Raw genomic sequence first — 115,343 nt, forward strand, 5'->3', positions numbered from 1 at the left:
TCTGTAAAAGCATAGGAAATATAAGCTGCTGCTGCATTCCCATCCATTGTTTTCATTTTCCGCATGTTTTTCTCATCCTTTATATCTAAAAAATAGAATAGTTGCACGCATATTCTTGTTTATTATAGCGGAATTTCACAAATTATGAAAGATTTTGTCAATTTTTTTGCTTAAAAATAAAAGAGAAATTGAGAGAAAAACCACTTTATCCCCTATAAACAAACTATTTCACTGAATTAAAATTACTTTATTTTGTGAAACAGAAATTATCTATTCATTCACAAACTAAAGAACGAAAGAGGAAGATAAGCGTTTCGGCTTATCTTCCTCTTTCTAAACATTAAGATTATTAAAAGTAACGACTTTTAGTACAACTCCAAATATTGTTCTCTTTCCCATTCAGAAACGGTTTGACGGAAGGCTGCCCATTCCATTCGTTTTGCTTCTACAAAATTGGCAAAAATGTGACGACCTAATGCATCAATCATTACTTGATCTTTACGTAATTCTTTGATGGCATTGTGTAAGGTTGATGGCAAATCTTCAATTTGTGCATGTTGACGTTCTTCCTCATTCATCACATAAATGTTACGATCAACTGCTGGCGGTGGCGTAAGTTCATTACGAATACCATCCAAACCTGCTTGTAATAAGACTGCCATTGTTAAATACGGATTCGCTGAAGGATCGACAGAACGTAACTCTAAACGAGTCGATAAACCACGAGATTCAGGAACTCGAATGAGTGGTGAACGATTTCTGCCGCTCCAAGCTACATAAACAGGTGCTTCATAACCTGGTACCAAGCGTTTATAAGAGTTCACTGTTGGGTTACATACCGCAGTATAGGCACGGGCATGTTTTAATAAACCACCTAAGAAATGATAAGCAGTTTGGCTTAAGCCCATCTCTCCTGACTCGTCATAAAAAACATTACCTTCTTCATTAAATAATGACATATTGCAGTGCATACCAGAACCATTAATTCCAAACAAAGGTTTTGGCATAAATGTTGCATGCAAACCATGTTTGCGTGCAATAGTTTTCACAACTAACTTAAACGTTTGAATATTGTCACAAGCATCAACTACATCAGCATATTTAAAGTCAATTTCATGTTGACCAGGTGCTACTTCATGATGCGAAGCTTCCACTTCAAAGCCTAAACTTTCTAACTCTAAAACAATATCACGGCGACAATTTTCACCTAAATCGGTTGGCGCAAAATCAAAATAGCCACCTTTATCATTCAAGTCAGTGGTAATTTCACCATTCTCATCTAATTTAAATAGGAAAAATTCTGGTTCTGGTCCTAAGTTAAAAGAAGTAAAGCCTAATTCTTTCATATCTGCTAAGGCGCGTTTTAAATTACCGCGGGGATCTCCGGCAAAAGGGGTACCATCAGGATTGTAAATATCACAAATTAAGCGCGCAACTTTTCCATGGTCGCTTTCCCACGGAAAAATCATCCATGTAGATAGATCAGGGTATAAATACATGTCACTTTCTTCGATACGAACGAATCCTTCAATGGATGACCCATCAAACATCATTTTATTATCTAATACTTTATCTAGCTGACTCACAGGAACTTCAACATTTTTAATTGTTCCCATAATGTCGGTAAACATTAGTCGTAAAAAACGTACGTTTTCTTCTTCTGCAATATGTTTAATCTCTTCTGCCGTTTTGGCTTTTCTTGTCATCGGTCTGATCCCCATCCTTCATTTTTATTGGCTGCTGAAACGTTAAAGCCTTGGTACATTCGATTGGAACGGATTTTGCTGAGTAAGTCCTCCTTGCGAAAGGATTTCGTCGTATAAAATCTGACGAACATCTGCATCGGTTAATGGACGAGTTGCCTCGGCGGTGTTTTTTTGTTCCTCTAATTTCATTTCATACACACGCTTAATCCCTGCCATGTTCAATCCATCAGATAAATAATCTTTAATTTCTAACAAAACATCAATATCATTTAAAGAATACATGCGTCGGTTGCCCTCACTACGTTCTGGATGAATCAATCCCTGTTCTTCATAGTAGCGAATTTGTCGAGCGGTCAAATCCGTTAGTTTCATAACTGTACCAATTGGAAAAACTGACATGGAACGGCGTAACTCTTTTTCTCTCATCTCCATCCTCCTCTCTTAGTTATTTCTTAGAATAACAATAGAATGACAAATTGTCAAGAACTTATGTTAGATTTTCTAACATAAAACAAAAAACCTGATAAATATGGACTTTTCCATCTTTTCACGGCTGATTTTCTCCTACTAATCAAAAAAATAGAAATGATTTGTTTTTACAAATCATTTCTAATCAACTTACCATTTTTTATTCTTTTTCGGATTCAGCCAACCATTTAGACTTTTTTTTCGCAAAGCCTTTCACGATATACCGATTTTCATTTTCAGCATATTCTTCTGAAATCATTAGTGTCATCCGGCGAAGTTCACTTAATAGTTGTCCGTCAGTTGGGCTAATTTCTAATTGATAAGGCTCGAGTAATTCCATCATTTGGGCACGGATAGCTTGAACCAGTCGTTCTTTATCTTCAGAAATTTTAGTTGAGATCAATACATTGGGAAATAAGGTTGGGACAAATTCTTTGCTGTCCACTTGATCTCTTTTATTATAAACCGTCAAGCACGGAATATTTTCCAACGCTAGTTCTTTCATCAATGTTTGAACTGTGCGTTCATGTTGTAACCGATCTGGCGCACTTGCATCCACCACATGGAGCAGTAAATCCATCGTCCGGCTTTCTTCCAATGTCGACTGAAAGGCTTCAATCAGTTGTGTTGGTAAATCTTGAATGAAGCCAACCGTATCGGTCAGAGTAACTTCCATGCCTTGAGGCAATTGCCATTTTTTGGTTAAAGGATCTAACGTTGCAAACAATTGATCCTCTGAATAAGTTCCTGCTGTTGTCAACATGTTGAGAATGGTTGATTTGCCAGCATTGGTATAACCAATCAAGCCAATTTGAAATAGTTCTGAATTTTGTCTTTTCTGGCGGCTTCGTTCACGATGAGCAGTGACTTCTTTTAACTCACGACGGATGCCTAAGATTTTATTCCGAATGTGTCGGCGGTCCGACTCTAATTTCGTTTCACCAGGCCCACGTGTCCCAATACCTCCTCCAAGTCGGGACAACTGTTTTCCTTGACCAGCCAAGCGAGGCAATAAATAATCCAATTGTGCTAATTCAACTTGTAACTTTCCTTCTTTGGAGCGCGCACGCAAAGCAAAGATATCCAAAATTAATTGTACACGATCAATTACTCGCACAGCTAACGCTTCAGATAACAGTTGATTTTGGCGCGGTGTGAGCTCATGATTAAAAATCACAAGATCCGCTTCATAGGCATCAGTTAATTGAATTAATTCTTCCAATTTCCCCTTACCGATTACGGTTTGTCGATCGACTTGTGGTCGTTTTTGCGTTAAAACAAACACCACTTCTCCATTAGCGGTTTCCGTTAAATTCGCCAGTTCTTCCATTGATGCAGAAAACGTCTGATAATTTTTTTCCGTCTCAACTCCTACTAGAATAACTTTTTCATGAGTGGTCATCGCCTACTCACTCTCCTTCTGTTGTAGCCATTCCGCTACTTCTTTTTCCAACTTGGGCAAATCTGTTGGCTGCTGAACCAAATCCCACCAATGCGCAGCCATTCGATTTCTAAACCAAGTCAATTGACGTTTGGCATATCGCCGCGATTGCTGTTTGACTGTTTCAACCGCCATTTCTAATGATTGTTCACCAGAAAAATACGGGAAAAATTCTTTATAGCCGATACCTTGAGCTGCTTGTGCATGTGGTTGCTGAAACGTCTGTTTTGCTTCTTCCAACAGCCCTTCTGTCATCATTTGATCCACCCGCTGATTAATACGCTCATACAATAAAGCGCGATCTGTTTCCAAACCTAATAAATAATAATCATAGAGACGAGCTGGTTTTTCCTTCGGGGTCAAAATACTATAACCGGTTTTATCAAAGACCTCTAACGCACGAATCACTTTTTTACGATTATTAAAATGAATGCTGTTAGCCGCTAGAGGATCCTTTTGTTGTAATAACTGCCATAAGGCTTGATTCCCTTTTTCTTCCGCAAATAAATTGTACGTTTCTCTAATTTCAGGCGAGTCATCTATCTCACGACTTCCTAGTTGAAAATCATAAAGGAGTGATTGAATATACAAACCTGTTCCTCCAACGATAATTGGTAGTTTCCCTTTTTCAGTAATTTCTTTGATTTTTTGACGACCCTCTTTCTGAAAATCAGCGGCAGAATATGTTTCGCTGACTTCACGGCAATCAATTAAATAGTGAGGAATTCCTTCTTTTTCTGTTTCTGTGACTTTAGCGGTGCCAATGTCTAACGAGCGATAAACTTGCATGGAGTCACCGCTAATAATTTCACCATTAAATTTTTTTGCTAAAGCAATACTTAATGCTGTTTTCCCCACCGCAGTGGGTCCTACAATAACTAATACTTTCTCCAATTATGTTTCTCCTTCTTCTTGCCAATTTTGACGAGCAAATTTTGCTTCTTCAGGAAAATCCGTATGAACACCCGCCAATTTTAGCTGAAAACAATTTTCCATTTCTTCCATCCGATTAACAGTCCACGGCCGCAGCGGTTTCCCAATTGTGATAAGTTCTTTTTCATGAGCCAACACCCAAGACATTTTTGGATGTAAACTATCGACAAGCGCGAATGCCGGTCCCGCTTGACTTAAATCCTCTGCAGATTCATAAATAAAGGCAATTTCTGTCTTAGGATCAGCTTTTTTTAATTTAACTAAACTCGGAAAATAAAAACTGGAATATAAATAACGAAACGGCCAGTTTTTTTGATTCATTTGTTGGACGACTTTTTTCTCAATTCCTTCATAATGGATAATATCCGTTTTAAGTTCAATATTCAAAAAACCATTGAATTGTTCTTCTTCAAGACATTTTAAAACATCTTCCAATGTTGGAACACATTGAACAGAAGGATTTTTCTGAAACCAGCTTCCAGCGTCTAGTTGTTTTAATTCGTTTAATGTTAACTGTTGGATTTCACCATGACCATCTGTCGTACGATCCACCGTTTCATCATGCATAACGATTAAATAACCATCTTTAGATAGGTGAACGTCTAATTCAATTCCTTCAGCACCCACACGAACAGCCTCTCTGAAAGCAATACACGTATTTTCAGGATGGGTGCCCTTACTTCCTCGATGTGCAATAATATCTGTCATGCCCTCACTCCAATCTTGTTTATTGTACCATTGGAGTGAGGTGGGTTCAAATATGGGAAAAAGAAAAGAAAGAGCAAGACATCAATCAAAGCGACTGATGATGTCCCACTCTCTAAGTCTTATAAACAATTTAGTCTCAAATCCGTCTTTTTATTCTCTTAATCTTTTAGTTCATACTTAACATATTTATCCAAACCGGATTGAATACTATATTTCGGTTCATAACCAATGGCACGTAATTTAGATATATCCGCTAAGGAATCTTTGATGTCCCCAGCTCGCGCTTCTTTGTATTCAACTGGTAAAGTGACTTTCATAATATCATTTAAAGAAGAAATTAACTCATTTAAATCGGTTGCTTTCCCAGTCCCGACATTATACACTTCCCCAAGTGATTGGTCAGAATGAGCGACAAGATTCAACGCTTGAACCACGTCCTCAACAAAGACAAAATCACGGGATTGTTTTCCATCGCCAAAGATATTGAATGTCACTTCTTGATTGGCTAATAAGCGTTTGTAAGAGTCCATCACAATCGAAATAACGCCAGAATAAGGCGAATTAGGGTTTTGGTTTGGCCCATAAACGTTAAAGAAGCGAACAGCGCTTGTTGGAACATCATATAAATGACAATAGTTTAACACATATTTTTCAGAAGCAAATTTATCCACTGCATAAGGCGTTAATGGACGAATTACTGATTCTTCCTGTTTTGGTAAAGTTGGCTCATCGCCGTAAACCGCTGCAGAAGAAGCAAACACCAAACGTTTTAAATCTTTCTGGTATTTCCGAATTAATTCCAGTAATTGTAACACACTCTCAAAATTCACTTGGTGTGTTTCCACTGGACGTGCTACTGAATCTGCTACACTAGCAATCGCGGCTAAGTGAAAAATGTAATCGAACTGATACTCTTGCAGTACTTTTTCCATTAATTGTTGATCAATCACGCTACCTTCAATGAACGTGATATTTTCAGATGTGTTTAAATTTTCAGTTTGGCCCATTGATAAATCATCAATGACCACAACTTGATTGTCTTTACTATAATAATTTGCTAAGGTTGAGCCGATAAAGCCGGCACCGCCTGTGATTAAAAAGTTCCTCAAGTTTCCCACTCCAATTAAAATAATACATTAATTTTACCATTTTTAGGTGTCAAAGACTACCGTTTGTTTTTTTCAATAAAAAAGGAGAGAAAATAACTTTCTCAACCTTTTACTAAATATTTTAAATTCTTTGCGTTATTCACAAAACTCTTATGAATGAATAAGAAATAGATAATGTACACAATTCCATAAGAAATGAAACTATAAATACTACCGCCAAACCAAAGATTACTAAAGATAAACAATAATGTAACCAACGTTTCTAATGCAGTGCTATTTCCTATTTTAATATTCATATCTTTGCATAGAAAAATTTCCGCTAAATTACAACGAAATGCTAAACTTACTAATATCAATCCAACAGTTAAATTCAAGTTCCCAACAACGAAAATCACAAACAACGATAGGATTAACGACAAGGCAAGTGTCAATACGTTAACAAATAAAATTGTTTTTTCTTTTCTCAACGTTTTTAAATACGTGTTAATTAGTAAAGACATCCGGCCTTCATAAATAACTATAGGAAATAGAATTCCCATAAATTTCAAACTCTCGCTATATTCGGGTAACCACATACCTAAAACAAATTTGACGGGTACATATAACAGCAGAATTGCATACGTCAACGGAACAAAAACGCCTCTTAATGTGACAAATAAAGACGGCAATCGCTCTTTATTTGTCCGTCTTAACAACGGAAACATTACAATTCCAACAGCATTAATAAAAGTTAAAAACATATTTGATAAACTTAAAGTAAAGGACAATTTACCAAAGGTTTCGATGGTCCAACGCTGTTGAACAAAAAAGCGAATGGTTCCCATTATTAGCATACTTGCTATACTACTGAGCATTAGTTTACTACCTATGTTAATATTATCAACTATTTCAGGAGTAACTTCCTTCAAACTCATCATGTTCACACGCAACATGTCTTTAACTCTAAACATTCCCCAAACCGTAATAATCAGTTTAGAAAGTATGTCCATAATGATTAGCCAATAAAAATCTCGTCCTCCTAATGCAAAGTAAATTGCAATGAACAAGACATATAAATAGCGATCATTTCTGGATAATTGAGCATATTCCTTAATACGATTTGTTGACTGAAAAACATACAGAATAAACGTTTTTGCAATTGTAATTACCGAAACAATGGCCGTCAATATCAAAATAATCCCTTGATATTCTTTCGGCATGAAAAAGTAAGCCCAAAGAATGACAAAAGCAGAAATACAACATTCAAAAATCGCTAAATACCAGAATTGAGAACCGAGATTTCTTTTATCTAAATTTTCGTATTCTTCTCCCCCAATTTTTAAATAGATACCATCAATCCAGCCTAAGTGGAGAAATCCAACATATGAAGAATAAAAAACATAAAGTTGCCAATAACTGTATTCTGTAACGCCTAACAACTTAGGGACAAATAAATTTAAGAGAACCGAAATACCCAACGTTGCAAAATTTGCAGCCACAGTATAATAAAGGTTTTTAGCCACCATTTTTGCTTTTGAATTCATAGCATTATGCTCACTTTCTAATTTTATATTTCATGATATGGTAGATGTCTGTGCTAAAATAAAATTTATGATGATACTTAAAAAAGGCACATAGAATCGGAATAATTTTTTTTCGTTCTAATAAAGATACTCGCATATTCAACTCTTTAATCAAGTTTGAAAGAACTTTGTCTTTATATTCAAATTCTTCAACATGTGGTTGGTTATTTAAATAATTCTTTGCAGCCTTTGTACGCTGTAATCTCCGGCGTAAAGTATTCAATCTTTCCTCAAAGTGATTTTGTTTCTTAGCTAAATCAATTTCTTTTTTAAAGGAACTTTGTCCATGTTTACGCCATCTAATTAATTCTTCCCTAACAATATAGAGCCCATCACTTAATAAAGAACTTCCCCACATCGCCATATCATGTACAGGATTTTCCATTTCAGATGCGTATAGATTAACATTGGCAATGAAGCTCTTTCTAATTGCATATACACATCCCGGGCGACGTAAAAATAAATTGTTCTCGTTAAATATAATCTGTTCTGCTTTTTGATTAGGCAATTTAACTGAATCAATTTTTTTTAATTCCTCTGCTAATCCCCCAGGTTCTACTAATTCAGTATAATCACTTACTAAAACTTTAACATCAGTGTTTGCAAAAGCTTCACACATCACTTCAATTTTAGATGCATCCCAAATATCGTCTTGATCACACGTAAAAACAATTTCTTTAGTAGCAGCATTCAATAGATTAAAGAAATTTTTGCGCCAACCTAAATTTTCCGTGTTGATTTTCAAATGCCACGTTTCACCTAATTTATTTTCAGAAATAAAGTTCTCAATTATTTTAACTGTAGAATCTGTAGAGCAGTCATCCCAAATTAATACTTCATCAATTTTTTTCGACTGATTTTTTAAGGAATCCAACTGTTCTAAGATATTTTTTTCTCCATTATAGGTAGCCATAACAACAGTTGCTGTATATTGCTGCTTCATTTAAGTACGCCTTCTTTCTAAAAAACCTATAAATAATCTTTATTTTTGGTAAAAATCATAGGGATGATGAGTGATTCTTTCTTCTACTGGAGGCATTTCCATATAATCTCCATAACGTAAAGTTAAAAATTGTTTTCGGTTTTTAATGGCCATAAATTTATGTCCTTCAAACTCTACATCCTCATATTCCAAAAACCATTCATTAGGAAATACACCCCAATCTATATGAATCCATTCTAGATAACCACAATGTTTTGTTGCTCCAAATGGGGTTTTTTTTGCCTCTGTTTGATATAAATCACGCCAATATTGATTGTTTCCTACTTTTTTCACTTTAAAATGATTAGGATAACGAGTTATTAATTTTATTAATGCCTTACTAAGATGAAAACTTCGTGCATAGCTTAAACCTAAAGTATCCATTAAGTTTAACCGATACTGTTCCGTTATCTTTCTTAGTTCATTTCTCTCCTTTTGAGTATCAGGGATACCATCAATTGGAAAAATATCTACAAAAACTCCTAAGTCCTTATCTTCTCCACCAAAATATTGTTTGGAATGAGCTACAGTATTAGGATCAACTAACTTTGCAAAAGGATAACGAAAATGTTTCCGTGTTTCAAAAGAAAGTAATTGATAGTTAGAATCGTTTTTAAGGATTTTAGTTAACAATTCATAATCTGGCCTTGGCATAACTATATCAATATCATCATCCCAAGGAATAAAACCTTTATGACGTTCTACACCAATCAATGTTCCATAAAACAATGTATAATGCAAGTTGTTAGATCGACAAATATTATCGATATACACTAATATTTCAACAGCCTTCGCCTGAACCTCTTTTAACGTAAGTTTTTGCATGATATTACTCTCCTACTTATATAATAATCAATTGTATAGTAGAAAAAATGAGCATTATTGCTCATTTCCTCTAATCAAATCATTTTCCATGTCAGTGCGATACTGAATTTTACCTAAGTATAACCAAAAGATAACTGTTGCAAAACGTCTTGTTAAAATGACTTCAGTTATCAGTAATCCAGAAATTAAAATGACTAACACAATTTGGTTATCTAACACAAAATCCATATAATTTTTAATTCGAACGCTAAACAGCAATTTAGCAGAGTTAAACATTTTAGATAGCAAGAAAATTAGAAATACAATTGTACCTGAAATCCCTGTAGCTGCTAATAAATAGAAGAAAAAACTATGCGGTGTTTGAGCTGTCTTAGCAATATGAGATTGAGGCAATTTATCTTTAGCTATATCTGCAAAACCTTTTGGAGAAGTGCCAAATATAGGATTTAATTTCATTAAATCTATCGCACTTTGCCAAAGAGCAAATCGACTATTTGAAATATCGTCTTTCCCCTCAACATCTGGTCTCTTAGTAGTAATTTTCTTATTTCCTAGAATTTCATTTTCTTTATTATCTAAAACTTTTGGTACTTCAATATTCACTGAATTTGCAGTAGCAATATACCCTTTTTCTATTAACTGTAAGCCCCCGAAAACAATAGCACCACAGAAAAAAGAAACTAATACTGCTTGCACAACTTTTTTTATAACTGCTTTGGATGTATTTTTTTGAAAGAACCAAATTGTAAAGAACATCCCGAAAATTACCATTGAAATCAACTGAATAACTCCTGATCTTGATCCAGACAATGCTACATAACTAAATTGTAGAAAAATCACCATTGCACAAACCACTTTTAACCATTTGCTATTGGTATTAATAAAATTCCGCACGCCAACCAAAATACAAACTAATGAGATGGTACATGCATAGTTAGGCTCCACAAAAACACCATATAATCGATTTTCAAAAAAACCGATTCTCATTCCGTAATACAAAGACTCTACTGGTTTTGAAAAGCTGATTCGCGCAAAAAATAAGTATAACCCAACGATGACTAATGCGGTCCAAACAATTAAAAGTACATACTCAAAAGCTTTAAAAACAGATTTATCATTCGAACGCCCTACTTCGTAAACGGAAAAGAAAAAGATACATTGCCAAATGATCAACTTAATGTTCTCTGAAAAAGCATACGTATGATTAATAAATGTTGTTAAAAATAAAATTCCTATAAAAGCAATTAGCCAGTATTCTATTCTTCTTTGTTTTTTTTCTATAAAAATTGGCAAGAAGTGACATATGAAGTAAACACCTGACAATAGCATAATTATCAAGGTAAATAATGAATCTATTTTTGTAGGTAAAGTCGAATAAATGCTAACCATTCGACAAATTAGAACTAACTCAAAAAAAACAATATATGGTATAGCTATCCTTTTTTCTATTTTTTGCATCTGCTGTGATAAATTAATAATCATCATATCCTCCAATTATTTAAAACAACTTTTAGATTACAACTTGTTAATCTATTGTTTTTTCTATATATTTTCTTTTCAATTTAGTTGGTATTTTATAAAAAGGAAGACCAAACATAAGTAAAATCATTGATAGTTTACGACTTTTTGTAAAAACTTTATTTTTCATAATAAAAATAAAGTTTTCCCGAAGATAGCGAACAATTTGTTTCGTTTCTTTTTTCTTCGGAGCATTACTAATCAAAATTTTATCTAATACTAAAAAATTTGCAAAACAAACTCTTTGATGGGCAGCTTCTTCTATAACTGCTCCCTTGCCTTTCAATTTAAGTTCATTTTTCTCCCAAGCTTCTATAAACTCAAATTGTTTCTCTGAAAACGTTTCTGTATTAATGCTACCCATTCGATGATAATAGTAATATTTTTGCGTTGAATCAATAGAGACTTTCTGACATTTAGATAACAAATCTACTATAATAAATGAATCTTCATGATACTTTCCTTTAGGATATCTTAAATCCTCAAAGAGTTTTCGTTTATATAATTTATTTACAGCATGTACGGAAATAATGTTTCCTTGTAAAATTAACAATAATGCTTCTTCTCTAGAAAAAGTTCCCTGTATTAAACTTTTTACAACAGGCTCTTTCCCCTCATAGACATCATAAATACCACAGATTGATAAATCGGCATCTTCTTTTACGATATTTGTATATAATAATTCATACATATCATCCGCAATGTAATCATCACTATCTACGAAACCTAAATACTCACCTGTCGCTATCTCAATTCCAGCATTGCGAGCATCGCTTAGCCCACCATTTTCTTTATGGATAACTTTTACCCGTTGATCTTGTTCAGCAAACTGATCACACATTGCTCCAGAACTGTCTGGGGAGCCATCGTCCACCAGAATTAATTCAAAGTCAGTAAACGTTTGAGCTAAAATAGAGCGTACACATTTTTCTAAATATTTTTCTACATTGTATACAGGAACAATAATACTAATTTTGGGCATATCAATTTCCGCTACCTTCTAAAATTTTAATTGTATGTTTTAATGGTTCTTCCATACTGTCGTACAGTGGCCGCCAACCTAATGCGTAGATTTTTTGATTGTCTAGTAGTGCTTTTGTTGCTTTAGAAAACCCTTGTTTTTCTTGGGCGGTGGCTTCACCATGAATCACTTTTGTTCCAGCCACATTGGCTAATGTTTCCGCAAAAGTACGTAACGTAATATCGCAATGTTCGTTTGAAACATTGTAAGCTTCCCCTTTTTGCCCTTTAACTAATAAAAACAGAAGAGCAGATACAATATCTGCAACATATGCATAAGAATATAGTTGGGTCCCTGCACTTTTTAACACAATGTTTTCTTTATGGACTGCATTCAGAATAAATTGAGAAGAAGCTTTACTATCCGAAAGTAACATCGTAGGCCCGAAAGTACGACTAATTCTTGGAATAACAACATCAATACCATATTTCTGAATATAGGCTTGACATAATGATTCACTTGCTCTTTTTCCTTCGGGATAACCGGCCCGTAGCGTGTTACAGTCAATATAGCCGCAATAGTCTTCCGTAAATTTATCAAGATCTCCACGATTTTCTCCATAGATTTCAACAGTTGATAAAAATAACACTTTTTTACTATTCGCTTTGACCGCATAATCTAAAATATGCTGCGTACCAGCAATATTGGTCATAATCGTTCCAATTGGATCACTGGCATATGATTTAGGATGTGTATTACTAGCACAATGCAACACATAGTCACAAGCTTCTGCTATCTGAATTTCTTCTGTGACATCTCCGATAACTATATGGAATAACGGATCTTCTAGATAACTAGTAAATCGCTCTTCTAAACGCGACAATGTTCGTCCCATCGCCCAGATCGAAATATTCGCATTTCTCGTTTTATTTTGGTACATAAGCACATCAATTAAAAAGGTCCCAATCATGCCTGAAGCACCAGTTATAAAAACAGATTTATTAGTTACTTTCGTCCAATCTGGTGTCTTCTCTAAAACTCGTTCAACGTCTGATAAATAATTATCGTCTGTAAATAACATGGTATCCCTCCACTACTCTTCTTTCATTTTCAAGAAGCCTTTAAATAACTGTAAGTCATCTTGTGTGGTTAACTTAATGTTTTTATCTGAGCCTAAAGCAAAATACAATGTTTCGCCTAAATCCACCATCATAGTATTTGTGTATGACGATTCAGAAATACCAATATTCTCACGGAATGCTTTTTCGTAAGCCCAAGTTAATTTTTCAAATTTATAGGCTTGTGGTGTTGACACGCGACGTAATGTTTCACGATTAATATATTGTCGAGTTGTTTCCTCAGTTTCTTTTACAAAAATTTGTTCATTATATGGCAACGAAGTCACTGCATTTCCGTATTCTTGACACTTAACAATTACATCAGATAAAACTAATTCATCAACTAATGGGCGAATTCCGTCATGGATAACAATAGTATCTTCTGGGTTTGAATGTTCTTTTAAGAAATTAACCCCATTGTTAATTGATTCTTGACCAGAATTTCCTCCTGGAATAATCCATTGTAATTTGTCAATATGGTACTCTTTTGCATAGGCATCTAGTGTTTGTTCCCAACCTTTTTTACACACAACTAAGATTCGATCAATGAGTGGATGCTTTTGAAAAGATTCCAATGTGTAGATAATTATCGGTTTTTCCTCTACCATAATAAATTGTTTAGGAATCTCCTGCCCCATTCGTTTACCGACCCCACCGGCAATAATTAAAGCTGTAATCATTTGATACAAAATCCTTTCTCTAACTAGTCAACCACTAGTTTTATTTCAATTTTGTTTAACTTATATATTCATCAACACAGCCAAAACTGCATTCAATCTTTTACATTTTCTCATAACTATCAGTAAGTTTCAATAATTTATCGTAGACCTTAATCGAACTGTAAATATTTTTGTTCGTTATTTTAATAAAAAAATTACGGACAAACGATAAAAACTCTATACTTTTTGATTCACAAAAAACATCTCAAAATTCTGTAGAATTCAAATAGTAGAACTCAAGCCGTATTTAGAAGTGAGTAAAAATCGATTTAAATATCATGCATGTCAATGCCATTTATCGCGGATACAAGTATTTCAGAAAATACTATTTATTATTTAAATACGTTAAATAGACCGTGACCATATGTTTGAGAAAAAATAATTTCATAATAAGAAGCACTTAATAAAAAATAAAGAAGCCAGAGGATTTTCTCCTCTGACTTTCACGATGTTCACTATTTTTATTTAGCAATACTATTTGACAAAGAACCTCGATAGATTGTTTGGTCGTTACCTTTATAAACTTATTCTACATTTTAAAGGCGCGGCTATCCAACCAACCAATTGTTCGACCATTTATTTGAAATTGATAAGCCGTAACACCTGTTGATAGTTTAGCGGATTGAATGATCTGCACGTTTTGATTCGCATATAGAGAGCCTAAACCTATTTTTTCTCCATCTTCTGCTGTATTATTTGGTTTTGTATATAATCCATGCTTCGATGAAACTGCTACATCGCCTATTTTGGCTCCTCGACTCATTTTACTATACGTGGCTTTATCTAGTGTAGCTGTGAATGCTCGTTTGTCCATCCAGCCTGCATCTTTTCCACCTACTGTAAAATGGAGTAACTCTGTCCGGCTTGTTTTGGCATATCCTATGATATGAACACTTTGGTTCGCATATTTATCTCCCATACCGATATTAACGATCCCAGGAGCTGTATTCATAATTCCATTAAACACGCCATGTTTTCCTGATTCAGCTGCTGGTTTTACTTTTGCCATGTAATCATAGCTTTTTTCATCTAGCAGCTCATCATACACATTGCTGAAGGCACGGCTGTCCAACCAGCCAATTGTTTGTCCATTTATTTGAAATTGATAAGCCGTAACACCTGTTGATAGTTTAGCGGATTGAATAATCTGCACGTTTTGATTCGCATATAGAGAGCCTAAACCTATTTTTTCTCCATCTTCTGCTGTATTATTTGGTTTTGTATATAATCCATGCTTCGATGAAGCTACTGCATCGCCTATTTTGGCTTTGCGACTCGTTTTACTATACGTGGCTTTATCTAATGTAGCTGTAAATGCTCGTTTGTCCATCCAGCCTGCATCTTTTCCACCTACTGTAAAATGGAGTAACTCTGTCCGGCTTGTTTTGGCATATCCTATGATATGAACACTTTGGTTCGCATATTTATCTCCCATACCGATATTAACGATCCCAGGAGCTGTATTCATAATTCCATTAAACACACCATGTTTTCCTGATTCAGCTGCTGGTTTTACTTTTGCCATGTAATCATAGCTTTTTTCATCTAGCAGCTCATCATACACATTGCTGAAGGCACGGCTGTCCAACCAGCCAATTGTTTGTCCATTTATTTGAAATTGATAAGCCGTAACACCTGTTGATAGTTTAGCGGATTGAATAATCTGCACGTTTTGATTCGCATATAGAGAGCCTAAACCTATTTTTTCTCCATCTTCTGCTGTATTATTTGGTTTTGTATATAATCCATGCTTCGATGAAACTGCTACATCGCCTATTTTGGCTCCTCGACTCATTTTACTATACGTGGCTTTATCTAATGTAGCTGTAAATGCTCGTTTGTCCATCCAGCCTGCATCTTTTCCACCTACTGTAAAATGGAGTAACTCTGTCCGGCTTGTTTTGGCATATCCTATGATATGAACACTTTGGTTCGCATATTTATCTCCCATACCGATATTAACGATCCCAGGAGCTGTATTCATAATTCCATTAAACACACCATGTTTTCCTGATTCAGCTGCTGGTTTTACTTTTGCCATGTAATCATAGCTTTTTTCATCTAGCAGCTCATCATACACATTGCTGAAGGCACGGCTGTCCAACCAGCCAATTGTTTGTCCATTTATTTGAAATTGATAAGCCGTAACACCTGTTGATAGTTTAGCGGATTGAATAATCTGCACGTTTTGATTCGCATATAGAGAGCCTAAACCTATTTTTTCTCCATCTTCTGCTGTATTATTTGGTTTTGTATATAATCCATGCTTCGATGAAACTGCTACATCGCCTATTTTGGCTCCTCGACTCATTTTACTATACGTGGCTTTATCTAGTGTAGCTGTGAATGCTCGTTTGTCCATCCAGCCTGCATCTTTTCCACCTACTGTAAAATGGAGTAACTCTGTCCGGCTTGTTTTGGCATATCCTATGATATGAACGCTTTGGTTCGCATATTTATCTCCCATACCGATATTAATGATTCCAGGAGCTGTATTCATAATCCCATTAAACACGCCGTGTTTTCCTGATTCATCTGCTGGTTTTACCCTTGCCGTGTAATCATATTGTTTTTCATCTAAAATTACATCATACTGTTTTCCACCACTAGATGTAAATCGTCCAGTGTAATCAGCATTAATATCAAACACACCTACGCCAATGTTAACACCTGGAATCGTTAATAATGAAGACCATTGCCATGCCGCATAACCTTCATTTTTGTGCCATAACTGATCTGCAGTCGGTTCAAAAGGATACTGAGCAATCCAAATATTTTCAGTCCCTAGTTGTGTCGGCGATAAGACTCCTTCTGTAAACCAGGCTGCCATTGAATAATGTAATACATTCGTAAAACCTCTTGCTTTTAATTGATTAGCAAAAGCAATTGAATTAGCTGTCAATTGTCCATTATTCATGCTACCTTCTTCTGCATCATTAATCATTAAAGTGTCTTTTGGTAATCCAGTATTAATTGCTGTATCGGCAAAGTAGTTTGCTTCTTTTATTGCCTGATCTTTTGTTGTAAAGTGACTATAGTGATAGGCGGATACTTTTATTCCCACTGCATTTGCATTTTGAACTTGTGCAAATCTTTCTGGATTTTGATAAGTTGTCGCTTCGGTCATTTTAACGACCACTCCGCCTATCCCATAACTTTTCATAGTTTGATAATTTGCTACACTTAAACTACCATTCCAAGAAGATACATCGATAAAGTTTTTAGGCGGACGATTTGCCTCTGTTATGCTAATAGGATCACCGTAGGCATATGCGGCTCTTTTTCTTCTCGTTCCTTTCATTCCTGATCCCATAGGTTTGTTCATATCCTCTGTTATTACGATTTCGTCTTCATCTTTCTTATTAGCTTCTGAAGAACTAGTCGTTTCCGAAGTTTCTTCAGCATCTGTTGATTGCCGAGTGTCTGTAGCACCACTCGTGTCCAAACTATTTTTTGTTTCCGAAGGAACTGATGATAAGGTGCTAGAAGAACTTTCTGTCGAAGTTTCCTCACTAGATGACGTAGAGTTTAGTGTTTCTGCTGTATCCGCAGAAATTACTTCTTCTGCACTTTCACTACTTGATGCATCGATTGCATACACTATTGATGAACTAGGAACCAATGTTGTCAGCATTAGCATTGTAATAACAGATATTTTATTTATTCTCTTCATTATTTATTTAACCCTTCTTTTTACGTATTCTTTACAATTAATCCTCATTTAATTATAGTATGTAAATTTTACTTGAAACCAACAATTTTTTACTTTTCAAATTGAAATTTCTCAAAACTGATTAGAATGAGCACTAGTTTCAAATAATTTTCTAATAAATTTTAGCTTACGTCAAGAAAATCTTGCTAACTTTTTTTACTATTTTGTTTCTAAACTTTATCTTTTTATTACATTGATTGTGTTATTTATTTTTTTACAACAAAATGCTGAACGCTATTTATAGATAACGTTCAGCCTTAGTATAAATAATTGAAGTTTTTAAATATATTCTGTGTACGAATTTTTAGTATCAACAATTAGCGCTTCATGATGAGGTTGACGATCTTCCTCTGGTGGCAATTGCATATAATCTCCAAAAACTTGTGTCAAATAGCGATTGTATCCCACTGGTATTGGCATTTTTGTATCTTCAAATGGAACAAAAATAGCAGATTTAAAATCTTCTAAATGATAAATATTGCCCATGTAGCGTGGTCCGACACATAATTCAGTGACATAAGGAGTTGAACCAAAGGAATACTTAGTCATTCTTTTTTCAGCGAAGCGCCAAATATGATAGCGAATTTTGCTTGAAGAAAAAATCCCTAATAAAACCTTGCTTCCTGTAGCCATCAGACCACCATGTTTTTCTGGAACAACTTGCGAACAAAATAACGCATAAATCAGTGCCCAAAACTTTTGAATTTTTCTTCGCAATTTCCCTTCTGGCGCACCATCTAATGGAAAAATATCAATTGGTAAACCATGAGGGATATCTAAATCCTCTTGATAGGGTTTAATAAAAGTAGTGGCAGTATCCCTAATAGTTATAAATGAATTATGATCATTATATGTTTTAGAAGCAACTAATAATGGATATCTATTTATGTCTGCTTTCTGCGGCCATAGCTTTTTTAATTTTTCATAGTCTGGTCGTGGCATAAAAAAATCCAAATCATCATCCCACGGAATAAATCCTTGACTGCGTACAGCACCAATACAACCACCGCCACAGAAATAACATAATAAATTATTTTCTTGACAAAATTGAACAAAATATTTGGACATAGTTAATGTTACAGCTTGTATTTCTTTTAAATCTGTCTGGGTCATCTCTTGCATAATTTTACCTCAATCTTAATCATTATCTTTCCTTAAAAACTTCTCATAAAATTTACCTCGTAAATTATTCGGCATCAAACTTACGACAACATGTGCACTGGAACTCACAAAAAAATCTTTAAAACTACCAAGTCCTGCTTGATAGATTGCTTTGCGTCCTTTTAGTCCTGACTTAAAATACTGCCAACCACCACGCCGTGCGTACATATCACTGCCTGTTCGAGCATAGACTAAATGTTCAGAAAGGTTATGAGCTTCCTTTCCTTTTTTCAATAACCGCACCCACAAATAATAATCTTCAAATCCTGACATTGGCAGATAGTTACCGACCTCTAAAATGTCTGACTTCTTATACATGACAGTCATATGATTAAACGGGTTTCTTCTTTTGGAAAATTCACGAATATCCTCATTAGAACTGGGAAGGTTACGATAACCCAAAACATTTTCTATGTTCCCTTCAAATTCGATAATGTTAGAACCAGCAATGACCAAGTTAGGATTTTTTTGAAATAATTGCCACTGCTTTTCAATCCGATCCGTCTTCATAATATCATCTGCATCCATTCGTGCAATCAGTTCATTACGACAAGCTTTAACCCCTTCTGCCAACGCTTTACCTAAACCAACATTTTTTTCTAGAGATAAAACATGAAGCACTTCTGGATGCGTTTCTTTATATTTATCTACAATGACTGTCATTTCTTCAGTTACAGGACCATCTTCTACTAATACTATTTCATCGACTTTTACAGTTTGATTAAAAATACTGTCTAAACATGCAATAACATATTCAGGACGTTCTTTTATATAAATGGAAAGTAAGACACTTACTGGTACCTTTTCCATTTCTTCACCCCTATTTCTTTTTTCATCCACGCTTGTATATTTTTACATAGAATATCTGATTTTTCAAGCTTTGTTAGAAGTCTCTCTTTTTTTCAAAAAAAAGAGAAGCCATAGCTCCTCTTAACGGTAAATTCTAATAGCATTCTCTTTACAATAATCTATCGTCAATTCTTCACGTTCTTCAGACTCATCCAATCCTCTTGATGATACTTTATCAAAGAGAATTTTGATGGTTTGAAGCAGAATTTTCATATCCAACAGTAATGAATAATTCTTGATGTACAGTAAATCAAAGTTCAATTTACTATTGTAGTCAGAAGCATACTTCCCATAAACTTGGGCATAGCCAGTAATCCCCGCACGTACATTGTGACGTAAATAGTAATTCGGGTTTTCCTGATTAAATTGATCAACAAAGAATGGTCGTTCAGGACGTGGTCCGACAATGGACATATCCCCGCGAATAACATTGATTAGTTGTGGCAACTCATCAATACGTAAAGCGCGCAAGTATTTACCAACTGTAGTGACGCGACTGTCGTTACTTGTAGATAAGACTGGACCTGATTTTGCTTCCGCTGTTGCCGACATCGTTCTAAATTTTAAAATCGAGAACTCACGTTGATCTAATGTAATCCGAGTTTGTTTGTAAATCACTGGTCCCGGTGAGGTTGCTTTGACTAAAATCGCTGCAATAAGCATTAAGGGTGAGGTAATCACAAATAGGCAAACAGAGACTAAAATATCGAATAAACGTTTAATAAAATTCTCTTCTGGTTGAATTTCAAAATTTGAGACTTCGATAATACTTTCATCTTCAAAGTTCATCATGTTTGGTTTTAACATAATTAGATTTTCAAAACTTGTATCTAAAAAGATTTTTTTCTTGTGTTTGACAATTAATTGATACAATTTTACTTTTTCGTTCTCATCAACATTACTTGAAATATAAACAATATCGATTTCATCGATAATTTTTTTTAAGTTTTCATAGTAATTGCTGACAACAACGCTCGTTACTTTATGCTTGTTATTTTTATCAGACATAAAGTTTTGAATTGACCGCATGACTTGATTTTCTTTACCTAGTAAAACAACTTTTCGCTCATTGCTGACCTTTAAGTATAAATAATAAACAAGAATTCGCCAAAGACTTAGAATAATAATTCCGATTATAAAGGAATATCCTAAAACAGAACGCGGGAACGTAAACCAACGTCCGGCAAATGTCACAATCATAATCGTTAAAGTCATTAAAATTTGACCAATCACCGTGACAAAAATGATGTCACTAATTTTGCGATTATAAAAAATATACGCACCTAACAACAAATTCAAAAAGATAAAAAAGATTGAAATGTAAATTGCAGATTTTTCATAAGCCACAAAGTTAAATGAAGGAATTTCTCGGCCAAATTTCACCATAAACCCTAAGATGATTGATAAATTATAGAGCAAAACGTCTGCTAAAATAATTACAATTCGTCTTGCATTACTCCATTCACTTTTTGATGTCATTAAAAACTTCCTCTCTTCACTTCCAGTAATTACATTATTTGTAATAACATGCAACCCCTATATTACCATAATGTCAGCGGACAAGAAAGTTCTATAGGATGAAAATTATCTGCGATGTCTTTGGACACGACTTAATTCTTCATGTTGGTCCCAGCCCTCTTCGTCAACAGGTGCTATCGGGCGCTCTTCATTGCTAACAGGACTTGTTTGTTTCACTCGTTTTCTTCTTTTAGGTGTCGTTGGTCTTTCATGTCTTCCTCGTTTTTTCTCTGGCCGGAAGTAGAAGGCTAGCCCAAGGAAACTATAAACAATCGGCATCCAATGAGGCGCTAATAAAATATCTTCCATAAATGAATGAATCCAGATTAAAAGGAAGCCTAAAAGTAAACTAACTTGCAAACGATCCAATGTTTTTTTGCGGAAACCAATCAATAAAATCATACTGACTAAAAAACCAAATAAAATCAGATAGCCAATGACACCAAAATTACTTAACGTAAATAGAAAAGCATTATGTGTCCCCAGCGGTTTCCATGAGGCCACAAAAGGCTCCATACCGACTTTAATATGTTGAGGATCAGATAACCATTTAGCAAAAAACTCATGCCAAATTCGTTCTCTTCCTGTAAATAAATCAACAGTATCCGATTCCGCACATAAGTAAAATAACAATGGTCCCAATGCAGCTACTCCGACAAAACCAAACAGCCAAACTTTCGAACGTTGCAAGAAACGTTTTGGTAAAAGATTATCCACCAGAATAAAACCAACTAAAATGGCAAAAGAGGTTTTGGATTGACTGACCCATGTACCTAAAACACCACCAATGTATACAGGTAAAAGCAGCAGGTTAAAAACCTTATTTCTATATGCTTTGATCAAACTACTGGCCATCATTGTTGAAAACATCAATGTTGCACCAATCGTATTGGTATTAATCCAAATACTTTCTAGTTTATTTGATTCTTTAAAAATTTCGTCTGCTGGAATCAACTGAGGCAACTCCACGGACATCCGATACAAAGTCGCACTCAAAGCAACTAAAGAGACAATTAATAAAAGCGTTTGATCCAAACGATCAAAGACACAAACTTTAAAACAAAGGATCAACAAAATAATTAAAGGAATCATTGTATCTGTTTGCATTGTGCTATGACGGATTGATTCCGTAAAGTGAAACAAGAGCCAGGTGGCTAGCGCCAACGCTACGGTCAGCCAGTCAATAAATTTTAATTTTGTACAATTTAATAGCAGTACAAGTATTACTGCTATTAATAATAAAATTGAACTATTGGCATACATATATTTTGTGACTGGCGCATCAATTCCTACGACCCACATCGTATACGAGCCGATCATTGTTACTAATAAAATAAGTCGACCGATTCTATTCAATACTTTTCCCATATTCAAACCTCATTCCATGAATGAATCACTAGTCGTTTATTCGATAAATATATGCCCCGTTCTGATCAGGTCCATATAATTTTTCAAAATGAATCGTTGGTGTGTCTAACGGTTCTAATGGTTTATAAACGACCGCATATTTAATCCCATATTCTTTTAATTTTTCTGGAGATAAACGAGCAATAATCGCATCTTTTTGCATCAACTCTAAAACAGGGGCCTGATTTCCTACTTCAACATTGATGTGCGCATAGCGATTATAAATAAATGTGTCTTTTCCTTTTGGATCTAATGGTTTCCAAGCCTCTAAGTCAGGTGTAAAAGCGACACCGTTAAATGTATGCACACCTAACATTGGCAAATAGCCATACATCAAGCGTTCGCCCACCCACAATTGGTTGGGGTCTTTTTTGTTAATTTCTTCCACTTCTACCGCTAATTTTTTTCCATAGACAGCAGAAACGCCTCGAGAAATTGGATTAACAAAGGCACCAGAAACCATAATGATTCCTAATAAGACAAGGACAAATAACGTGCGCCAACGTTTAAATAAAGCAACAATTAAAACGGTAGCGACAACTAAGACACCAATAATGTCCATTCGTGTAACGTATAACCGTAAATTGCCCGTATATAAAACAAAGAAATACAGAACAACATTTAATCCTAGCGCCCCTAACCAGGCCATCATTGGAATTTTTGCTTGGCGATTCCATAAATAATCGATGAACCATAAACTCAACAACACAGCGGCAAACCCGAAGGATAACATCGCCCGTTGTTCTGGCACATAAGACCACAATGTCAACTTAGCAAAAATTGTTGGAAATTGAACGCTCATCCAAACTAAGTTAAATAAACAATACACGAATAAGACAAAACCGTAAATGTTTTCTTTGATTTTTTTATAAAAAATAAATGGTGAGAGCGGCAAAATAACAAAAAATAATTGATAAAAACTACTGATTTCCGAATTATTTGAATATGGAACATCTTGAAACGGCATTTTCCAATTTGTTAAAAATAACAAAATGTCGCGTTTAGGCATATCGCCACCTAAACTTACCCGTTTTCCTGGATAAGCGGTATCCATTACTGCTTTTAAGGAATCCAATGAGCCATATAGCGAGCCGCCAACAATAATCGCCGTCATCAAGAGTGCCCCACCTATCAGGACCCCATCCCACTTATCCAACTTAATTTTTTTACGAAATTCTAAAAAAAATAAAATTAAAAATAATAAAATCAAATAACCAAGTGGTACTTGTAACGCAGGATAAATAACTAAAACAAATCCTGAAGCCATAATAACAGCCGTTATCGCACAAATGACACGACGTCGAACACTACTATGATAATAGAAATAATTATAAATTCCCACTAAAAAACCTAAGCCAAAAAATACTAAATCTCCAACTGGCGAGACAAACCACCATTGAAGGGCCGAAGAAAACGGAATCCAAACACTTGCTAACAAAGCTAAATATTTATTCCGCCGTGTGACGATCAAGCCAATTTCAAAAGAAAATAAAATTAAGCCAATTAATTTAAGATTCCAATACCATGATAAGCCATATTCTTTGCCTAATAGTACATAGCCCCACGTAAAAGGTTTCGCTAACGTGGCCAAATTCCACGCTGGCGAATTATAGCCTACCACCACGTCTTGACCATTTAACGTAATCACATCATTATGTGTTTTCAAACCTGTTTGTGTTTGTGAGAGGCTAAATGGGGTTTGAACGAGCCATTCATCCGAGCGAACACCTCTTGGTTCACCAGCAATTAATGAACTTTTTTGACCATCCGCATATTCAGAAACATACGCATCCCACATGTTTAATGAACTACCATGGACTTTAAAGGCTACCAGTAAAATAAAAATGACTGCCGCTAGCAGATAGCGCCAGCGTAACAAATGATCAACCAAGCGAGCGCTCTGCTCAGCTTGGTTGCGTAATGGTTGTTTTTCTTTTCTTGTAGTTAGTTGTTGTTCCATCTTTTCGCTCCATTTCGTCATCCGCAATTGCATCTAGTCAATTCGTAATGAAAAGTTGGGAATATCCCTTGTCAGATTAGGATTATAAAATGGATCATTTTCAATTAAAGGTCCCCATTTTTCTTCCATCATCACTTTTTCTTGTTCAAAACGTTTTTTCTTTTTGCCTTTATCATCATATCCACGAGTTTGAGATTCAAAATGATAAAGCTCTGCTTCATGAAGCCAGACGTTGTCACGTCCTAAAGCTTGGACTTTCAGGCATAAATCAACATCATTGAAAGCTACGGTAAACGCTTCTTCAAAACCACCAACTGCATCAAAATCTGCTTTTTTCATAAGTAAGCATGCGGCAGTTACTGCTGAATAATTAACATTAATAGCTAACCGACCAAAATAGCCTAAGTCACCATGGGGATAACCATAATGACCATGTCCAGCGACACCACCTAATCCTAAAATAACGCCTGCGTGTTGGACCGTATTATTTGGATACAATAATTTCGCACCTACACAGCCAATCCGTTCTTGCTGAGCAAATGAAACCATCAAGGTTAACCAATTCTCTGTAATCACTTCGGTATCATTATTTAAAAATAATAAATACTCTCCGTGCGCTTTTTTCGCTGCACGATTGTTAATAGTTGAGAAATTGAATGGAATATCGATTGATTCAACGAAAAAGCGGCCAGGCAATTGTTGTTCAAATTCTGCATACAATTCGTGCATTTTTGGATCTGTACTTCCATTGTCAGCCATAATAATCTCGTAATTTTGGTAGGTTGTTTTTTCAATAATCGATGAAACACAACGTTGTACGTCTTTATAGCCATTTTTAGTTGGAATAATAATTGAGACTAACTTTTCAGATTCAATGTCATAATAAACATCGTATAAGCCATTCGCCGCCCCATGCGTTGCATGACCATTAATACCTTGACGAACGAGCGCATCTTGCACGGCTCTTAGCCCCGCTTCAAAAGCATAACCTTTGGAGCCCTGATCCACTGCTGTTGAGGTTGGCAGCATCCGCCAATAGTAAAGAACTTTTGGAATATGTTTGATGCGTTCTTTTGTCGTTTTTTCAGTAAATCTTAAGACTAAATCGTAGTCTTGAGAACCTTCGTAACCTTTTCGAAAGCCGCCAATTTCTTCTAGAATACTCCGACGATACACGCCTAAATGCGAAATGTAATTGGTTCCTAAAAGTAAATCAGGTGACCAATCTGGTTTAAAGGCTGGATCAGAACGATTTCCATCCATGTCAATCTTATCTTCATCACTATAAATTAAATCCAGTTCTGGGTTTTCATTCAGCACTTTAGCCACTTCATAAAAAGCATTGATTGCTAATTCATCATCGTTGTCTAGTAAGGCGACAAATTCTCCGGTAGCAATCGCTAAAGCAGAGTTGGTCGCTTCGGAAATATGACCATTTTGTTCACGAAAGACGACCCGGATTCGCTCATCCAATTGTTGGTACTCAGTTAAAATCTTTTTGACATTAGGATCTGTTGAGGCATCATCGGCCATACATAATTCCCAGTTAGTATAGACTTGATTCAAAATAGAATCAATGCACAACCGAAGCCATTTTTCTTCAACATTATACACTGGCATCGCAATGGAAATTTTAGGCTGATAATGAAATGTTGCGATTTCTTGCGTCATCGCTTCTATGTCTAGTACTTCATTTCTAGCTAACCAGTTAGGATACGAAGCTTGATTTCTTAGTTTCTCAATTTTCGCTCGTTGAATGGTATGAGAAATACCATTTTTAGCCATATACTTAAATCCTTTTTTGGCTTTTATCCAGAGACGAGTCACTTTATCTTCTGTCCCTGGAATCACTGGATATTTTTTATTCAAGGGAAAATCCACCGTTACAACATGTGCTGATGATTGAAAATGAAAAGGGAGTACTTTTTTTTGTTTAATTCCTTCAAGTGTAACAACAAAGCCAGCTTCAATCGCAGGCTCTGTTTGATAAATTTGATTAACATCTTCACGTAAAACGCGCTGAATGTTATAAGCGGACACTTGGTTTTCATTATTAATTGTGAAAGTTGGGCTTTCTTTAGTGATTGTATCTAACGCCCAACCTGTAATGGTTAAATTATTTGTTGTTTTGTCGCGATAGATACTATCAAAGATCACCTTAATGTCTTCATTCATGTGCATTCTCCTTATAGATGTTTCGGATTTCGGTAGGGATCAACTAAAGCTTCCGCGGTCCATTTTTCCGCAAGTTCTTTATAAGATCCTTTTTTATCATGGTTTTGCATTTTTTCGTCTGCTTTCAAAATTGCATAGGACACATATACATTTCGTTTACCAGCGCTAGCAAATTGTAACGATAAATCGACACCCATCCACTCTTTTCCTAAGTTTTCGTTAATTCCTTCTAAATTTAGGTAAAGTTGTTTATTGAATAGTAAGCAGTCTTCAGTTGCTGCTTGAATATTTCTTGGTAAAGCAATTCTGTAATAGTAACCTAAGCTTTTACCAGGGGTGCCTTTTTCAGGATAAAGTAATCGACCTTTGTCTGTATCAACTGATACTCCCACTGTTTCCACGCGATAGCGTGCGTCAACTACGCGGCCAGTCACTAAACCAGAGGTCTCTTGTTGACCAATGTTCATTAACTCTTTTAACCAATCATTTTTCGTTGGTACCAATCCAGCATTTAATAAAGCCACATATTCTCCCTTAGCAGCTTGAATCATGCCATGACGAGTTTCTGTTGAAACATAACGAAGACGGTCATTTTGGATATTTATTTGATTCTCGAAGCGTGCAGGCAATAGAATTTCATAATTTGTATAGGCAGTTTTTTCTAATAATTGACGTAAGTAACTACTCATATTCTCTGTATCATTCGTAATAATCAATGATACCATCGGCACATGATCATAAAGATAGTTAATTTTATAGGAACCATAAAATTCGGCAATCTCTACTTGTGCTTTTAAGCCACGGCGTTCCGTTGCCGCTTGGACCGCTTTTTGACCAGCTACATAGGCGTAACCTTTGCTTTCAGGGTTTAGAGCAGTCGATGATTCAATGGCACGCCAATGATACATCATACCAGGAATATGCTTGATTTTCGTTGCTTGTTCCGTTGCTCGCAATACGAAATCATAGTCTTGAGCGCCGTTATATGCTGAATTCAATCCGCCTACTTTTTCTAATAAATCACGTTTCACAACAACAAAGTGTGTAATGTAATTATGGTTTAAAATCAGTTCTGGATTCCAGTCCGATTTGTAAAACGCGTTGAAGCGACGACCATTTTCTGTAATTTTATCTTCATCAGTATAAAGAAAATCAATCGTTGGGTCTGTGTTTAAAGCTTTGACCACTTCATATAATGCTTGTGGCGCTAATTCATCATCGTTATCCATGAAACCAACAAAATCGCCAGTAGCAATCGACAAAGCTGAGTTAGTTGCTTCTGAAATATGTCCGTTTTCTTCGCGATAAATAACTTTGATTCGTTGATCTAGTTCTTTATATTTTTCTAGCATGGGCTTAATATGTTCGCTTGGCGATGCATCATCTGCTAAACATAACTCCCAATTTTCATAGTACTGATTTTGTAAAGAAGAGACACATGCTGCAAGCCATTTTTCTTCGACATTATAAACAGGCACAGCGACAGAAATTTTAGGCTGAAATTGGAACGTTTTAATTTCCGCCAAAACTGCCTCCACGTCAACAGGAGCTTCTGCTTTTTCTTGTCGTTTAAAGTACCACTTCACTGAGCCCATCAAACCACGTGTCTGAATCGAACGCCATGCTCGATCAAATTTTGTGCCTGGTTGAACCATGTTTGGACGCTCCACCACGTATTGAACCTTCTGGCCTGATTTGGTGTCAATGTTTAACGTGTAGGCTGGTAAATCTTCTGGATCTTTAATCGTAATGACAAAACCATAATCTTGATCGCCTTCTAATTCAAACATATCAATAACATCCCGACGATATTCTGTTTCCACGGTATAAGTGACTGATTCACTAGCTTCTGCAATGCTGAATCTTAGCGGATAATTTGTTTGTTTGTCATACGCCCACCCTCTGATAACAGAAACGTTATTTTCTACATCGCGAGCAATATCATCGATGGTTAAATTAATCATTTTATCAAATTTAGTTAACGTGATTCGTTTATATTTTCCAGTAGGCATAGGGGCTGTCTCCGTCTGTTTATTCATTTCTTCTAAAAATTGATTTCTTTCATCTAACAGTGCATGAATAAAGGTATTTTCACGTTCTGAATAGTTGCCTTCAAAGAAATAATCAATGGCTACTGTCAGGTCTTTGCCTGCCATTTGTGCATCGGTTACTTCGATTACAGGTACTTGCGTATCTAAGAAATAATAGATATTCTCTTGTACCAGAAAAGCATTCGTGGCTGCGACTGGGACAGTCTCGCCGTCTATCGTCATGGATAATTTGACAATTGCCCCCGTTAAACTTGGGAATAATTTTATCAGTTGGACGTCTTCTGGTATCTTCAGTTGGAACTGTTTTGTTTCAGGTTTTTGTAAATCAACTGGTTGATCCAACTCAGTCTCTTTTTCTTCGCCGCAATTAATTAAAATATGAACGTTTTTTTCATTGTATGAATTTACTGGTGTCACTCGCTCTGGCTGTTCTACTGGTTCAGCAGTCAAGGCAAAAAAGTACTGATACACTTCGCCAAAGGGACGCGCTTTAAAAGCTGCTTGTACTTCTACAGGTAACGCTTCATACGTCGTAGGAATTTCGTTGTAGCCAACTTGATTAAATGTAAAATCTTCTTTGGCAATGTATAAACCAACTTCTGCAAAAACTTTTTCAAATCCTTCTTGTAAATAGAATGATTTATGCGTAGCATCCAACAGCCCAGTTTCATTCCATGTTAAACGATTATTAAATAAATCAATTAAGACAGAATTATGCGCCAAATTAGGGAACGTGATTAAAATTTGACCGCCTGGTTTTAAAAATGGTTTAACTTTTGCTAAGGCGCTTTGAGGATTCATTAAATGTTCTAACACATCCGCAAAAACGATATAATCAAACGTCTTACCAGCAAAGTATTCGACCCAATCATTTTCATCAATATTGCCATAAAAGGCATCTGTTGAAAATTGACTGACATGATCATAAAGTTCTTTGTCTAATTCAACAATTGAGACCCGGCACTTTTTTTCTTCCATCAAATAGCTAGTCATTCGCCCATTACCTGGACCAAATTCCAAGACATCACTATTTTCTTTGATTTGTGCTACGATTTTCCCAACACTGGTACTCTCGTCTGTTTCCATTTCAAAATCATACTTCATCTTTTGTCGTATCCTTCCATTTATGATCTAAGATGACAATTCCTTCTCCAGCATAACGACCGGTAATAAACATCGTCACGTATTTTGTTTTGTAGACTAATGGGACTGTTGCATGTTCCTCAAAGAAAGCAATATCAAAATAATATTCACCTGTTAATAATGACATTTTTTCATATTCTAAATAAAAAACATTCCGTCCTTTTTTCCAAGGAATTTGCACGCCATCTAACAACGTATTTAAGCCACAGACATAATGATTGTCCACTGTTCGAATAGCGACCCCACAAACAGGCTTCTTAATTTGGTCATTTTTGACAGTATATTCAATTTTTACAATCACTTTTTCATCTTGCGTTACCATTTCTAATGGTTCATAATCCGCGTTTAAAAGTTCCGCATGATCCACTTCAATAATATCTGGTGTTGGGGTTTCATCTTTCATGGTCGCTTCGCGGTCAACTGTTTTAATTGATTTCTTTTTCAAAAAGTTTTCGTAATTGGTCGTCACGTCCATCGTATCTCCATATTCAACGACTTTCCCGTGTTGCAACCAAAAAGTTCTATCACAAAAACGGCGGATGGAGTTTACATCGTGAGAAACAAATAAAATTGTTTTACCAGAATTTTTAATTTCCGTAAATTTTTCCATACATTTTAATTGAAACTCTAAATCCCCGACAGCCAACGCTTCATCGACAATTAAAATATCAGGATCCACGTTAATAGCTACCGCAAAAGCCAAGCGGACAAACATACCACTAGAGTACGTTTTAACTGGTTGATACAAATGATCGCCGATGTCAGCAAAATCAATGACATCTTGGACACGCTCTTCCATCTCTTCTCGGGAAAAACCCAAGACCATTCCATTTAAGAAAATATTTTCATATCCTGAATATTCAGGGTTAAAACCTGAACCTAATTCAAGCAACGCTGAAATTTTCCCATTAATCACCATGGACCCGGAGGTTGGCGTTAATACCCCTGTAATAATTTTTAACATGGTTGATTTTCCAGAGCCATTTTCGCCGACAAAGCCAATCATCTCGCCTTTTTTAATTTGCATCGTGACATCGTCTAACGCATAAAACAAATCGTGGTAGGATTTTTTGGTTGGACTAAGCGCTTCTTTAAACCGATCGGACGGCTTTTTATACATGTTGTATGTTTTGGTAATATGTTGGATATCGATTGCATATTCTGACATGTCGTTCTCTCCTTATAGTACATCTGAAAAATGTGGTTTTAAGCGTCTAAACACGGTTGAGCCAATTAATAGTAAAACAATAGTAACTCCCCAGAAATATAAGCTATATTGCCAATGTTCCCAGAACCATGCACCGCCTAAATAAGATTCGCGGTATCCTTGAACAATATAATATAATGGATTGATTTTTAAGATTGTCGCAATCATTCCAGTTGGTTGCCATAAAATTGGCAATGTCCACATAACTGTTTGCATAATGATATTGATAAATTGCATAATATCAGGTAAAAATGGTTGTGTTGAAGCAGTAATCCACGTAATTGCTGTTAAAAAGACTAATAAACAAGCTAAGTAGTAAATTAATTGCAAACTGTACAGACTTGGGTAATAACCGTTAGCTGTAGTAATTACAAAACCAATTAGAATGAAAAACAAGTGGGTGTACAAGTTCGATAAAATTTTAGACGTTGGTAAAATTTGTACATTAAACACGACTTTTTTAACTAAATAACTATATTCACGAAACACATTCGTGGCTGATAATAACGAATCTGAAAAGAAGAACCAAGGTACCATCCCTGTTACTAAATAGACAATGAACGGCATATTGTCGCCTGCTCTAGAACGAAGGCCTACAGAAAAGACAAACCAATACGTCAAAACAGTTACTAATGGCGTTAAAAACGCCCAGACAATCCCTAGTGCTGAACCAGCATACTTGGCCTTAAAATCATTAAATGAAAATTGTAGTAACAATTTTTTGTTCTGAAAAATATTCTTAAAAATTGAAAATGTTTCTTTAAACATATACTTATTCCTTCCGTAATAAACTATTTTTATCTAAAATTTTTGGATACAAAAATGCCATTTTAAACAACATTTCTATTTTATCGATAAACGCCTAGCTTTTCAATAGTAGACCCCTTTTTATAAAGAAAAATTTAACTGATTTCGCTATATTAAAAAATCTTGTCCAATTTTTAGGAGATTATGCTACAATAATGGAGGTCTTGCATTTTTTGCACGGAAACTATTTTTGAGAGAAGGGAAATTATGGTTCTTTTTATTATTTACGTATTTCTGTCTTCTGCTGGTCTGGTCTTATTTAAACTAGGTTCTAGCAGTTTGAACATCCAACTCCAACAAACAATCTTTTCAATGAATATCTCACTTATATCTTTATTAGGTTTATTTTGTTATTTAATTAGTTTTATTTTATGGATGTTAATTATTAGTCGTTCCGATGTTTCTTACATTGTTCCTTTAGGCGTTGCCTGTACAAACATCGCTATTTTAATTGCTTCAAATCTTATTCTAAAAGAGACAATTACAACGAATGCCCTTATTGGTGCTGTGGTTATTATTGTCGGCATTGTGATTATGAATCTTAAATAAAAAAGATCGCTATTCATTGAGCTGACCCTTAAAAATTAGACTTTCAGGTCCAACTTTTAAGGGTCACTACACATTAGCGATCTTTTTTATTTTCTTCAGATTTCATGATAGATAATTCCTGCAATAATGTTTTAATGCGATTTTCGTGTTTTGAAATCAACACAGAATTTTTAATTTCCATAATTAAAAGGACAATCACCGCAGCTGATAATAAGAAGTTTGATGTTGTTTCAAACCCAAAGGCCATTGCTAACCATTCTGCCACATGCGGGAAAATAGCAAAAATAATTAAGACAATTGAGATTAATAACCAAATCAAGGCATTTTTTAGGAGAAAAATATTTTTATTAATCCCTCGAATAATGTATAAGAAAAAGCCAATTGCAAATAAAAATAAAGCTAGCCATAACACGGTTGGTAGCATCAATCTCCCTCCTTCATAAAGGCAGCAATCAGAATTGCTGAGCCGACTTCCAGCATATACTTCACAGAAGCCAATGCACGAATCGAAGAAACACCACCAAGCCGTTCCATCATATTGACAGGTCTTTCAACAATCACAAAGCGTTTTTTAATTAAGTGAACAATCGATTCTGGCTCGGGATAATTTGTCGGATAACGCTTTGCAAAAAAAGCAATCACTTTCCGATTTCCCGCTCGATAACCAGAAGTCACATCATAAATTGTTTTACCAGAAGCCATTCGAATACAAAAGGATAACAAACGAATACCAAAACGGCGCATTTTCGTACTTTGAAAAGCCGCTTCGTTTCCAGGAATGAAACGAGAGCCAATCGAAAAATCACATTTACCCTCTGCTAATGGTTCCAGTAAAATAGGTAAACTATTGATATCATGTTGACCATCACCATCAAACTGAACCGCCACATCATACTCATTTTCTAAGGCATATTTATAGCCGGTCTGTACCGCCCCGCCAATACCTAAATTCAACACTAAATGAATGGCATTAATTTGGTTGACTTCTAAAATTTGTTTGGTTCCATCTGTCGAGCCATCATTAATTACCACATAATCCAATTCATGTTGAAAATACGTAACTTCCTGTTTAAATGTTTCAATGGAAGCAATCGTCCGCAAAATGTTTTCTTCCTCATTGTAAGCAGGAATGATTAAAAGTACCTTCATAAAGAGAAACACCTTTCCACTTTTTCTCTAACAAAACCCCTCACTTACACAAAACAATTTATTGTTGAACATTTTCTAACATTTGTGCTAAGGCTTCTTGCCAAGTAGGAATTTTAAAGCCTAACGCTTCTGTTTTACTTAAATCCATGACAGAATATTGTGGTCTTTGCGCCTTTTGTGGAAATTGAGTTGAATCCACTGGCAGTACTTCCACTTCAGTATCTTTTAAAATTTCTTTAGCAAACTGATACCAGCTACAGCTGTTTTCATTAGACAAATGATAAACACCAAATGGCGCTTTTTCTGCAATAACAAATGCCATAAATTCGGCTAACGTTCTTGTCCAAGTTGGGCGGCCAAACTGATCGTCCACTACCGTTAGTTGGTCTCTTGTTTCCGCTAATTTTTGCATGGTAAAGACAAAGTTATGACCGTATTGACCAAATACCCATGATGTTCGAATAATATAATAGTCGTCCAGGATTTCTTGGACCGCTTGTTCACCTAATAACTTCGTCCGACCATACTCATTTAAAGGATTCGGTTGATCATCAATCGCATAGACGCCTTCTTTTTTAGTTCCATCAAAAATATAATCTGTACTTACGTAAACAAGTGTCGCCCCCACTGCTTTAGCAGCTTCTGCAACATGACGTGTGCCATCTACATTCACTTTTTCATCTAATTCCTTGCCTTCGTCTTCTGCTTTATCAACAGCTGTATAAGCAGCACAATGATAAATGACGCTTGGTTGAATTTCTTTCACTTTTGCCAACGTACTATCCGCATCAGTAATATCTAATTCTGTGGAATCCGTTGAAACATACTCAATTCCTTGTTCGTCTAATAGGTGACGTAATTCTGTGCCCAATTGGCCATTTCCACCAGTAATTAAAATCATTTTTTTCGCTCCTTCTTGAAAAAAAGGCAGGGCAAAGTAGCTTTTGTACTTTGCCATCGCCTTTCGACTGTTATCTCACATGTCAGAAAAAATTACTGACCATTTTGTGCATATTTTGCTTCAACAGCTTCTTTATCTGCACGCCACCAGTCTTCATTTTCTGTATACCACTTGATTGTTTCTGCCAAGCCTTCACGGAAATTCGTGAATTCTGGTTCCCAACCTAATTCTTCGCGTAATCTGGTTGAATCAATCGCATAACGTAAGTCATGTCCTGCACGATCGTTGACATGCTCATAGGCATCAACAGGTTGTCCCATTAATTCTAAAATTAATTCCATCACTGTTTTATTGTCTTCTTCACCATCGGCTCCAATTAAATATGTTTCGCCAATTTGACCTTTTGTTAAAATTGCCCAAACAGCCGAAGAATGGTCGTTTGTATGAATCCAGTCACGAACATTTTTACCAGCACCATAAAGTTTTGGTGTAATGCCACTTAAGACATTGGTAATTTGACGAGGAATAAATTTTTCAATATGTTGATATGGCCCATAGTTATTTGAACAATTTGAAATTGTTGCTTGTAAGTTGAAAGAACGAACCCACGCTTTGACTAACAAGTCAGATCCTGCTTTTGTTGAAGAATAAGGACTTGAAGGATTGTAAGGCGTTTCGGCAGTGAATTTTTCCCCTTCGCCTTCTCCATGTCCTGGTAAATCTTCTCTTAAAGGTAAATCGCCATAAACTTCATCAGTCGATACATGGTGGTAACGAACATTGTTTTTACGGCAAGCTTCGATCAATGTATACGTCCCAATCAGATTGGTTTGTACAAATGGGAATGGGTCGTTTAATGAGTTGTCGTTATGCGATTCAGCAGCATAGTGAACGACCGCATCTGTTTCAGCGACTAAACGATTAACTAATTCAGCATCAGCGATATCTCCTACGACTAATTCCACACGATCACTTGGTAGACCTTCAAGATTTTTTTCATTTCCTGCATACGTTAATTTATCTAATACAGTTACATGAACTTCTGGATGATTCTTTACAACATAATGAACAAAATTTGAGCCGATAAAACCAGCTCCACCTGTTACGATGATTTTTTTCATAATTGAAACTCTCCTACTTTTTTCTTAAATTTCGCCATAGATAAACGGATTTTCCGCTTCAAATTCTTTTAAGGTTGGATGTTTTTGATCCTTTTCTGACGTAATCGCTTTTTCTGGCGCAATTGGCCAATCAATAGCTAACGCTGGATCGTTAAAAGCAATACCGCCGTCTGCTGCCGCATTGTAGTAATTGTCACATTTGTACATAAAGTTCACGTTCGGTGTCAAAGTGACAAAACCATGAGCAAAACCTTTTGGTACTAAAAGCTGACGGTGATTATGTTCTGATAAAATGTAGCCTTCCCATTGGCCATAGTTTGGACTCCCTTTACGAATATCAACAATCACATCTAATACCGCACCTGTTACAACGCGAATTAGTTTTGTTTGCGCAGCTTCGCCTTTTTGAAAATGCAATCCACGCAAGACACCTGCTTCTGTTGATAATGAATGATTATCTTGGACAAAATCAAAGTCTAATCCATGTTCTGCAAATTTAGCTTTGGAATAACTTTCTGTAAAAAAGCCACGATGATCACCGAAAACATCCATTTCGATAATTTTGACATCTTGTAATTTTGTATCAATAACTTTCACGTTTCTTCGCTCCTATTCTGCTGCTAAACGTAGCAAGTATTGGCCGTAGCCATTTTTCTTCAATGGTTGTGCCAATTCTACCAATTGTTCTTTTGTAATATAGCCCATTCGATAAGCAATTTCTTCCAAACAAGCGACTTTTAAATTTTGACGCTTTTCAATTGTTTCAATAAATGTTGACGCTTCTAATAAGGATTCGTGTGTGCCTGTATCTAACCAAGCAAAGCCACGGCCCATTACCTCAACAGAAAGTTTATTTTTTTCAAGGTAGACTTTATTAACGTCTGTTATTTCTAATTCCCCACGTTCTGACGGTTTGATCCCTTTCGCAATTTCAACTACTTCATTGTCGTAAAAATACAAACCTGTCACTGCATAATTTGACTTTGGTTGTGCTGGTTTTTCTTCAATAGAAAGCGCCCGCATCTCTGCATCAAATTCTACCACGCCGAAACGCTCTGGATCATTTACATGGTAACCAAAGACTGTTGCCCCTGACTCTTTAGAAGCCGCTCGTTGCAACATTTTTGATAAGCCGCCACCATAATAAATATTGTCCCCTAAAACTAAGCAGACACTGTCATCACCAATAAATTCTTCACCAATAATAAATGCTTGCGCCAAACCATCTGGGCTTTCTTGTACCGCGTATTCGATATGAATGCCTAAATCATGGCCATCGCCGAATAAGCTTTCAAAACGTGGTGTATCTTCTGGTGTAGAGATAATCAAAATTTCATTAATTCCCGCCAACATTAACGTTGACATTGGGTAATAAATCATTGGTTTGTCGTAAATTGGCATTAATTGTTTTGATGTTGCTTTTGTTAGCGGATATAAGCGTGTCCCGCTTCCGCCTGCTAAAATAATTCCTTTCATGAACAATCTCCTTAAATACTTCTATTTTTAGTTTTTATAAAACCAAATATCCTTCCCTATTATCGCATTAAGCATAGGGTTTGTCATGTTTTTTACGTAAATTTTACAAATCTGTAAAAGTTTAGCGCTGTTCCTTTAAGCGCTGATGTAAAGCTTTTAATAAATTCACACGCCAATTTAATTTTTGTTGGAAACTTGTTTTGGTAATAATAGGGCTGACATTCGCTCCATGTCTTCGGTAAAGCACTAATGGTTCTTTAATGAGACCCGTTTGCTTTTTCCGTGCAGCTAATAAGCCAATCCACATATCATGCATAGGAACTTCTGGCGGAATGGGTAAAATGACGTTTTTCATCTCTTGACGAAAGGCCATACCTGCCCCAATATAGCCACTTTTTATCGCATTTCGCCAAAACCCTGGTTTGACTTTTCGGAACTTAAAATAAGAGGGATTGGTAACTTGTAAATCCGCATCAACAATTTTCAAGTCACTAATAACCACTTGGATGTCAGGGTGCGTTTCAAAATATTCTGTCACTGTCGTTACTTTATTTGGCAACCAAACGTCATCTTGATCTGCTAAAAATATTACTTCGCCTTTCGTATGCGTAAGCGCAAATGCAAAATTAGCAATCACTCCTTGCCCTGGACCTTGTAACAATTGAATTTGGGGATAATTCGCTGCATACGTTCTCAAAATTTCCAACGTATGATCAGTAGAACCATCATCTGAAATAATTAGTTCATCTTCTTCACTGACTTGTAAAAGAATACTATCTAATTGTTCCGCGAGATATTTTTCTCCATTATATGTCGCAATACAAACTGAGATCATAGATTATCCTTTCATTAACTTGAGAAATTCTGCCAATGTTTGCCGCCAAATTTGGCGATTTTTGACAGTTAAAAATTGCTTACTACTGCGTAAAAATAAATGGCGTCGATGATGGGAAAACTTTTCTTGATCATATCGACGATAAAATAACGTTTCTGCTTCAATAATAGAGCGATAACGTTGAGAACTCATTGTACGATAATCTAAAACAGACAATTCTTGTTTTAGGTGGACTGGTAAGACTTCAATCTTTTTATTGGCTTTATTCAATTGATAAAAGAACCAATGATCTAAATAGTCCAAAGGAAATTCTTCCGAAAATCCTTCCAACCAGCGCAGTGTTTCTGCCGTAATGACTGTACCAGAATTGATAGCCATCAACGGTTGGTTGGCTATCCCTGCTGTTGGCTTTGCTCCTTTAAGTCCAACATATTGATCACTATAAACTGGCGAAATTTGTTGTCCATTTGCTTCTACAATTGGAACATAGACTGCCACAGTCGGATCTAACGGCATGATGATCAACGTATCAAAATAAGAGGCTGGCACTTCTGTGTCTTGGTCAAGGAGCAACAATAATTCACATTGATTCGCTTGACTAAAAGCAATCGCTTCATTATAAGCGGTCGCTAGGCCTGGATTATCAGGATTATGTCGATAAGTAACATTTTGTTGTAAAAATAATGCATCTTCTTGAGGAAGTGGGCTGTTGTCATAAATAAATAAGTGCAATTCGGGGTGATTTACCACTTCTTTTAATAACAAATAATTCGGCGTATCAGCCATTTTCATTTGATATAAGACGATGACTACCGCTAATCTTTGACTCATTAAAAGAACCTCCAGCCCCATTTGTTAAAAAATTTTCCCATTGATTGCATAAAGATTTTAAACAATTTTCGACTTTTATGGGCGCCCTTTTCATACATGTGAACAACCGTTTCAAAAGGCGTATAGAGAATCCGATAGCCTGCTTTGCCAAAGCGTAAACATAAATCGTTGTCTTCAAAGTACATGAAGAAACGTTCATCGAACCCACCAATTTCAACGAATTTTTCACGATCAATCAACATAAAACAGCCTGATCCCATTTTAATATCCGTTGTTTCTGTATCCGACAAATCGCGACATTCATAAATACTCAAACGTTTATCAAAAATTTTCTTTACAAATTGAAAGGGAATAAAACGTAACATATAATCGAAGACATCTAATTTTTGACGAACTAAATATTGCGTCGTGCCATCTTCATTTAACACTTTAGGGCTAACGACTGCAATGTTCTTATCTATTTTGATACGGTCTAATAGACGATCAAGCACGTCTTTAGTAACCAAAACATCGGGATTAAAAATAATTGCATACTTTGTCGAAGCATTGAATAACACTTGATTATGACCATGACCAAACCCTTGATTTTCTTCAGCGCGATGGATAGTAATAAATGGTTCATATGTTGTTAATTTTTCAAGATACGCTGTTTCAGAATGATTGTCATAGATATGAATATCATAGATACTATCAGTACCTAGTTCGGCTTTTAATTGGTCTAGTACATTAAAAATGTAACGACTATTATAAGTGACAATCGAGATTGTTACCATTTCTTGCATGCTCATTTCTCCTTACTACTGAAACATCGTCTTAAAAAAAAAGCATATGTTTCACACATATACTTTTTTAAGTTTAATGGAATTATATCATAGGTTTACGCTCTCGCAAAGCAACCTAAAGATTTCTTTACTTTCTCTTAGAATGCTTGCCAAGTCGCTTTTTCATTTGCTCCTGACGATATTCACGATTCCCTAAAATCCGTAACAAATACATCAACGGTTGATGTCCTTCGCCAACTAGACCGATTAGTTCAATAAATAATTCTAAGCCAATTAAACAAAAGACAATTAATAAAATTGATGCTACTGTACTTGAATAGCTGAACAATAAAGAGACAAAGGAAAAAACTAACGCTAATGCATAAATAGTCATGACCGCCCCTTTATGGGTAAAACCTAAAGATAACAAGCGGTGATGCAAATGCATTTTATCTGCTGAGGAAATGGGCTTCTTGTTCAATAGCCGTCGAATAATTGCATAAACCGTATCCGTAATTGGCACACCTAAAATCACCATTGGCGTAATTACCGTAATAAACGTAGCATTTTTCAAGCCCTGTAACGACATTACTGCAATCATAAACCCGAGGAATAACGCCCCGGTATCTCCTAGAAATATTTTAGCTGGATAAAAATTGTATGGGAAAAATCCCGCAATGCTCGCAACTAAAATAAAAATAACAATTGGAATATAGACCGTTTTAGCATGTAGGAAAAAATACCCTGTAATACCAATCGTGGTTAATCCAATAATGGATACGCCTGATGCTAAACCATCCAAACCATCAATTAAATTTACTGCATTTGTAATCGCTAAAATCCACAATAAAGTTAGTGGTAAACTAAACCAGCGCAAATCAATCATTCCAACGACTGGCAACGTCACAAAATCTATCCGAATTCCAGCAACAAAATAAATGACTAATGCTGCTAACAAAATACCGATTGTTTTTTTCATTGGAGTAATCTCTTTAATATCATCAATGAGGCCTGTCAAAACAACCATTCCACCAGCCAAAATAATCGGCCAAATATAATCTTGTGGGATAATCGAACGAAAAATCAATAAACATGAACTAGCAAAAGCAATATAGATTGCAAGTCCTCCTGCTGTAGGCATATTTTTGGTATTGATTCGTCGCTCTCCTGGTGCATCATAGGCGCCAATCCGAAACGCTAGAAGCTTAACAAGTGGTGTTAATAGCAAAGATAAGATAAATGTCATAAATAAACGTATCAAAACTTCATAAATAAATAGTGACATAGTCGAACCCACTTTCTTCTCGTTCAGGGTATATTATACCGTAAACTGAAGCATTTACAAGCTGAAACATGTGTTCTGGCAACGGTTTAGACTTTTTTAAAGAAATCTATTTATTTTTCTTTTTAAACCATCTAAACAAGCGTTGTTCAAAACTTGGTTGTTTTTTTTCTTTATCTCCAGATAAGTATTCATCAACGACAGCGTTGACAATTGCTCCTAAAATAATAATCGTGGCAGCAAAATTCAACCATAACATCAAGATGATAAAACTCCCGATGATTTGATAACTTGCGATTCTAGAACTAAAATATTTTACGTACAAACCAAAAATTTGTGATAATAGCATCCAACCGACTGTCGAAAAAATAGCCCCTGGCAAAATAGAACGTAACGATAATTTCCGATTAGGAACGACCGCATAAATCAAACACATAATCACCAATAAAACAACGGTCGTTAACGGCCATTTTAACGCTTGGAAAGTATCGATCACAGACGTTGAGTAATGGAAAATTGGTTGCAGTAATTCAATAATGTACTGACCCAGACCTAAAATTACTACTACACCAACAATCGCTACCATAAATAACAAAATAACTAAAAATGAGACCACTCTTACGAGAATAAAATTTTTCCTTTGTTCGACACCAAAAGCTTTATTCATCGCGTTTTGTAGTGCATTAATACTTTGACTGGCACTCCAAAATGCTGCTAAAGCGGAAACAGAAAGCAACCCGCCTGAACGTTGAGTCAATAGTGAACGAATCGCTGGTTCTAAGTTCTTATAAACATCTTTCGGAATCGCCTCTGCAATATAAGGCAACACAGAATTAGGGTCGATTCTTAAATAAGGTAAGACATTACCTACCGCAATCAGTAATGGAAACAGCGAGAGTAATAAATAATAGGCAACAACCACTGAGCTGTTGCCTATTTCGGCTGTGACCATGTGACTTTGCGTTGTCTCAATAAAACGCATCAAAGATTGATTCTTTTTGATGTTGTCGAGAAACTTCATCACACACTCTCCTTATTAATAAGTCAATTCTTCGCCTTGTGACGTTAAGATTCTTGGACCTTCTTTCGTAATCGCTAATGAATGTTCATATTGACAGCTTAGACCGCCATCTTCAGTATAAGCAGTCCAACCATTTGGGTCCATTTTCATGCGCCAAGTTCCTGTGTTAACCATTGGCTCAATGGTAATAACCATTCCCTCTTTTAAACGTAGTCCTTTACCTGCTTCACCATAGTGAGGAATCATTGGACTTTCATGGATAGTTGGGCCAATGCCGTGACCTACAAAGTCGCGAACAACCCCATAGCCTTCTCCTTCTACATACGTTTGAATTGCATGACCAATGTCGCCAATTCTATTTCCTACTTGTGCTTGTTCAATCCCAAGATATAGCGCTTTTTTGGTTACTTCCATCAAGCGATCAATTTCAGGTGTTGATTCACCCACGACATAAGACCAGCATGAATCAGAGATTGCGCCCTTTAAGTCGACACACATATCTACTTTGATTAGGTCGCCATCTTTTAATACTTTTTTACGAGGAAATCCGTGGCAGATTTCCTCGTTGATACTACAACAAGTAGCATATTTGTAGCCTTCATAGCCAATTTGAGCCGCCACGCCACCATGACTTTCAATAAAGTCTCTCACAAATACTTCAATATCCCAGCTTGTAATGCCAGGTTTAATAAACGTCCGTAAATGACGGTGAACATCCGCTAATAATTCCCCTGATTCATCCATCATTTCAATTTCTCGTGGTGATTTTAATGTAATCATACTATCTCTCCTAAACTTGTTTCATTCAAATTATTTTATCACATTTTTTGCAAAAAAGATTGTTCAAACACCAATTTTCAAAAAGTCCCTTAATAAAAGCACTCGCTAGTCTTTTATAAGAAATGCGCATCTGCTATAATAAGTGACAGAATTGTATGAGGGGGAAGAAAGTTTATGACGTTAGCTAAAATTGTGTATGCAAGCATGACTGGGAATACAGAAGAAATTGCCGACATTGTTGCAGAAGCATTTGAAGATTTAGAATTAGAGGTCGAAATTGATGAGTGTACGCAAGTCGATGCCGCTGATTTTGAAGAGGCCGATATCTGTGTAGTAGCTACATATACGTATGGCGATGGCGATTTACCTGATGAAATTGTCGACTTTTATGAAGACTTACAAGAAATTGATTTATCAGGAAAAATCTTCGGCGTTTGTGGTTCAGGAGACACGTTTTATGATGATTTTTGTAAATCGGTGGACGACTTCGAAGCAGTCTTTACTCAAATTGGGGCAAAAAAAGGCGCCGACAGCGTTAAAGTTGATCTAGCCGCTGAAGAAGACGACATCCAACGTTTAGAAGAATTTGCGAAAAAATTAGCAACTGCCGCAGAATAACTATGTTGAAATAAATAAAATAAACACCAGAAAAAAATGGCTAGTTCCCATTTTTCTCTGGTGTTTTGATATTCCTAATTTAAAAATAAAATACTGTAATTTAAAGCAGCCGCAAAAGTAACCCAAAGAATATAAGGAATCATCAACCAGCCACGCGTTATTAATTTATAACGCAAGTAGTCCCACTGTTGAACTATTAATAATAGCCATAACAATGAGATATCAATCACAGATAATAAATTGTTTTGTAAAGAAAAAAAGAAAAATGTCCAGAAAAAGTTCGCAATAAATTGTAAAATAAATAGCGTAATCATCCGTTTTTTCTGTTGTTTATTTGGATGAACTAAGATGAAATAAAAAGTAATGCCCATAAAAATATACAACACCAACCACACCGGTCCAAATAACCAGCCTGGCGGAGCAAAACTTGGTAATCTCAACGCTTGATAATATTCTCTCGCATTTACTGAAAATAAGCCCGACAAGAGCCCTAGTCCGGTAATTCCTACAATACTTATCCATAAACGCTTATCTTTCACTCGGTTCATGTTTTTTGCCCCTTTCTATTTCTCTTCTTTACTGTAGCATGGTTGCGAATAATCTACCATTAATACACTTAACAAAAAAAGACCGTTCTTTTAAGAAACAGTCTTTTGCTGTAACCTCACAGAAGCTATCAGCATGAGGTTACACTTTTTTTTAATTTTTATAGGTCAATATCAATTGGTTCATCTCGTTCAAGAATTGCTTCAATACTATCTTTCATTAAATGAATGATTTGTTCTTCTGAAGGATGGATAATTCCAGAAGTCATCAATGCAGCCACACCAGTAGCGACCACCCATGTTCCCATGTGTAAAGAGTCAATTTGAACATCGTTTAAATTAGCATACTCAGGATCAGCTTTTACCGCTTCAGTAAAATAGTGATAAGAGAATTCTTGCATTTTTTTGCCGCCACCATATTCTTCTAAATAAAGCGCACGGTATAACTTACTTTCACTTGTCGCAAAATGAATATAGTTTAAAGCCAAATCAACAATTGTATTCCCGGTATGTTTTACTGGAAATACTTCTTTCGCTAAGTATTTATGAATTTTTTGGAATAAAGCATCGCGTAAATCATCCATGTTTTTAAATTCCAAATAAATCGGTTGGGTGGAACATTTCATTTTATTAGCAATATTACGTGCAGTGAACTTCGAAAATCCTTCAGTGGCGACTACTTCATAGGCAGCTGTTAAAATCTGCTCTTTCGTAATGGTTTTTTTTCTTGCCATAATTCCCTATCCCCTTTATTCATTCATATACAACGCTTCCAAATAAATGCTTATGGTTATTGTAACACGATTTTTCTATTATGCAAAATTAGAACAACTCTTTGTACAAAAGTTCACTGAGCGGGAGCACGACAACTTTTACCCCGACTTAAAATAACAGTTGATAAAGGCTTTATTTCGTTGAGTTCCCTGCTCTTCCGTGTTATGATATGAGCAGTCATTACCCATCAAAATGAAGGAGGAATCACGAATGACCTTAGAGAATTTTAATGAAAATCTAAAGAAATATGCACGTTTAATTGCTGAAACGGGTGTCAATGTTCAGGACAATCATACGGTTGTTTTACAAATCAGTGTTGATCAAGCGCCCCTTGCCCGCTTAATTACGGAAGAAGCTTATCGCTTAGGTGCGGCCGAAGTAATTGTTCAATGGAGCGACGAAACCATTCAACGTGAATTTTTAGCTCATGCTGCAACTGATCGTATTGAAAATGTTCCTCAATATAAAATTGATCAAACCGATGATTGGATTGCCAAAGGCGCAAGCCGAATTAGCGTGGTTTCTTCTAATCCTGATGCATTAGCTGGCGTGGATGCACAACGTGTAGCAGCTTTCCAAGCGGCTAATGGGAAAGCATTGGTCAACCTACGAAAAGCAACGCAAGCCAACAAAGTAAGTTGGACTGTTGTAGCGGCTGCTAGTGAAGGTTGGGCAGCTAAAGTCTTTCCAGAATTAGCAACAAGTGAAGAACAAGTTGATGCACTTTGGAATGAAATTTTCAAAACAACACGAATTTATGAAGAAAACCCAGTCATTGCTTGGGATATCCATGATAAAAAATTACAAGAAAAAGCGGCTGAATTAAACGAACAACAATTTACTGCTTTACACTACACAGCTCCTGGGACAGATTTAACGATTGGTTTGCCTAAAAACCATTTATGGGAAGGCGCTGGTAGTTATAACGCGCGTGGAGAAGAATTCATGGCTAATATGCCAACAGAAGAAGTTTTCACCGCTCCAGATAGTCGCCGCGTTGATGGTTATGTCTCTAGTACAAAACCACTAAGTTATGCTGGCACAATCATTTCGGGCATGAAATTTACATTTAAAGATGGAAAAGTTGTTGACTTCTCAGCTGAACAAGGCGAAGAAGCATTGAAAAATCTCTTAGCTATTGATGAAGGTGCCAAACACTTAGGAGAAGTTGCTTTAGTACCAGACCCTTCACCAATTTCACAATCCGGTTTGATTTTTTATAATACATTGTTTGATGAAAATGCCTCTAATCATTTAGCCTTTGGTTCGGCCTATGCCTTCAACTTACAAGGCGGCACGGAGATGAGCGAAGAAGAATTAGCTGAAGCTGGTTTAAATCGTAGCCAAACACATGTGGACTTTATGGTAGGATCTGACAAAATGAATATTGATGGCATTAAGGAAGACGGGACGATTGTTCCAGTTTTTAGAAATGGCGATTGGGCATAAATTTAAAAAAGAAGCAAGCCGTAAAAAATAACGGCTTGCTTCTTTTTTATTTCAAATAAAAAAGGCTTCTCAGCCTTGATACGTTTCTTATTCAATCAGACACATGGCGGCACTTGCTTAGTGCTGCTTCCTTCCGGATCTGACACAATTCACTAGCCCGCCATTGTCCTAGCCTTTCGGCAAAACCTAGTATAACGTATTTTTATTCTTTTGACTAGTCTTTCTTTTGATTTTTTAAAAGTTTCTCTTCTTTTTTCTTTGCCCGTAACTTTTTAAAGAACTGAACTAGCAATAAGCGACACTCTTCTTCTAAAACGCCTGCTTCGACATAGGCCACATGATTGAAGCGTTCATCTTCTAATAAATTCATCAATGTGCCAGCAGTGCCTGCTTTAGGATCGGTTGCGCCATAATAAACTTCTGGAATTCGTGCTAAAAGCATCGCCCCACTACACATTGGACAAGGCTCTAAAGTTACAAATAATTGGGTTTCTTCTAGACGCCAATTTTCTATCCCGCGACACGCTTCTTGGATTGCATACATTTCTGCATGCGCCGTTGCTTCTTGCCGTGCTTCTCTCAGATTATGCCCGCGGCCAATAATTTCCCCTTGCCGAACAATTACAGCTCCAATAGGCACCTCAGCCAAACCTTCTGCTTTTTTCGCTTCTGCAATGGCTTCTCGCATAAAAAATTCTTTTTCTTCTTGTGTTAACGTTGTTTCTTTTTTTCCCAATTAATTTCCACCTTTCGGCTTTTTCCCACTAAACTTCTGTCTTGCTTCATGGTACAATAAATCAGTGAGGTGTGTCTATGATTATTGAAAATTTATCTCAGCTTTATCCCAAAGGCTATTTATCAAAAACAATTGGTTCCGAAGCCACCTATTCAATTCCTGTTGACGACCAATTTTTCATTGTGAATAAAGCTTTCTTAAGTATTAAAGAACAGCATTTGTTGGAAGCGCTTTTCCCGATTTCTGAAAACCCAACAATTACTGGTAACCATCCTTGGTTCAGTTACTTATTTCAACAGGCAAAATTACCTGCCGAAGGGACCTTTCGTATGTTGCAAATTCAAACGAATGTCACAAAAGAATTACAAGCTGAATGGCAATTTAATTTAACAAAGATGTTTCCAGATACAGTTGATTGTTTCAGTCCAAGTAATAATATGTATATTTTAGTTGAAGAACAGTCAAAAAATACCTTTCAACAAGAAGAAATTCAAGGGATCTTTTTAACATTAGATACAGACTTTGATTGCACTAGTGCTGTATTTGTTGGCAATTTTTATTCCTCTGAAGACATTCTCCGGCGTTGTTTCCATGAAGAACAACGTATTTTTTCAGAAGAACTTAATTCCTCTAGTCGGACGACTGTTTTTAGTTTAACCGATGTCGCCCTCCACTATTTTACCAAGGAAGCCATGAGCCAAAATGTACTTGTTGAGTATTATCGTCGTTTATTAAATAAAGACACCGATATTCAGCCAATCATCAGCGCTTTGTGGAAAAATCAAGGCAATATCAGCTCCACTGCAAAAGATTTATTTATGCATCGAAATACTTTACACTATCGGTTGGAAAAGTTTTTTGAACAAACTGGCTTATCTTTAAAAAAAATGGATGATTTAATCTTTTGTTATTTGTTATTAAGAAAGTAGCACGTCCATTTTTTACTCGTATGTTTTTTATTCCCAATTAGAAAGTAGGCGTTCCAATGAAAATTACCGCATATGTCGCTAGTGCATTTAGTAAAAACTACGAAGGTGGCAACAAAGCAGGCGTTGTTTTTATGACACAGCCCTTAACGAGAACCCAAAAAATGGCCATCGCCAAAGAACTAGGATTTGCAGAAACTGCTTTTATTTCATACTCAAAGATTGCTGATTTCCGCCTTGAATATTTTACACCAAAAGAAGAAGTCGACTTATGTGGCCACGCGACAATTGGCGCTTTCACCATTATGAAGCACTTAAATAAATTATTGCAAACAGCATATACAATCGAAACGAACAGCGGTTTGCTCGCAATCACGGCGAACGGTGAACAACTATTTATGGAACAAACTGTTCCAACTTTTTATGATACGCTTACTTTAGAAGAATTGAGCGGCTGCTTTGATTTAAACGCAGTGGCGACAGCTTTTCCTATCCAGATTGTGTCAACGGGTCTAAAAGATATTTTGGTTCCCATTAAAAATGCGCAATTATTACAGGATTTACAACCAAACTTTGAAAAAATTAAGTTACTTAGTCAAAAGTATGGAGTTATTGGGATGCATCTTTTTGCTTTGTCTGAAGAAAATATCATTTGTAGGAATTTTGCGCCCCTTTATGACATCGATGAAGAAGCCGCTACTGGTACATCAAATGGCGCGTTAGCTTGTTATCTGCACCATCACCAAATTTTACAAAAAACCAATTACACTTTTGCCCAAGGTTATACCTTAAACGCTCCTTCAGAAGTCTTAGTGTGTTTGAACACTACACCTCAAAAGACAATTGATCAAGTTCTAGTTGGTGGCAGAGGCTATTATGTTGAAACAAAAGAATTATTTTTATAAAAAAAAGATGGCCTAGGCCATCTTTTTTACTTCATTGCATCTTCAATAAATGTGAAAAAACGTTCTTTTAAAGAATCTGTATTGTCTTTAACTTTTTCGCCATATTCAGCTAATTTTGAACCGCCATCTTTCACACGATCAACAACATTTAAAACAGAATCTAATTCATCATCGGATAAATCATCGACAATCGATAATAATTTTTGGTTTCCATCAAATTTATCGTCTACAAACTTTTTAACTTTATAACGATTGGAAACATGAGATACCTTCTTAATAATTTTTTCAGAAGCGATGACTGCAACAGAGACACTTGCAACTGCAGCAATGCTTAAACCGATACCAATTTTTGTTGATGCTTTCATTTCCTTCAGCTCCTCTGTTATTTTCTATTTTAATCATAACATATTATTACTTTTATGCGTAATAGAAAGATCTTTGCTGGCACTTAGTCTCGGCGGTTGTTGCCACCAAATAAAATAACCAAACGTAAAAGTTGTAAAAAGGTCGAAAGCGCCGCTGCTACGTAGGTAAGTGCAGCTGCAAAAAGAACTTTTCTGGCCATTGGGACTTCTTCTTCTGTTAATAACCCACCTTCAGAAAGAATACTTAATGCACGTCTAGACGCATTAAACTCCACCGGTAAGGTCACCAATTGAAAAATCAAGGCTAATGAAAAAGCCAAAATTCCAATGTTGATTAATGTTTGATTCCAACTAAATAAAACACCAATCAAAATTAGTGGAAAGGAAATGGTTGAACCGATGTTGGCAACTGGAACAATAGCTGCACGAAGACGTAAAGGCACATAGTTCGTATGATCTTGTACCGCATGTCCGCATTCATGAGCCGCCACGCCAATAGCCGCGACCGATGTCGATTGAGCAGTGGCTTCGGATAAGCTCAACATTTTGTTTCCAGAATTATAATTGTCAGTTAAATCACCAGCAATTTGCTGAACTCCAACATCATTAATTTGTTCTTTTTGTAAAATATATTGTGCTGCCTGCGTGCCTGTAACATGTTTACTGCTTCGTACTTGATCATATTTACGAAAGGTACTGTTAACATATGCGGAGGCCGCACCAGAAATCGCAATTCCGATAATTACCAATATATAGGTTGGATCGATTCCAAAATAAAAGGGCATCATTGTCCTCTACCTCCATCTTTTTTCTTTATTGTAGCATGATAGTGAAAAAAAGGGAGCGACAAACGTTGTCTTTTGTTTAAAAAAATGATGAATTTTTCAAGAAAGTGCCAAAACTAACAAAAGTGTCACTCAATTAACGGAAAAAAATATGGCAAATTTCCCAAAAAAAAGGCATACTATTCCTTGAGGTGAGGAAAATGAAAACATTACTAAAAATATTAATTCCCATAGTCATTTTAGCTGGCGGTAGCTGGGGCGTTTATAATTACTATTACGGCGGAGAAGCCTACTATACACAAATCACAACATCTGGTGAAAAGAAAGATGAAAAATCAGCTTCTGGTGAACCGACGACTTTGTATTACTATCAACAACCTGCGTTTAATAAAAACGGTGAAGAAAAGACCATTGAATTAAACGAATATCGTGATCAACCTTTGCGTATGAAAGCCTATCTAAAATTGAAAGTCAATCCCCGTAAAGGCGTGATCAGTTGGAATGAAGTAACAGAAAAAGAAGTCCCTGAAAAAGCTTTAGAAAAATTAAAATAAAGAAAAAACCGTTGGCAAGCGACCAACGGTTTTTTCTTTATAATTGATTACTAATTTTTTCGATATTTTTTAGCATAATGGACACTGTGCCATCTGGATTATTAACAAATTCAATTAAATCGCCATTGCGGTAAACATCTAACGGAACAATTAATTCAATACCGTTATCCATTTTTAACTTCTGTTTGCCAAATTTCTTTTCAGAAATTTCGCGAGATTCTCTGACTGGCGGTGTTTTGTCGACAAACTTCGACTCATTCACTTCTTCTTGGTAAGCTAATTTAGCTGATACATTTTCTTTAAATACTTGCTCAGCAATCTGCTCATTGTCAATCGTTCCCGTTTCCTCAATGCTATCATATACCGCTTCTTTTACCGAAGCCATTAGTTCAAACTCATCTTCGTTAAATTTCTTTCCAATGCGTTTGACTGCCTTTTTAATTTCTTTGATATTTTCTTCCATGGAAGGTGCCGCTTGCGTCTCAATCACTTTTTCAGAGAAATACCAGATTTTTTCTCCTGAAAATTCATATCTTTTCTCTAGTAATTCAAACGCTAATGTATCTAAGTCAACTGTAATTCCTTCATCTGGTTTTTGTGATTTTGAAGACAAAATTGCTCGATTGATAATCAGTTTGTTATAAACGGATTCTTCTTCATAGTCGACGTAATGCGTGTAACTTTCTTTATAGTTTAATTTAATCATTGCGACATGTAACACCGTATCTAATTCATATAAAATGAACAAAATATCAGCACTAGGCGCATCTTCGCTTCCTGAATAAACATCATACCAATGTTGGGTAACTTCTTGGCTTTTCTTCACAAAATCACTAGGAATCCCACGTAACGTGTCAACAAAGGAACTATTTTCCGCCAATGTTCCAGTCTTTGTTTGTGCAGTCGAAAGTTTTGAAATTTTTGCAGTTAAATACGTTCGAATATACTCAGTGGTTAAATCTAGTTCCTTTTCAGAGAAAACCGGCGTCCCAGTTTCTCGATCAATAATGTGTAAAATTGCTTTTTTTAAATAAATATCCATTTTTACGCTCTCCTTTTCTCAACCTTTTTAGTCTAACTGAAAGAGAGAAAAAAGCCAATAGTTTCTATAAAAAGAAGAAGAATTCGTAGACAAATGTCTACGAATTCTTCTTAACTTCAAAAAGCGATTACCCTTCTTCGCTGTATAACATCCCTGTTGCTTCATCAACTGGATCGACTTTATTAAAGATGCCTTTCTTTCTGAAAATATAAGTTAAGCCCATTGGTACGATAATCGCAATCACCATTGCGACTAAAAACGGCAAGTAATATTGTGGCACAATAGATAAAATTCCTGGCAAGCCACCGACGCCGATACTTGTCGCACGAACGCCCATTAAAGTGGCAAACATTCCGGCCATTGCCGAACCAATCATGCCCGCAACAAATGGATAAACATATTTTAAGTTGATCCCAAACATCGCTGGTTCAGTCACACCTAGGTAACAAGAAATCATTGCTGGAATCGAAACTTGTTCTTCTTTTTTGTTTCCACGATGCATAAAGATAACTGCTAAAACCGCTGAACCTTGTGCAATATTTGATAGAGCAATCATTGGCCATAAGTTGGTTGACTGAAAGTCAGCAATCAACTGTAAATCAATCGCATTACTCATATGATGCAACCCAGTGATGACTAATGGTGCGTACATAAAGCCAAAGACGGCGCCAAATAACCAATTAAATGTTGACGTTAATCCTGCATTTACGATATCAGAAACCCAACTACCAATCGTCCAACCGATTGGTCCTAAAATGACATGTGCAGCCAATACTGTTGGTACTAAAGCAAACAATGGGACAAAAATCATTGAAATTGCTTGAGGAATCACTTTTCTAAAGAAAATTTCAAGATAGGCAAGCAAGAAGCCGGCTAACATAGCTGGGATAACTTGCGCTTGATAACCAATCATGTTAACTTGAGCAAACCCAAAATCCCAGAAAGGAATTTCTGCTGCTTTAGTCGTCGCAACTGAATAAGCATTCAGAAGTTGTGGTGAGACTAATGTAATCCCTAGGACAATCCCCAAAATTTGTGTGGTTCCCATTTTCTTCGTAATACTCCACGTAATCCCAACTGGCAAGAAGTGGAAAATTGCTTCGCCGATTAACCATAAGAATGAATTGACTCCATTCCAAAATTGAGAAACTTCCACGATTGTTTGACCATCAAGAAAGCCAAATGGAACCCCTTCCAAAATATTGCGGAATCCTAAAATCAATCCCCCGATAACAAGTGCAGGAATCAATGGTGTAAAAATCTCAGCTAAAACAGAAACAACTCGTTGAACAGGACTCAAATTACTTTTGGCAGCTGCTTTCCCTTCTTCTTTTGAAACCCCTTCTAAACCGGAAATTGCAGAAAAATCATTATAAAATTGTGGGACTTCATTCCCAATAATTACTTGAAACTGTCCAGCATTTGTAAAGGTTCCTTTTACAGAAGGAATATCTTCAATCACAGGTACATCCGCTTTTTTTGGATCTTTTAATACAAAACGCATTCGAGTTGCACAATGAGAAACAGCTGAAATATTTTCTTTGCCTCCTACTGCTTTCAACAACTGTTGTGCATCGCTTTGAAACTTACCCATTTTACATTCTCCTCTCAAACTTGTATATACAATTAAGTTGTATATACATCATACTTGATTATTCTTTTTTTGGCAAGCGCTTTCTTTCAAAAAAATAATTTTATTTTTTACAAATCCCTTGTCTTTTCTTAAAGAGTCAAACAGAACGCTTTTTTAGCTGCTTCTTTATTGCTATACTACAGAGGGAAAAAACGAAAAGGAGTATGAAAAATGTTTTTTAAAGAAATTCATCACGTGGCAATCAATGCCTCAAATTATCAAGCAACTAAAAATTTTTATGTCGAAAAGTTGGGCTTTGAAGTTCTTCGCGAAAATCATCGTCCCGAAAAAAACGATATTAAATTAGATTTAAAATTAGGCAGCCAAGAATTGGAAATTTTCATTTCTGATCAATTTCCCGCTCGCCCCTCTTATCCTGAAGCTTTAGGATTACGTCATTTAGCTTTTAAAGTTGAACATATTGAAGAAGTGATTGCTTTTTTAAATGAGCAAGGAATTGAAACAGAACCGCTACGAGTAGATGATTTTACGGGTGAAAAAATGACCTTCTTTTTTGATCCAGATAGACTACCTTTAGAACTTCATGAATAATAAATAAAGGAGAGAAACAAAATGAAAGATACCTTTCGCTTAGAAAACCAGACGATTTATTTTGGTACAGAACGGGCAATTTCAGCCAGCCCTCAAACGATTTGGCGCTACCTGACTGAGACAGACAAGCTAAAACAATGGTTTCCAGAATTAGAAATTGGTGAATTAGGTGTTAACGGGTTTTGGCGGTTTATTCTGCCCGATTTTGAAGAAACAATGCCTTTCACTGACTATGCAGAGGAAAAATATCTGGGCGTGACTTGGGATACTGGTATCATCTATTTTGACTTAAAAGAACAAGCACCTCATCAGACCCTGTTAGTCTTTTCAGAATCTCTCCCAGAAAATTTTACAACACCTCGCCATAAAGATATCGCTGGTTGGTCAATTGTTCTCAACCGCTTGAAGCAAGCAGTTGAAACCCCTGATGCAGTACCAGAAAAAATAGATTTTCCGCAAATAGAAAATCATTACTTAGAAAAATTAACGAATTTAGAAAATTAAAAAGTGTGGCACAACGGGTAAATAACCCTCTGTGCCACACTTTTTAAAAACGTAAAATACGCTGATAAACAAATAAACCTAAATCAATTAAGCAAACAACAAAAATTGCCAATAATACAAAAGAGACCCGCAACTCTGCGGCGTACATCCCTCGTAAACTAATTGTTGCCAAACATAACCCAAAAATCGTTGCCATTGTCACTTGTAACACGGTTCCTGGTTTTAGGGCATAAACAAAAATGCCAATCAAACTAGAAACAACGAGGTGTGTCAGTGGCAATTGAAGCCAATTGACAACAAACAGACTAAGGAAACATCCTAAAAGAGTCCCCAAAAAACGTGTCTTAATACGCGTGTTCATTTCTGCTTTCACTGGATGCAAGAGTAGAAAAACATTCATCGGAATCCAAATTATTTTAATGCCTCCTACACTCCACATTAAAATAAAACTCAGCGTAATGGTGAAACTCATACGAATAGCTAAACGAAATCGTTGCACCCTTTCGTCAGGACTTTCTAAAAATTGTTTGAAACTTGTAATCCCAAAAAAAGTCTGTTGTAAGTCGTGCCAGAAATTAATAACCGCCAATTTTTGTTGTTTCATATTTAATTGAATGCTTTTATGGCCTCTACTCTTTAAGCTGGTTAACTGACTTAATCCTGTTTGCCACCAAGCGTTTAGTGTTAAAGCCAATAAAAAAAGACCAATTAAAAAGGCCACAACTTGAGATTGCATCAAAAATGTATTTCCTTTAACCTGGATTAACTGACAAAACGTAAACATCATCAAATAACTATGATACCGCATCGGTGTCGCAGATGAATAAAATAAATAAACAATTAAAAATGTCACACTACTATTTAAAATAATAGACCAGCTAAAGGAACTACTAGCTATAAATGCTAAAAAACTGATCACAAATTGCCTGATACTCATTTTGAGCAGCGCTACAAACGAATAATCTTTTTTATAGTTAATTTTAAACATAATAGTAAATACAGGCACCATAATTAAATAGCTTGGGGAAAATAAAAAATCCAATGTATAAAAACTAACCAAAAAAAAGGCGATGACTGGGAAAATAGCCCAAACATACGCAAAAAATTGCTGATTTTTTGTACTAAAAAAATAAATAACGATCACTCCAATATCGATTCCTTATCCATTGTAACATGCTTGTCAATTCCCTCCTCAAATTGAATATACCAATTCGTTAAAAATAAATAAAAAAGAAAATAAATACGCTTTCATTTCTCATTTTTTGTGCTATAATCAGCCTATATGATATATCATTTAAAACAAAGGAGCTACTTTCATGAATATTCAAGCGATTGATACGCGACACGGAACTGCCAACCAACATAGTTTTTCAAACGGAAATTGTCTACCCTATACTGGCGTGCCATTTGGGATGAATTTTTACGCCCCGCAAACAACTGACCAAAAAGGCAGCTGGTGGTTTCATCCAGAAGATCGAACATTTCAAGGCTATCGAGTAACGCATCAACCAAGTCCTTGGATGGGTGATTTTAGCCATTTATTAATGACCCCTGTCAGTGGTTCATTGTCGGAACTTTCTTTATTCCATGCCCAAAGTTCTTATCGTCCAGAAGAAAGCCTTTTTTCTCCTGTCGAAATTAACTTAACTCAATTACGCTATCAAATAACTTCTCAATTAATCCCAAGCATGTATGGTGGTATCTTAACCATTGATTATCAACAAAAAGATAATCACTTACTACTAACTCTGCCTGGACGTTATCAAGTAAAACAATTAGATGACCATCAAGTGGCTGTAAAAGTCATCAACTATTCTGGTTGTGAAGATCCAGATTTTAGTTTTTATTTTGTGCTTCATTTTGAACAGCCTTTAACCAAATGGTTTGCCCCTTCTTCAGGTGAAGATGGCAAAATCCTTCTTTCTTTTGGAAATATTGCTCAACAAGTTGTTCATTTTAGTAGTTCATTTATTTCTGAAAAACAAGCGCAGTTAAATTTAGCGCGAGAAATCTCTTTGCGTTCTACTGAGATGCTGCAACAAGGAATCGCAGATTGGCATAATTATTTCGATCGCCTTAAAGTAACGCATGAAAACCCTGAACATACTAAAACGTTTTATCATACACTGTATCGAACATTCCTATTTCCGCAAACCTTTTATGAATTGGACGAAAATCAGCAGCCGATTCATTATGATACGTTCTCGCAAACGGTTCGTCCTGGTGTACTATATACCAATAATGGCTTTTGGGATACTTATAAAACGGTCTACCCATTGTTCTCACTAATTGCTCAAGAAAAATACGAAGAGATGCTAGAAGGCTTTTTAAATAGTTACAACGAAACAGGTTTCTTGCCAAAATGGTTATCTCCAGATGAGCGTGGTTTAATGCCTGGCACCTTGATTGACGCTGTCATTGCTGATGCCGCCGTGAAAAAGATTCGTCCTGACTTGATGCCTCAGTTCCTAGAAGCGATGAAAAAAGGCGCCACACAACAAAGCGAACGAGAAAATTATGGACGTCAAGGAACTCTGGATTATCTAAAATATGGCTATGTTCCTTCAACCTATCATGAATCTGTCAATCATACCTTAGACTATGCGTACAGCGATTTCTGTATTTCGCAAGTTGCAAAAACACTGAATGATTCAGAGACCGCAACATTTTATCGTCAACAAGCCTTGAATTATCAACAACTTTTTAATCCTGAAACTGGCTTTATGCAAGCCAAGGACACTGAAGGCAATTTCCGTCCTGACTTTTTAGATATTCGTTGGGGCAAAGATTACGCCGAAGGAAGTGCTTGGCAATCAAGTTTTGCGGTTTATCAAGATTTTGCAGGTTTGATTAAGCTATATGGTAGCGAGTTAGCTTTCGAAAAAAAATTAATTCAGCTATGCAATCAAGCGCCTAACTTTAACGTTGAAGGCTATGGTTTTGAAATTCATGAAATGAGTGAAATGGCGGCAATTGATTTTGGTCAATTAGCCATCTCAAATCAACCAAGTTTCCATTATCCGTTTCTATTCAGCTACATCGGCAAACCAGAGATGGCTCAACCACTTTTAAAACAACTAATGCAAACATTTGATGCTTCACCAACTGGCTATCCAGGTGATGAAGACAATGGCAGCATGTCTGCTTGGTATATTTTTAATAGCTTAGGCTTTTATCCCGTCACACCAGGAACTGGTGAATATGTAATCGGGATGCCTTTAGTCCAGACGGCGGAAGTAAAACTGTCAAATGGTAAACAATTAACCATTCAGACATCACCAAACAAAGTCCAACAACAATTTATTCATGAAATTCAGTTAAACCAAGAAAAACATACTGCGCCTTACTTTACTCATCAAGAACTATTAAACGGCGGGACTTTAGATTATCAATTAGGGATCGTCCCGAATCCACAAAACACAGCAGAACGACCGTTTTCATTAAGTACAGAAAAATAATAAAAAGAAAGATGTTCATAAAAATTGAACATCTTTCTTTTTATTCTTCGACACCTGCGTAATTTGATTGGTATTGCTCTCGAAATTCTTTTGGCGTAATTCCATTTAATTTTTTAAACATTTTTGAAAAATAGTTGGTATTGTTAAATCCTACTTTTTCTGAAATTTCGTTGATTGTATCATCCGTGTACAATAATAATTTTTGGGCATGCTTGGTACGCACTTGATTCAAATATTGAGAAAAACTCCGCTTGGTTTCTTTTTTGAAAATTTGGCCTAAATAACTAGGGTTCAAATGAAGCTCATCCGCCACCGTTTTTAAGTTTAATTCTTCTAAATAGCCTTGTTCAATTCTTTCTACAGCTTGGCTAACACTTTCTGAATATTTTTTTATTTTAGGTTTATTTTTCACTTCTGCCAAGACTTGCTGCATTAACGCATACAGTGTATTAAGATTGTTGCTAGCTCGAATTTCTTCCACGATTTTTTCATAGTTTTCTTCTAACACAGTTGGATACTGACGGGAAATATCTGAAAAAAGTAAAAAGACTACATAGCGTACATATTCTGGCGTAGCGTGTTGTTGACTTAACTGATTGAAAATGGCATCTAATTCCCGTTGAATGGTCTGCATATCCCCAATCATCAAGGCTTGGTTAAACGCTAGAAAAGTAAAATCTTCTGCCGAACGATTCATTTGTTCTTTTTGATTATTTGGCAGAAATTCTTGATAGAACGTTTCAATTGCTTGCAACTGTTTTACTTTCTCATAACTTTCATAAACCGTTTCCCATTCATTGACAGATTCCCCTACAAAAATCTGACCTTGACCAGCTAGAATAGCTTCAATTTCACGAATAAATAAGAACGCTTCTTGTCTGGCCCCTTTATAGATAAGTAACAATTGGTGGTACGTACTCATCCAACTTTCAATGAATAACAGTTGGCCTTTTTTCATAAATAGTTCCTTGATTGTTTCTAAAAATGGCATCTCAGCTTCAACCAATAAAACGGTAAAATCACCTGGTTTTATAGTCGTAAATTGCTGCATTAACTCTTCGTATTCCCCTTCGCTGATTTCATCATTAAGCCAACGCATCAAGCCATTTTCTAGATATAGACGCACGTGGGCATGGGATTTTTTTTGTTGGTCCAATTCTGTTTTAATTCTCTGGATATTGGCTAATAGTTCTTGTTTATTGACTGGTTTCAAAAGATAATCTTGGACCTGCAAAGCCATGCCTTTTTTGACGTAATCAAACTCTTGATAACCTGATAAAATTAAACTAATAAATTGATGTCCTTTTTTCTTTGCTTGCTCAATTAATTCGATCCCACTCATTTCCGGCATCGTAATATCTGTTAATAAAACATCAATGGATTCTGTTTCTAAAAAAGCCAATGCTTCTTGCGCACTACGCGCTGTTTTAACAATTTCAAAGCCTAACTCTTGCCAAGGAATAATCCATTTTAAGCCTTCTAAAATCATATATTCATCATCAACAAACATCACTCGATACATCTTTTCACCCCTTATGCTACAAACGAAAGACGAATTGTCGTCCCTTCTCCTTCTTTCCCTTCAATGGTTAAACCATAACTCTCCCCAAAAAAGCGTTGTAAACGTTCATGAACATTTCTTAACCCAATGGATTGTTCCGTGTCTATTTCTGTTTGATTTAAACGTGCGCGAATTTCCTCTAACCGATTGGCAGTGATTCCTTTTCCATTATCCACAACAGCCACAATAATTTTTTCGCCTTCTCGGTAGGCGTGGACCTTAATAGCATTGTCTTGTCGTTGATAGTCAATACCATGCACAAAATAATTTTCGACAAGCGGCTGAATGATGAACTTAGGAATTTCAACATCAGCAATTGTTTCTTCTATTTCGAACTTATAGGCAAATTGGTCGGGATAACGCATTTGATACAAATACACATATTTTTCGCAAAATGAGATTTCCTCTGCCAAGGTCGTGGTTTTTTCTTGGTTAATATTATTCCTAAGTAGCGTTGAAAAAGCATAGACAACATCAGCTAGTTCTTCTTGTTGCCGACTCAAAGCATACATGCGAATATATTCCAACGTATTATAAAGAAAATGAGGATTAATTTGCGACTGTAACGCTCTCATGTGGGCATCACGTTGCTTAATTTCTAAAGTATAAATATCGTGAATGTATTGATCTAAACTGTCTACCATAAAATTAATCGCAGAAGCAATATCATTCAACTCTTCCTGAACTTGATTCGTGTCAATTCGTTCTTTTAAATTGCCATCGCCAATGGCTCGTGTCGCTTCTAAAATTAATTGGACTTGTTGAGAATAGCGTTTAAACAGGCGGTTTAAGCCCACTAATAAAATAACAATCAAAAGTAACCCAATCCCTAAAATGGCCGCATAATTCATAAACAATTGTCGAAATAAGACTCGGCGGCTTGTTAATAAGAGAATGGTACTCCGGCCACTGCTTTCTATTTCCGTAATATCGTAGCGATTATGAAAAACCTGTTGAATGTCACTATCGGTGTGCATTCTTTTATCTAGTTGCCGCTCTTCTTCTTTGGTAAATTGTGCTTTTTCAGAAAAAATTTGATTCCCAGCACTATCATAGATAAACGCATTAATACCTGATTTTTTCAATAAGTCTGCTTGGTTGCCTAGCAACTCTTGACTTGAAAACACAGTGTACAACTCTCCCAGCGGTTGTCCTGTATAAGGATCGGAGATAATTCGCATTAGTTGAAAGCCATGTTTTTTAATTGATGACATATCCATTTTTTTCCCATTTGTAGCTGTGCGATTGGCGAACAAAACCTGATCAAATTCATCTAAGCGAATAATCACTTCTTCTAAGTCAGGAAAGGTGCTAAATAATGTACTTAAATTATTTCCAAAGTGGGTACTGACCCGATCTTCCGACCATTGGCTGTAAGTATAGTCAAAATACTCAGGAGGAGAAAGTTCCATATATTTTCGCATGTTTTCAATTTTACTTGCAGAGCCAGCTAATTCATTAATCATATTTGTCGCCGCATTATTTTTATTCGTTACATAGCTGTCAATTTGGGAAACGGCGTTATTTTTTTGCGAATCAATTGATAAGTTAATTGTATAAGTAACATAAACGCACAAAGCAGCCACCGTTAACAAAATAATACTTGTTAACAGTAGACTGTATTTTTGTACTAATCGATTTAATAAATATTTTTTTTTAAACAGTTTTTTGAAGATTCGCTTCATTTTGTTCCAACTTTCCATCAATAAACTGGCGATTTTTACGCGTGACATAGGCACACCACATCATAATTAAGGCAAACGAAGCAAATAGTAGCAGTCCTTTCATTTTCCAAGTTAAAGCAACGATACTAATTACACCGAATAAGACTTTAAAAAATACACCGAGGTTTAAAAAGATACTGATAAATGAAAGCTTCATTAAATCAATAGTTGAGATAAAATAGCTTCCTTCATATAGTAGCATATAAATGTAAAAAATAACGAGTATTAGGGAAACAAAAAATAAAATAAATGTAATAATTAACCACATTATTCCGGTAAATTGAACGGCTAAATAAATATTATAAAAAACAAATCCTAAAGTGAAGAGAAAAAGTAAAAAATAACAGTTACTTCTTTTAAAATGTGCTTTCCATGATTCAAATGCTCGTTTAACGGTGATTGCTTGATAATTCATGCCCTCTTCCAAAATGAAATCAGTCATCATTTGGAGTGCTGGACCAACACCAAAAATAATCCCTCCAGCTAAACTAAATAAAACAAACAGTAAATTTAGTTTGATTACTGTCCAGGAAAGGTAAAACAACCGCTGAATCCCTGTACTTTCCATCTTCCTCTTCCTTTCTATTATGTAAAAGGCTGAGCCAAAAGCGCTCAGCTAATGCCTCAGCCTCCTGTGATTATTTTTGAGATTGGATATATTCGTCTAATTGTGTTTGCATTTCTTTTTGAACTTTATCCCAGCCAGCTGTTTTTAGGTCATCCATTAATTTTGGAAGTGTTTCTTCTGGATCAACAGTTCCTGTATTTAAGCTTGCTGCGTAACGGTTCATAACTGTAGCAACGTTAGTGATTTCAGTTTTCACTTTATCATTTACAAAAGTAAAACCAAGAATTGGTGAATCTTTTGCTTCTTCGATGCTCTTATCACGTTCTTTAACCATTTCTTCAGTGACAGATTCTTCTGGCCAAATGATTAAGTTGTTTCCTGTGTTCCAAGCACTCAAATGAGTTGTTGGTGTGTAATCTTTCAATAATTTCACGCGATCATCGCCAACTTTTTCATATTGTTTGCCTTCTTCACCATAAACAAGTCCGTTTAACAATTCTGGATTGCTGTTTAATAAACCTAACAATTCAACAGATTTTTCTTTGTTTTTAGACGTGTTTGCAACAACATAGTTAGCCATTTGCGCTTGTGATGTTGTTTTTAATGGTTCTGTTAGTGGACGAGAAACAAGTGGTTTGCCAGCAGCTTGTGTTAAGATTGTATCACCATAATCCATAGGTCCTTGTGTTTCTTGACGCATGAACCAAGTATTGGTATTTAAGTCATATGGTGTTGTACTTGTAGCAGCATCTGTTGGAATCAAGCCATCTTTATACCATTGATGTAAGACTTTTAAGTTATTAATCATGTCTTTGTCGGCATATTGGTTAATAATTTTTGGTGAGCCAGTATCAGTTGTTTTCACTGCAAATGGATATTGGTTACCAATAGGGAAGTCATAATTACCTGTTGCAAAGAATGTTTGGCCGATAGCAAAAGCAGCAATATTTGGTTCTTTTTTATGGAATTCTTTTAGAACTTCGGTTGCACTTTCATAACTACCATCGACTTTACTAATATCTAAATTGTATTTATCGACATATTCTTTATTAAAAGTTAAAACTTGTTGACCGTAAGAGTTACCTAAAATTGGGAACGCATACAGTTTTCCATTGATCGTATTTCCTTTAATATAGTTATCTGGCAATTGATCATAGGCTTCTTTGGCATATTTAGGTGCTAAATCAGTTAAATCAGCATAGGCGCCTTTTTGTGCATTCGTTGCATAATTTTGTGCTAATGAAATATCATAGCTTTCACCAGAAGCAACGATTGTTGACATTTTTTGGTCCCAATCGCCCCAACCAACAAATTCCATTTTTAATTTTGCCCCAATTTTTTTCTCGATAATTTTATTCGCATTATCGATTAATTGGTCATAATTATCTGGTTTGTCCCCAACACGATACATTAATAACGTTGGTGTACTATCATCACCTTTTGACGCTGCATCTTTTGAAGATTTACCGCACGCGCTTAGTCCTACAGCTAAAGCTGCTGCGCCAGCTACGGCTAATCCTTTTTGCCATTTTTTCATTCCTTATTTCCTCCTGTACAATTTTATTCTTTCACGCCGCCGATTGTTAAACCACCCACGAAATATTTTTGGAAGAATGGGTAAGTTAACGCAATTGGTAACGTAGATAAGACAACAATCGCCATTCGAGCCGATTCACTTGGTAGAACGCCTAACCCTTCTTGTGCTGCTGCACCCATATCCGTACTTCTTGATAAGAACTCTAAGTTGTTTTGAATTTTCATCAATAAATACTGTAACGGTACCAAGGTATCTTTTTGAATGTAAAGTAATGCATTGAACCAATCGTTCCAATAACCCAAAGCCGCAAACAAACTAATTGTGGCAATCCCTGGAACGGCTAGTGGTAACACAATGCTGACAAAAATGCGCATTTCACTTGCGCCATCAATACGTGCCGATTCAATAATACTGTCAGGCACGGTTTTCTTGAAAAACGTTCGCATCACTAAAATATTAAATGGTCCTAAAGCTAAAGGCAAAATTAACGCCCAAATTGTATCTTTCAATTGCAATAAGTTTGTCATTACTAAATAGTTCGCAACCATCCCTGGTGAAAATAACATTGTAATTAAAGCAAACAATGTAAAGAATTTTTTAAATGGAAAGTTGGAACGAGAAATGACATAGGCATATAATGACGTCATTGTTGCATTGACAATCGTCCCTGTCACCGTAATGAAGACCGTTACCCCTAAGGCATGAATAATGCGTTGACTCATTGCCCCTTGGAAAATGTAACGATAGGCCTCCAATGAAAATTCTTTTGGCCAAAACCGGTAGCCGTTTGCTGCTAATGATCCTTCACTTGTCAATGAAATCATAATAACAAAGAAAAACGGAACCACACAGGAAATAGCAAAAATAGCAATGACAATATTGAAAATCAAATTCGCTGTCGGGTTGAAGGATCGAACGTTAACGCTAGTGACTTTTTTCTTTTTCATAATCCTTCCTCCTAAAATAGTGCTGAATCTGGTTCAATTCGACGAACAACTAAATTCGCAATTAATAACAAACATGCCCCAACGACAGATTGATATAACGCTGCAGCTGCCGTCATGCCTACATCACCAGTAGCCGTTAAGCCATTGTAAATATAGGTATCTAACACACTTGTCACGTTGTAAAGCGCACCTGAGTTTCTTGGTACGATGTAGAACAAACCAAAGTCTGCTCTGAAGATACCGCCGATGTTTAAAATTAATAAAACAGACATCATTGGTAAAATTTGTGGAATCGTAACATTTTTTATTTGTTGCCATTTGTTGGCACCATCTACCATCGCTGCTTCATAGTATGTCGGATCAATCCCCATTACAGAAGCATAGTAGATAATACTGTTGTAGCCTAGACTCTTCCAAACATTTAGGAAGACAAAAATTACTGGCCACCAACGTGGATCTGCATACCAGTTAATCATTGTGCCGCCATTACCAGTAATCCATTGATTCAAAATCCCTTTATCTGGACTTAAAAAGGCATAAACAAAATAGTTAATAACCATCCAAGATAAGAAATATGGTAGCAATGACATCGTGTGATAAACTTTAACCAAGCGACGATTTCTTAATTCACTCATAATAATAGCAAAAGCAATCGCGAAGAATAAGTTAAAGGCTAAAAAGACGACATTGTACAAAATGGTGTTTCTAGTAATTAACCAAGCATCTTTTGACGCAAATAAAAATTTAAAATTTTCAAAACCAACCCAAGGACTTTCTCTTAGACTAGCTAAGAAACCATCTGGTGAAATATGAAAATCTTTAAATGCGACCACATTGGCTAAGACTGGTATATAGAAGAAAAATATAAACCAGATAAATCCTGGTAACGCCATAAGGATTAAGGCCTTATAACGCCATACATTTTGAAAAAACCCGTTTTTCTTCTTCATTCGTTTCGCTCCTTTCATAAATATAATAGCGTTTTCATAATATCTTTTTAAGGAACAAATTATAGGATTTGAGAAACAAATTATAGATTTTGTGTCATTTTAAGCTAAAAATTTACCGAATTGACCGTTCTTTGTGAAAACGTTTATCTAATATTTTTTTTATAACCTCTTAAGAACATTAAAAATAATTGGATAAATCCCACTCATAAAGCGGTTTCACTTGTGCGTATTTGTTGTATAAAAGCTGAGAACTTGTTATTTTCACAAAGGATATTATCTAATTATTTTTGAGGAGGACTATTTTTGAATTTTATCCGTAAAAACACTAGAGCAATTAGTTTAATTGTGGTATATTTTTTCACAGTTTTAATGCAAGCTGGTTCTTTATTATTATTAGCTATTTCACTGTTATTTGATAATAATTTAGTAGAATCATCTTTTGCAAATCTCGTAACAGGTTTAACTATTACTGCTATTGTGGGAATAGTTTTATTTTGGAAAGAAATCGTTGCTGGGTTCGACTATTTTAAAGAAGAGACTCTTTGGCGTATTTTTAGCATTTTCTTATGGGTGGGGCTGATTTTTTTAGTCGATGTTATTATTCAAAAAATCATGAGTAATAATCTAATTGCTAATCAACAAGATGTTCTCTCATTTGGTGCACAAGTCCCATTGCTTGTTACTCTATTTTTCTTAGCAATCGTGGGGCCAATTGCTGAAGAACTAGTTTTTCGGCAAGTATTAATGAATTGTTTATCGGAAACAATTGGTATAGCCTGTGCAACTATGATTTCAATTTTTTTATTCACCTTTATGCACACACAACAGCCCCTTGATTTTCTCATTTATCTGCCAGGAGCTATTTTATTATCTGCAGCTTACTTAAAATCAAATCGTTCGCTTGTATTTGTTATGGCTATTCACATTGTTAATAATATGTTGGGTTTCTTGTTATAAATCAAAAAAGGAACTAGCTTAGCTACATTTGCTATTGCTAGTTCCTTCTTTGTTTCAATTACTTCACTTTTCCCCTAAAATTTCAATCCAACCATAATAATATTCAACATATTGATTCTCCTCTTCTAGTTGTGTCAAGATATGCTCTCCGACAACGATGCCTGTTTCAAATCCTTGTTTTGCTAAACGCTTTTTTACTTCTTCGATATTATTCAAACGGGTATCTTGTGTATTGACTTTTAAAATAAAGCCTTTGTATTGGCTACTTGGTTCTTTGAGCCAAATCACTTTGTCTAAACTTTTTTTATTCACATGATTTGCCAAACAAATCCCATACGTCAGTTCATTGGATTCACTTAAATCCCCGTAAATACCTAAAGTTGAAATGTGTTCCATGTAAACTTTCATCTCTTCTGGATCCTCAATATCAACAACAACAATTTTATCAAAAGGAATTGGTTCATCTGAAAAAACCAATGTTTCTAAATCAATTAACGCATGTAAATGTAATTTTCTTTTCTTAATTTCTTTGTATTTATGCTGAAGCCTTTTTATTTCTTGCCCCAGTTGTTCTTCTGTTGCTTCCATGGTGGCATAGAGATCGGTAGGCGTCTTTTTATATAAATTCAACATATCTTTGATAGGAATCCCCATTTTTCGATAAAAATCAATATCATATATTTTGAACAAATCTTCTAAATCAAAGGTTCGATATCCGTTTTCTTCATTGCGTGTTGTACTAATCAACCCTTGCTCGTCCCAATAACGAATCGTGGACTTAGGGATATTTAACAACTCAGAAACATCTTTTATTGTGTAATTTTTTTCCATCCTGTTCCCTCCATCAAAAAGTTTAGCATTTCTACTGTTGACATTCAAGTTACTTGAACGTGTACAATGACTCTTTGTAACAGCTAAAACGGTATTGTTTAAGGAGGAAATTTCATGAAATTAATGAAAGAGTTTATTAAAGAAAATAAATGGATTGTTCTTGCGACAACTTTAACCATCTGTTTGCAAATCGCAGGAACCCTTGGCGTCCCTAAATTAGTTGGCAAGTTGATTGATGTGGGCATCGTTAGCGGTGACCAACAAGTAATTAAAACGATTGGCATACAAATGTTTCTTGTGGCATTCATTGGAACAATTGCCGCAATTATTTCTAGCTATTTGTCTGCTTTAGTAGCTGCTAAATTTGGTTTTCAAGTTAGAGGATTGTTCTTTAAAAAATTTCAACAATTCTCGATGAAAAATGTTGATAAATTTGGTTCAAATTCTTTGCTAACTAGAATGACCAACGATGTAGATAATGTTCAAACAATGATTGTGCTGTTTTGCCAATTAATCTTTCCAGCGCCTATTATTAGTTTATTTGCCTTAGTGATGACATTTTCTTATTCAGTTTCACTCGCTTGGGTAACATTGGCTTCCATCGTATTTTACTTAGTCGTTGTTTATTTTTTAATGAAAAAAGGTACCCCTTTATCTTTAAAAATTCAACCAAAAATGGATCGAATTACTACGACTTTACGAGAGTTCTTTACTGGAATTAATATGATTCGTGCGTTCAATAATCAAGACTTTGAAGAGCAGCGAACCAATCAAACATTTAAAAATTATGCTGAACGCATGAGTAAAGTGAATCAAATCTTTGCTTGGATTACTCCCGTTGCCTTTTTATTAATGGGCGTTGTGTACGCCTCTATTTTGTGGTTTGGCGGTAATTTAGTTGCAGTAGGCACCCTACAAATTGGCACCGTTACAGCTGTGATTGAATATACGCTTCTAACTTTGGCCTACTTAATGATCGCGGCTATGGTATTAGTTGTCATTCCACGGTCCGTTGCTTCCTTGAATCGCTTGCAAGAAGTTTTGTCAGAAGAAATTGAAATTAGCGATCCTCACACTGAAGCAACCATTGCTTATCATCCTGAGAAAGCCTTGATTTGCTTCGATCACGTCACGTTTCAATACACAGAAACAGCTGATCCTGTTTTAGAAAATGTTAGTTTTGTCATCCCTAAAGGAAAAACAACGGCGATTGTTGGTGCAACTGGCGCTGGTAAAAGTACTTTAGTTAAGTTACTTTTACGAATAAATGAGGTCACAGCCGGCACGATTAGCTATTCTGGCACAGATATCCGCTCATTATCTCAGCAAACGATTCGCCAAGTCATCAGTTATGTGCCACAAAAAGCCTTTCTTTTCAGTGGGACAATCTTATCAAACTTATTAATGGGAAATGCCAAAGCAACTACAGAAGAAATAAGAACGGCACTAGAAATTTCACAATCTTCTGAATTTATCGATTCCTTACCACAAGGGATTGAAAGTTTCGTAGCACAAGGCGGGTCCAACTATTCTGGTGGTCAAAAACAAAGAATGTGTATTGCACGAGCCTTAATCAAACCGGCAGACGTTTATATTTTCGATGATAGCTTTTCCGCATTAGATTACAAAACTGACGCCGCTCTACGTGCCGCTTTACATGCACAAATGTCGGACAAAACTTTACTCATTGTTGCTCAACGGTTAAGTACAATCATGAACGCTGACAACATTATCGTCCTAGATGAAGGAAGGATTGTTGGTCAAGGCACCCACGCTGATTTACTTACCACTAATAGCTATTACCAAGACTTTGCTAAATCGCAAGGTATCTTACCCAAATAACTAAAGAAAGGATGTGACTGCTTGAAAGAAAGTTTTCTTTTCAAGCCATACAATGAAAAAAACAATGAATCTTCAAAGCTTTAAACGTTTCTGGAAAATGATTAAACCTGAGCATCCAATCTTTTATGGTCTAATGATCTGCAGTTTAATTGGAAACTTATTAATTGTTGCCATGACCTATATTATGGCAATCGGGATTGATAACCTCTTAGAAGCGATCAAGCGTGTCGGGCTCAAAGGTATGACACTTCCTTTAGTTGAAGAAGCGCTCTTAGGTCCCGTCTTACTTTTAATTCTCTTTTCAATCATTAGTAGTATCACTTCTTTTATTCAGGAACGAGCAATGGCTTCTTTAAGCGAACGGGTTACTTTAAGAATTAGAAAAGAAGTGACAAAAAAGTTTAAAACTTTACCAATGGCCTTCTTTGACAATCACCAAGTGGGCGATATCATCAGTCGTTCAACAACTGGCTTAAACCAGTTGTCACAAGTTCTTTTAACAGGCATCAACCAATTTTTCACTTCCGTCGTGACTATCCTTTTTGCAGGAATCATGTTGTTCTATATTGATGCAAAATTAACCATTTTAGTGTTGCTCCTAATTGGCGGCAGTACTTTCATGACGACAAAAATTGCGAATAAAAACAAGGTGTTTGCTGATCAAAGTCAAGCTGAATTAGGTCAATTAAATAATAAGATGGAAGAATATTTAGCAGGAAATTTGGTCACAAAAACCTTTAATCAACAGCAAAATGCTGAAAAAACAATTGCTGCTGTTAATCAACAACATTATCGTGCCTTTAAAAAAGCACAGTTTCTAAATTTTGCGATTTATCCAGCTATTCGTTTTATTAATCAGTTGGCTTTTATTATTAGTGCTATCTTAGGCGCAATGCTCGTTTTATCTGGTGGTATTACGATTGGTTTCTTGCAAGCGTATTTGCAATATATCAACCAAATTTCTGAGCCGATTTCTACCGCTTCTTATGTCATTAACTCAATTCAAGCAGCGATGGCTTCCATTGATCGGATTTTTGTTATCTTAGATGAAGCTGATGAACAGCCAGAAGCAACTCATTTAGAAACTATTTCTTCTCCTAAAGGAGCCATTGAATTTAAAAATGTTCAATTTGGCTACACACCAGAAAAAATTTTAATGAAGAATGTTGATTTTTCTGTTCAACCGAAAAAAACAGTGGCCATTGTAGGACCCACCGGCGCTGGTAAAACAACATTAGTCAACTTATTAATGCGTTTCTATGAAATAAATCAAGGTGCCATTACTTTTGATGGGATTGATATTACGAAACTTTCTCGACAAAATCTAAGAAATTTATTTGGCATGGTTTTACAAAACACTTGGCTATTTGAAGGAACCGTAGCAGATAATATTGCCTATGGAAAAAAAGATGCTTCTCGTGAAGAAATAATTGAAGCAGCTAAAATTGCTCAATGTGATCATTTTATTCGGACCCTTCCTCAAGGATATGATACAATTATTTCTAGCGAAAATGGTGCATTATCACAAGGGCAACAACAGTTATTAACCATCGCCCGAATCATTTTAGCAAATCCGCCCGTTGTTATTCTCGATGAAGCAACTTCGAGTGTGGACACACGAACAGAAGCCCATATTCAAAAAGCGATGGAAACTGTCACAGAAAATCGAACAAGCTTCGTTATCGCTCATCGATTATCCACGATTGAAAATGCTGATTTAATTTTAGTGATGAAAAATGGCGATATTATTGAAAAAGGAACGCATCAGGAACTATTACAAGCTCCGACTCTTTACGCCAGCTTATATAATAGTCAATTTCAAACCACTTAAAAAGAACTGGAACAAGTCATTCTTCTTTTGACTCGTTCCAGTTCTTTTATTGATTAGAAATATTGAATTCCCATTGCTTTTTTGACTTCTGTTAAGGTTTGTGCTGCCACTTTTTCAGCAGCAAGACTTCCTTTATGCAACATTTCCATAATCGCTTCTGGATTTTTAGCCAGCTCTTCACGACGTCGACGAATCGGTGCGAGTTCTTCTTCTAGGACATCAATTAAGTAACGTTTAATTTTCACATCTCCTAAACCACCATGGCGATAGTGCTCTTTTAATTCTTCAATATATTCTTTATTTTTCCCAAAAACATCCAAGTAAGTAAAGACCATATTTCCTTCAACTTGTCCTGGGTCCTCTATACGAATATGATTTGGATCGGTATACATACTCATTACTTTTTTCTGTACCACTTCAGCTGGATCTGAAAGATAAATACCATTACCTAACGACTTACTCATTTTTCCGTTGCCATCAATTCCTGGCAAGCGTCCCATGCCTTTTGGTGGTAACACAGCTTCCGGTCTAACTAAAACTTCACCGTACGTCTGATTAAAACTATGCACAATTTCTTGCGCTTGTTCCAACATTGGTTTTTGGTCTTCCCCAACTGGGACTAAGTTCGCTTGAAAGGTAGTAATATCAGCAGCTTGTGAAACGGGATAAATAAAGAATCCTGTCGGAACACCTTCCCCAAATTTTTTTTGCTCAATTTCTGCTTTGACCGTTGGATTCCGACGAACACGTGACGTGGTCACTAAATTTAGATAGTACATTGTTAATTCAGCTAACTGTGGAATTTGCGATTGGATAAAAATTGTTGTTTTCGTAGGGTCTAAACCAACTGCTAAATAGTCCAAAGCAACTTCTAAAACATTGGCTGAAACTTTTTCGGGATTTTTTGCATTATCTGTCAATGCTTGTAAATCTGCAATCATGACAAATAATTGATTTGTAGGGTCTGCTTGCATTTCTACTCGTTTTTTTAAGGAACCTACGTAATGTCCTAGGTGCAATTTACCAGTTGGACGATCACCTGTTAAGATAGTATTCATTGTCTACACACCTTTATCGTTTACTTTCATTTATTATTTTACCTTGTTTTAAAAAGAATGAATAGTAGGCAATAGAATATTTATTGATTCTAGATAATCGAAGAGACTAGAAAGATTGCAAGCAACAGCAATTCTTGTTCCAGTCTCTTCAAACAGTTTATTTATTTTGTGACTTTAATTGAAAATTGTGCAGTCACTATCGGCAAAACTTTGCTTGTTACTTTGATTTGATAATTTCCTGCAGCAGTCGTTGCTTCTGTCCTAATCAGACCGTTTTCATCTACACTTACTGTATTGCCAGCATCTGGTGTAACCAACTCATACGTTACTTGCGAGCTCCAAGCATCCGTTTCTGTGTGCGGCGCTTGACCAACCACTTTAGATTGAATTTGATAATTTTCGCCTGATTTTATAGTAGCTGTTTCTGTAGCAAATTGAATTCTTTCAGGAATCGCATGAGTTTGCACGACTTGGAAGATTTTTCGTTCATCGGGATTCGCAATTCCTATTTTTTCTTCTACTGCAGCAGGGAACTGGTAAGTACCTGGCGGGCTACTTGGCGAATAATTACTAACATCGTCATCCCAAGAAATAACCTTCAATTTCGTTTCGCTACCATCATCTAATTTTGCAATTACTTCAGTTGGCAAATTCAGTTCGCCTCGCGAGGTACCTGTTAGTCGATCCAGCGTAGGCAATTCCTTGAATCCAACAATATGTTTAGCGGTGACTTTTACATTGGCAATAATTGGCATTGAGACACCTGCTGCTCGTCCTACAACAGTGAATGTTCCTTCTTTTTGATAAGAAGATGCTGGAACTTCTGACCAATTGACAGTCACTTCTCGTTGTGAACCATCCGAATAAAAAATAGTTGTTTTTTCTGGTAGATTAGGGGCTTGACCCGCTTCTGTCGTGACCTCAATCGACTCATGTTTGACTTCGAAAACATTCGATAAAACAATTTTAGGAGCTAAACTATCCTCTGTTAGCTGTTGACCAGTTGGCAAGGTCAATTTGCCTGTTAAAAAGTCTTGATAGGCCTTTTGTGCGCCTTCTTTTGAAAAAGCATCAAACCCGGCATTATCAGAATCATAACCAGGCAAACGACTGTCTGTAATCGCTAATAAGAAACTTAACTTGGCTGGAATTTTCTCACCACTTTGAATTAGCTCCCGTAGATAGTTACTAATATCAATAGAGATTGTATTTTGATTATTTATAATTGAACTATTTGTAAAAGATTGTCGAGCAATAAATTCTTCATTTGGTACATTTAAATTATTTGGACCATTATTCCAAGTAATGGTGTTACTCATCCAATTAGTATCTGTTCCATAAACATCTACTTGGAACTGCGTATTTTTCAAACGTTCATCATTTGTATTTCCAGCACCATTCCACGCATCATAACGCATCACATTTAGTTCTAAATTGGCACTTTTTAGTGATTGATAGTTCTTCAATTCTTGTGTATCAATTTCAACGTAAATCCGGCGATTATACCCCGCAGAACTAGCATTTTTTAATTTTAATGCGTAATTGCCCGTATAGTTTACTCCATAAGGATATTTATAGGCTTCTCCTGAACTAATGGCAGCGGTACCGCCTGCTATAGCAGAGTATGCTCGGTTACCATCACTCTTTTGAACATAGGCAGTTTGAGCTGTTTTTAGTTTAACGGTGTCTTTTCCTTCACCAAGTTCACCCTCAAAAGAGACCTTGGCTGTTACTTTGACAGCATCTATCGGTAAGCCGATAACTGTTGCTGCAACTTCAACTGTGCCTGCTGTATTAATTTTTTCTTGAGGGATTGCTTCCCATTGTAACTTAAATTCTTTTTTGCCTGTCGCAACCACTTCTTCATTAACGACTTCTTCGTACGTTAATTCAACTTGCTCTGGCAAATTAGGATACACACCTGTTGCCGAACTAATTTCTAACACTTGATTTTGATAACGAATACTTTTTTCAATTGTGGATGCTTGTTGCGCACCAATATCTAAAACTTTATTTTTCAAGCTATTTCCAAAGAAGTCTTCGGCCGCACTGTTCACTTCCGACAAGCCTTTACCAATCGCTGGAGAGGTTTCTTTTAATTGGAACATTTGTGCTCGCTGACGTAAGCGTTCTTTGGAAGTAAATTCAACCACATTATCTTTTGTTGGTTTCAATGTCGTAAATTCTTGCTCTGCCAACTCTTTCACTTTTTCAGGGTTATCTGTGATTTCTAATTGTGGTTTTTCAAAAATGTTTCCACTTGATACTAATTTTTCAACAGTTGCACCACTTTTTTCTGTAGCAATTTCTTTTGGCCAAATAACATTATTTTTGAAATATTTTTCTGGATTATCGACCATTTTACGTTCAATTGGTTGTGTCCCATTTGTTGGATAATTAGATAAGAATTTTAATTGTCCGGTACCTTCTTTGTATAAAATATTATTGTAAAAATTGGCTACTGTACCACTGTTGTCAGAACTATTTCCTTCACCAAATAATGACGTTGAAATACCGTCGCCAACATAAATCGTATTATTGTGGATAGTTGGCATTGCCGCTCCATCATTTTTCACCCAATAATGGAAAATGCTTTGTTCTTTATAATTGTAGCCACCAGCTCCTCCTGGATTGTCTTTACCTGTTCCTCGGTTACCACCGCCGTCATTAGCTGAGATATTGTAACGAATAACCGAATTTTTTTGATCAGACATAAGCAATAAAAAGCCGCCAGTATTATGATGTGAATAGTTATATTGATAAATAACATTGTTTGACTGCATGTCCACATCATAAGCTTCGGCATCGTTAAATCCATATTTGATTCCGTATACTTCGTTATATTGGAACAGTCCGTCATCTACAGACATTGCCCAAACGCCCGCGTAATTTTGTGTACCATAATCGGCATTGCACATTCGGACAGCAACATTTCCTTCGACGACACCGCCACTTTTGGCTTCTGACAAGACAATCCCGTCGCCAGCAATATCTTCTAAATAGTTATTACGAATCGTAATATTAGAAAACGTTTTGTAGAAAGTGTTGCCTCTTGAGGTATCTGAATCAGCTTTTGTTCGAATTCCTTCAAGTCCCACTCGTTGAATCACATTATTTTCAATCAAAATATCATTAAATCCAGTCGTTGTTCGATGATCATTGGCTGCCGTTACTACATTGCCATTCTCATCAAACCAACTTCCTAAAACAATAATTCCACCTACCGCTTTTAATCGTTTGGTTGCAGTATTCCCACTTAGATTCAAATAATATTCTGTTTGAACGTCATGAACATAGTTATTCCGTATCGTGACACTATTGAACATTCGATTTTGTTCATATCCTAGGACTAATATGCCCGCTCTTTGAGCATCTCCTGGTTTCTTATAGCCTTCGAGATTATCTAGCTCTGGTGTATTTGTCACTTCTAAGTTTGAAATATCCCAATATTCTTGGTTCACTAACTGCACGGCCCCTGAGATTGCACGTTTGAAAGTCCCTGTGCTGTAGGTGCCACCACCGTTAATAATCGGACGCCGTGTGGTTTCAAAAATGGTTTCTCCTTTGTCATTCGTATCATAAAAATCAATGACAATCTTTTGTGCCGCTGTCCCATTCCCTTTTGGATGTAACAATTGGTTATTCCAGGTACTTTGCGCATTCAGCAAAAGATGGTCGCCTGGCTGAAACTCCGTCTGATTCACTTTTTCAAAATCACGCCAAGCACTGGCTGGAGACTGCCCATCATTGGCATTATTTCCTCCTTCCCCATCCACATAGTAGGTCGTTCCATTTTGAGCGACACCTACTGAACGAAAAAGTAACGGTTGATCACTCACTGTTTCCCCATAAGCAGGAAGACTAAATAATTGAAGCTGGGAAAAAACAAACAAAATAGAAAGGAAAATGGTTACACTTTTAAAATACGCTTTTTTTCTCATTTTCTGCTCCTTAACTGTTTTTATTTTGATAATTTTGAAAAAACTTTTCTCTGTCTTTCTCCAACAAGTCTACTTTGGTTGCTTGTTGATACGTAGCTAATTTCTCTTTGTAGCATGTGTTGATATAGGCATTTTTGCCAAATTGTGGTGCTTCTTCAAACTGTAAAAGTTGCCCTCCTTCCTTATTAAAAATATAAAAGTATTGGTTTTCGTGGTATCCTTTCACCACGGTACCAACAGCTTTTTCACTAAGAATCTCCCCAACAGACAACGAATAAATATCCTCTTTTTGGATTTCTGCACTCTTCAATTGATACGATTCAATAACAAGATTAGGTAATTTATTTTGCCACTCCAATAACGTCTCCTCATAAGATAGATTCGGAGAGATTGCTTCGGCTATTTTTTCTAATTCTGCTTGCTTACCTGAAAAAGTTGGAATTTCAATTGCTTCAATAAAGTAATCGGTCTTTTTATATTTATCCTCCAATTGCTCAAAGGCCTGCCGCAATTCTTTTTGCGTTGGCTTTTCTTTCTCCATTAATTTCTCTTTTATTTGGTCCTGTAATTGTTGATCTTTTGCATCTAGAAATTGCCAGAGCATTAAACTGCTCTTTTGGTCTTGCCATTCTTTTTTTTCTTGCCCAAATGTTTGTGAGTGGGCTATATCTAACTCCGTCGCCAGCTGTTTAATCATTTTATGTTGTACTAAATCCTTCGTTGCAACCTTCAGTAGTTCCTGAGTGGGTGATTTTCCGTTATACGTTTTGCGCCAGAAATTTTTCCCAAACGAAGTTAAATTATTCTGATCAGAGAATTGCTTCGCTACACGATTCATATTTTTATCGCCATAAACAATCAATTCTTCGACTTGGATTGCTTCGTTATTAATCATACTTTGCTGGCTGGTAGTAAAAATAACGAGCACAAAAATAGCACCTATCAAAAAGCTACTTAAAATAATTATTTTTTTCTTCATTCGTTCGCTCCCTCCACTTTAATAAACAAGGCAAGAACAAAATAAGCAATCCCACCTTCATTCATTTTCCTGAAAATCGAGATTACTTATTATGTAAAAATTATTTATTCTTTTTTTGCTTTTCATGCAATTTCCCAGTATTTAAATAAATAATCCCTAGGAACAGGACAGGGGTTACAACAAACCCAAACTGTGGCTTCAAAAACATCATTGCAAACATTGAGAATAGTAAAAAAACATTTAGACAGCTGACATACCATTTCCGCAGTCCATAGTAAATTGAAATCCGAAACACATCTTTAAAAGAAGCTTGCGGGTTTCGTACTTGAAAATACCAAGCATTCAGCATAATAGCTAACCCAAAAATTAGCAGAAGGACCATCAATGGAATAAACCATTTACCAATCGTTGTTTTGGCAAAAAAGAATATATCTGTCACACTGATGATGCTACTTCCTAAGCCTAGCAAGCTGATAAGAAAGCCTCTTAACCCAAACTGACGAAACTTTTGGAAAAAAGTTTTAAATGGATCCAGCTCCTTTTCTTCTTTAAAAGTATCGATTAAGCCTAAAAGTGCAATCATCCCTGCCCCCATCGGCAACAACGTTACTACAAAAAGTGGGAGGTTTCGTGGATCAATGTCTAAGCTAATCACCGCTATGAAAAAAGGAATGTTCACTAAGAGAAGCCCTAGATTACCGATAAATAAAATGTAAAGCCAGCGAAAAATTTTCATATAGATATTATTATCAAAGGTTTGCTTAGTAAACATTCAAACTTCCTCCTAATTCTTCATTCCAGATGTAGCAATACCTTCAACAAAGTATTTTTGCATTGCTAAAAAGACAATCCCTACTGGTAAAATAGAAACCACTGATGCGGCCATGATTAAGGCATATTCAGCATCAAATAAACCGACGAACATTTTCAAACCTAACTGAATCGTTTTATTCTCAGTAGAAGATAAATAAATGAAAGGTCCCATATAGTCATTCCATGTATTCACAAAAGTAATAATCGTGAGACTGGCTAAAGCTGGTTTGGTTAATGGTAAAATAATTTTCCAATAAATTCCCCACTCACTTAACCCATCAATCCGCGCGCTTTCACATAGTGAATCTGGAATACTGCTGTAATATTGTTTCAGTAAAAAGACCCCAAATGCATTAAATGCTTGTAATAAAACAAGTGACCATAATGTATCAGTCAAACCTAGTTGACGCATCATAATAAATTGTGGAATCATATACGATTGCCAAGGAATAGCAATTGTTGCGATGTACGTAATAAAAAGTGTATCTCTTCCTCTAAAATTCATTTTTGAAAAGCCATATGCTGCAAAACTTGAAGTAAATAGTTGAATAATTGTAATCACAATACTTAAAAATAACGTATTTTTAAAGAAAGTTAACAATGGAATGCGTTCCCAAATAACGGAATAGTTTTCTGGATGCCAACTTTTAGGAATCCATTGAATTGGAATGGTGAAAACTTCATTGTTTGTTTTAAATGATGCTGAAACCATCCAAATGAAAGGCACCAAAGTAATTAACGCAAGTAAAGTTAAGAGAATGATTACAAGGATCCCACCAGGTGTGACTTTTTCTGCTTTTTTCGTTTTTGCTTTTCGAGTATTTTCTTTTTTTGAAAAAGTTGCTTCCATCTTTTCTCCTCCTAAACTTTCTCTTGATGTTGATTCCATTTAAATTGAGCCACAGTAATCGCTAGAACGATGACGAATAAGACCATCGCAATGGCTGATGCATAACCAAAATTAAATTTGACAAATGCTTCATTGTAAATTTCATAAACTAACACATTCGTTGCACGTCCTGGTCCACCACCAGTCATAACTTGAACTAAGTCAAACACTTTGAAACAGTTAATTACAAGCATGATAGTCACGAAAAAGGTCGTTGGTCGTAATGAAGGTAAGGTAACATTTAAAAATTGATTCCATTTACCCGCGCCATCCATTGACGCTGCTTCATATAATTCTCTTGGCACACTTTGTAAACCAGCTAAATACAAAATCATATAATACCCCATAAAGCGCCACACACTAACGATGATAATTGCTGGTAAAGCCCAAGTAGAACTAGATGTCCAGCCAGGAGGATTTTCAATAAATAATTTCAAAAATTGATTAATTGGTCCCATTGTTGGATGAAATAGCATATTCCAAACGACCGCAATCGCAACTAATGACGTTACATAAGGAAAGAAAAAAGCCGTTCTAAAAAATTTCATCCCTCTAATTTTACGATTCAACAAAATCGCTAGTCCTAATGAGCAAATCAATGTTAACGGAACAACACCAATCGTATAGATAAACGTTTGTTTTAACGAAATCCAAAACGTATCATCATGAATCATTTTGGTGAAATTTTTCATTCCGACAAATTCAGGAGTTGAAAAAGAATCCCAACTCATAAAAGCTAAAATCAGTGAACAGATAACCGGGATTAAAGTGAAGAGGAAAAAGCCAATAAAGTTTGGTGCGATAAAAGATAACGCAGTCCACGTATTTTTTCGTCTCAATTTATTTGCTGTTTTTGTTTTTGAAGTAATTTCCATAATTGCATTCTGTTAAGTGAACTTAACAGGCCCTCCTTCCAAACTCAAGCTACATTCTTTATTTAAAAAAATAAGCTGAAATTCATTGTAGGTTACTCATTTCAGCTTATTTTTTTCATCAATCTTTTGTGTTTTTGCAGGAAATAATAATTAGTCTATCTCTGCTTTGACACGTTTTTCCATGTTAGCAATACCATCTTTTGGTTTTTCGTCGCCGACCATAATTAAATCATGTTCTTCTTGTAATACTTTATCAATTGCGGCACCGTTTTTATCAGATGGGAATTCTAAATTAATTGTATCTGGGTTAAAGGCTTTTTGTGAGACTTCATCTGAAGGCATTCCTTTTCTTGCAAAGTAGATTTTATCAATTTCATCTGTTTTATAAGAAGGAACCACCCCTACTTCTGCTAAAAGTTTTGCACCTTCTTTACCTGAAGCAAAGTCTAAGAATTTTTGAGCAGCTTTTTGTTTTTTACTGTTTTTATTAATTGCAAAACTTGTCGGTGAGCCAAAGGTAGTTGCTTTGCCTTTTTCTTGTTGTGGTATTTCGGCAATCCCCCATTCGACATTTGTTTTGCCATCATCAATGTTTGTTAATAAAGTCCCCATGTACCAGCTACCCATGTACATTATCGCCGCTTTTGAATTTTCAAATTGTGATTGATACGTTACTTTTGTTGATTTTGCTGTTCCAAAATCCATTTGTGATTGATCTTTTTGCATTCTCAATGCGCGATCATAATAAGTTTCCATATAATTGTATTTTGGTTCAATCAAATTGGCATTGTTTTGAGCAGCAGCAATCGCTTGAACGGTTGAGCGCCAAGTATGTTGATAGGCACCATATACTTGTTCTTCTGGTTTAGATAATTTTTTCGCTAACTCTTCATATTCATCCCAAGTTAAGTTATCGGGATAGGCAATTCCGGCTTCATCAAACATTTTTTTATTGTAATACAATACCCAGAAATCTGTACGGTAAGGCTGAGCATAGGTTTTACCATCGATTTCATACATCTCGTAACTTGCTTTAGCAGGTTCGATATCTAAATCTTTAACGTGATCGGTTAAATCCACCAATTGATTGCGTAGCGCGTAATTAGAATATGAAAGTAAGTTTTTCATGGTTAAAATATCCGTCGTATCTCCTGATGAAAGCATCGTTGTTACTTTTGTGTCATAATCATCTGAAGCAATGTCCACCGGTTCAATAGTGATATCAGGATTTTCCGCTTCAAAAGCTCTGAATAATTTCTCAAATTCTGGGGTCGTGTCATAATTCCAAGTAGTTACTGTTAATTTTGTTTTGCCATCTTCACTCTTTTCAGTTGCTTTCTTTTCACTTGAACCACCACATGCTGTTAAAGTTACTGCCGCCACTGCTAACAACGCTGCCGCTGTTAAGCCTTTTTTCCAAAATTTCATTTGTACTACCTCCGCTATTTATTATTTTTTAGGAGTTTTCCTCCATGAATTACCAAAAAGAATACCAGCTTTTCGCTAAACGAGTTAACGCTTCCAAATAAAAGTAGTCGCCCCAAATCATGCATTCATCGACTCCTGTATTTGTTTTTTTATCATAGACACCATGAAGCAATAGGCCGTTCGACTCTGGTCGTAAAACCGTTGTATACTTTTCCGCTAATGCTTGTAATAGTTCTAGCGCAACCTTTTCATAATAGCCATGTTTTTCATCATTTAATGGAAGCTGACGAGATAATTCTAGTAAGCCACATGCAGCAATTGCAGCAGATGAGCTATCACGTTCTTCTTCACTCCCTTCATTGAAAATTAAATCCCAGTAACAGATTTTGTCCTCTGGTAATTCTTGAATAAAGTAATCAGCAACATTTTTGGCTGTTTCCAGAAAACTACTATCTCCTGTATATAAATAACTTAACGTAAAGCCGTAAATTCCCCAGGATTGGCCGCGAGCCCAACAAGAATCATCTGAGTATCCTTGCTGCGTCTTACCGTATAAAGCTTCGCCTGTTTCCGTATCAAAATAATACGTATGGAACGTGGTGTGATTTTCTCGCACAATATATTTTTGTGTTTGTTTCGCATGATTGTAGGCAGCTTCATAATACTCTTGCTTGCCAGTCATTTTTGCTGCAAAGTATAATAATGGTAAGTTCATTAAACAATCAATAATCATTCTACCTCGTTGCTCTGGATCGTCTAAATTCCCCCAAGCTTGAATAATCTTGGCTTTTGGTGAATAACGTTTCATTAATAAGTCCGCAGCTTGCAAGGCCATTTCTTTTGAGGCCTCATGACCATTGACTTGATAATCAGCAATGGCTGTTAAAATATACAAAAAGCCTATATCATGTGTTTCCAGCTCAATTTGTTCATCTAAGCGATGTTGAAAAGAAGCTATCTGTGTGGCAATCACCTCATCGAACTCTGTTGAATTTGTTAATTCCTTTGCTAAAAATAACATTCCTGGCCAAAAGCTGGCCGTCCAGTCAATATTTTCTTCAGGATAATAAATTTGATTTAAACTTGCCGCGGGTGGAACTAATTCTTTAAATGTCTCTAAATTTCCTCGAACTTTGTTTAAAGCAAAACTGATTTGCTTCGGCAACCACTCAATCTGTCCATTTTCTGTCATTGTGTATTTCTCCCCCTAATTCCCCAAAATTACAACTTTTTCTTCAACTAAAAGCTGATTTTCTTTTAACCTAACTTTAACTGGCTCAATTTGTTCATTCGGTAGTACGCCTGTCACCAATGAAATTAAAAGATGTTTCCCTTTCGACAAGTTTGCTTTCAAATATGGCAACTCCGTTAACGGATAAAGTAAATTTGTATTCGGTTCTGTCCGAATAATCGCAGCTTCAGAAAAACCGTTGATATTTTCTACTTTTGACACACCTTTTACATTTTTTACCTCAGCCATTTGATCAGAAACACAAGTGACCTTTTCATCGAAGAGCGGGATTGAGAAGCCACCTTCATAAGCCACTAATGCACGTTGTGTCTCAATTTCGTGGATCCGTAAATGTTGGCCTTCTAATGGTACAATTGTCGTTTTGATTGCTACATCGGACCAAGGATGCCATTGATGAATGATACGATCATCAAGAATTTCGTACTGATCATCTAATCCTTTCGTGCGGAAATAATGGTCGTCTTCAGCTAAAGCCAAGCAATTATCATAAGCACCTTCGTAATACCAATAATCACTCTTTATAGTACTGAAACCAAAATGGGAAGAATAAACAAATTTACTATATTTATCATGCGCATGAGCTTGATAATTAATAAATTGTCCCGCTGGAAACATTAAACCATGTGTTCCTGCATCATTTACTTGATAATAGTTCCGACTTTCTGGTGAAGGTAAGTGTTTTTCTGGAAAGCTAATAGGCTGTGTTTCTGCTTGCCAATAAGGATGATCTTTTGGAACCGCTAACAAAATGAATGTTTTAAAGGCCCAATAAGGTGAACCAGGACCATTATAGCCTTCGGCAAAGACCATATTTTGATAATCATAACCTACCGACAATAATCCATCTGTTGTAAAAATATCTTTGTTCATCCATTGATGAAGATGTCGGCTGATTAGACCTTTAATCTCACCCCACGGCAATGCTTCAACATCTGCAAAAACTAAGGCACTAAAAAATGACACTTGAGCAAAACGATACGTTAAGCTACGTCCAAAGGGAATCGCTTCTCCTGGCTGAGTAAACCAATACTTAAACTCTTGCGCGAACAAAGTTGCTCGTTCCTTCATAATAGCCACTCTTGCGATATCTTCCGGGGCAAAACGACAATACAATAAACTATAATAATGAATAGCGAAAGAAACATAATAATCAACTTGTGTCTCGACTCCGTCATAATACCAACCATTACCGACATAAAAACGATCAATTACAGCCAAATCAACAGCAATCTGTTCTTTTGAATACGGCATTTCACAATGTTTCATCGCTAAATTCAGCAACACTCTAAAGAAATGCCAATTATTTGGCGGAACAATGTTTTCATTGGCTTGTATCAGCCAACTGTGTAAATTGTTTTGCTGTTCTTTTGTTAATTGGTCCCACGTTTTTTCTTTGTTTAACAAAAGAAATGTACTTAATGCTGCCATCTCAACAATCAATTGATCATAATCTTTTGTTTTTCCCCAATAAGATGAACTCTCAGGATCGGTTCCTTCGATAATTCCCGTTAGAAAGTCATTCAAATACTCACTTTCATTTTGCGTTACATAAGGACCTAGTCCCCATAATGGTCGTAAAAATGCCTCCGCATCACGTGTCCCTTTAGAATAAACCGTTCCGTGTGTCCCTAAATCCAGATGACCTTGATACTCTCGATCAAAAAACAATTCCAGTGGCGCTAATAAATCTTCAAATCCTTCTGCAACTTCTTCGTATGTTTCAAAAGGATTCTGTCTAATTCGTGGCTGAATCATGATTCTCCTCACTTTCAATTAATATCCCTTTCAAAAAGCCGTAATATTCTCCGTAAACTGTCACTTCGTCACCAATTTTCAATTTTTTCTTTTGCTCATTAAAAACTTGATATTTACTAGAACCACTTTTCAAAATAAAACGATCACCTTTTTTTATTAAACTGGAACGACTGTCGCTCTCAACAATCTCCCCTTTCAAAGAAATATATTCATTTAAACGAACGTCACCATTTTGTAATTCTGTTTCTGAATAAGACTGTGCCGTTTCGTTTCCTTTAGATTTTGAAGAGATTCTTCATCAAATTCTTTTTCACCGGATTTACAACCTGTTAAAGCAAGTAAAATTAGTAAAAAAAGTGAAAATCTTTTCACTAAACCACCTTCTCCATCGAATTAAAGCGCTTTCTTTGACTTTATAGTATATTTTTTTAGTCAAAAAATCAATAGTTTTTGCTAAAAAAAAGTAAAAAAAGCTTTTTCTTGCTTTTTTTTACTAAAAAGAAATATACTATATGCTATAATAGTACTTGAGAAGGAGGCATTTAGAATGGCAACTATCACAGATATCGCAAAAGTAGCGAATGTTTCAATTTCAACTGTATCGCGAGTTCTGAACTATGATCCAAACTTATCCGTTACAGAGGAAACCAAGCGAAAAATTTTTGAAGCAGCAGAAACCCTGAATTATACGAAATATAAAACTAAAAATAAAAACAAACAGCAGGAGCAACTGACACCTAACCTTTCCGTACAAACAGCTCCGCAAGAGCCTTCGATTGCCGTCGTTCAGTGGCGTTCAGATGACGAAGAACTAACGGATATTTACTATATGTCGATTCGTTTAGGCGCTGAAAAACGGGCCGAAGAGTTAGGTTACAATATTCTAAAAGTTTCCCAATTGGAACAACATAACCTTCAAGGGATTGATGGCATTTTGGCAATTGGCAAATTCACTCAAAAGACGTTACAAGAGTTGCAGCAACTGCATCCCAATCTTTGTGTAATTGGCAGTAATTTCCCATTGGAAGAATTTGATTCTGTAAATACTGATTTTTATCAAGCAACCGAGATTGCCTTAACCCATCTTTTGGAATTGGGCCACGAAAAAATTGCCTTTATTGGTGCCGAAGAAAGCGAAAATATGTATGGTTTCCGTCGCTATAAAACACCGACAACCAACGCTTATCTTGACATTATGCAACATTATCACTTGTTTAACGAAGATTATTTTATCTTAAAAGAAAATGGCATGTTGGATGTCAAAACAGGGGAACAATTGACAGAAGAAGCGTTAGAGAAATGGGGAAATGATTTACCTACTGCGATTCTTGCTTATAATGACGCCTTTGCAATCGGTGTGATACATACGTTAGCCGCACACGGTATAAAGGTTCCTGAAGAAATTAGTGTCATGGGGATCAATGATATTTCTATTTCTCAATATGTCTCACCGCCGCTATCCTCTGTCCATGCCTTTACTGAAGAAATGGGCGAGACAGGCATTAATTTATTGCACAAACGAATTCAAATGCCTAGCATTCCTCGTAGAGTCCTGTTAAACACAGAATTGGTTGTCCGCCAATCGACAACTAGCCCACGCCAGAAATAAAAAATAAGGACCGCTCCTATAAAGGAACCGTCCTTATTTTTTATTTGTTTTGACCAAATAATTCAATTTGTGTTAATGCTGGAAATGGTGATGGTTCATCTGCTTGAATTAACTCTGTTAGTATCACCCACTCCGCTGCCCGTTTCGCAAAGGTAAAGCTCTGGCGTTGCTCAGTCTTAACAGTTTTAAAAACTTCATGTGTACCGTCGGAAAATTTTAAAGTCACTTGTTGCCAATAATTATCATGGGGAAAGTCCGCTCGTAATGTTAAGATCACTTTATCCAACAAGACTTCACGCCCAAATTCAATTTTTAATGCGGCATCTAATTGCTGATTAATCCCCCATGATTGATAAGGATACGGCCCATGATAAAGATTAGCAAAGGTACCGTCAATCGCATTGCAAGCAAAAAAAGTAGCATCATTTCGCGTTTCCACGTTGGCAGATGCATGAGGATACGCACCAGTAAAATGTTGTAAATCATGCGGATTTAACGCCCAATTACGATAACTCTTAATTTCTTCTTTAGTGGCAACACGCACACTTATATAAGGTTTCTTGGTTTCAAAACGATACGCTGCTCGCGCTTCGATAGCGTTTTCATTTTTTATGATTGGAAACGTCCATTTTTGTTCTGGAACATAAATCAAACTGCTATCAAGCGTAGCATCTAACTTCACCATTAAATAAGTATTGGGCGTATCTAAACAAACTTGAATCACATCGCCGTCTTGTAATTGACAATCCCGAGCAGCTAAACAAACAAAATCTTTTCCTGTAATAGTTAACTCTTTCAAAGAATCTGAATCATCTATCTTAGCTTTTCTAACTTCTTGTTCTTGATTTAAAATCGATAATGAAATACACGTCATATGCTTCCCTCCTAGTTTTACCTTTATTATATATTATTTTAGTAAATTAATCTATTTTTTACTAAAATAATAACTTTAGCTTTATTTCTATAAAAGCATTTGGTACTCACTATAAAACGTAAGATTTTGATTCTGCTCTTTTTGAACACAATAAAAAAGCAAGACATCAACCAAAGTTGACTGATGCCCCACTCTCTAAATCTTACTTTTCGATACTTGCGAGTATCTTCTCTGTGTTCATATAACGAAAATCTTCTTGATCGATAAAAACAACCTGCCCCTGACAGCCTTCTAAATATTTTTCCACTTTTTCTTTGACACGAGCGACTTGTGGGGTCAACATTAACACATCATACTCTTTATAACCAAGTTTTTCCTCAATCCGACAAACAGGCGCATAATCTAAATCATAAGATAACTCTTTTTCCCTAATTGCTTCAAGTAATTTTGAAACTAACAGCGATGCACTAATTCCTGTCTCACAAATAATCAATATGTTTTTGCTCATAAACTTCTCCTCATTCATGAAATATTTTTATCTAGCAAATCCGATTGGTGAAAATGCTACATAGGTTAGGATAACCACGACAACTAATATACTTGCGACAAGTTTTGTATGTTTCCAAGGTTCAATATTTACTTTCGTATCAAAAGAATTTAAAACAAATTCGCCATCTGGTTTTATTTTAGAAACTACTATTAAAATAAGAATGTCTAAGAAGAAGAGCAGGCTTAAGACATATAAAAAATGGATATCTTTCAAAAATACTTTTGATAGCGCATACAAAACAATATGGATAGCAATTGTCATTTTTGCTCCAAAAGCAGTTGCTTTTTTGGAATAAAATGCAAAAAGTATAATCACTAACAATGGCATATTGTATAATCCATTAAACTCTTGAACAAATTGATACAATCCAGCTGGTGCAAAAGAAATAAACGGTGCAACGATAATTGAAATAATCCCTACAATAACTGTAACTGTTTTTCCCGCACGAGCAATTTGTTTGTCATCTGCTTTCTTATTGATAATTGGTTTGTAAAAATCTAGCGAAAACAGAGTGGAGGTTGCATTTAAAGCCCCCGCAAAGGAAGATAAAATTGCCCCAAAAATAACTGCAGCAAAAATGCCGAAAAGCATTTTTGGTAAAACTTCAGTTACTAAATATGGATATGCGTTATCAGGATTGGACATCAACGCATCCCCAAAAAGATTTCTTGCAACAATTCCTGGAAATACTAAGAATAATGCGCCAAACACTTTGAAAATCCCCACTAAAAAAGCCCCTTTTTGTGCTTCTGCTAAATTTTTTCCTGAAAGTGCTTTTTGAACAATCATCTGATTGGTACACCAGAAATACAAATTATTAAACAACATCCCTGTAAATAATGTTGGCCATGGTACAACAGCAGAATCAATTGCACCTACAGAGTTCAGTAACCATGGTGTGTTTTCAACAACCTGTTCAATCCCACCAATAAAACTGCCATCACCCAGTTTCATTAAACCTAGTATTGGAACCAACAAACCACAAACCAATAAACCAACGCCATAAATCGAATCGCTATTGGCACTTAAAGATAGGCCGCCAATCAGCAGATAAAGAATCCCAACAATACCAATCACCATCGCCACAAGAATGATTGCGACAATAGGTTCGACACCCAACAGCTCATCAATATGAAAAATCTTATTGAATACTAGTGACCCAGAATAAAGAACTACTGGTAAAAAAGAAATCATATAGGTAACAATAAACAAGATTGAAATAATTCGTTTTGTAACTGTATCATAACGAATTTCAATGAAATCTGAAACCGTATTAATACCGTATTTAAAATATTTTGGTAAAAAAATGACTGCCAATGCGACAATTGCAATTGCAGCAGTTACTTCCCAAGCCATTACTTCCATTCCTGCATGATAGCTTTGACCGTTTTGTCCAACAATTTGCTCTGTGGATAGGTTGGTCATAATAATTGTCCCAGCAATCGGTAAGGCTGTTAAGCTTCGGCCACCCATGAAGAAACCTTCTGATCCAGAAGTATCTACACTTCTGGATCGAGAATAGGCAAAAATCCATACGCAGATGACAATTACTAGGAAACTGATTATTGAAAATAGATTCATTGTCTAGCTCCTTCTCGATTAGATTAAAGATCGGTGACCTTTCGGATATAGTTTCGTGCTTTGACGGCATATTCAAACGGATTGGCTTTGGCAGGATCTTGTTCCGCTTCAACCACAATCCAACCTTCATAGCCACTCTCTTCGATTGCTGACCAAATTGGTTTGAAATCAATCATACCATCCCCAGGGACTGTAAAGACGCCTTTTTTCACGGCCTTTAAGAAGCTATCTTCTTCTGTTCTGACTTCCTCTGCCATTTGTTGGCGAATATCTTTGAAGTGAATGTGTTTAATCCGGTCTTGATAGCGCTGATAGATTGCGATTGGATCTTCTCCTGAGAAGACAAGATGGCCAGTGTCAAACAATAATTTAACTTTTGTCGGATCCGTCATTTTCATTAATCGATCGATTTCTTCAGTCGTTTGGACTCCTGTCCCCATATGGTGATGGTAAACAATCTCCATACCTTTTTCATGTGCCAAGTCACCTAGTTTTTCTAATCCTTCAGCTAGTTTTTGCCACTCTTCATCAGAAAAAATTGGTTTCTCATTAAAAACAGGAGCCGTCATAATTCCTTGTATGCTGTGTCCTTGTTCAGCCACAACAATAACCTTAGCATCCATTGCATGTAAAAAATCTCGATGTTTTTTGAAGTCTTCCGCTGTTTCTTCGAAAGGTTTTGTTGTTAAAAATGTACTAAACCAGGCACTCGCTACTTTTAGTCCACGAATATCTAAATATTGTTTTAAAACCTGTGGATCTTTTGGATACTTATTGCCAATCTCCGTACCTGTGAATCCAGCTAGCGCCATCTCACTAACGCATTGTTCAAACGTATTTTCGCTTCCTAGCTCTGGCATATCATCATTTGTCCATGCAATCGGCGCAATAGCTAGTTGAATTTGTTTCGCCATTATGTCACTCTCCTACTTCATTTATAGTTGTACCAAACGATTCGTATCAAATGATTCTTGACAAGCTAATGCAATTTTTGTTGATTGTAGACCATCTTCTGCATTAACTGCTGGTTGACGTTTTTCTTGAATACAGGAAATAAATTCTTGTGCTTCTCGAATGAACGCTTCTCTAAATCTTTCTGGAAAGTTTTGAGAGCAAGGTCGCACAATCCCTTGATTATTCATAACAGTCACTAAATTTTTTTCAGGTACTTGCGCTACTCGTAATATCCCTTTGGTGCCCATGATTTCTGTTTCGACATGGTAACCATGTGTAGCATTTCTTCCAGCAACTAGTAAAGCCATTGTTTTATCTTTAAGACTCATCATAGCTGCTCCGGTTTCCAATTCACCGACTTGATCTAATTCTGGATATGCAGCATTTTTACCAATTGCCCAAACTTGTTCTACCTCTTGACCAGTAAACCAACGAACCAAATCAATATCGTGAATCGCCATATCTAGAAATAAACCGCCACTATCATTGTTCATTGCAAACTTAACGAAGCTTTCCAGTCCATCACTTGGATCAATTCCATAACAACGAATTAACGTGACTTCTCCGATTTCCCCGTCTTCTACCATTTTTTTCGCATACTGATAAGATTCATCGTAACGGCGCATGAAACCTAACATAAATACTTGCTCGGGATATTTTCCAATAACCTCTTGTGTTTTTTTTATGTCCTCAATTTCAATTCCCAATGGTTTTTCAGTAAATACGTGTTTCCCATTTTCCATAGCTAAACGGACTTGTTCACAGTGGAATCCTGAAGGTGAAACAATAAAAACGGCATCAATTACAGCGCTTTGAACCATTTCTTCATAACTAGAAAACGTATACTTAACACCTAACTCCTTCTGTGCAAATGCTAATTCTGATTCAACTAAACTACAGGCGGCCGTAAGCTCACAGCCACTAACAGCAGAAGATAAATTTTTTGCGTGTACCTTGCCTAATCTACCTAGTCCTACGATTCCTACTCTAATATTTTCCACAAAAACCCTCCTTTTTTTAAGAATTATTTGGTATATAACGCTGGTTGTTCATCTATTTCAATCATTACTTTTTCCCCTGACTCACGAGATTCATGACAAGCCATCATTGTGATTGCTGCCACGTAGCCATCCCAAGCAGTTGGACCAACAAGTTTATCGTTTTTAATTGAATCAACCCATAACTTAAATTCGTAATCATACGCATCTAAAAAACGCGTTTGCCAGTCGGGCGAAATTGGTGTGTAATTTTTCTCCGCAGCTTTAATTTTGGTATAGGCTGGATCCGTCATTCCGACTTCTGCCGTTTCAAAAACTACGTCACACTTAATGTCGTAGCCAAAACGACAATTAACAAAAATTTCTAAATCAATTGTTACACCTGATTTCGTCTGGAAAATCAGTAATTGAGGATCATGTAAATCTGCATGTGTATGGCTGGTTTTCTTTGGTAAAATCATTTGCACTGAGGCATAATCTTCGTCTAATAGCCAACGAAGAACATCGATTTCATGGATTGCAGTATTACTGATTGCCATTGGCGTTTTATAATTTTCATCGGCACTTGGATTTCTATGCGCACAATGGAGCATCAGCGCTTCACCATACTGTTTTGATTCAATTGCTTCTTTCAACTCAATGTAGCCACGATCGTATCGACGCATGAAGCCCACCTGTACCAATTTTTTACCATAAGCGACTTCTGCATCTACAATTCGGCGACATCCTGCGGCATCCATTGCTAATGGTTTTTCGCAGAATACGTATTTTCCATGCTTGATTGCTTCCAAGACATATTTTTCGTGTGTTGGGTCCCAGGAAGTAACAACAACAACTTCCACTTCTTCAGAAGCAATTAATTCTTCGCCTGTTTTGAAAAATTGAGCCCCAATCTCCTCAGCAATTTTGCTTGCCGCTTCAACATTAATATCTGATACTGCTGTTACAAAAGCGCCTTGTGTCTTGTGATTAATTCTGTTAATATGTTCGATTCCAATCGCCCCTGTACCAATTACGCCTACTTTTACTTTCAATTATTTGTCCTCCGATTTCTTTATTTTATGCGTATTATGTATACGCTTACAATTTTATTTAGTCAATCATTATTTTCAGAAAGTCATGTCTTATATTTGTACAAATAAAAGATACTTTCACCGCTTTAATCATAGAATCCTCGAAGCTCCTTTGACAGAGCTTCGAAGTAAAACTAGTTTATTTCGCTAGGAGCGTATCGAGCGGTCACAACTTTTCGATGTGTATAAAATTCTACACTGTCTTTTCCGTTGGCGTGTAAGTCACCATAGAAAGAGTGTTTCCAGCCGGAAAAAGCAAACCAAGCCATTGGTGCTGGTACACCTAAATTGATGCCTAACATTCCTGCATCAACATTCTCTCTAAAGTAACGGATAGCTGAAGCATTACTCGTATAGAGGCATGAACCGTTAGCAAATTCTGATTGATTGGTCAGTGTAACTGCTGCTTCTAGATTTTTCACTCGAACAATTGAGGCAACGGGTGCAAAAATTTCATCTTGCCAAATCTTCATGTCCATCGTGACACGATCAAAGATCGTAGGTCCCACGAAGTAGCCTTTTTCAGGAATATTTTCACGGCCATCTAACAATAAGTCCGCTCCTTCATCAATACCTTTTTGAATGTAATCAAATGTTCGTTGCTGCGCCTCTTTTCGAATCACGGGGCCTAAAAAGACTCCTTCTTCCAGACCATTTCCAATTTTTATCGTCTGTGCTGCAGCCTTAAATTTTTCAACGAATTGATCTGCAATAGTTTCTTCTACAACGATCACCGAAGCAGCCATACAGCGTTCACCGGCTGATCCAAAAGAGCCACCGATAATGTCTTTTACTGCACGATCAAGGTTGGCATCTTTTAAAACGATAACATGATTTTTTGCGCCAGTTAGTGCCTGGACTCGTTTCAGATTTTTTGTTCCTTCTTTATAGACATATTCACCAACATTTTTTGAGCCCACAAAGCTAATTCCTTTTACTAATGGATCACGCAATAAAGTATTAACAACATCGTGTGCCCCATAGACAACATTAAAGACGCCACTTGGAAATCCTGCTTCTTCTATTAATTCAACAATTTTTTCCATCAATAATGGCGTTTTTTCGGAAGGCTTCAGCACCACCGTATTCCCTGCTGCTAACGCCATTGGGAAAATCCAAAACGGTACCATCATCGGAAAATTGAAAGGAGTAATTCCCCCCACAACACCGATGGGATAACGGTAATTGGTAATTTCAATATCTGTAGCCGCTGTGGATAGAGAATCACCCATTATTAAATTCGTAATGCTCGCTGCGTGCTCGACATTTTCAATCCCTCGCTGAACCTCACCTAATGATTCTGACAAAGATTTTCCATTTTCAAGCGTAATTAATCGTGCTAGCTCTTCTTTATTCGTCATCAATAAATGATGCAATTTGAAAAGATAGCGGCCACGAACTGGAACACTTACTTTTTTCCATGTTTGAAAAGCCTCATCCGCTACTCTGATTGCTTCTGCAGTTTCTGCTTCACTAGATAATGGAACATTTACTAATGCTTCTTCTGTTGCCGGATTGACCACTTCTTCAAATTCAGTGGCTGTACTTGTTACCCAGCGGCCACCTATATAATTCTTTAAAAATCGAGTCATTTATTTTCCTCCTAAAAAAGTCTACTTATTTTTTATTTCTAATTGTTAGTCAATTCGTTCCGATTTAAAATCCACTCGTGTTTTTTCTCGTTATGAAACTTCCAAATTCGTTCAGGTCCTGCCATCACATTTAAATAATAAGAGGTGTAGCCATCTGGCACGCCGACAGGATGATATCCCTTAGGTACTTCCACAACATTTTGATGCTCTACAGTCATCGTTTCATCTATAGAACCATCCTCTGTATATACTCGTTGGAAAACAAAGCCTTGCTCTGGATTCAGCTCATGATAATACGTCTCTTCTAAATAAGATTCGTCAGGTAAATTTTCTTGGTCATGTTTGTGTGGTGGATAGCTAGAAAAGTTACCACCTTCAGTGTAGACTTCAACCACCAACAAACTACTGGCAGTATCGACATTGTCTGGTAAAATGTTATGCACTAGTCGTTTATTCTGATATATCCCTCGTTTTTCAACCGTATTTTCCTCAGCGGTAATCACGTGCACTGGTAACGTTTTTTTAGCTGGCGAATAACAAAGGGCCAAACGAACAGTATCAGAAGTTGCTATTAGTTCAAACGACGTTTTTGCTGGGATATAGATACTATCTGTCGGAATTTTTTCAAAAACAGAGGTTCGTTTACCTAAATTCTCGTACCATTTATCGCTCACCTTAACATTGATTTTGCCAGTTAATACGACGATACAAACTTCCAGTTCATTACCAGCTTCTTGATACATTGCTCCATTATCTAATTCAAGAACTTGAAACTCAATATACTGTAAATCAGTGTTGTTTTTTCGAATATTTTGAACTTGTCGAACACCGGGAGCTAGTTCTTTTATCAACGGTTGATGTTTCAATGTTTTTTTCAATTCATTCGCTCCTAACTTTTTGGTTGTATAACGAATACCTAATATTTTCTAGCAGTTGCAAGTTTTTCTTTTTTAACTTGGTATGCTTCTTGAATCGCTGGTTTTTCTGATACTTCAGCAACACCGACATTCCACCAACTACCATCGTAACCAGCAGTCATTGTTTTAGGAAGAACATTTATTTCAATCAATGTCGATTGCATTTGGTTTTTCGCGTCGACAATCGCCTGTTTTAGTTCTTCAATCGAATGGACTTGATACGCTTTGGCACCATATCCTTCAGCGATTTTAGCATAATTGATATTCATAATTTCGCCTTTTGTATTTCTAAATTCCGTCCCTTGACTTATGCCGCCATTCTCCATTTGCAGATTATTAATGCATCCGAACCCAGAATTATTGAACAGAACAATATTGATTTTTTTGTCATATTGTAATGCAGAGACCAGCTCGCTATGCAACATCAAAAAACTACCGTCACCGACTAATGCGTAAACCTCTTGATTAGGATTAGCAAGCCGTACCCCCATTGCACCAGCAATTTCATAGCCCATACAAGAATAGCCATACTCTAAATGATAAGTATTTTCCTTTACAGGATTCCACAATCGTTGCATATCGCCTGGCAATGACCCTGCCGAACCAATCACAATCGCATCATCTTCGACAAAATCATTCAGATGAACGAAAACCTCTGTTTGTGTCAGAGTTGTATGCAAAGAATCAGCATAATCATTTAAAATATCCTGTGTAAAGTGGTTTTTGATTTCCGGATCAAAATCTTTCCGTTTAAAATGAGTTGTTTTTAATCGCTCCCGCTCTTTCACCCATTCGTTCTTCAGTTCAGTGATTTTTTCACCATAAGCCGTTCGATATCCTTCAATCATTGGCAGAATTCCTTCTAAGGTTGCTCGAGCATCTCCCACAATTTGAAACGCTTCCATTTTGTAAGTCTGTGGTCGACTTACGTTAATATTTATCATTTTTGATTGTTCAAAATTAAAAATACTTTTTGATGCAGTGGTAAAATCCGTATAACGCGTGCCAATTCCAATAATCAAATCCGCTTGCTGAACAGCTTTATTAGCAGCCGAGGTACCTAAAATTCCCAAGCCTCCAAGATTATTTTCAAATTCCCATGAAACAGTTGATTTACCAGCATGTGTTTCAACCAAAGGTATCTGATGAACTTGAGAAATTTTCTGAAGGCTCTCACCTGCTTCTGAATACTTGCAGCCGCCCCCCACAATAATTACTGGGTGTTTACTATCCTTTATCAAGTGACTAGCTGTTTCAAGCTCACGAATTGTCGGCATCCGTCGATCGATATAATGAACTCTTTTTCTAAAAAACTCTACTGGATAATCATAGGCTTCTGACTCAACATCTTGTGGCAAACAAATGGTGGCAGGTCCTGTAGTTGCAGGATTGGTCATAACTTCAAATGCTCGTAGCAATGCTGACATCAGTTGTTCTGGACGATTAATACGATCCCAATAGCGAGAAACTGCTTGGAAAGCATCGTTGGTAGAAAAAGTTACACTTGATTCATGTTCCAACTGCTGTAATACGGGATCTGGTTGCCGAGTAGCAAACGTATCTGCTGGCAGAAACAATACAGGTATATTATTAGCGAAAGCCGTTCCAGCAGCAGTCAATAAATTAGCAGAACCTGGACCAGCGGAAGCTGAAACTGCGAATATTTTCTTACGTAAACTTTGTCTAGCAAAAGCGATAGCAGCATGAGCCATCCCTTGTTCGTTTTTTCCACTGTAACTTTTTAAATGTCCCGGAGCTTGTTCCAACGCTTGACCAATCCCTAAAACATTCCCATGACCATATACATGAAAGATTCCTTCCACATAAGGTGTTTCTTTTCCATCAATGCTGATATATTGTTGATTCAAAAATTTTAATAATGCTTGTGCTGTCGTTAAACGAATCGTCTTTTCCATTTTATCCACCTTAAATCCTGGCGATCATTTCGCCGTATATTTCCTTCTCCAGTTTAATGAACTCTTTTACTTCTTGCGTCGTTGGTAAAGAATCTGAGCAATTGTTACTTTTGACCATCATCGAAGCTTCCGCTGAGCCAAACTCTAAGCAATCGATAATTTCCCAACCTTCAAATAAACCATATAAAAATCCAGCTGCATAGCCATCACCGCCACCAAATCCCTTGCGTGCCTCCACTGGAAATGGTTTAATTGAAAACTGTTGTTGATCTGCTGTATAAGCTGTTGAGCCTTTCATTCCGTGTTTAATAACGACTATTTGAGCGCCACAATTATGCCAAAAAACAGCGCTTTCATTATCTGTCATATTTGGTTGAATCAATCTTTCAGTTAAATCAAATTCTTCTCTCGAGCCCATAATAATATCTGATTCTTTCGCAACTATTGAATAATAAATAGCGATTTCATCCACATTTTTCCAATTGTATTCTCGATAGTCGATATCAAAAATAATTTTGACGTTGTTTTTTTTCGCTAACATCACAGCTTTTAACACGGCTTCTCTTGAAGGGCTTTCCGCCAAAGCAGTCCCTGAAATTAATAAGGCTTTTGAACGTTTCAAATAATCTTCATCGATATCTTCGACACTTAGTTGTAAATCCGCAGCTTGGTTCCGATACATTAAAATACTACTTTCTTTAGGCGATAGCATTTCTGTAAAAGTCAGACCCAACTTTTCGCCATGCTGCGCTTTACTTATCTGAGAAGTATCAATGCCTTGCTCATTAAAATAATCAATAACATATTCTCCGAACTGGTCATCGGATACTTTCCCAATGAAACCAGCTTTCATCCCATGTTTGGTGATACCCACGGAAATATTTGCAGGAGAACCTCCCACAAACTTTTCAAACATATGAACATTTTTTAAAGGCTTAAATTCTTCTTTAACTTGCTCATTATAGGCAGGGTTAAAATCGATAGCCACTCTACCTAAAAGAACTAGATCAAATTCTTTTGATTGATCAAAGCTAATATAACTCATAGATCCACCTCTTCTTCGTTCTTCTATTATTTACAAACGAATTATAGCACGCTTTCAAAATGCGTGCAACATTAAATTAGCACATTATTTTGCGTGCATTTTAAAAGAACGCAAAAAAAGAAGCATGAATTGCTTTACAGCAAGCTTCACACTTCTGTTAAAGATTATATTTTGTTTTAATAATGATATCTGTAAATAACATCTCTTCTGTCATAATTTTATTGTTCTGTAGTTGATTCGCTAATAATAGCAAAGAACGATAGCCCTGCGTAAAACCATCTTGATCAATTAGAAAATCAACTTGATTTTTTTTCAGCATCTCGATATTTTTCTCAGTTAAATCATAGATAATCACATACGGTCTGTCTTTCCCTGCCCTTTTTTTTAACACACGAGCAATTCCTGCTTGACCTCCTGAAAACACAACGACACCTTTTAAATTAGTGTAGTTCTCTAATGTGTCACTTAAAATCTTTTCGACTTCATCGCTCGAATCAAAACTGCTTTGAACACCTGTTAATTTCAATTGTGGAAATGACTGTTTCAATTCTTCAACAAAACCAGCAACTCGTAAACTATTCACACTATTTCCAAAATATCCAGTAATAGCTAGGACATCTCCCTCTCCTTTTGTCAACATTCCTAATAATCCAGCAGCTGTCTTCCCGCTTTTAAAGTTATCCATTCCGACAAAGCATTGACGTTTACTACCAACAATGTCCGAATTGAATGTGATGACCTTAATGCCTTGTTCCGTAAGCTGATTGATTTTTTCCCTAATCGCCACACTATCAACTGGCATGATGGCAATTCCTTTTACACCAAGTTCTAACAAGCGTTCAAGTGCCTGTAACTGCGTCGCTTCATCGACCCCGTCTATTTCCTCTAAAAAGCAATCAATATTTCTTTTTTTTAGATCACCTATAACTGCTTGTAAACCTGATCGAATTGGAATCATAAAAGAAGATTTTGCCAATTGTGTCACAACACCTAATTTGATTGGTTCTTCTTTGGCCATCTTTTTTTTCTTCGGAACATAGTTCATTTCTTTCGCTATTGTTTTAATTTTTTCAGCAACCTCAGGATTGATTCGGCCGCGATTATTCAATGCTCGATCCACAGTTCCCCTAGATACTCCTGCTTTTTCAGCAATTTCTTTTATTGTTCCAGCCATTTGTTCTCTCCTTATTTACTTGATTTGCAAAATTATTTTGATTATTTATAAGCTTTCGTATGTATATTCTATCACAATATAAAAAAGCACGCAATTTTGCGTGTTTTATTTTAAAATGTAGTTTACTTTAATTTATATTTTCAAAAAAAGCACCTCAGCTCAGACTGAGGTACTTTTTTAATAAGTTATTTTTTCTGATCATCTTCATCCATTTTCAGAACCGCCATAAAGGCTTCTTGAGGAACTTCCACGGACCCAATTTGTTTCATCCGTTTCTTCCCTTCTTTTTGTTTCTCTAACAATTTACGTTTACGAGAAACATCGCCACCATAGCATTTAGCCAGTACGTTTTTGCGTAAGGCTTTAATATCTGAACGAGCCACAATTTTTTGACCTATCGCCGCTTGAACTGGGACTTCAAACTGTTGACGTGGAATTAGTTTTTTCAGTTTCTCAACAATCGCTTTCCCACGCTCAAATGCGAAATCTCGGTGAACAATAAAGCTTAACGCATCCACTTTTTCAGCATTTAATAGAATATCCATTTTCACTAGACGGCTGGTGCGATAGCCAGCCATTTCGTAATCTAAGGATGCATAGCCTTTTGTACTTGATTTCAATTTATCGAAAAAGTCAAACACGATTTCAGATAACGGAATTTCATAAACTACGTTTACACGATAATCGTCTAAGTAATCCATTGTAATGAATTCGCCACGTTTACGTTGTGATAATTCCATTACTGCTCCTACATAATCGTTTGGCACCATGATTTGCGCTTTAACATAAGGTTCTTCCACAGATTCAATCGTTACTGGTTCTGGAAATTCAGCTGGGTTGTCAACAACAACGGTTGTTCCGTCAGTTTTATTAACGTGATAGATTACAGACGGTGCTGTTGTAATTAACTCTAAATTAAATTCTCGTTCCAAACGTTCCTGAACAACATCCATGTGCAGCAAACCTAAGAAACCACAACGGAAACCAAACCCTAAAGCTTGCGATGTTTCCGGTTCAAATTGTAACGCCGCATCATTTAATTGTAATTTTTCTAATGCTTCCCGTAAATCGTTGTAGCGCGACGTATCAATTGGATATAAACCACAATAAACCATTGGATTCATTTTGCGGTAGCCTGGTAGTGCTTCTGCTGCTGGATTGTCGGTCAAAGTCACTGTATCCCCGACCCGTGTATCTTGAACCGTTTTAATGCTAGCGGTGATATAACCCACATCACCAACCATTAAATAATCACGAGCAATTGGTTTCGGTGAAAAAACGCCGACTTCTGTTACATCAAACGTTTTACCGTTACTCATCATTTGGATTTTATCCCCAGGACGAACGACACCGTCAATTACACGGATGTTTAAAACGACCCCCCGATAACTATCGTAAATAGAGTCAAAAATCAAAGCCTTTAAAGGAGCCTCAATATCGCCTGATGGAGCTGGTACATACTCCACCACTTGTTCTAAAATATCTTCAATCCCAATCCCTGCTTTTGCACTTGCTAAAACAGCTTCCGATGCATCAATTCCAATTACGTCTTCAATCTCTGTCCGAACACGCTCTGGATCAGCGGCGGGTAAATCAATTTTATTAATAACAGGTAAAATTTCTAAGTCATTATCCAATGCCAAATAGACATTTGCTAGCGTTTGCGCTTCAATTCCTTGCGCTGCATCAACAACTAGAACAGCCCCTTCACAAGCTGCCAAGCTACGAGAGACTTCATAGGTGAAATCGACGTGTCCTGGTGTGTCAATCAAATGGAAAGTATAGGTTTCACCATCTTTGGCTGTATAGTTTAATTCAATTGCGTTTAATTTGATGGTAATGCCGCGTTCTCTCTCTAAATCCATTGAATCAAGTAATTGATCTTGCATTTCTCGACTGCTAACTGTATTTGTTTTTTCCAAAATCCGGTCGGCTAAAGTTGACTTCCCATGGTCAATGTGGGCAATAATCGAGAAATTACGAATTTTCTCTTGTCTTGCTTTCATTTCTTTATTGTTCATTTTTTGCCTCATTTCTTTTAAGAAAAGCTAGCTCCCTGCTAGCTTCATCAATCAATTGTTATATTTTAGTTGCCTTTTTTATCAAATTATCATGTTTAAAGGTCTAGGATAATCAGCACTTTTCATTATACCAATTTTTGAAGAAGATTTAAAGCACTTCCCTTTTATTCTTTTGGTTTCGAAAGGCTAACAGAGTTTCGAAAAATTTGGTATACTAAAAATAGTAAATTTATTGGAGATGGAAAAATGGATGAACAAGAATTTCGAAAGCAACTGACCTTAAAGCCTGTTGAGGAAGAACACATTGATCAATTTAATGAACTTCTTTCCTATGTTTTTCAAGTGACTGAAGCAGATATTGAAGAAAGTGGTTTTGAAAACAAACGCGCATTTATCAAATCAAAACAACCGATTTTAGAACTTTCAAAAGTATTTGGCTGGTTTCACGAAAATCAATTAATTTCACAAATTGCTATCTATCCATGCGAAGTCAATATCCATGGTGCTTTGTATAAAATGGGCGGCGTTACTGGTGTCGGTACCTATCCTGAATATGCCAACCACGGTTTAATGAAAGACTTGATTCAAACGGCATTAGAAGAAATGCGCCAAGATAAACAGTGGATTTCTTATCTTTTCCCTTACAACATTCCTTATTACCGACGTAAAGGTTGGGAAATCATGTCCGACAAGTTATCTTTTAAAATTCGGGATACGCAATTACCAAAAACCGTTCCTGTTCCAGGAATGATTGAACGGTTAGCTGTCGATCACCCAGATGTCTTTGATGTCTATGCGCGATTCGCTCGTCAAAATCACGGCGCGCTCATTCGTAGTGCCTTCAACTGGGAAGAATATTGGCGTTTCGAAAACGAGGAAGAACGGACTGCTGCTGTCTATTATGGTGCCAATCAAGAACCTTTAGGAGTACTTTTCTATTGGGTGGCTGATGAAGTATTTCATATTAAGGAAATGTTTTACTTGAACCAAGAAGCCCGAAATGGCTTGTGGAATTTTATTACTGCGCATTTTTCGATGGTTTATTGGGTCAAGGGCGATATCTATAAAAACGAACCACTAGCCTTTCTTTTAGAAGACAGCCAAATTAAAGAAAGCATTGAACCCTATTATATGGCTCGAATTGTTGATGTCAAAGCCTTTTTAGAAAACTTTCCTTTTGAAAGTACAGCTAAGCCATTCCATTTTGTCGTTAAAGATCCTGTCGCTGAGTGGAATAATGGTATTTTTGGCTTAATTTGGGATGAAAATGATCAAGTGACCATTACGGATGAACCTCTAGGCACCGCCGTTCACTTAGATATTCAAACACTAACTTGTTTAGTCATGAATTACCGACGCCCTTCGTACTTACATCGAATTGAACGTATTGATACAGATAAAGAAACTTTAAATTCTTTGGAACGGATTTTTCCTGACCAAGAAGCTTATTTCAGTGATTATTTCTAAACCCTTGGATTGGAGACAGACAAATGACAAAAATTTATTTTGCAGGACCTTTATTTTCGCAAGCTGACTTACGTTATAATGCCTATTTAGTCGAACAAATTCGACAATTGGATAAAACAATCGATCTTTATTTACCACAAGAAAATGCGGCGATTAACGACAAATCTGCTTATGCCGATAGTAAAATGATTGCCTTAGCAGATACAGAAAACGTCCTTGCTAGCGATTTATTGGTTGCTTTATTAGACGGTCCAACCATTGATGCGGGCGTAGCTTCCGAAATTGGTGTTGCTTATGCCAAAGGAATCCCGGTGGTTGCCCTTTACACAGACAGCCGCCAACAAGGTGCTGATAATCACCAAAAGCTTGATGCTTTGAACGAAGTCGCTGAAAATCAATTCCATTATTTAAACCTTTATACAGTTGGTTTGATTAAATTGAATGGTCGGGTTGTTTCTTCAGAAGAGGATTTGTTGGAAGAAATTAAGCAACGATTGTCATAATAAAAAAAGAACGAGCGAATTCGCTCGTTCTTTTTTTATACTTCTTCTATTGGTTCATTTTCAAAAACTAATTGATTGTCTAATAGACTAATCGTGACTTTTGTTTTTGGCATTACTCGACCAGAAACAATTTCTTTTGCTAATGGTGTTTCGACTTCACGAGTAATGAAACGTTTTAACGGACGAGCTCCATAAGCTGGCTCATACCCATTTTCAGCAATCCATGTTTTAGCTTCATCAGTGATTTCCAACACAATTTCTTGTTGCTCTAAACGATGAGCAAGTTGTGCGGTCATTTTACCAATGATTCCTTTCACATTATCCAAGCTCAATGGTGTAAATAAAATAGTATCATCAATTCTGTTTAAGAACTCTGGTTTAAAGTGTCCTTTTAGAATATTCATGACTTGATTTTCAACTTCTTCTGGAATTGTTCCTTCAGGTGTCACACCTTCCAATAAAAGCTGAGAGCCGATGTTACTTGTCATAATTAAAACTGTATTTTTAAAATCAACGACCCGACCTTTAGAATCTGTCAAACGACCATCATCTAAAACTTGTAATAAGATATTAAAGACATCTGGGTGCGCTTTTTCAATTTCGTCTAATAAGACAATTGTATAAGGGTTTCGACGAACAGCTTCTGTTAACTGGCCACCTTCTTCATAACCAATATAGCCTGGAGGGGCACCAACCAAACGAGACACGGCATGTTTTTCCATGTATTCACTCATGTCAATCCGTACCATATGATCTTCAGAATCAAACAAATCTTCAGCTAAAGCTTTAGCAAGTTCTGTTTTACCAACACCAGTTGGTCCTAGGAAAAGGAACGAACCAAGTGGGCGATTTGGATCTTGTAAGCCTGCTCTTGAACGAATTACCGCATCACTAACAGCATCGACGGCTTCATCTTGACCAATCACACGTTTGTGTAATGTTTCATTCAGTTTCATTAATTTTTCTCGTTCGCCTTCAACTAATTTTGTCACAGGAATGCCAGTTAAACGACCGACCACTTGCGCAATTTCGTTTTCAGTAACCGATTCTTGTACCATTTTGACGATATCTTTAGCGTTCTTTTCTTCCAATTCTTTCAATTCATGTTCTAATTGCGGAATTGTTCCATGACGCAAAACAGCAGCTCGTTCTAAATCATAATTATTTTCAGCATCTTCTAATTCGTGTTTTGCTTTATCAATCTCTGCACGTTTGTTGGAAACCGCATTAACTTCTTCTTTTTCCGTTTCCCATTGCATTTTCATTGAGTTGGCTTCTTCACGCAAATCTGCTAATTCTTCTTGCAAGTTGGCTAACCGTTTTTTACTTGCATCATCTGATTCTTTTTTCAAGGCCGCTTCTTCAATTTCTAGTTGCATTAACCGACGTGTTACTTGATCGAGCTCTGTTGGCATCGAATTCATTTCCACTCGAATCGTTGCGCTTGCTTCATCGACTAAGTCAATCGCTTTATCTGGTAAGAAACGATCAGTAATATAGCGATCGGATAAAGTAGCGGCAGCAACTAAAGCATTGTCATGAATATTCACGCCGTGGTGAATTTCAAATCGTTCTTTTAAGCCACGCAAAATAGAAATTGTATCTTCTACTGTTGGTTCTTTGACTAATACTTTTTGGAAACGACGTTCTAAGGCTTTATCTTTTTCCATATATTGGCGATATTCATCAAGCGTTGTGGCACCGATTAAATGCAATTCACCACGTGCTAGCATCGGTTTTAATAAATTCCCAGCGTCCATACTGCCTTCAGTTTTACCAGCTCCGACGATATTATGAATTTCATCAATGAATAAAATGATTTTGCCATCACTTTTTTTCACTTCTTTTAAAACAGCTTTTAACCGTTCTTCAAATTCGCCACGGAATTTTGCTCCCGCAATTAAGGCACCCATATCTAAAGAAAAAATGGTTTTATCTTTTAAGTTTTCGGGAACATCTTTACGAACGATTCGTTGTGCTAATCCTTCAACAATCGCTGTTTTACCAACACCTGGTTCACCAATTAAGACTGGATTATTTTTAGTTTTTCTTGATAAAATCCGAATAACGTCACGAATTTCTTCGTCACGACCAATGATTGGATCTTGTTTTCCTACTTTTACTTGTTGTACTAAGTCAACACCGTATTTTTCTAGTGCTTTATATTGTTCTTCCTGGTTTTGAGAAGTCACACGATCTCCTCCTCTCATCTCTTCAATATTTTTTCTTAACTCTTTTTCCGTAATGCCTTGTTGCATTAAATATTTTGTTAAACGATAATTTTTCAATTTCATTAAAGCTAAAAGTACAATTTCGGTTGATAAAAATTCATCTTGGAATTCTTCTCGAAGTGAATCAGCTTCTTGCAATAAATGGAACAAATTTTGACTTAAATTTTGACCATATTGTACATTACCGCCTGCCACACTTGGATATTCATCTAACGCGTTATCTACTTCTCGTTCAAATGCGTCAACATCTAAACCAGCATCTGTGTAAAAATTACGTCCAAAATGGTTTGGTTGAAGAAAAATTTTCCATAAATGTGCGATATCAATTTCTTGATGTTGCCGTGTCACCGCAACTTTTTGAGCTTCAGCAATCGCCTCTTGAAGCGTGGTTGTCATTTTTTCAATATTCATAAACGATCCCTCCCGTTTATTATTTTGTCTTTTTTATTTTAACATTCTTTACAATTATTATTATCCGACTTTTGATGGATTTCTTCAAAAGTTAAGGTATTCGTAAACCTTATAAATTTATTATACCCCATTGGTCAGTAAAGGTCAATAAATAAATTGACCTTTTTTGACCTTTTTGATAAAAAAAACCTAAAACAACTAAATATCACTGTTTTAGGGCTTTTTTCGCAATCACAACTAGTTTGACCAACTCTTTATTGCTTTGATTTATTAAAAATAAAGTTTTAACGTAAGATACTTTTTATCGGCATTGCTAACCAAAATAGCCAAACTGGTTATCGCTAAAAATAATTCGTACTCATAACCACTAAAACCACTTGCCAAACCAAAAGAAAAAATAGCTCCGACTAAAACTGCTATAAATCCTACTGATACCAAAGGAATTAAAAAGCCAATAATCATAAATAATCCACCAATTAATTCAATTGCTGCTACACCATAAACAAAAAGACTTGGCAAACCAATACTAGCAAAAAACGCTAAAGTATCTTCCAATGACGTTACTTTCATCACTCCATGAATTAGCATCGTCACCCCTAGCCAAATTCTAATCACTTGAATGCCTCGCTGTTGTTTATCCATACTTCTCCTCCTTTGTTTGCATTAAATAGTTAATGTAACTATTTAAGTTACATTATAAAGGATAAATCGAAAAAAGTATAGAAAAAAACAAACGTATTTAACAATACGTTTGTTTTTTAATGTTACTGTAAAACTTATATTTTTTCTTCGGAAACATTTTTTCTTAATACAATTAACTTTCCTTTCAAGTGAAACATACTAAGATTAGACTACATCGTCCAATGACCAGGTTACTGTAGATTGATATACTTTTGATATTTCTCCTACATTTGCAGGCACAGTTAATTTTATCTCTTCAAAAGGAAAATATAGTTGCCAAGTTCCACTTCCTTGCGTTCCAGTTGCTGTTATTATTGATTGGGCTGTTGCACCCGATCGAAAAGCTTGAGAACCTAACGTCGGTCCATTGGTAAAACTATTAGTTACTGATTCCACAGCTGTATTAGCATATTGAACTTTTTGAAGTTGAGTGTTCGCAAAGTTCAAGGTAATCCCTTCTCCTTGTGGTAAAGATGTACCAGTACTATCTTTAAATTCAGATAAACTAACGTTTAATTTCCAACCTGTGCTGATTGGTCGATTATCTTCTAGACGTAACTTAAAACCAGCTTGTTGTAATTCGGGACTTCCTACATAGTTTGCTGAATTTAATCCGTAATTTTTTGCCATTGGCGAAATAGTTTGTTTGCCAAAATCAAACGTACTTGGTGTCCCCATCAATACGGGTCGTTGCCCACTCCATTTCGCATATAACGTTACAGTCCCATTGTTAGTAGCAGTTAATGTCGAAATTATTTGTTTATCCGTATATACAACTGCACTTGTCCGTGTCTTCGACCACCCAAGGAACGTATTACTCTCTTTTGTAAAGGTGTTGGCTGGTAATGGTTTGCCTGTTCCATAAATAAAGCTAGCGTTAGGCATGGTACCCGTTCCCCCATTCGCATCAAACTTTACGGTATACGCATTCCCCTTCCAAACAGCATAATAGGTCTTAGCTGAGGCATAATTAACAAGAGGATTTGTTGTAATATTTGGGGTTGCGGCGTTGGCTGTTGCAGCCCAACCTTGGAAAGTGTAACCCGTCCTTGTTGGCTTCGCAACAGTACTTAAATTAATCACTGTACCAAAAGTATATGCTTTAGCTGCTGTACCACCCGAGCCCCCATTGGCATTAAAAGTCACATTCACTGAGATAGGTTTCCAAATAGCTTTCAGTGTTATTTTTGTAGTAGTTGAAGTAGACGTAAAGCTGATCGTTGCACCAGGTTGATATTTTTTGGTTGTCGTTGCAACATCTTGCCATTCTACAAAAGTATAACCACTAAGCGTTGGTTTTGTTGTTGGAATGACAATTTTTCCTGCATCATTCACATCTAACTGAATCGTTTGCGGAGAAGGTAGACCTTTCACACCACTTCCTGGCACGATAACGTTTGGTAAATTTTGTTCATATGCTACTTGAGCAAACTCCGTACTAAAGGTAATTTTGTTACTGACTGCCGTTAAAGTTGCTCCCGCTTTGGCTTCTTTGGCAGAATATTGAAATTGGTTAATCGCTTTTTGATTTTCCGCTTCCGGCACTAAAAAGTTCATAATCGCATCTAATGTCTCACCTGGTTTGATTGTAGTGGCTCCAAAATCGACATAGATTGCTGTGATTAAAGCAGAGTTAGCGGGTTTGGTTGTTGTGAAACCTAAACTAGTTAATTTAGTGGCATTCCATGCTTGTAAATCATTGTTAGTATAACTAGGTAATTGTGAGACAGGCTTAGTTGTATAGTAAATTTTGGCTGTTCCACTATTATTGGTCAAATTTGTAAAACCGATACTTCCTGTCGAACCACGACCATCACTAGCAGAAGGTAATATGTTATATAATCGAACGCTTGTGAAATTGGTATTTCCTGAATTTTTAATCACTGTTTGCATTTGCGGTGTTCCTTTACTTTCCACCGCAAAAATATTACTACTAGACCAAGATTGCGTTGCTGATCCACGAGCGTTTGTTGCGCTATCTAACTTAGAAGAATCTACGACAGAGAAGCTGGTGTTAGTAGTAGATGACTTCATTGCGTAGCTATTTTCATTCGTGTTGTCTAAACCGATTTTCTTAGCCTCTGTAGCATCTAATTGAGCAGGCACACCAGTAAAGAAATCAGCTGACTTAGGACTACTATATGCGATATAAGGAATCTGATAATTCCCAGAAGTGGCTGAATTATCAACTACAAATTCTAAAGGAATTCTGAATATACTACTCTCTCTTGCTACTTTAGATTTATAAGCCGTGCTGGATGTCTTAAAACGATAATAATTGTAAGTTGTATCATTTATAGGTAACGTTTCAACAGTCACCGAAGCTGGATAGGTAACTTGATTACTATCATCAATAAAATCTTTTTTCGTAGTAGCTTTTAATCGTAACTGTTTGGGCACTTTAATTGTAATAATGGGATTCTCCCAATCCCCCCAAGAAGAGTTTCCATAGTAGCTATTATTTCTCCCGATTATTTCATAGTTAATCGTGTCTCCTGGTAGTTTGTTTTGACTATTAACACTGGTGAAGCTAGCACTAGCATGTAATGCTACTCCTTTATTATAATATACTACATTATTGCTTAATTTAAGCTCTGTAGGAGTGCCAGTTGCATCTTTGTACTGCATGGTGGCTCCAAAAGTGATTGGATTCGACTTCTTAGAAAGCGCGGTTCCATCTGGCCACTTTCCAGTAGGCCAACTTTTGATCTGATATCTAAATCCCATCCCATTACCTGGAGGTAGCGAATTGGCGGTTTTGCCATCGGTTCCCATGGGAATAATATTAATGGTGGCAATATACTCATTGGCCGCTAAAGTCGGCAAAGCTGGACCAAAATTGCCAGTCTTAGCTGGTGTAGCACTCCAAACAGAGCGACTCGTTCCAGTTACAGCATTTTTTATCTGAAACCAAGGTCGGTAATAGGCTGGTGCGTTCACTCCATCAGTAAGACCATAAATATATAGATTAGCAAAGTTTCCTTTAGCTGATCCTGCAGTTAATTCTTGTAATTTGTATGTTACCCCTTCAATTGCTTTAGCTCCAGTATTCTTAATAGTAGAAGATCGACCAAATGTATCGATACCAAAAGCGTAAAAATTTCCAGCTTTCGCTAAATCGTTTAAGTTATTAACTGTGCTAGTAGATCCCAAAACACTATGATGATATCCTGTTCCTGACAATTGAAAATCTGGTCTAGAACGCTTTATATAACTTTTCTTAGTTGTGAGAGTATTTATTTTTCCATTCATAAATTTTACCTTCATTCCAAAATTTATGGAAAAAGCACTTCCTTCTGCATAAATTTTATTCAAAGTAACTCTTGTATCGCGATAGTATAAATCAACAAGCGTTGCTGGGTTTTCTAAAACGTTTGGAGAGAGAGTTACTAATTTCTGATAGTACCTAGTGTAACCAACTGGCACACTAGGGTCTTGTACATTTGTGAGCCCTGTTTTTAATAATCGATTGGCTAAAGTTCCCTTTAATGTAGCTCCCGTTGGAATTTCAACATACACTTGATGATCATAATTAGGATCTAAATTCGCTCTAGCTAAATAATTAAACTGATAACCATTTGACATAAAAATATCACCGTCAAAATAACTGTTGTTACTAGGAACCCCATAGACAGAACTTACTACTGAAGCGGCAGAACCCACATTAGTTTTTACGATTTTATTCGCCGCTGAACTTGCGATTTGTGTACCTATATTATCAAATACCTTCGCTTGGAGATTATTCCATACAATTTGTTCAGGTGGAATTTTGGCATTATAGACATTATTAAATTTAAAACGTAAATTAATCGTCTCTAATGTTGTCTTGGTTTGTTTCAAACGAATAATCAACTTTTTATTGGTCGTGTCATTTACATACGACGCCACAATTGAATTAGCGCTAGGCGTACTAGGGGTTACCAACGAAAAAATGGGTGCTGTATTATCAAAGTTTTTAAAAACGGGGTCGCTTTTACTTGGATAAAAGCCATAAGGAAGCTCAATCGAAGTACCAATGAGTCCCGCTTGACTGATGGAAACTGGCATAGAAATCGTTAAGTAATCTGGTGCTGTTCCTGTCGTAGAGTCGGTATACGTGCGATAAGTGGCAGGAGCAGTCAAACCGACCGTAATCCCATTCGCTTTGGCGTCAATGTTTTTAGACTTATCGTCGGGGTTGCTTTTTTTATTTTCCTTCGTTTGCTTCTGCTCACTATGCTCCTGTGGCTTTTGAGGCTCTGGTATTGGTTCTTTAGCAACCGTCACTTCTAAATTATTAGCCAATTCTTTTTGATTTTTGTCTTTGACTGACAAGCTGAAAGTTCCTGCTTTTGTTGTCGTTAACAGCAAGTAGCTCTCCCCCAACTGAGCTAAGTCTCTTAAAACCAAGCTGTGTTGTTCTTGATTATAGGAACTATGCTCCTTCAATTGTTGATTTTTTTGGGGATTATATTGAATTTCCTGAGGTAATTGTATTTCCGCCCAGGTTACATTGCTAGTTATTTTTACATAAAAATCCGAGCCTGCACTCACTTGCCGTTCTGGTTCTTGTTGCGTCCAAGTAAAAGAAACAGTTTCTACTTTTTTCGTTGCTTCAGTAGCTTGTGTTTTTTCAGATGAAGAATCTGTTGTTTCTGTCGTTTTTTTTGGTGGCTCTGATAGCTTAGGTAATGACTCTTCAACAATTTGTTGCATTTCACTCGTTACTGTTGTCGGCTTAGACCCCTCAGCTAAGCCATTAATTGGTAAAATCATCGTGCCTAATAATATAACTATGACACAAATAAGAGAAATCATTTTCTTATTCATAACCAACACCTTCTTTTCCTTTTTATTCCTTTATTTTGTTCTACTCTTTCTAAAATAAAAATAAACGCTAATTGTAACAAGACACAATGCGCTAAGACCTATTAACAAAAACGGTTGCCTTTTTGCTGAAGCTGTACTAGCCGACCATTGTTTTATTTGCGTTTGTGTGAGCATAAAATCTTTTCGCCACTGCCATTCTTGATTACCAACACTTACTTGGCTGTGAACAGTATAAGTTCCCGCTGGCAGGACAACTTCATTCAAAGGTAGATCCATAGCTAATAATGAATTAGGTGCCACTGACACATCTGCTTGTACTTTTTTTAGTAACTCTTTTGGCTGACCTTTTTTGGTTAACCAGTTGGTAATTGTCGCTCCTTTCATAACTTTTGGTTGTCGATTTTGGAATGTTGCTTGAACAACAGGTAGGCCACCGCTGATCGTTGTATCAACTTTTTTTAGTTTCAATTCTGCTCCTTCATCAAATGGCTGTTTATCTTCTGTCAGCATGATTGAAATAGTATAAGCATAGGTTGATGTAAATTGATTAGTTGTTAATGATTCATCCTCTAGTTGTTTGACAAATCGTAATGCACCTAATTTAACTCCCAAAAATGGCTCTTTAGGAGTTCTAATTTCATAATTTACTATTTTTTCTTCAAAGTTTTTTACAGTGACCGTAGCTTCCTTATTTTGCAAATGAACAATTTGTGTGATGGAATTCGTCAAACTAGAATCTAGTTTGGGGCTCGTCTGCGTATAATCAATCTGTCCATCCGTTCCGTTCACTGCATCATGAATACTTAAAGCGACAGTTACGGACTCTTTTTGCAAACTTCTGATTTTCACTTGAACAATCTGCTGACTACTTGGCTGAACACCTAAATAAAAATAAGTTTGATTCTTATCTAGCTGATTATCTGGTATCACACTTTCAACCGTGAAACCCGCTAGCGGCTTTGACTCAGGTTGTTGAGCTAAAGTAACTTCGAAATGTAAGAAGATTAGATAATAAATAATTATAAAACAGAGATAGCTAAATACTTTCATTCCATCCCCTATAGACTTATTTAGGGCTTGTGACAAATTCATTTCAACCACCTTTTTCTCCCTTCCTTTAATAATTATCGTTAATGAATTCAGTATAGCTGAAGATACAAAAAAAATAATTTTAAATTTTTAAACCAATTAATTGAAAAATAACTTTTTCTTCCCCTATAAAGGTTTAATAGTGCTTTTTGCCTATGAAAATGCTTAAATTTCATTATTTTATGAAAATAACTCCTTTAAAATTCAAAGTACAACTAGTAAAATAGCAAACAAACATCAAAAGGTAAGTGAATGTCACTTACCTTTTGATGTTTGTTTGCTAAAATTTAATGATTTTTTTACTATTTTCTACTGAATAATTTTCAATTATTTTTCTGAAAATAACTAAGAGAAAAGCGAGAAGAATCATCCTTCTTCTCGCTTTCTTGTTATCCTAAACCAACACGTTCAAAAATCGTGTCAACATTTTTTAAATGATAATGGTAATCAAAGGCATCATCTAGCTCTTCTTTTGATAAGACAGAAGTAATTTTTTCATCCGCATCTAGCAACGGACGGAACGCCGTTTGATGATCCCATGCGTAAGCTGTTTTTGGTTGGACCAGATCATACGCTTCTTCACGTGTCATGCCATGGTCAATCAATTTTAATAAGACACGTTGGCTATAAATTAGTCCATAGGTCGCATCCATGTTACGCTTCATATTTTCTGGGAAGACCGTTAAGTTTTTGACAATATTACCAAAACGATTCAACATGTAATTTAGTAAAATCGTCGTATCGGGAATAATAATCCGTTCAGCAGACGAGTGAGAAATATCTCGTTCATGCCATAAACTCACATTTTCAAAGGCAGTAATGACATGACCACGAATCACACGTGCCAAACCAGTCATATTTTCAGAACCAATTGGATTCCGTTTATGCGGCATTGCCGAAGATCCTTTTTGTCCTTTTGCAAAAAATTCTTCTACTTCACGTGTTTCTGATTTTTGTAGACCACGAATTTCTGTTGCAAATTTTTCAATACTTGTCGCAATTAATGCCATGGCAGAAACATACTCTGCATGTAAATCACGTGGTAAAACTTGTGTCGAAATCTCTTGAGCACGGATTCCCAAATGTTCGCAAACATATTCTTCAACAAATGGTGAAATATTGGCAAAGGTACCTACGGCTCCACTGATTTTACCCGCTTCGACACCTTTGGCTGCATGTTCAAAACGTTCAATGTTGCGTTTCATTTCAGAATACCACAACGCTAATTTCAAACCAAATGTAGTCGGTTCTGCATGAACACCATGCGTTCTTCCCATCATGACCGTATGTTTATACTCTTTGGCTTTGGCTCCGACAATCTCCGTAAATGTTTGTAAATCTTTCCGTAAAATATCATTCGCCTGTTTCAATAGATAACCATAGGCAGTATCCACAACATCTGTGCTGGTTAACCCATAGTGCACCCATTTTCGCTCTTCACCAAGCGTTTCTGAAACGGCACGAGTAAAAGCGACAACATCATGACGTGTTTCTGCTTCAATTTCTAAAATACGTGCAACATCAAATGATGCATTTTCTCGGATTTTTTGTACATCTTCTTTAGGAATCTCGCCAAGTTCTGCCCAAGCTTCATCCGCCAAAATTTCAACTTCTAGCCATGCCTTGTAGCGGTTCTCATCTGTCCAAATTGCGCCCATTTCGGGTCTTGTATAACGATCAATCATTGTGCCTTATCCCCTCTTTACTCCTCAATTTTTGAAAAATAATTACGACCAAATCTTTGTTTCTTTAATTTCTTCCAGTGTTTCATCGATTTCTTTGGTTAATATAGTAATATGCCCCATCGCTCGTTGCGCTTTTGCTTCACTGTGGCCATAATAGTGGAAATGCCAATCTGGATGTTCATTAATAATGTCCATCGTTTCATAGGCCTCATTTCCAAGCACATTGACCGTGACTGCTTCAGACAACAGTTGAATCGTTGGCATTGGCCAATTACATAAACCACGAATATGCGTATCATATTGGCTAAAAGAACAAGCATCTATAGAAAAATTCCCAGCATCTTCTGGACGAGGTAAAATTTTATTTACATAAATCCCGCCTGTTTCTGTATAAAACATTTCAATTGAAAGGGTACCGACTAAACCAACAGCTTTAGCAATCACCTTAGCAATTCGTTGCAACTCGCCACTGACTTCGTCATCAATTCGGGCTGGCGCAATCGTTTCATGTAACTTACGCTCTTTTTTAATTGTTTCCACAACTGGAAATGTCGCAAATTCGCCACGACCATTACCAGAAATCAGAACAGATAATTCTTTTTCGTAAGGAATCCAAGCTTCCAAGACACAGGTTCCTTCTCTCAGAAGATTCATGGATGGCGCTAAGTCTGAAGTACTATGTAGTACATAACGACCTTCCCCTCGCGTATTCTTCAAGATACACGGATAACCAATGCCATCAATTGCTTCTTGAATATCAGTCGGACTAACAATCGTTGCATAAGGTGCAATCACAATATTATTATCTTCCAAGAAACTTTTTTCCATTAAGCGATCTTGCGTAATCGCTAAAATGTCTGTTCCTTGCGGTATATTCGCCAAATGTTGAATCGCTGTTAACGCATCAACATCTGCATGTTCAAATTCATACGTAATCACTTGGGCACGTTTTGCCAATTTCTCTAACGCTTCAGGATCATTATATGCTCCTAATAATTGCCAATCGGCAACTTGTGCAGCAGGACAATCAATTTGTGGATCTAGCACACCCACTCGAAACCCCATTTCTCTTGCACTAAGGGCCATCATTTTTGCTAAATGTCCGCCACCAATGATACCAATCACTTGACCAGGTAATAGTGGTTTATCCAAGTTCATCACAACTTTCCATCACAGTTTTATCCTTAAAATCCTTCTGCGGTTTCTCGTCGCAGTCTAGCCTTTAAGAGTGCTCTTTTTACATGATACAAGGAAAAAGGCTCAACTTCAAGTGCCAGCAGTGTTTCCATTAGGTTTTCTCATCAGAATTTATTAACATACTTTAGGATAAAACAGCGGTAACTTACTACTCGTCTCTTTGTAACCAAGCTTTTTTCTCTTTTTCTCTTCAGATTGATGAAAACATTAAATTTTTCTAAACGATGATTAGGTCAAAAAAGTATGAAAGAAAAGCCACCTGACCTTATCTATCATACTTTTTTGAAACTATTCGTTACTTTCTGAGGTTTCTTTTAAACCATTGAATAAAAGATTTAAAATAATTGCGGTAATGCTGCTCATGACAATTCCATTACCAGTAAACATGCTAACAGTTTCTGGTACTTTATTAAAGAGCGTCGGCATAATATTAAAGCCTAAACCAAAGCCAATCGAGATGGCAATAATTAATAAATTTTTGTCATTTGAGTAGTCAACTTTTGACAACATGCGCATTCCTTGGACAGCCACCATTCCAAACATAACCAGCATTCCGCCGCCTAAAACTGGCTCTGGGATAATTTGAGCCATCGCACCAATTTTTGGTAATAAGCCTAAAATAATTAAGAAAAAAGCAGAAAAATAAATTGGTCGACGTGTTTTGATCCCAGATAATTGAACTAACCCGACATTTTGAGAGAAACCTGTATAAGGAAACGTATTAAAAATCCCCCCTAAAATGACGGCTAAACCTTCTGCATGATACCCACGACGTAAATCATCTTCGCCAATTTTCTTCCCTGTAATGTCTCCTAAGGCAAAATAAACACCTGTTGATTCAACCATACTAACAATTGAAATAATAATCATCAACACAATAGAAGAAAGATCAAACGTTGGTTTGCCAAAATAAAATGGCTGTGGAAAATGAAACCACGTAGATTGACCAACAGGAGATAAATCCACTAATCCCAGAAACGCAGCTAAAATTGTGCCACCGACTAGGCCGATTAACACGGCAATTGACTTGATAAAGCCACGTCCCCAAACTTGCACAACAATGATTAAGGCAATTGTTACAAATGCGAGGAGCAAGTTTTTAGGATCACCAAAACTTTTGTCCGTTGCTAAGCCGCCACCCATTTTTTCAACAGCAACAGGAATTAAGGTCAAACCAATAACTGTAATGACTGTGCCGGTGACTAAAGGCGGAAATAGACGTTTAATTTTTGAGAAAAATCCTGCAATAAGAACGACAAAAATGCCCGAAGCAATAATTGAACCATAAATTGCACCAACCCCTTTGTTCGTACCAATCATGATTAAAGGCGCAACTGCTTGAATGGCACAACCTAAAACGACTGGTAAACCAATCCCAAAAAACTTATTCACCGTTAATTGTAAAAGTGTCGCAACGCCGCACATAAAAATATCGATTGAAATCAAATACGTCATTTGTTGCGAATCAAAATTCAAGCCGGTTCCGATTAATAAAGGTACGGCAACTGCTCCAGCATACATCGCTAATAAATGTTGCAATCCTAAAACGGCGGCTTTCCCATTTGGTGTTTCCGTCTGTTGTGGTGTATTCAATTGTTTTGTTTCCAAGATTATGCATCCTCCTCTAAAAACGTCA

General features: G+C 36.3%; 95 protein-coding genes, 1 other RNA gene and 1 pseudogene (2 of these 97 running past the window's edge). 15 read left to right on the plus strand and 82 right to left on the minus strand.

Annotated elements, in window-relative coordinates; genetic code table 11:
* The 24 genes from nifJ to IGJ20_RS08980 all read right to left on the minus strand — a co-directional run.
* On the minus strand, nt 1–107 hold the 5' end (the start) of the coding sequence (nifJ, locus tag IGJ20_RS08865; protein ID WP_202522601.1) for a pyruvate:ferredoxin (flavodoxin) oxidoreductase. The gene continues 3,625 nt to the left of window position 1, outside the view; the window shows 107 of its 3,732 coding nt (coding positions 1–107); the start codon lies at nt 105–107; its stop codon lies beyond the left edge, outside the window.
* A gap of 258 nt (nt 108–365) precedes the next feature.
* Entirely contained in the window at nt 366–1,706 is a 1,341-nt protein-coding gene (gene glnA, locus IGJ20_RS08870) for a type I glutamate--ammonia ligase (protein ID WP_002356929.1), read from the minus strand.
* A 42-nt stretch (nt 1,707–1,748) separates the two neighbouring features.
* A complete protein-coding gene (locus IGJ20_RS08875) occupies nt 1,749–2,132 on the minus strand; it encodes a MerR family transcriptional regulator (protein WP_002388239.1) in 384 nt (127 codons plus the stop codon).
* Between the two features lie 202 nt (nt 2,133–2,334).
* Nucleotides 2,335–3,576, minus strand: coding sequence for a GTPase HflX (gene hflX, locus IGJ20_RS08880; RefSeq protein WP_002379600.1), 1,242 nt, complete (start codon nt 3,574–3,576; stop codon nt 2,335–2,337).
* A gap of 3 nt (nt 3,577–3,579) precedes the next feature.
* The gene (miaA, locus tag IGJ20_RS08885; RefSeq protein ID WP_010709661.1) at nt 3,580–4,509 is read right to left on the minus strand and encodes a tRNA (adenosine(37)-N6)-dimethylallyltransferase MiaA; all 930 of its coding nucleotides are present in this window, start codon (nt 4,507–4,509) and stop codon (nt 3,580–3,582) included.
* Complete coding sequence (locus IGJ20_RS08890) at nt 4,510–5,256, minus strand: glycerophosphodiester phosphodiesterase (protein ID WP_002415782.1); 747 nt, start codon at nt 5,254–5,256, stop codon at nt 4,510–4,512.
* A 158-nt stretch (nt 5,257–5,414) separates the two neighbouring features.
* A complete protein-coding gene (locus IGJ20_RS08895; protein ID WP_029656611.1) occupies nt 5,415–6,374 on the minus strand; it encodes a GDP-mannose 4,6-dehydratase in 960 nt (319 codons plus the stop codon).
* 92 nt (nt 6,375–6,466) lie between these two features.
* Complete coding sequence (locus IGJ20_RS08900) at nt 6,467–7,888, minus strand: lipopolysaccharide biosynthesis protein (RefSeq protein ID WP_002369114.1); 1,422 nt, start codon at nt 7,886–7,888, stop codon at nt 6,467–6,469.
* A gap of 10 nt (nt 7,889–7,898) precedes the next feature.
* Nucleotides 7,899–8,870 (minus strand): glycosyltransferase family 2 protein, encoded by a 972-nt coding sequence (locus tag IGJ20_RS08905; RefSeq protein ID WP_142425691.1) that lies wholly within the window; start codon nt 8,868–8,870, stop codon nt 7,899–7,901.
* A gap of 39 nt (nt 8,871–8,909) precedes the next feature.
* The gene (locus IGJ20_RS08910) at nt 8,910–9,734 is read right to left on the minus strand and encodes a LicD family protein (protein ID WP_142425690.1); all 825 of its coding nucleotides are present in this window, start codon (nt 9,732–9,734) and stop codon (nt 8,910–8,912) included.
* A 54-nt stretch (nt 9,735–9,788) separates the two neighbouring features.
* Nucleotides 9,789–11,219, minus strand: a complete 1,431-nt coding sequence (locus tag IGJ20_RS08915) for an O-antigen ligase family protein (RefSeq protein ID WP_002379606.1) — start codon at nt 11,217–11,219, stop codon at nt 9,789–9,791.
* A 40-nt stretch (nt 11,220–11,259) separates the two neighbouring features.
* The gene (locus IGJ20_RS08920) at nt 11,260–12,234 is read right to left on the minus strand and encodes a glycosyltransferase family 2 protein (RefSeq protein WP_142425689.1); all 975 of its coding nucleotides are present in this window, start codon (nt 12,232–12,234) and stop codon (nt 11,260–11,262) included.
* A 1-nt stretch (nt 12,235) separates the two neighbouring features.
* The gene (locus IGJ20_RS08925; RefSeq protein ID WP_142425688.1) at nt 12,236–13,294 is read right to left on the minus strand and encodes an NAD-dependent epimerase/dehydratase family protein; all 1,059 of its coding nucleotides are present in this window, start codon (nt 13,292–13,294) and stop codon (nt 12,236–12,238) included.
* A 12-nt stretch (nt 13,295–13,306) separates the two neighbouring features.
* Nucleotides 13,307–14,011 (minus strand): IspD/TarI family cytidylyltransferase, encoded by a 705-nt coding sequence (locus IGJ20_RS08930; RefSeq protein WP_002378508.1) that lies wholly within the window; start codon nt 14,009–14,011, stop codon nt 13,307–13,309.
* A gap of 568 nt (nt 14,012–14,579) precedes the next feature.
* Complete coding sequence (locus tag IGJ20_RS08935) at nt 14,580–17,723, minus strand: GW domain-containing glycosaminoglycan-binding protein (RefSeq protein ID WP_430605163.1); 3,144 nt, start codon at nt 17,721–17,723, stop codon at nt 14,580–14,582.
* A gap of 318 nt (nt 17,724–18,041) precedes the next feature.
* On the minus strand, nt 18,042–18,884 hold the full coding sequence (locus IGJ20_RS08940; protein ID WP_142425686.1) for a LicD family protein: 843 nt from the start codon (nt 18,882–18,884) through the stop codon (nt 18,042–18,044).
* A gap of 15 nt (nt 18,885–18,899) precedes the next feature.
* Nucleotides 18,900–19,733, minus strand: a complete 834-nt coding sequence (locus IGJ20_RS08945) for a glycosyltransferase (protein ID WP_142425685.1) — start codon at nt 19,731–19,733, stop codon at nt 18,900–18,902.
* A gap of 120 nt (nt 19,734–19,853) precedes the next feature.
* A complete protein-coding gene (locus IGJ20_RS08950; RefSeq protein WP_142425684.1) occupies nt 19,854–21,251 on the minus strand; it encodes a sugar transferase in 1,398 nt (465 codons plus the stop codon).
* 105 nt (nt 21,252–21,356) lie between these two features.
* Nucleotides 21,357–22,658, minus strand: a complete 1,302-nt coding sequence (locus IGJ20_RS08955; RefSeq protein WP_142425683.1) for an EpaQ family protein — start codon at nt 22,656–22,658, stop codon at nt 21,357–21,359.
* 28 nt (nt 22,659–22,686) lie between these two features.
* Entirely contained in the window at nt 22,687–24,690 is a 2,004-nt protein-coding gene (locus tag IGJ20_RS08960; RefSeq protein ID WP_185935494.1) for a DUF7657 domain-containing protein, read from the minus strand.
* The gene (locus tag IGJ20_RS08965; RefSeq protein ID WP_142425681.1) at nt 24,691–26,832 is read right to left on the minus strand and encodes a glycosyltransferase family 2 protein; all 2,142 of its coding nucleotides are present in this window, start codon (nt 26,830–26,832) and stop codon (nt 24,691–24,693) included. It lies immediately after the preceding gene.
* Between the two features lie 11 nt (nt 26,833–26,843).
* Nucleotides 26,844–29,987, minus strand: a complete 3,144-nt coding sequence (locus tag IGJ20_RS08970; RefSeq protein ID WP_010713254.1) for a glycosyltransferase — start codon at nt 29,985–29,987, stop codon at nt 26,844–26,846.
* Nucleotides 29,977–31,194, minus strand: a complete 1,218-nt coding sequence (locus IGJ20_RS08975) for an ABC transporter ATP-binding protein (RefSeq protein ID WP_002356901.1) — start codon at nt 31,192–31,194, stop codon at nt 29,977–29,979. Before IGJ20_RS08975 ends, IGJ20_RS08970 begins: the two co-directional genes overlap by 11 nt.
* A gap of 12 nt (nt 31,195–31,206) precedes the next feature.
* Nucleotides 31,207–32,001: an ABC transporter permease gene (locus IGJ20_RS08980; protein WP_002356900.1), complete on the minus strand. Its 795-nt coding sequence runs from the start codon at nt 31,999–32,001 to the stop codon at nt 31,207–31,209.
* A gap of 246 nt (nt 32,002–32,247) precedes the next feature.
* Between IGJ20_RS08980 and IGJ20_RS08985 the strand changes: the two genes are divergently transcribed.
* Nucleotides 32,248–32,589 carry an EamA family transporter gene (locus IGJ20_RS08985; RefSeq protein WP_002356899.1) on the plus strand — a complete coding sequence of 114 codons (342 nt, stop codon included), beginning with the start codon at nt 32,248–32,250 and terminating at the stop codon, nt 32,587–32,589.
* Between the two features lie 73 nt (nt 32,590–32,662).
* On the opposite strand, the gene IGJ20_RS08990 is transcribed toward IGJ20_RS08985, so the two are convergent.
* The 12 genes from IGJ20_RS08990 to map form a co-directional block, all read right to left on the minus strand.
* Nucleotides 32,663–33,013 (minus strand): DUF2304 domain-containing protein, encoded by a 351-nt coding sequence (locus IGJ20_RS08990; protein ID WP_002356898.1) that lies wholly within the window; start codon nt 33,011–33,013, stop codon nt 32,663–32,665.
* Entirely contained in the window at nt 33,013–33,738 is a 726-nt protein-coding gene (locus IGJ20_RS08995; RefSeq protein WP_142425680.1) for a glycosyltransferase family 2 protein, read from the minus strand. Before IGJ20_RS08995 ends, IGJ20_RS08990 begins: the two co-directional genes overlap by 1 nt.
* A 58-nt stretch (nt 33,739–33,796) precedes the next feature.
* Nucleotides 33,797–34,639, minus strand: coding sequence for a dTDP-4-dehydrorhamnose reductase (gene rfbD, locus IGJ20_RS09000; RefSeq protein ID WP_002356895.1), 843 nt, complete (start codon nt 34,637–34,639; stop codon nt 33,797–33,799).
* A 92-nt stretch (nt 34,640–34,731) separates the two neighbouring features.
* Nucleotides 34,732–35,760 carry a dTDP-glucose 4,6-dehydratase gene (gene rfbB, locus IGJ20_RS09005; RefSeq protein WP_002359895.1) on the minus strand — a complete coding sequence of 343 codons (1,029 nt, stop codon included), beginning with the start codon at nt 35,758–35,760 and terminating at the stop codon, nt 34,732–34,734.
* Between the two features lie 24 nt (nt 35,761–35,784).
* Nucleotides 35,785–36,357, minus strand: coding sequence for a dTDP-4-dehydrorhamnose 3,5-epimerase (rfbC, locus tag IGJ20_RS09010; RefSeq protein WP_142425678.1), 573 nt, complete (start codon nt 36,355–36,357; stop codon nt 35,785–35,787).
* Between the two features lie 12 nt (nt 36,358–36,369).
* On the minus strand, nt 36,370–37,236 hold the full coding sequence (gene rfbA, locus IGJ20_RS09015) for a glucose-1-phosphate thymidylyltransferase RfbA (RefSeq protein WP_142425677.1): 867 nt from the start codon (nt 37,234–37,236) through the stop codon (nt 36,370–36,372).
* A 121-nt stretch (nt 37,237–37,357) separates the two neighbouring features.
* Entirely contained in the window at nt 37,358–38,071 is a 714-nt protein-coding gene (locus tag IGJ20_RS09020; protein WP_002362119.1) for a glycosyltransferase family 2 protein, read from the minus strand.
* Between the two features lie 3 nt (nt 38,072–38,074).
* Nucleotides 38,075–38,902, minus strand: coding sequence for a glycosyltransferase (locus tag IGJ20_RS09025; RefSeq protein ID WP_142425676.1), 828 nt, complete (start codon nt 38,900–38,902; stop codon nt 38,075–38,077).
* Nucleotides 38,902–39,690, minus strand: a complete 789-nt coding sequence (locus IGJ20_RS09030) for a glycosyltransferase family 2 protein (RefSeq protein WP_002359892.1) — start codon at nt 39,688–39,690, stop codon at nt 38,902–38,904. Before IGJ20_RS09030 ends, IGJ20_RS09025 begins: the two co-directional genes overlap by 1 nt.
* Nucleotides 39,691–39,811: 121 nt before the next feature.
* Nucleotides 39,812–40,948: an MraY family glycosyltransferase gene (locus IGJ20_RS09035; protein ID WP_002366956.1), complete on the minus strand. Its 1,137-nt coding sequence runs from the start codon at nt 40,946–40,948 to the stop codon at nt 39,812–39,814.
* 106 nt (nt 40,949–41,054) lie between these two features.
* On the minus strand, nt 41,055–41,966 hold the full coding sequence (locus tag IGJ20_RS09040; RefSeq protein ID WP_002384297.1) for a YihY/virulence factor BrkB family protein: 912 nt from the start codon (nt 41,964–41,966) through the stop codon (nt 41,055–41,057).
* Between the two features lie 15 nt (nt 41,967–41,981).
* Complete coding sequence (gene map, locus IGJ20_RS09045) at nt 41,982–42,746, minus strand: type I methionyl aminopeptidase (RefSeq protein ID WP_142425675.1); 765 nt, start codon at nt 42,744–42,746, stop codon at nt 41,982–41,984.
* 174 nt (nt 42,747–42,920) lie between these two features.
* On the opposite strand from map, the gene IGJ20_RS09050 reads away from it, so the two are divergent.
* Nucleotides 42,921–43,364, plus strand: coding sequence for a flavodoxin (locus IGJ20_RS09050; protein ID WP_002356885.1), 444 nt, complete (start codon nt 42,921–42,923; stop codon nt 43,362–43,364).
* A gap of 74 nt (nt 43,365–43,438) precedes the next feature.
* Here IGJ20_RS09050 and IGJ20_RS09055 read toward each other — a convergent pair whose 3' ends face one another.
* Both IGJ20_RS09055 and IGJ20_RS09060 read right to left on the minus strand, forming a co-directional pair.
* Nucleotides 43,439–43,912, minus strand: a complete 474-nt coding sequence (locus tag IGJ20_RS09055; RefSeq protein ID WP_002384294.1) for a TspO/MBR family protein — start codon at nt 43,910–43,912, stop codon at nt 43,439–43,441.
* A gap of 158 nt (nt 43,913–44,070) precedes the next feature.
* Nucleotides 44,071–44,643 (minus strand): TetR/AcrR family transcriptional regulator, encoded by a 573-nt coding sequence (locus tag IGJ20_RS09060; protein ID WP_002356883.1) that lies wholly within the window; start codon nt 44,641–44,643, stop codon nt 44,071–44,073.
* 250 nt (nt 44,644–44,893) lie between these two features.
* On the opposite strand from IGJ20_RS09060, the gene IGJ20_RS09065 reads away from it, so the two are divergent.
* A complete protein-coding gene (locus tag IGJ20_RS09065) occupies nt 44,894–46,132 on the plus strand; it encodes an aminopeptidase (RefSeq protein ID WP_002362125.1) in 1,239 nt (412 codons plus the stop codon).
* 88 nt (nt 46,133–46,220) lie between these two features.
* On the opposite strand, the gene ffs is transcribed toward IGJ20_RS09065, so the two are convergent.
* Together ffs and tadA are read right to left on the minus strand one after the other, a co-directional pair.
* Nucleotides 46,221–46,307: signal recognition particle sRNA small type (gene ffs, locus IGJ20_RS09070), an RNA gene on the minus strand.
* 39 nt (nt 46,308–46,346) lie between these two features.
* Nucleotides 46,347–46,868: a tRNA adenosine(34) deaminase TadA gene (gene tadA, locus IGJ20_RS09075; protein WP_002362126.1), complete on the minus strand. Its 522-nt coding sequence runs from the start codon at nt 46,866–46,868 to the stop codon at nt 46,347–46,349.
* A 77-nt stretch (nt 46,869–46,945) separates the two neighbouring features.
* Between tadA and IGJ20_RS09080 the strand changes: the two genes are divergently transcribed.
* Nucleotides 46,946–47,797 (plus strand): PucR family transcriptional regulator, encoded by an 852-nt coding sequence (locus tag IGJ20_RS09080; RefSeq protein WP_002383772.1) that lies wholly within the window; start codon nt 46,946–46,948, stop codon nt 47,795–47,797.
* 56 nt (nt 47,798–47,853) lie between these two features.
* A complete protein-coding gene (locus tag IGJ20_RS09085) occupies nt 47,854–48,699 on the plus strand; it encodes a PhzF family phenazine biosynthesis protein (RefSeq protein ID WP_010818939.1) in 846 nt (281 codons plus the stop codon).
* A gap of 26 nt (nt 48,700–48,725) precedes the next feature.
* On the opposite strand, the gene IGJ20_RS09090 is transcribed toward IGJ20_RS09085, so the two are convergent.
* Nucleotides 48,726–49,064, minus strand: a complete 339-nt coding sequence (locus tag IGJ20_RS09090) for a hypothetical protein (RefSeq protein WP_002356871.1) — start codon at nt 49,062–49,064, stop codon at nt 48,726–48,728.
* Nucleotides 49,065–49,147: 83 nt separating this feature from the next.
* A complete protein-coding gene (locus IGJ20_RS09095) occupies nt 49,148–49,852 on the minus strand; it encodes a zinc metallopeptidase (RefSeq protein ID WP_002384290.1) in 705 nt (234 codons plus the stop codon).
* Between the two features lie 197 nt (nt 49,853–50,049).
* Between IGJ20_RS09095 and IGJ20_RS09100 the strand changes: the two genes are divergently transcribed.
* Nucleotides 50,050–50,403, plus strand: a complete 354-nt coding sequence (locus IGJ20_RS09100; RefSeq protein WP_025187021.1) for a YxeA family protein — start codon at nt 50,050–50,052, stop codon at nt 50,401–50,403.
* Between the two features lie 37 nt (nt 50,404–50,440).
* Here IGJ20_RS09100 and IGJ20_RS09105 read toward each other — a convergent pair whose 3' ends face one another.
* Entirely contained in the window at nt 50,441–51,445 is a 1,005-nt protein-coding gene (locus IGJ20_RS09105) for a nucleoid-associated protein (protein WP_002356866.1), read from the minus strand.
* A 127-nt stretch (nt 51,446–51,572) separates the two neighbouring features.
* Nucleotides 51,573–53,039 (minus strand): PTS system trehalose-specific EIIBC component, encoded by a 1,467-nt coding sequence (gene treP, locus IGJ20_RS09110; protein WP_002388267.1) that lies wholly within the window; start codon nt 53,037–53,039, stop codon nt 51,573–51,575.
* Nucleotides 53,040–53,249: 210 nt separating this feature from the next.
* Between treP and gloA2 the strand changes: the two genes are divergently transcribed.
* Together gloA2 and IGJ20_RS09120 are read left to right on the plus strand one after the other, a co-directional pair.
* Nucleotides 53,250–53,630 (plus strand): SMU1112c/YaeR family gloxylase I-like metalloprotein, encoded by a 381-nt coding sequence (gene gloA2 / locus IGJ20_RS09115; protein WP_142425674.1) that lies wholly within the window; start codon nt 53,250–53,252, stop codon nt 53,628–53,630.
* A gap of 21 nt (nt 53,631–53,651) precedes the next feature.
* The gene (locus IGJ20_RS09120; protein ID WP_142425673.1) at nt 53,652–54,134 is read left to right on the plus strand and encodes an SRPBCC family protein; all 483 of its coding nucleotides are present in this window, start codon (nt 53,652–53,654) and stop codon (nt 54,132–54,134) included.
* A gap of 43 nt (nt 54,135–54,177) precedes the next feature.
* Here the strand turns inward: IGJ20_RS09120 and IGJ20_RS09125 are convergent, their stop codons facing one another.
* Nucleotides 54,178–55,278, minus strand: coding sequence for an FUSC family protein (locus IGJ20_RS09125; protein WP_142425672.1), 1,101 nt, complete (start codon nt 55,276–55,278; stop codon nt 54,178–54,180).
* Nucleotides 55,279–55,450: 172 nt separating this feature from the next.
* On the opposite strand from IGJ20_RS09125, the gene IGJ20_RS09130 reads away from it, so the two are divergent.
* Entirely contained in the window at nt 55,451–57,592 is a 2,142-nt protein-coding gene (locus tag IGJ20_RS09130) for a GH92 family glycosyl hydrolase (RefSeq protein WP_002374433.1), read from the plus strand.
* Nucleotides 57,593–57,632: 40 nt separating this feature from the next.
* Here IGJ20_RS09130 and IGJ20_RS09135 read toward each other — a convergent pair whose 3' ends face one another.
* The 6 genes from IGJ20_RS09135 to IGJ20_RS09160 form a co-directional block, all read right to left on the minus strand.
* Nucleotides 57,633–59,114, minus strand: a complete 1,482-nt coding sequence (locus IGJ20_RS09135; protein WP_142425671.1) for a response regulator transcription factor — start codon at nt 59,112–59,114, stop codon at nt 57,633–57,635.
* Between the two features lie 11 nt (nt 59,115–59,125).
* Nucleotides 59,126–60,856: a sensor histidine kinase gene (locus IGJ20_RS09140; protein WP_185935499.1), complete on the minus strand. Its 1,731-nt coding sequence runs from the start codon at nt 60,854–60,856 to the stop codon at nt 59,126–59,128.
* Nucleotides 60,810–61,445: a YesL family protein gene (locus tag IGJ20_RS09145; RefSeq protein WP_002362905.1), complete on the minus strand. Its 636-nt coding sequence runs from the start codon at nt 61,443–61,445 to the stop codon at nt 60,810–60,812. Before IGJ20_RS09145 ends, IGJ20_RS09140 begins: the two co-directional genes overlap by 47 nt.
* A 70-nt stretch (nt 61,446–61,515) precedes the next feature.
* Nucleotides 61,516–62,982 carry an ABC transporter substrate-binding protein gene (locus tag IGJ20_RS09150; RefSeq protein ID WP_002362904.1) on the minus strand — a complete coding sequence of 489 codons (1,467 nt, stop codon included), beginning with the start codon at nt 62,980–62,982 and terminating at the stop codon, nt 61,516–61,518.
* A 23-nt stretch (nt 62,983–63,005) separates the two neighbouring features.
* Complete coding sequence (locus tag IGJ20_RS09155) at nt 63,006–63,929, minus strand: carbohydrate ABC transporter permease (protein ID WP_002359877.1); 924 nt, start codon at nt 63,927–63,929, stop codon at nt 63,006–63,008.
* A gap of 11 nt (nt 63,930–63,940) precedes the next feature.
* A complete protein-coding gene (locus IGJ20_RS09160; protein WP_002356852.1) occupies nt 63,941–64,897 on the minus strand; it encodes an ABC transporter permease in 957 nt (318 codons plus the stop codon).
* Nucleotides 64,898–65,248: 351 nt separating this feature from the next.
* Between IGJ20_RS09160 and IGJ20_RS09165 the strand changes: the two genes are divergently transcribed.
* The gene (locus tag IGJ20_RS09165) at nt 65,249–65,836 is read left to right on the plus strand and encodes a CPBP family intramembrane glutamic endopeptidase (protein WP_002400588.1); all 588 of its coding nucleotides are present in this window, start codon (nt 65,249–65,251) and stop codon (nt 65,834–65,836) included.
* A gap of 63 nt (nt 65,837–65,899) precedes the next feature.
* On the opposite strand, the gene IGJ20_RS09170 is transcribed toward IGJ20_RS09165, so the two are convergent.
* Complete coding sequence (locus IGJ20_RS09170) at nt 65,900–66,715, minus strand: MerR family transcriptional regulator (protein ID WP_185935492.1); 816 nt, start codon at nt 66,713–66,715, stop codon at nt 65,900–65,902.
* Nucleotides 66,716–66,781: 66 nt separating this feature from the next.
* Here IGJ20_RS09170 and IGJ20_RS09175 point away from each other — a divergent pair, with 66 nt between their 5' ends.
* Both IGJ20_RS09175 and IGJ20_RS09180 read left to right on the plus strand, forming a co-directional pair.
* Complete coding sequence (locus IGJ20_RS09175; RefSeq protein WP_002359874.1) at nt 66,782–68,509, plus strand: ABC transporter ATP-binding protein; 1,728 nt, start codon at nt 66,782–66,784, stop codon at nt 68,507–68,509.
* A 52-nt stretch (nt 68,510–68,561) separates the two neighbouring features.
* Nucleotides 68,562–70,340: an ABC transporter ATP-binding protein gene (locus IGJ20_RS09180; protein WP_002388273.1), complete on the plus strand. Its 1,779-nt coding sequence runs from the start codon at nt 68,562–68,564 to the stop codon at nt 70,338–70,340.
* Between the two features lie 53 nt (nt 70,341–70,393).
* On the opposite strand, the gene trpS is transcribed toward IGJ20_RS09180, so the two are convergent.
* The 10 genes and pseudogenes from trpS to IGJ20_RS09230 all read right to left on the minus strand — a co-directional run bounded on the left by trpS (nt 70,394) and on the right by IGJ20_RS09230 (nt 83,702).
* Nucleotides 70,394–71,398: a tryptophan--tRNA ligase gene (gene trpS / locus IGJ20_RS09185; RefSeq protein WP_142425669.1), complete on the minus strand. Its 1,005-nt coding sequence runs from the start codon at nt 71,396–71,398 to the stop codon at nt 70,394–70,396.
* 161 nt (nt 71,399–71,559) lie between these two features.
* Complete coding sequence (locus IGJ20_RS09190; protein ID WP_142425668.1) at nt 71,560–75,339, minus strand: Ig-like domain-containing protein; 3,780 nt, start codon at nt 75,337–75,339, stop codon at nt 71,560–71,562.
* Nucleotides 75,340–75,349: 10 nt separating this feature from the next.
* Entirely contained in the window at nt 75,350–76,318 is a 969-nt protein-coding gene (locus tag IGJ20_RS09195) for a hypothetical protein (RefSeq protein ID WP_142425667.1), read from the minus strand.
* A gap of 100 nt (nt 76,319–76,418) precedes the next feature.
* Entirely contained in the window at nt 76,419–77,090 is a 672-nt protein-coding gene (locus IGJ20_RS09200; RefSeq protein ID WP_002389950.1) for a hypothetical protein, read from the minus strand.
* Nucleotides 77,091–77,102: 12 nt separating this feature from the next.
* Nucleotides 77,103–78,020, minus strand: coding sequence for a carbohydrate ABC transporter permease (locus IGJ20_RS09205; RefSeq protein ID WP_002383582.1), 918 nt, complete (start codon nt 78,018–78,020; stop codon nt 77,103–77,105).
* On the minus strand, nt 77,993–78,895 hold the full coding sequence (locus IGJ20_RS09210; RefSeq protein WP_142425666.1) for a carbohydrate ABC transporter permease: 903 nt from the start codon (nt 78,893–78,895) through the stop codon (nt 77,993–77,995). Before IGJ20_RS09210 ends, IGJ20_RS09205 begins: the two co-directional genes overlap by 28 nt.
* Before the next feature lie 150 nt (nt 78,896–79,045).
* Complete coding sequence (locus IGJ20_RS09215) at nt 79,046–80,323, minus strand: ABC transporter substrate-binding protein (protein WP_142425665.1); 1,278 nt, start codon at nt 80,321–80,323, stop codon at nt 79,046–79,048.
* Between the two features lie 49 nt (nt 80,324–80,372).
* Entirely contained in the window at nt 80,373–81,515 is a 1,143-nt protein-coding gene (locus IGJ20_RS09220) for a glycoside hydrolase family 88 protein (RefSeq protein ID WP_142425664.1), read from the minus strand.
* Between the two features lie 15 nt (nt 81,516–81,530).
* The gene (locus IGJ20_RS09225) at nt 81,531–83,330 is read right to left on the minus strand and encodes a DUF2264 domain-containing protein (RefSeq protein WP_430605173.1); all 1,800 of its coding nucleotides are present in this window, start codon (nt 83,328–83,330) and stop codon (nt 81,531–81,533) included.
* Nucleotides 83,311–83,702: pseudogene (locus tag IGJ20_RS09230) on the minus strand (hypothetical protein). Before IGJ20_RS09230 ends, IGJ20_RS09225 begins: the two are co-directional and overlap by 20 nt.
* Nucleotides 83,703–83,877: 175 nt before the next feature.
* On the opposite strand from IGJ20_RS09230, the gene IGJ20_RS09235 reads away from it, so the two are divergent.
* Nucleotides 83,878–84,939: a LacI family DNA-binding transcriptional regulator gene (locus IGJ20_RS09235; protein ID WP_002356832.1), complete on the plus strand. Its 1,062-nt coding sequence runs from the start codon at nt 83,878–83,880 to the stop codon at nt 84,937–84,939.
* Between the two features lie 40 nt (nt 84,940–84,979).
* Here the strand turns inward: IGJ20_RS09235 and IGJ20_RS09240 are convergent, their stop codons facing one another.
* The 12 genes from IGJ20_RS09240 to lepA all read right to left on the minus strand — a co-directional run bounded on the left by IGJ20_RS09240 (nt 84,980) and on the right by lepA (nt 99,634).
* On the minus strand, nt 84,980–85,813 hold the full coding sequence (locus IGJ20_RS09240; protein ID WP_010823006.1) for a hypothetical protein: 834 nt from the start codon (nt 85,811–85,813) through the stop codon (nt 84,980–84,982).
* 202 nt (nt 85,814–86,015) lie between these two features.
* Entirely contained in the window at nt 86,016–86,339 is a 324-nt protein-coding gene (locus IGJ20_RS09245; RefSeq protein ID WP_002356829.1) for a PTS sugar transporter subunit IIB, read from the minus strand.
* A 9-nt stretch (nt 86,340–86,348) separates the two neighbouring features.
* Nucleotides 86,349–87,944 (minus strand): solute:sodium symporter family transporter, encoded by a 1,596-nt coding sequence (locus tag IGJ20_RS09250; RefSeq protein WP_002388280.1) that lies wholly within the window; start codon nt 87,942–87,944, stop codon nt 86,349–86,351.
* Between the two features lie 23 nt (nt 87,945–87,967).
* Nucleotides 87,968–88,858: a myo-inosose-2 dehydratase gene (gene iolE, locus IGJ20_RS09255; protein WP_010712646.1), complete on the minus strand. Its 891-nt coding sequence runs from the start codon at nt 88,856–88,858 to the stop codon at nt 87,968–87,970.
* A 21-nt stretch (nt 88,859–88,879) separates the two neighbouring features.
* A complete protein-coding gene (gene iolG, locus IGJ20_RS09260) occupies nt 88,880–89,899 on the minus strand; it encodes an inositol 2-dehydrogenase (protein ID WP_142425662.1) in 1,020 nt (339 codons plus the stop codon).
* 23 nt (nt 89,900–89,922) lie between these two features.
* Entirely contained in the window at nt 89,923–90,930 is a 1,008-nt protein-coding gene (locus IGJ20_RS09265) for a Gfo/Idh/MocA family protein (RefSeq protein ID WP_002356824.1), read from the minus strand.
* A 173-nt stretch (nt 90,931–91,103) separates the two neighbouring features.
* Entirely contained in the window at nt 91,104–92,561 is a 1,458-nt protein-coding gene (locus IGJ20_RS09270; RefSeq protein ID WP_002362150.1) for a CoA-acylating methylmalonate-semialdehyde dehydrogenase, read from the minus strand.
* 38 nt (nt 92,562–92,599) lie between these two features.
* Nucleotides 92,600–93,439, minus strand: coding sequence for a 5-deoxy-glucuronate isomerase (gene iolB / locus IGJ20_RS09275; protein WP_002372122.1), 840 nt, complete (start codon nt 93,437–93,439; stop codon nt 92,600–92,602).
* Between the two features lie 38 nt (nt 93,440–93,477).
* Nucleotides 93,478–95,394, minus strand: coding sequence for a 3D-(3,5/4)-trihydroxycyclohexane-1,2-dione acylhydrolase (decyclizing) (iolD, locus tag IGJ20_RS09280; RefSeq protein WP_142425661.1), 1,917 nt, complete (start codon nt 95,392–95,394; stop codon nt 93,478–93,480).
* A gap of 10 nt (nt 95,395–95,404) precedes the next feature.
* The gene (iolC, locus tag IGJ20_RS09285) at nt 95,405–96,439 is read right to left on the minus strand and encodes a 5-dehydro-2-deoxygluconokinase (RefSeq protein WP_002362153.1); all 1,035 of its coding nucleotides are present in this window, start codon (nt 96,437–96,439) and stop codon (nt 95,405–95,407) included.
* 157 nt (nt 96,440–96,596) lie between these two features.
* Nucleotides 96,597–97,613, minus strand: a complete 1,017-nt coding sequence (locus IGJ20_RS09290) for a LacI family DNA-binding transcriptional regulator (protein ID WP_142425660.1) — start codon at nt 97,611–97,613, stop codon at nt 96,597–96,599.
* Nucleotides 97,614–97,798: 185 nt separating this feature from the next.
* Complete coding sequence (gene lepA / locus IGJ20_RS09295; protein ID WP_430605175.1) at nt 97,799–99,634, minus strand: translation elongation factor 4; 1,836 nt, start codon at nt 99,632–99,634, stop codon at nt 97,799–97,801.
* A gap of 246 nt (nt 99,635–99,880) precedes the next feature.
* Between lepA and IGJ20_RS09300 the strand changes: the two genes are divergently transcribed.
* Together IGJ20_RS09300 and IGJ20_RS09305 are read left to right on the plus strand one after the other, a co-directional pair.
* A complete protein-coding gene (locus IGJ20_RS09300; protein ID WP_002356813.1) occupies nt 99,881–101,101 on the plus strand; it encodes a GNAT family N-acetyltransferase in 1,221 nt (406 codons plus the stop codon).
* A gap of 23 nt (nt 101,102–101,124) precedes the next feature.
* A complete protein-coding gene (locus IGJ20_RS09305) occupies nt 101,125–101,604 on the plus strand; it encodes a nucleoside 2-deoxyribosyltransferase (RefSeq protein WP_002362157.1) in 480 nt (159 codons plus the stop codon).
* A 35-nt stretch (nt 101,605–101,639) separates the two neighbouring features.
* On the opposite strand, the gene clpB is transcribed toward IGJ20_RS09305, so the two are convergent.
* From clpB to IGJ20_RS09345, 8 genes are all read right to left on the minus strand, one after another.
* On the minus strand, nt 101,640–104,246 hold the full coding sequence (gene clpB / locus IGJ20_RS09310; protein ID WP_142425659.1) for an ATP-dependent chaperone ClpB: 2,607 nt from the start codon (nt 104,244–104,246) through the stop codon (nt 101,640–101,642).
* A gap of 270 nt (nt 104,247–104,516) precedes the next feature.
* A complete protein-coding gene (locus IGJ20_RS09315) occupies nt 104,517–104,888 on the minus strand; it encodes a DoxX family protein (RefSeq protein ID WP_142425658.1) in 372 nt (123 codons plus the stop codon).
* A 204-nt stretch (nt 104,889–105,092) separates the two neighbouring features.
* Nucleotides 105,093–109,736, minus strand: coding sequence for a WxL domain-containing protein (locus tag IGJ20_RS09320; RefSeq protein WP_142425657.1), 4,644 nt, complete (start codon nt 109,734–109,736; stop codon nt 105,093–105,095).
* Nucleotides 109,737–109,766: 30 nt separating this feature from the next.
* Nucleotides 109,767–110,828, minus strand: a complete 1,062-nt coding sequence (locus IGJ20_RS09325) for a DUF916 and DUF3324 domain-containing protein (RefSeq protein WP_430605290.1) — start codon at nt 110,826–110,828, stop codon at nt 109,767–109,769.
* 386 nt (nt 110,829–111,214) lie between these two features.
* The gene (gene purB, locus IGJ20_RS09330) at nt 111,215–112,510 is read right to left on the minus strand and encodes an adenylosuccinate lyase (protein WP_002356808.1); all 1,296 of its coding nucleotides are present in this window, start codon (nt 112,508–112,510) and stop codon (nt 111,215–111,217) included.
* Nucleotides 112,511–112,552: 42 nt separating this feature from the next.
* Nucleotides 112,553–113,668 (minus strand): 5-(carboxyamino)imidazole ribonucleotide synthase, encoded by a 1,116-nt coding sequence (purK, locus tag IGJ20_RS09335; protein WP_002382795.1) that lies wholly within the window; start codon nt 113,666–113,668, stop codon nt 112,553–112,555.
* Nucleotides 113,669–113,995: 327 nt separating this feature from the next.
* Nucleotides 113,996–115,315, minus strand: coding sequence for a nucleobase:cation symporter-2 family protein (locus IGJ20_RS09340; RefSeq protein ID WP_185935491.1), 1,320 nt, complete (start codon nt 115,313–115,315; stop codon nt 113,996–113,998).
* A gap of 2 nt (nt 115,316–115,317) precedes the next feature.
* On the minus strand, nt 115,318–115,343 hold the 3' end of the coding sequence (locus IGJ20_RS09345) for a xanthine phosphoribosyltransferase (RefSeq protein ID WP_002356804.1). 556 nt of this gene lie beyond the right edge of the window; only the last 26 of its 582 coding nucleotides appear in the window; its start codon lies off the right edge, out of view; it ends in the stop codon at nt 115,318–115,320.

The organism is Enterococcus sp. DIV0294, from assembly GCF_050558155.1.
Classification (GTDB): Bacteria; Bacillota; Bacilli; order Lactobacillales; family Enterococcaceae; genus Enterococcus; species Enterococcus faecalis.

Excerpts from the sequence above, each read along its gene's own strand:
- treP (WP_002388267.1), bottom strand. The coding sequence starts at position 53,039 with ATGGGTAAGTTTCAAAGCGATGCACAACAGTTGTTGAAAGCAGTAGGA.
- IGJ20_RS09320 (WP_142425657.1), bottom strand. The coding sequence starts at position 109,736 with ATGAATAAGAAAATGATTTCTCTTATTTGTGTCATAGTTATATTATTA.
- IGJ20_RS09155 (WP_002359877.1), bottom strand. The coding sequence starts at position 63,929 with ATGAAAAAGAAAAAAGTCACTAGCGTTAACGTTCGATCCTTCAACCCG.
- IGJ20_RS08920 (WP_142425689.1), bottom strand. The coding sequence starts at position 12,234 with ATGCCCAAAATTAGTATTATTGTTCCTGTATACAATGTAGAAAAATAT.
- IGJ20_RS09225 (WP_430605173.1), bottom strand. The coding sequence starts at position 83,330 with ATGATTCAGCCACGAATTAGACAGAATCCTTTTGAAACATACGAAGAA.
- IGJ20_RS09175 (WP_002359874.1), top strand. The coding sequence starts at position 66,782 with ATGAAATTAATGAAAGAGTTTATTAAAGAAAATAAATGGATTGTTCTT.
- rfbA (WP_142425677.1), bottom strand. The coding sequence starts at position 37,236 with ATGAAAGGAATTATTTTAGCAGGCGGAAGCGGGACACGCTTATATCCG.
- IGJ20_RS08945 (WP_142425685.1), bottom strand. The coding sequence starts at position 19,733 with ATGGAAAAGGTACCAGTAAGTGTCTTACTTTCCATTTATATAAAAGAA.
- glnA (WP_002356929.1), bottom strand. The coding sequence starts at position 1,706 with ATGACAAGAAAAGCCAAAACGGCAGAAGAGATTAAACATATTGCAGAA.
- hflX (WP_002379600.1), bottom strand. The coding sequence starts at position 3,576 with ATGACCACTCATGAAAAAGTTATTCTAGTAGGAGTTGAGACGGAAAAA.
- iolE (WP_010712646.1), bottom strand. The coding sequence starts at position 88,858 with ATGGCGAAACAAATTCAACTAGCTATTGCGCCGATTGCATGGACAAAT.
- IGJ20_RS09195 (WP_142425667.1), bottom strand. The coding sequence starts at position 76,318 with ATGAAGAAAAAAATAATTATTTTAAGTAGCTTTTTGATAGGTGCTATT.
- rfbD (WP_002356895.1), bottom strand. The coding sequence starts at position 34,639 with ATGATTTTAATTACTGGTGGAAATGGCCAATTGGGCACAGAATTACGT.
- IGJ20_RS09065 (WP_002362125.1), top strand. The coding sequence starts at position 44,894 with ATGACCTTAGAGAATTTTAATGAAAATCTAAAGAAATATGCACGTTTA.
- map (WP_142425675.1), bottom strand. The coding sequence starts at position 42,746 with ATGATTACATTAAAATCACCACGAGAAATTGAAATGATGGATGAATCA.
- IGJ20_RS08980 (WP_002356900.1), bottom strand. The coding sequence starts at position 32,001 with ATGTTTAAAGAAACATTTTCAATTTTTAAGAATATTTTTCAGAACAAA.
- IGJ20_RS09200 (WP_002389950.1), bottom strand. The coding sequence starts at position 77,090 with ATGTTTACTAAGCAAACCTTTGATAATAATATCTATATGAAAATTTTT.
- IGJ20_RS09120 (WP_142425673.1), top strand. The coding sequence starts at position 53,652 with ATGAAAGATACCTTTCGCTTAGAAAACCAGACGATTTATTTTGGTACA.
- IGJ20_RS08935 (WP_430605163.1), bottom strand. The coding sequence starts at position 17,723 with ATGAAGAGAATAAATAAAATATCTGTTATTACAATGCTAATGCTGACA.
- IGJ20_RS09305 (WP_002362157.1), top strand. The coding sequence starts at position 101,125 with ATGACAAAAATTTATTTTGCAGGACCTTTATTTTCGCAAGCTGACTTA.
- IGJ20_RS09020 (WP_002362119.1), bottom strand. The coding sequence starts at position 38,071 with ATGATCTCAGTTTGTATTGCGACATATAATGGAGAAAAATATCTCGCG.
- IGJ20_RS08900 (WP_002369114.1), bottom strand. The coding sequence starts at position 7,888 with ATGAATTCAAAAGCAAAAATGGTGGCTAAAAACCTTTATTATACTGTG.
- IGJ20_RS08930 (WP_002378508.1), bottom strand. The coding sequence starts at position 14,011 with ATGATTACAGCTTTAATTATTGCCGGTGGGGTCGGTAAACGAATGGGG.
- IGJ20_RS09150 (WP_002362904.1), bottom strand. The coding sequence starts at position 62,982 with ATGAAAAAATGGCAAAAAGGATTAGCCGTAGCTGGCGCAGCAGCTTTA.
- IGJ20_RS08890 (WP_002415782.1), bottom strand. The coding sequence starts at position 5,256 with ATGACAGATATTATTGCACATCGAGGAAGTAAGGGCACCCATCCTGAA.
- IGJ20_RS09145 (WP_002362905.1), bottom strand. The coding sequence starts at position 61,445 with ATGGAAAGTACAGGGATTCAGCGGTTGTTTTACCTTTCCTGGACAGTA.
- IGJ20_RS08965 (WP_142425681.1), bottom strand. The coding sequence starts at position 26,832 with ATGAATGAAGACATTAAGGTGATCTTTGATAGTATCTATCGCGACAAA.
- IGJ20_RS09135 (WP_142425671.1), bottom strand. The coding sequence starts at position 59,114 with ATGTATCGAGTGATGTTTGTTGATGATGAATATATGATTTTAGAAGGC.
- IGJ20_RS09140 (WP_185935499.1), bottom strand. The coding sequence starts at position 60,856 with ATGGAAAGTTGGAACAAAATGAAGCGAATCTTCAAAAAACTGTTTAAA.
- IGJ20_RS08955 (WP_142425683.1), bottom strand. The coding sequence starts at position 22,658 with ATGGGAAAAGTATTGAATAGAATCGGTCGACTTATTTTATTAGTAACA.
- IGJ20_RS08915 (WP_002379606.1), bottom strand. The coding sequence starts at position 11,219 with ATGATGATTATTAATTTATCACAGCAGATGCAAAAAATAGAAAAAAGG.
- trpS (WP_142425669.1), bottom strand. The coding sequence starts at position 71,398 with ATGAATACTATCTTAACAGGTGATCGTCCAACTGGTAAATTGCACCTA.
- IGJ20_RS08910 (WP_142425690.1), bottom strand. The coding sequence starts at position 9,734 with ATGCAAAAACTTACGTTAAAAGAGGTTCAGGCGAAGGCTGTTGAAATA.
- IGJ20_RS08995 (WP_142425680.1), bottom strand. The coding sequence starts at position 33,738 with ATGAAGGTACTTTTAATCATTCCTGCTTACAATGAGGAAGAAAACATT.
- IGJ20_RS09040 (WP_002384297.1), bottom strand. The coding sequence starts at position 41,966 with ATGAAGTTTCTCGACAACATCAAAAAGAATCAATCTTTGATGCGTTTT.
- IGJ20_RS09085 (WP_010818939.1), top strand. The coding sequence starts at position 47,854 with ATGAAAATTACCGCATATGTCGCTAGTGCATTTAGTAAAAACTACGAA.
- IGJ20_RS09055 (WP_002384294.1), bottom strand. The coding sequence starts at position 43,912 with ATGAACCGAGTGAAAGATAAGCGTTTATGGATAAGTATTGTAGGAATT.
- IGJ20_RS08875 (WP_002388239.1), bottom strand. The coding sequence starts at position 2,132 with ATGAGAGAAAAAGAGTTACGCCGTTCCATGTCAGTTTTTCCAATTGGT.
- IGJ20_RS09030 (WP_002359892.1), bottom strand. The coding sequence starts at position 39,690 with ATGAGCATGCAAGAAATGGTAACAATCTCGATTGTCACTTATAATAGT.
- IGJ20_RS08970 (WP_010713254.1), bottom strand. The coding sequence starts at position 29,987 with ATGAAGTATGATTTTGAAATGGAAACAGACGAGAGTACCAGTGTTGGG.
- purB (WP_002356808.1), bottom strand. The coding sequence starts at position 112,510 with ATGATTGATCGTTATACAAGACCCGAAATGGGCGCAATTTGGACAGAT.
- IGJ20_RS09270 (WP_002362150.1), bottom strand. The coding sequence starts at position 92,561 with ATGACTCGATTTTTAAAGAATTATATAGGTGGCCGCTGGGTAACAAGT.
- IGJ20_RS08905 (WP_142425691.1), bottom strand. The coding sequence starts at position 8,870 with ATGAAGCAGCAATATACAGCAACTGTTGTTATGGCTACCTATAATGGA.
- purK (WP_002382795.1), bottom strand. The coding sequence starts at position 113,668 with ATGAACTTGGATAAACCACTATTACCTGGTCAAGTGATTGGTATCATT.
- IGJ20_RS09165 (WP_002400588.1), top strand. The coding sequence starts at position 65,249 with ATGCAAGCTGGTTCTTTATTATTATTAGCTATTTCACTGTTATTTGAT.
- IGJ20_RS09235 (WP_002356832.1), top strand. The coding sequence starts at position 83,878 with ATGGCAACTATCACAGATATCGCAAAAGTAGCGAATGTTTCAATTTCA.
- IGJ20_RS08985 (WP_002356899.1), top strand. The coding sequence starts at position 32,248 with ATGGTTCTTTTTATTATTTACGTATTTCTGTCTTCTGCTGGTCTGGTC.
- IGJ20_RS09325 (WP_430605290.1), bottom strand. The coding sequence starts at position 110,828 with ATGAATTTGTCACAAGCCCTAAATAAGTCTATAGGGGATGGAATGAAA.
- lepA (WP_430605175.1), bottom strand. The coding sequence starts at position 99,634 with ATGAACAATAAAGAAATGAAAGCAAGACAAGAGAAAATTCGTAATTTC.
- IGJ20_RS09190 (WP_142425668.1), bottom strand. The coding sequence starts at position 75,339 with ATGAGAAAAAAAGCGTATTTTAAAAGTGTAACCATTTTCCTTTCTATT.
- IGJ20_RS09050 (WP_002356885.1), top strand. The coding sequence starts at position 42,921 with ATGACGTTAGCTAAAATTGTGTATGCAAGCATGACTGGGAATACAGAA.
- IGJ20_RS08940 (WP_142425686.1), bottom strand. The coding sequence starts at position 18,884 with ATGCAAGAGATGACCCAGACAGATTTAAAAGAAATACAAGCTGTAACA.
- IGJ20_RS09105 (WP_002356866.1), bottom strand. The coding sequence starts at position 51,445 with ATGGATATTTATTTAAAAAAAGCAATTTTACACATTATTGATCGAGAA.
- IGJ20_RS08925 (WP_142425688.1), bottom strand. The coding sequence starts at position 13,294 with ATGTTATTTACAGACGATAATTATTTATCAGACGTTGAACGAGTTTTA.
- IGJ20_RS09315 (WP_142425658.1), bottom strand. The coding sequence starts at position 104,888 with ATGGATAAACAACAGCGAGGCATTCAAGTGATTAGAATTTGGCTAGGG.
- IGJ20_RS09210 (WP_142425666.1), bottom strand. The coding sequence starts at position 78,895 with ATGGAAATTACTTCAAAAACAAAAACAGCAAATAAATTGAGACGAAAA.
- IGJ20_RS09025 (WP_142425676.1), bottom strand. The coding sequence starts at position 38,902 with ATGAGTCAAAGATTAGCGGTAGTCATCGTCTTATATCAAATGAAAATG.
- IGJ20_RS08990 (WP_002356898.1), bottom strand. The coding sequence starts at position 33,013 with ATGCTACCAACCGTGTTATGGCTAGCTTTATTTTTATTTGCAATTGGC.
- iolC (WP_002362153.1), bottom strand. The coding sequence starts at position 96,439 with ATGAGTTATATTAGCTTTGATCAATCAAAAGAATTTGATCTAGTTCTT.
- IGJ20_RS08960 (WP_185935494.1), bottom strand. The coding sequence starts at position 24,690 with ATGCAATTGCGGATGACGAAATGGAGCGAAAAGATGGAACAACAACTA.
- IGJ20_RS09250 (WP_002388280.1), bottom strand. The coding sequence starts at position 87,944 with ATGAATCTATTTTCAATAATCAGTTTCCTAGTAATTGTCATCTGCGTA.
- IGJ20_RS09080 (WP_002383772.1), top strand. The coding sequence starts at position 46,946 with ATGATTATTGAAAATTTATCTCAGCTTTATCCCAAAGGCTATTTATCA.
- IGJ20_RS09245 (WP_002356829.1), bottom strand. The coding sequence starts at position 86,339 with ATGAATGAGGAGAAGTTTATGAGCAAAAACATATTGATTATTTGTGAG.
- IGJ20_RS08950 (WP_142425684.1), bottom strand. The coding sequence starts at position 21,251 with ATGACATCAAAAAGTGAATGGAGTAATGCAAGACGAATTGTAATTATT.
- IGJ20_RS09180 (WP_002388273.1), top strand. The coding sequence starts at position 68,562 with ATGAAAAAAACAATGAATCTTCAAAGCTTTAAACGTTTCTGGAAAATG.
- IGJ20_RS09300 (WP_002356813.1), top strand. The coding sequence starts at position 99,881 with ATGGATGAACAAGAATTTCGAAAGCAACTGACCTTAAAGCCTGTTGAG.
- IGJ20_RS09205 (WP_002383582.1), bottom strand. The coding sequence starts at position 78,020 with ATGGAATCAACATCAAGAGAAAGTTTAGGAGGAGAAAAGATGGAAGCA.
- IGJ20_RS08975 (WP_002356901.1), bottom strand. The coding sequence starts at position 31,194 with ATGTCAGAATATGCAATCGATATCCAACATATTACCAAAACATACAAC.
- iolD (WP_142425661.1), bottom strand. The coding sequence starts at position 95,394 with ATGGAAAAGACGATTCGTTTAACGACAGCACAAGCATTATTAAAATTT.
- gloA2 (WP_142425674.1), top strand. The coding sequence starts at position 53,250 with ATGTTTTTTAAAGAAATTCATCACGTGGCAATCAATGCCTCAAATTAT.
- clpB (WP_142425659.1), bottom strand. The coding sequence starts at position 104,246 with ATGAATATTGAAAAAATGACAACCACGCTTCAAGAGGCGATTGCTGAA.
- IGJ20_RS09220 (WP_142425664.1), bottom strand. The coding sequence starts at position 81,515 with ATGACAGAAAATGGACAGATTGAGTGGTTGCCGAAGCAAATCAGTTTT.
- rfbB (WP_002359895.1), bottom strand. The coding sequence starts at position 35,760 with ATGAAAAAAATCATCGTAACAGGTGGAGCTGGTTTTATCGGCTCAAAT.
- IGJ20_RS09100 (WP_025187021.1), top strand. The coding sequence starts at position 50,050 with ATGAAAACATTACTAAAAATATTAATTCCCATAGTCATTTTAGCTGGC.
- IGJ20_RS09240 (WP_010823006.1), bottom strand. The coding sequence starts at position 85,813 with ATGACGTGTATTTCATTATCGATTTTAAATCAAGAACAAGAAGTTAGA.
- IGJ20_RS09160 (WP_002356852.1), bottom strand. The coding sequence starts at position 64,897 with ATGAAAGGAGCGAAACGAATGAAGAAGAAAAACGGGTTTTTTCAAAAT.
- IGJ20_RS09290 (WP_142425660.1), bottom strand. The coding sequence starts at position 97,613 with ATGGCTGGAACAATAAAAGAAATTGCTGAAAAAGCAGGAGTATCTAGG.
- IGJ20_RS09060 (WP_002356883.1), bottom strand. The coding sequence starts at position 44,643 with ATGGCAAGAAAAAAAACCATTACGAAAGAGCAGATTTTAACAGCTGCC.
- IGJ20_RS09130 (WP_002374433.1), top strand. The coding sequence starts at position 55,451 with ATGAATATTCAAGCGATTGATACGCGACACGGAACTGCCAACCAACAT.
- IGJ20_RS09035 (WP_002366956.1), bottom strand. The coding sequence starts at position 40,948 with ATGTCACTATTTATTTATGAAGTTTTGATACGTTTATTTATGACATTT.
- IGJ20_RS09095 (WP_002384290.1), bottom strand. The coding sequence starts at position 49,852 with ATGATGCCCTTTTATTTTGGAATCGATCCAACCTATATATTGGTAATT.
- IGJ20_RS09215 (WP_142425665.1), bottom strand. The coding sequence starts at position 80,323 with ATGAAATTTTGGAAAAAAGGCTTAACAGCGGCAGCGTTGTTAGCAGTG.
- IGJ20_RS09090 (WP_002356871.1), bottom strand. The coding sequence starts at position 49,064 with ATGAAAGCATCAACAAAAATTGGTATCGGTTTAAGCATTGCTGCAGTT.